The 115343-nt window shown below is 65.5% G+C and carries 102 protein-coding genes, 4 tRNA genes, 1 other RNA gene and 1 riboswitch (1 of these 108 running past the window's edge); of the genes, 60 read left to right on the top strand and 47 right to left on the bottom strand.

Features of this window, described 5'->3' with window-relative positions; translation table 11 throughout:
- Nucleotides 1-805: the 3' end of an EAL domain-containing protein gene (locus tag EBS11_RS02525; protein ID WP_290600291.1), read on the top strand. 1355 nt of this gene lie to the left of the window's left edge; only the last 805 of its 2160 coding nucleotides appear in the window; the start codon falls outside the window, past its left edge; its stop codon occupies nt 803-805.
- Here EBS11_RS02525 and EBS11_RS02520 read toward each other — a convergent pair.
- The 5 genes from EBS11_RS02520 to dnaX all read right to left on the bottom strand — a co-directional run bounded on the left by EBS11_RS02520 (nt 774) and on the right by dnaX (nt 6589).
- A complete protein-coding gene (locus EBS11_RS02520) occupies nt 774-1922 on the bottom strand; it encodes an esterase-like activity of phytase family protein (protein WP_290600290.1) in 1149 nt (382 codons plus the stop codon). The two genes, EBS11_RS02525 and EBS11_RS02520, sit on opposite strands and share 32 nt — an antisense overlap.
- A gap of 99 nt (nt 1923-2021) precedes the next feature.
- Entirely contained in the window at nt 2022-3242 is a 1221-nt protein-coding gene (locus EBS11_RS02515) for a CaiB/BaiF CoA-transferase family protein (protein ID WP_290600288.1), read from the bottom strand.
- A 7-nt stretch (nt 3243-3249) separates the two neighbouring features.
- The gene (recR, locus tag EBS11_RS02510) at nt 3250-3840 is read right to left on the bottom strand and encodes a recombination mediator RecR (RefSeq protein ID WP_034786598.1); all 591 of its coding nucleotides are present in this window, start codon (nt 3838-3840) and stop codon (nt 3250-3252) included.
- A gap of 47 nt (nt 3841-3887) precedes the next feature.
- Nucleotides 3888-4214 (bottom strand): YbaB/EbfC family nucleoid-associated protein, encoded by a 327-nt coding sequence (locus EBS11_RS02505; RefSeq protein WP_034759121.1) that lies wholly within the window; start codon nt 4212-4214, stop codon nt 3888-3890.
- A 41-nt stretch (nt 4215-4255) separates the two neighbouring features.
- Nucleotides 4256-6589, bottom strand: coding sequence for a DNA polymerase III subunit gamma/tau (gene dnaX / locus EBS11_RS02500; protein WP_290600283.1), 2334 nt, complete (start codon nt 6587-6589; stop codon nt 4256-4258).
- 173 nt (nt 6590-6762) lie between these two features.
- Here dnaX and EBS11_RS02495 point away from each other — a divergent pair, with 173 nt between their 5' ends.
- Nucleotides 6763-7416, top strand: coding sequence for a DUF2987 domain-containing protein (locus EBS11_RS02495; protein ID WP_290600282.1), 654 nt, complete (start codon nt 6763-6765; stop codon nt 7414-7416).
- Nucleotides 7417-7475: 59 nt separating this feature from the next.
- On the opposite strand, the gene ffs is transcribed toward EBS11_RS02495, so the two are convergent.
- An RNA gene (gene ffs / locus EBS11_RS02490) (signal recognition particle sRNA small type) lies at nt 7476-7574 on the bottom strand.
- A gap of 231 nt (nt 7575-7805) precedes the next feature.
- Nucleotides 7806-9290 (bottom strand): 4-hydroxy-3-polyprenylbenzoate decarboxylase, encoded by a 1485-nt coding sequence (ubiD, locus tag EBS11_RS02485; RefSeq protein ID WP_290600281.1) that lies wholly within the window; start codon nt 9288-9290, stop codon nt 7806-7808.
- Between the two features lie 585 nt (nt 9291-9875).
- On the opposite strand from ubiD, the gene EBS11_RS02480 reads away from it, so the two are divergent.
- On the top strand, nt 9876-10685 hold the full coding sequence (locus EBS11_RS02480; RefSeq protein ID WP_365954683.1) for a lytic transglycosylase domain-containing protein: 810 nt from the start codon (nt 9876-9878) through the stop codon (nt 10683-10685).
- Nucleotides 10686-10907: 222 nt separating this feature from the next.
- On the opposite strand, the gene nusB is transcribed toward EBS11_RS02480, so the two are convergent.
- The 3 genes from nusB to ribBA form a co-directional block, all read right to left on the bottom strand.
- Nucleotides 10908-11378, bottom strand: a complete 471-nt coding sequence (gene nusB, locus EBS11_RS02475) for a transcription antitermination factor NusB (protein ID WP_215405451.1) — start codon at nt 11376-11378, stop codon at nt 10908-10910.
- 91 nt (nt 11379-11469) lie between these two features.
- Nucleotides 11470-11952, bottom strand: coding sequence for a 6,7-dimethyl-8-ribityllumazine synthase (gene ribH / locus EBS11_RS02470; protein ID WP_290600384.1), 483 nt, complete (start codon nt 11950-11952; stop codon nt 11470-11472).
- A gap of 172 nt (nt 11953-12124) precedes the next feature.
- Complete coding sequence (gene ribBA / locus EBS11_RS02465; RefSeq protein ID WP_128140071.1) at nt 12125-13246, bottom strand: bifunctional 3,4-dihydroxy-2-butanone-4-phosphate synthase/GTP cyclohydrolase II; 1122 nt, start codon at nt 13244-13246, stop codon at nt 12125-12127.
- A gap of 463 nt (nt 13247-13709) precedes the next feature.
- Here ribBA and EBS11_RS02460 point away from each other — a divergent pair, with 463 nt between their 5' ends.
- Complete coding sequence (locus tag EBS11_RS02460) at nt 13710-14135, top strand: OsmC family protein (protein ID WP_290600275.1); 426 nt, start codon at nt 13710-13712, stop codon at nt 14133-14135.
- 179 nt (nt 14136-14314) lie between these two features.
- On the opposite strand, the gene EBS11_RS02455 is transcribed toward EBS11_RS02460, so the two are convergent.
- From EBS11_RS02455 to glyA, 11 genes are all read right to left on the bottom strand, one after another.
- Complete coding sequence (locus EBS11_RS02455) at nt 14315-15709, bottom strand: hypothetical protein (RefSeq protein ID WP_290600274.1); 1395 nt, start codon at nt 15707-15709, stop codon at nt 14315-14317.
- Between the two features lie 157 nt (nt 15710-15866).
- A complete protein-coding gene (locus EBS11_RS02450) occupies nt 15867-16505 on the bottom strand; it encodes a riboflavin synthase (protein ID WP_290600272.1) in 639 nt (212 codons plus the stop codon).
- 181 nt (nt 16506-16686) lie between these two features.
- Nucleotides 16687-17787, bottom strand: coding sequence for a bifunctional diaminohydroxyphosphoribosylaminopyrimidine deaminase/5-amino-6-(5-phosphoribosylamino)uracil reductase RibD (gene ribD, locus EBS11_RS02445; protein ID WP_290600270.1), 1101 nt, complete (start codon nt 17785-17787; stop codon nt 16687-16689).
- A gap of 319 nt (nt 17788-18106) precedes the next feature.
- Entirely contained in the window at nt 18107-18625 is a 519-nt protein-coding gene (locus tag EBS11_RS02440; RefSeq protein ID WP_365954710.1) for a GspH/FimT family protein, read from the bottom strand.
- A gap of 134 nt (nt 18626-18759) precedes the next feature.
- Nucleotides 18760-19200 (bottom strand): type IV pilin protein, encoded by a 441-nt coding sequence (locus EBS11_RS02435; RefSeq protein WP_290600266.1) that lies wholly within the window; start codon nt 19198-19200, stop codon nt 18760-18762.
- 360 nt (nt 19201-19560) lie between these two features.
- Entirely contained in the window at nt 19561-23430 is a 3870-nt protein-coding gene (locus EBS11_RS02430; protein WP_290600265.1) for a PilC/PilY family type IV pilus protein, read from the bottom strand.
- Nucleotides 23427-24077, bottom strand: coding sequence for a pilus assembly protein (locus EBS11_RS02425; RefSeq protein WP_290600264.1), 651 nt, complete (start codon nt 24075-24077; stop codon nt 23427-23429). Before EBS11_RS02425 ends, EBS11_RS02430 begins: the two co-directional genes overlap by 4 nt.
- Before the next feature lie 3 nt (nt 24078-24080).
- The gene (locus EBS11_RS02420) at nt 24081-25052 is read right to left on the bottom strand and encodes a PilW family protein (RefSeq protein WP_290600382.1); all 972 of its coding nucleotides are present in this window, start codon (nt 25050-25052) and stop codon (nt 24081-24083) included.
- 5 nt (nt 25053-25057) lie between these two features.
- Nucleotides 25058-25648, bottom strand: coding sequence for a type IV pilus modification protein PilV (gene pilV, locus EBS11_RS02415; RefSeq protein ID WP_290600263.1), 591 nt, complete (start codon nt 25646-25648; stop codon nt 25058-25060).
- Nucleotides 25649-25879: 231 nt separating this feature from the next.
- Nucleotides 25880-26341, bottom strand: coding sequence for a transcriptional regulator NrdR (nrdR, locus tag EBS11_RS02410; RefSeq protein ID WP_071324704.1), 462 nt, complete (start codon nt 26339-26341; stop codon nt 25880-25882).
- 441 nt (nt 26342-26782) lie between these two features.
- Nucleotides 26783-28030: a serine hydroxymethyltransferase gene (gene glyA, locus EBS11_RS02405; protein ID WP_290600260.1), complete on the bottom strand. Its 1248-nt coding sequence runs from the start codon at nt 28028-28030 to the stop codon at nt 26783-26785.
- 111 nt (nt 28031-28141) lie between these two features.
- Nucleotides 28142-28268, bottom strand: a riboswitch (ZMP/ZTP riboswitch).
- 317 nt (nt 28269-28585) lie between these two features.
- Between glyA and ybgC the strand changes: the two genes are divergently transcribed.
- The 9 genes from ybgC to EBS11_RS02360 all read left to right on the top strand — a co-directional run bounded on the left by ybgC (nt 28586) and on the right by EBS11_RS02360 (nt 34281).
- Nucleotides 28586-28987, top strand: coding sequence for a tol-pal system-associated acyl-CoA thioesterase (gene ybgC, locus EBS11_RS02400; RefSeq protein WP_290600259.1), 402 nt, complete (start codon nt 28586-28588; stop codon nt 28985-28987).
- A gap of 46 nt (nt 28988-29033) precedes the next feature.
- Entirely contained in the window at nt 29034-29723 is a 690-nt protein-coding gene (gene tolQ, locus EBS11_RS02395; protein WP_076570585.1) for a protein TolQ, read from the top strand.
- Between the two features lie 15 nt (nt 29724-29738).
- Nucleotides 29739-30179 (top strand): ExbD/TolR family protein, encoded by a 441-nt coding sequence (locus tag EBS11_RS02390; protein WP_290600257.1) that lies wholly within the window; start codon nt 29739-29741, stop codon nt 30177-30179.
- 48 nt (nt 30180-30227) lie between these two features.
- Complete coding sequence (gene tolA, locus EBS11_RS02385) at nt 30228-31244, top strand: cell envelope integrity protein TolA (RefSeq protein WP_290600256.1); 1017 nt, start codon at nt 30228-30230, stop codon at nt 31242-31244.
- On the top strand, nt 31241-32518 hold the full coding sequence (tolB, locus tag EBS11_RS02380) for a Tol-Pal system beta propeller repeat protein TolB (protein WP_290600255.1): 1278 nt from the start codon (nt 31241-31243) through the stop codon (nt 32516-32518). The genes tolA and tolB overlap by 4 nt, the downstream gene beginning before the upstream one ends.
- Before the next feature lie 40 nt (nt 32519-32558).
- Nucleotides 32559-33083: a peptidoglycan-associated lipoprotein Pal gene (pal, locus tag EBS11_RS02375; protein WP_290600254.1), complete on the top strand. Its 525-nt coding sequence runs from the start codon at nt 32559-32561 to the stop codon at nt 33081-33083.
- A 131-nt stretch (nt 33084-33214) separates the two neighbouring features.
- On the top strand, nt 33215-33973 hold the full coding sequence (gene ybgF / locus EBS11_RS02370; RefSeq protein WP_290600252.1) for a tol-pal system protein YbgF: 759 nt from the start codon (nt 33215-33217) through the stop codon (nt 33971-33973).
- A gap of 67 nt (nt 33974-34040) precedes the next feature.
- Nucleotides 34041-34116: transfer RNA gene (locus EBS11_RS02365), tRNA-Lys, on the top strand.
- 89 nt (nt 34117-34205) lie between these two features.
- Nucleotides 34206-34281, top strand: a tRNA-Lys gene (locus EBS11_RS02360).
- A 95-nt stretch (nt 34282-34376) separates the two neighbouring features.
- Here EBS11_RS02360 and EBS11_RS02355 read toward each other — a convergent pair.
- From EBS11_RS02355 to EBS11_RS02345, 3 genes are all read right to left on the bottom strand, one after another.
- Entirely contained in the window at nt 34377-35999 is a 1623-nt protein-coding gene (locus EBS11_RS02355) for a hypothetical protein (RefSeq protein WP_290600251.1), read from the bottom strand.
- Between the two features lie 138 nt (nt 36000-36137).
- Nucleotides 36138-37262: an acyltransferase gene (locus EBS11_RS02350; RefSeq protein ID WP_290600250.1), complete on the bottom strand. Its 1125-nt coding sequence runs from the start codon at nt 37260-37262 to the stop codon at nt 36138-36140.
- Nucleotides 37263-37382: 120 nt separating this feature from the next.
- The gene (locus EBS11_RS02345) at nt 37383-37727 is read right to left on the bottom strand and encodes a helix-turn-helix domain-containing protein (protein ID WP_290600248.1); all 345 of its coding nucleotides are present in this window, start codon (nt 37725-37727) and stop codon (nt 37383-37385) included.
- Between the two features lie 106 nt (nt 37728-37833).
- Between EBS11_RS02345 and EBS11_RS02340 the strand changes: the two genes are divergently transcribed.
- Nucleotides 37834-38922: an NADH:flavin oxidoreductase/NADH oxidase gene (locus tag EBS11_RS02340; RefSeq protein WP_290600247.1), complete on the top strand. Its 1089-nt coding sequence runs from the start codon at nt 37834-37836 to the stop codon at nt 38920-38922.
- Here EBS11_RS02340 and EBS11_RS02335 read toward each other — a convergent pair.
- Both EBS11_RS02335 and EBS11_RS02330 read right to left on the bottom strand, forming a co-directional pair.
- Nucleotides 38919-40409 (bottom strand): MDR family MFS transporter, encoded by a 1491-nt coding sequence (locus EBS11_RS02335; protein ID WP_290600245.1) that lies wholly within the window; start codon nt 40407-40409, stop codon nt 38919-38921. The two genes, EBS11_RS02340 and EBS11_RS02335, sit on opposite strands and share 4 nt — an antisense overlap.
- The gene (locus EBS11_RS02330; protein WP_290600243.1) at nt 40406-40864 is read right to left on the bottom strand and encodes a MarR family transcriptional regulator; all 459 of its coding nucleotides are present in this window, start codon (nt 40862-40864) and stop codon (nt 40406-40408) included. Before EBS11_RS02330 ends, EBS11_RS02335 begins: the two co-directional genes overlap by 4 nt.
- Before the next feature lie 130 nt (nt 40865-40994).
- On the opposite strand from EBS11_RS02330, the gene EBS11_RS02325 reads away from it, so the two are divergent.
- From EBS11_RS02325 to EBS11_RS02305, 5 genes are all read left to right on the top strand, one after another.
- Nucleotides 40995-41070 (top strand) — tRNA-Lys (locus tag EBS11_RS02325).
- 69 nt (nt 41071-41139) lie between these two features.
- A tRNA-Lys gene (locus tag EBS11_RS02320) sits at nt 41140-41215 on the top strand.
- A 217-nt stretch (nt 41216-41432) separates the two neighbouring features.
- Entirely contained in the window at nt 41433-42539 is a 1107-nt protein-coding gene (locus EBS11_RS02315; protein ID WP_290600242.1) for an alkene reductase, read from the top strand.
- Nucleotides 42540-42602: 63 nt separating this feature from the next.
- A complete protein-coding gene (locus EBS11_RS02310) occupies nt 42603-43091 on the top strand; it encodes a nuclear transport factor 2 family protein (RefSeq protein WP_290600241.1) in 489 nt (162 codons plus the stop codon).
- Nucleotides 43092-43108: 17 nt separating this feature from the next.
- Nucleotides 43109-44098, top strand: coding sequence for an LLM class oxidoreductase (locus tag EBS11_RS02305; RefSeq protein ID WP_290600240.1), 990 nt, complete (start codon nt 43109-43111; stop codon nt 44096-44098).
- Nucleotides 44099-44134: 36 nt separating this feature from the next.
- Here the strand turns inward: EBS11_RS02305 and EBS11_RS02300 are convergent, their stop codons facing one another.
- Nucleotides 44135-45061 carry a LysR substrate-binding domain-containing protein gene (locus EBS11_RS02300; RefSeq protein ID WP_290600239.1) on the bottom strand — a complete coding sequence of 309 codons (927 nt, stop codon included), beginning with the start codon at nt 45059-45061 and terminating at the stop codon, nt 44135-44137.
- A 136-nt stretch (nt 45062-45197) separates the two neighbouring features.
- Here EBS11_RS02300 and EBS11_RS02295 point away from each other — a divergent pair, with 136 nt between their 5' ends.
- Nucleotides 45198-45803, top strand: coding sequence for a YigZ family protein (locus tag EBS11_RS02295; protein ID WP_290600238.1), 606 nt, complete (start codon nt 45198-45200; stop codon nt 45801-45803).
- A 43-nt stretch (nt 45804-45846) separates the two neighbouring features.
- Here EBS11_RS02295 and EBS11_RS02290 read toward each other — a convergent pair whose 3' ends face one another.
- Nucleotides 45847-46815: an aromatic alcohol reductase gene (locus EBS11_RS02290; protein WP_290600236.1), complete on the bottom strand. Its 969-nt coding sequence runs from the start codon at nt 46813-46815 to the stop codon at nt 45847-45849.
- A gap of 203 nt (nt 46816-47018) precedes the next feature.
- Here EBS11_RS02290 and EBS11_RS02285 point away from each other — a divergent pair, with 203 nt between their 5' ends.
- Complete coding sequence (locus EBS11_RS02285) at nt 47019-47909, top strand: LysR family transcriptional regulator (protein WP_290600235.1); 891 nt, start codon at nt 47019-47021, stop codon at nt 47907-47909.
- A gap of 29 nt (nt 47910-47938) precedes the next feature.
- Here EBS11_RS02285 and EBS11_RS02280 read toward each other — a convergent pair whose 3' ends face one another.
- The 3 genes from EBS11_RS02280 to EBS11_RS02270 all read right to left on the bottom strand — a co-directional run bounded on the left by EBS11_RS02280 (nt 47939) and on the right by EBS11_RS02270 (nt 49322).
- Entirely contained in the window at nt 47939-48412 is a 474-nt protein-coding gene (locus EBS11_RS02280; RefSeq protein WP_290600233.1) for a hypothetical protein, read from the bottom strand.
- Between the two features lie 130 nt (nt 48413-48542).
- Nucleotides 48543-48932 (bottom strand): hypothetical protein, encoded by a 390-nt coding sequence (locus EBS11_RS02275; RefSeq protein ID WP_290600232.1) that lies wholly within the window; start codon nt 48930-48932, stop codon nt 48543-48545.
- Nucleotides 48933-48944: 12 nt separating this feature from the next.
- Complete coding sequence (locus EBS11_RS02270; protein WP_290600230.1) at nt 48945-49322, bottom strand: nuclear transport factor 2 family protein; 378 nt, start codon at nt 49320-49322, stop codon at nt 48945-48947.
- Nucleotides 49323-49589: 267 nt separating this feature from the next.
- Here EBS11_RS02270 and EBS11_RS02265 point away from each other — a divergent pair, with 267 nt between their 5' ends.
- The 3 genes from EBS11_RS02265 (at nt 49590) to EBS11_RS02255 (ending at nt 52696) form a co-directional block, all read left to right on the top strand.
- The gene (locus EBS11_RS02265) at nt 49590-50990 is read left to right on the top strand and encodes a cation:dicarboxylase symporter family transporter (protein WP_290600227.1); all 1401 of its coding nucleotides are present in this window, start codon (nt 49590-49592) and stop codon (nt 50988-50990) included.
- Nucleotides 50991-51076: 86 nt separating this feature from the next.
- Complete coding sequence (locus tag EBS11_RS02260; protein WP_290600225.1) at nt 51077-51841, top strand: histidine phosphatase family protein; 765 nt, start codon at nt 51077-51079, stop codon at nt 51839-51841.
- Between the two features lie 501 nt (nt 51842-52342).
- Complete coding sequence (locus EBS11_RS02255) at nt 52343-52696, top strand: hypothetical protein (RefSeq protein ID WP_290600224.1); 354 nt, start codon at nt 52343-52345, stop codon at nt 52694-52696.
- A 387-nt stretch (nt 52697-53083) separates the two neighbouring features.
- On the opposite strand, the gene EBS11_RS02250 is transcribed toward EBS11_RS02255, so the two are convergent.
- The 6 genes from EBS11_RS02250 to EBS11_RS02225 all read right to left on the bottom strand — a co-directional run bounded on the left by EBS11_RS02250 (nt 53084) and on the right by EBS11_RS02225 (nt 64157).
- Complete coding sequence (locus tag EBS11_RS02250) at nt 53084-56152, bottom strand: efflux RND transporter permease subunit (RefSeq protein ID WP_290600222.1); 3069 nt, start codon at nt 56150-56152, stop codon at nt 53084-53086.
- 9 nt (nt 56153-56161) lie between these two features.
- Nucleotides 56162-57328, bottom strand: a complete 1167-nt coding sequence (locus tag EBS11_RS02245) for an efflux RND transporter periplasmic adaptor subunit (RefSeq protein WP_290600221.1) — start codon at nt 57326-57328, stop codon at nt 56162-56164.
- A gap of 33 nt (nt 57329-57361) precedes the next feature.
- Nucleotides 57362-58867 carry an efflux transporter outer membrane subunit gene (locus EBS11_RS02240; protein ID WP_290600219.1) on the bottom strand — a complete coding sequence of 502 codons (1506 nt, stop codon included), beginning with the start codon at nt 58865-58867 and terminating at the stop codon, nt 57362-57364.
- Nucleotides 58868-59091: 224 nt separating this feature from the next.
- Nucleotides 59092-62313 carry an efflux RND transporter permease subunit gene (locus tag EBS11_RS02235; protein WP_290600217.1) on the bottom strand — a complete coding sequence of 1074 codons (3222 nt, stop codon included), beginning with the start codon at nt 62311-62313 and terminating at the stop codon, nt 59092-59094.
- A 3-nt stretch (nt 62314-62316) separates the two neighbouring features.
- Nucleotides 62317-63492: an efflux RND transporter periplasmic adaptor subunit gene (locus EBS11_RS02230; RefSeq protein ID WP_290600216.1), complete on the bottom strand. Its 1176-nt coding sequence runs from the start codon at nt 63490-63492 to the stop codon at nt 62317-62319.
- A 239-nt stretch (nt 63493-63731) separates the two neighbouring features.
- The gene (locus tag EBS11_RS02225; RefSeq protein WP_290600215.1) at nt 63732-64157 is read right to left on the bottom strand and encodes a divergent PAP2 family protein; all 426 of its coding nucleotides are present in this window, start codon (nt 64155-64157) and stop codon (nt 63732-63734) included.
- A gap of 227 nt (nt 64158-64384) precedes the next feature.
- On the opposite strand from EBS11_RS02225, the gene EBS11_RS02220 reads away from it, so the two are divergent.
- The 11 genes from EBS11_RS02220 to EBS11_RS02170 all read left to right on the top strand — a co-directional run bounded on the left by EBS11_RS02220 (nt 64385) and on the right by EBS11_RS02170 (nt 75027).
- The gene (locus tag EBS11_RS02220) at nt 64385-65467 is read left to right on the top strand and encodes a DUF475 domain-containing protein (RefSeq protein ID WP_290600214.1); all 1083 of its coding nucleotides are present in this window, start codon (nt 64385-64387) and stop codon (nt 65465-65467) included.
- 102 nt (nt 65468-65569) lie between these two features.
- Entirely contained in the window at nt 65570-66145 is a 576-nt protein-coding gene (locus EBS11_RS02215) for a TerD family protein (protein WP_290600213.1), read from the top strand.
- 64 nt (nt 66146-66209) lie between these two features.
- Complete coding sequence (locus EBS11_RS02210) at nt 66210-66926, top strand: TIGR00266 family protein (RefSeq protein ID WP_290600211.1); 717 nt, start codon at nt 66210-66212, stop codon at nt 66924-66926.
- A 244-nt stretch (nt 66927-67170) separates the two neighbouring features.
- Nucleotides 67171-68208 carry an ATP-grasp domain-containing protein gene (locus EBS11_RS02205; protein WP_290600209.1) on the top strand — a complete coding sequence of 346 codons (1038 nt, stop codon included), beginning with the start codon at nt 67171-67173 and terminating at the stop codon, nt 68206-68208.
- Entirely contained in the window at nt 68205-69362 is a 1158-nt protein-coding gene (locus EBS11_RS02200) for a phosphoribosyltransferase domain-containing protein (protein WP_290600208.1), read from the top strand. The genes EBS11_RS02205 and EBS11_RS02200 overlap by 4 nt, the downstream gene beginning before the upstream one ends.
- A complete protein-coding gene (locus tag EBS11_RS02195) occupies nt 69340-70092 on the top strand; it encodes an HAD family hydrolase (protein WP_290600206.1) in 753 nt (250 codons plus the stop codon). The genes EBS11_RS02200 and EBS11_RS02195 overlap by 23 nt, the downstream gene beginning before the upstream one ends.
- The gene (locus EBS11_RS02190) at nt 70089-71195 is read left to right on the top strand and encodes a cysteine protease StiP family protein (RefSeq protein WP_290600205.1); all 1107 of its coding nucleotides are present in this window, start codon (nt 70089-70091) and stop codon (nt 71193-71195) included. The genes EBS11_RS02195 and EBS11_RS02190 overlap by 4 nt, the downstream gene beginning before the upstream one ends.
- Complete coding sequence (locus tag EBS11_RS02185; protein WP_290600203.1) at nt 71188-72180, top strand: HpcH/HpaI aldolase/citrate lyase family protein; 993 nt, start codon at nt 71188-71190, stop codon at nt 72178-72180. The genes EBS11_RS02190 and EBS11_RS02185 overlap by 8 nt, the downstream gene beginning before the upstream one ends.
- Nucleotides 72177-73421: a TerD family protein gene (locus EBS11_RS02180; protein WP_290600202.1), complete on the top strand. Its 1245-nt coding sequence runs from the start codon at nt 72177-72179 to the stop codon at nt 73419-73421. The genes EBS11_RS02185 and EBS11_RS02180 overlap by 4 nt, the downstream gene beginning before the upstream one ends.
- Before the next feature lie 24 nt (nt 73422-73445).
- Complete coding sequence (locus EBS11_RS02175; protein ID WP_071324734.1) at nt 73446-73820, top strand: hypothetical protein; 375 nt, start codon at nt 73446-73448, stop codon at nt 73818-73820.
- A gap of 253 nt (nt 73821-74073) precedes the next feature.
- Entirely contained in the window at nt 74074-75027 is a 954-nt protein-coding gene (locus EBS11_RS02170; protein WP_290600200.1) for a hypothetical protein, read from the top strand.
- Nucleotides 75028-75151: 124 nt separating this feature from the next.
- Here EBS11_RS02170 and EBS11_RS02165 read toward each other — a convergent pair whose 3' ends face one another.
- Together EBS11_RS02165 and EBS11_RS02160 are read right to left on the bottom strand one after the other, a co-directional pair.
- Nucleotides 75152-77596: a hypothetical protein gene (locus EBS11_RS02165; protein ID WP_290600198.1), complete on the bottom strand. Its 2445-nt coding sequence runs from the start codon at nt 77594-77596 to the stop codon at nt 75152-75154.
- A gap of 230 nt (nt 77597-77826) precedes the next feature.
- Nucleotides 77827-78840 (bottom strand): serine/threonine protein kinase, encoded by a 1014-nt coding sequence (locus EBS11_RS02160; protein WP_290600196.1) that lies wholly within the window; start codon nt 78838-78840, stop codon nt 77827-77829.
- A 103-nt stretch (nt 78841-78943) separates the two neighbouring features.
- Here EBS11_RS02160 and EBS11_RS02155 point away from each other — a divergent pair, with 103 nt between their 5' ends.
- From EBS11_RS02155 to EBS11_RS02130, 6 genes are all read left to right on the top strand, one after another.
- Entirely contained in the window at nt 78944-79642 is a 699-nt protein-coding gene (locus tag EBS11_RS02155) for a UPF0149 family protein (RefSeq protein WP_290600194.1), read from the top strand.
- 78 nt (nt 79643-79720) lie between these two features.
- Entirely contained in the window at nt 79721-80629 is a 909-nt protein-coding gene (locus EBS11_RS02150) for a LysR family transcriptional regulator (RefSeq protein ID WP_290600192.1), read from the top strand.
- Nucleotides 80630-80742: 113 nt separating this feature from the next.
- A complete protein-coding gene (locus EBS11_RS02145) occupies nt 80743-82287 on the top strand; it encodes an MFS transporter (RefSeq protein ID WP_290600190.1) in 1545 nt (514 codons plus the stop codon).
- A gap of 27 nt (nt 82288-82314) precedes the next feature.
- Nucleotides 82315-83385, top strand: a complete 1071-nt coding sequence (locus EBS11_RS02140; protein ID WP_290600189.1) for an HlyD family secretion protein — start codon at nt 82315-82317, stop codon at nt 83383-83385.
- On the top strand, nt 83382-84827 hold the full coding sequence (locus EBS11_RS02135) for an efflux transporter outer membrane subunit (RefSeq protein ID WP_290600188.1): 1446 nt from the start codon (nt 83382-83384) through the stop codon (nt 84825-84827). Before EBS11_RS02140 ends, EBS11_RS02135 begins: the two co-directional genes overlap by 4 nt.
- Nucleotides 84824-85258: a hypothetical protein gene (locus EBS11_RS02130; protein ID WP_290600186.1), complete on the top strand. Its 435-nt coding sequence runs from the start codon at nt 84824-84826 to the stop codon at nt 85256-85258. Before EBS11_RS02135 ends, EBS11_RS02130 begins: the two co-directional genes overlap by 4 nt.
- 21 nt (nt 85259-85279) lie before the next feature.
- On the opposite strand, the gene EBS11_RS02125 is transcribed toward EBS11_RS02130, so the two are convergent.
- The 5 genes from EBS11_RS02125 to EBS11_RS02105 form a co-directional block, all read right to left on the bottom strand.
- Entirely contained in the window at nt 85280-86068 is a 789-nt protein-coding gene (locus EBS11_RS02125) for an ATP-binding cassette domain-containing protein (protein WP_290600184.1), read from the bottom strand.
- An 11-nt stretch (nt 86069-86079) separates the two neighbouring features.
- Nucleotides 86080-87138, bottom strand: coding sequence for an iron ABC transporter permease (locus tag EBS11_RS02120; protein ID WP_290600182.1), 1059 nt, complete (start codon nt 87136-87138; stop codon nt 86080-86082).
- A complete protein-coding gene (locus EBS11_RS02115) occupies nt 87135-88061 on the bottom strand; it encodes a hemin ABC transporter substrate-binding protein (RefSeq protein ID WP_290600175.1) in 927 nt (308 codons plus the stop codon). Before EBS11_RS02115 ends, EBS11_RS02120 begins: the two co-directional genes overlap by 4 nt.
- Nucleotides 88049-89134, bottom strand: a complete 1086-nt coding sequence (locus tag EBS11_RS02110; RefSeq protein ID WP_290600381.1) for a ChuX/HutX family heme-like substrate-binding protein — start codon at nt 89132-89134, stop codon at nt 88049-88051. The genes EBS11_RS02115 and EBS11_RS02110 overlap by 13 nt, the downstream gene beginning before the upstream one ends.
- Nucleotides 89135-89365: 231 nt before the next feature.
- Complete coding sequence (locus EBS11_RS02105) at nt 89366-90277, bottom strand: DMT family transporter (RefSeq protein WP_290600173.1); 912 nt, start codon at nt 90275-90277, stop codon at nt 89366-89368.
- 316 nt (nt 90278-90593) lie between these two features.
- Here EBS11_RS02105 and gcvA point away from each other — a divergent pair, with 316 nt between their 5' ends.
- Together gcvA and EBS11_RS02095 are read left to right on the top strand one after the other, a co-directional pair.
- Nucleotides 90594-91538: a transcriptional regulator GcvA gene (gene gcvA / locus EBS11_RS02100; RefSeq protein WP_290600172.1), complete on the top strand. Its 945-nt coding sequence runs from the start codon at nt 90594-90596 to the stop codon at nt 91536-91538.
- The gene (locus EBS11_RS02095; protein ID WP_290600171.1) at nt 91535-91879 is read left to right on the top strand and encodes a hypothetical protein; all 345 of its coding nucleotides are present in this window, start codon (nt 91535-91537) and stop codon (nt 91877-91879) included. Before gcvA ends, EBS11_RS02095 begins: the two co-directional genes overlap by 4 nt.
- Before the next feature lie 138 nt (nt 91880-92017).
- Here EBS11_RS02095 and orn read toward each other — a convergent pair whose 3' ends face one another.
- Nucleotides 92018-92614, bottom strand: a complete 597-nt coding sequence (gene orn, locus EBS11_RS02090) for an oligoribonuclease (protein ID WP_290600170.1) — start codon at nt 92612-92614, stop codon at nt 92018-92020.
- Between the two features lie 56 nt (nt 92615-92670).
- On the opposite strand from orn, the gene EBS11_RS02085 reads away from it, so the two are divergent.
- From EBS11_RS02085 to EBS11_RS02015, 15 genes are all read left to right on the top strand, one after another.
- Nucleotides 92671-93951, top strand: a complete 1281-nt coding sequence (locus tag EBS11_RS02085; protein ID WP_290600168.1) for a M48 family metallopeptidase — start codon at nt 92671-92673, stop codon at nt 93949-93951.
- Nucleotides 93948-94313, top strand: a complete 366-nt coding sequence (locus EBS11_RS02080; protein WP_290600167.1) for a 4a-hydroxytetrahydrobiopterin dehydratase — start codon at nt 93948-93950, stop codon at nt 94311-94313. The genes EBS11_RS02085 and EBS11_RS02080 overlap by 4 nt, the downstream gene beginning before the upstream one ends.
- Nucleotides 94310-95215 carry a ribosome small subunit-dependent GTPase A gene (rsgA, locus tag EBS11_RS02075; protein ID WP_290600165.1) on the top strand — a complete coding sequence of 302 codons (906 nt, stop codon included), beginning with the start codon at nt 94310-94312 and terminating at the stop codon, nt 95213-95215. Before EBS11_RS02080 ends, rsgA begins: the two co-directional genes overlap by 4 nt.
- Before the next feature lie 275 nt (nt 95216-95490).
- A complete protein-coding gene (locus tag EBS11_RS02070) occupies nt 95491-95943 on the top strand; it encodes a hypothetical protein (protein ID WP_290600163.1) in 453 nt (150 codons plus the stop codon).
- A 163-nt stretch (nt 95944-96106) separates the two neighbouring features.
- The gene (locus EBS11_RS02065) at nt 96107-98956 is read left to right on the top strand and encodes an ATP-binding protein (protein WP_290600161.1); all 2850 of its coding nucleotides are present in this window, start codon (nt 96107-96109) and stop codon (nt 98954-98956) included.
- Nucleotides 98957-99235: 279 nt separating this feature from the next.
- A complete protein-coding gene (argF, locus tag EBS11_RS02060; RefSeq protein WP_290600159.1) occupies nt 99236-100156 on the top strand; it encodes an ornithine carbamoyltransferase in 921 nt (306 codons plus the stop codon).
- A 69-nt stretch (nt 100157-100225) separates the two neighbouring features.
- Nucleotides 100226-101461 (top strand): argininosuccinate synthase, encoded by a 1236-nt coding sequence (locus EBS11_RS02055; RefSeq protein ID WP_086140762.1) that lies wholly within the window; start codon nt 100226-100228, stop codon nt 101459-101461.
- A gap of 189 nt (nt 101462-101650) precedes the next feature.
- Nucleotides 101651-103462: a methyl-accepting chemotaxis protein gene (locus EBS11_RS02050; RefSeq protein ID WP_290600157.1), complete on the top strand. Its 1812-nt coding sequence runs from the start codon at nt 101651-101653 to the stop codon at nt 103460-103462.
- Between the two features lie 4 nt (nt 103463-103466).
- Nucleotides 103467-103922, top strand: coding sequence for a chemotaxis protein CheW (locus EBS11_RS02045; protein WP_290600155.1), 456 nt, complete (start codon nt 103467-103469; stop codon nt 103920-103922).
- The gene (locus EBS11_RS02040; protein ID WP_290600153.1) at nt 103919-105175 is read left to right on the top strand and encodes a protein-glutamate O-methyltransferase CheR; all 1257 of its coding nucleotides are present in this window, start codon (nt 103919-103921) and stop codon (nt 105173-105175) included. The genes EBS11_RS02045 and EBS11_RS02040 overlap by 4 nt, the downstream gene beginning before the upstream one ends.
- 9 nt (nt 105176-105184) lie before the next feature.
- Entirely contained in the window at nt 105185-105871 is a 687-nt protein-coding gene (locus tag EBS11_RS02035) for a chemotaxis protein CheW (protein ID WP_290600151.1), read from the top strand.
- Entirely contained in the window at nt 105868-108192 is a 2325-nt protein-coding gene (locus EBS11_RS02030; RefSeq protein ID WP_290600150.1) for a hybrid sensor histidine kinase/response regulator, read from the top strand. Before EBS11_RS02035 ends, EBS11_RS02030 begins: the two co-directional genes overlap by 4 nt.
- Before the next feature lie 10 nt (nt 108193-108202).
- Nucleotides 108203-109255: a chemotaxis-specific protein-glutamate methyltransferase CheB gene (cheB, locus tag EBS11_RS02025; RefSeq protein ID WP_290600147.1), complete on the top strand. Its 1053-nt coding sequence runs from the start codon at nt 108203-108205 to the stop codon at nt 109253-109255.
- 10 nt (nt 109256-109265) lie between these two features.
- Nucleotides 109266-110291 (top strand): diguanylate cyclase, encoded by a 1026-nt coding sequence (locus tag EBS11_RS02020; RefSeq protein ID WP_290600145.1) that lies wholly within the window; start codon nt 109266-109268, stop codon nt 110289-110291.
- A gap of 25 nt (nt 110292-110316) precedes the next feature.
- Nucleotides 110317-110631, top strand: a complete 315-nt coding sequence (locus EBS11_RS02015; protein ID WP_290600143.1) for a pyrimidine/purine nucleoside phosphorylase — start codon at nt 110317-110319, stop codon at nt 110629-110631.
- Here EBS11_RS02015 and murB read toward each other — a convergent pair whose 3' ends face one another.
- Nucleotides 110632-111660: a UDP-N-acetylmuramate dehydrogenase gene (murB, locus tag EBS11_RS02010; RefSeq protein WP_290600141.1), complete on the bottom strand. Its 1029-nt coding sequence runs from the start codon at nt 111658-111660 to the stop codon at nt 110632-110634.
- Between the two features lie 185 nt (nt 111661-111845).
- On the opposite strand from murB, the gene EBS11_RS02005 reads away from it, so the two are divergent.
- Both EBS11_RS02005 and EBS11_RS02000 read left to right on the top strand, forming a co-directional pair.
- Entirely contained in the window at nt 111846-112331 is a 486-nt protein-coding gene (locus EBS11_RS02005) for a YajQ family cyclic di-GMP-binding protein (RefSeq protein WP_290600140.1), read from the top strand.
- 193 nt (nt 112332-112524) lie between these two features.
- Nucleotides 112525-113790 (top strand): nitronate monooxygenase, encoded by a 1266-nt coding sequence (locus EBS11_RS02000; RefSeq protein ID WP_076573004.1) that lies wholly within the window; start codon nt 112525-112527, stop codon nt 113788-113790.
- 54 nt (nt 113791-113844) lie between these two features.
- Here EBS11_RS02000 and EBS11_RS01995 read toward each other — a convergent pair whose 3' ends face one another.
- Complete coding sequence (locus tag EBS11_RS01995; protein ID WP_290600380.1) at nt 113845-115143, bottom strand: leucine-rich repeat-containing protein kinase family protein; 1299 nt, start codon at nt 115141-115143, stop codon at nt 113845-113847.
- Between the last annotated feature and the right edge of the window lie 200 nt (nt 115144-115343).

The raw sequence follows: 115343 nt of genomic DNA, 5'->3' as shown, positions 1-115343 counted from the left end.
AGTGGGCTTGAGGAAAGCCTTGCAGAACAACGAGCTGTATTTGCTGTACCAGCCGCAGATCGACGTGCCCAGCACCCAGATCGTCGGCGTGGAAGCGCTGGTGCGCTGGCGCCACCCGGAGCGGGGCATCATCTCGCCCACGGAATTCATCCCCCTGGCCGAAGAGACGGGCCTGATCGTGCCCATCGGCGAATGGGTGCTGCGCACGGCGTGCAACCAGGCCAAGGCATGGCAGAGCGATGGCGGGCGGGCCATCCGCATGGCCGTGAACCTGTCGGCCAAGCAGTTCAAGGATGAAAACCTGATGCAGATCGTGCTGTCGGCCCTGGCCGACACGGGCCTGGACGCGCGCCTGCTGGAGCTGGAATTGACGGAAGGCACACTGATGGACGATGCGCGCGCCACCATGGTGACCCTGGAGCAGTTGCGCGGCATCGGCGTGTACCTGTCCATCGACGACTTCGGCACGGGATATTCTTCAATGAATTACCTGAAGCGCTTCGACGTGCGGGCATTAAAAATCGACAAGAGTTTTATCGCCGGCTTGCCGCAGGATACGGAAAACGCGGCCATCACGCGCGCCATCATCGCCATGGCGCATGGCTTGAAGATGGTGGTGGTGGCCGAAGGCGTGGAGACGGATGAGCAGCTGCTGATGCTGGAAGAATACGGCTGCGACATGGCCCAGGGATACTTCCTGGGCCACCCGTCGCCGCACGACACGATCACGGCCATGCTGGCCAGGCAGGCCGGCCAGGCGGCCAGCCTGGAAGCTATTGCACTTCGAAGGCAAGGATTTGCGTGACTTGCTGGGCGTTGAAATTATCGTCGGAAATCATCACGAGGCTGCGGCGGCCGTTTTCCAGGCGCGGGCCCCAGCTGATGCCTTCGATATTGTCGACCCTGGGCAAACCGATCTTTTCCAGGTCCAGCAGCAGGCGCTTGCGCGCCGGCACATAGGCCGCGCCTGCCAGGGCCGGCATGGCCTGGATGTCGGTGGCGCCCTCCGTGTCCATCGCGTACACGCGCACATGGTTGGTGTAGATGCCATCCGCGTTTTCCACGCCCGCCCGCTCCACCACCAGCACTTGGCGGTCGTTGACGGCGAGAATTTCCGACACGCCATTGTCCGCTTCGCGCCCCGGCGCGGGCCGCGACGCCACGGGCTCGATAGCATACGCATACTGGCCCAGCACGGCGCCGGCCCGGTCCAGGCGCGTGATGCGCACGACGGAACCGTTATCGGGCGTGGCCAGGGGGCCATCCTGGTACAGGGCCGCTTCCATGCCCAGCCACAGGCTCCGGCCATCGGGCGAGAAGGACAAGCCTTCAAAACTCATGTTGTTGCGCGAGCCGACTTCGTCCTTGGAGACATTGAACATGGCCGGCGTCGGCAAGGTGGCGAGGAACTTGCCATCGCGGTCCGCGTGGCGCACGAAGGGGTGCAGGCCCACCTTGCGGTTGCCTTCGCTGCTATACCAGACGCTGCCGTCACGGGGATCGACGCGGATGCTCTCGATGTCGGCCACTTCGTCGCCCTTGTCCAGCCGCGCGTGCGCCAGGTTCGGATAGCGGCTGCCGTCGGGCTGCGTGAAGAAATGCACGCTCTTCAAGGTCACGGCGGAGAATTTCTCGCTGTCGTAATCGAGCGTGGCGCGGTAGAAGCGGGCCGGATTGATTTCCGAGCGGTCATCGCTTTCCATCACCCAGCTGCCGCTGGCCGCGTCGTAGTCGATGCCGGACAGGCCGCCCACCGTCGTGCTGTCGAACGGCTGCTTCAGGGCGATGCGCTGTTCGCCGATCAGGCGCAGGCCCGCGACGGGCGCATCGCGGGGGATACTGGCACAGGCGGAGAGGAGGATGGAGATGGCCAGCGCGGGGATCAGGCACGCACGCGGGGCGCGGAGGGACGACTGCTTCACGATATTCCTTAATAAAACCCAAAGACGGAGTCCGGGGTCGGACCCTGAAGGTCCGACCCCAGTCCTTGCCTGGGGGCACAATGATTTACCAAGCTAAACCTACACCACCCCGCCGGCCTTGAGCCGCGCGATGGCGGCGGCATCATAACCCAGCGATGCGAGCACCTCGTCGTTGTGCTGGCCCAGGGCCGGTCCCAGCCACTGGGTCTTGCCCGGCGTGGCGGACAGTTTCGGGCTGATGGCGGGCAGCTTGACGGGCGTGCCGTCGGCGAAATGGTGTTGTTCGAACATGTCGCGGGCGAGAAATTGCGGATCGCTCAGCATGTCGCGCACGGAGTAGATTTTGCCGGCGGGTACGTCGGCCGCCTTCAGCACGGCCAGCGCGCTGTCTATCGTGTGCGTGGCGCACCAGGCGCCGATGGCGTCGTCGATTTCCTGCGTGCGCGCCACCCGGCCGTCGTTGCGCGCCAGCTGCGGGTCGCCCGCCATGTCGATGCGGCCCATGGCCAGCATCAAGCGCTTGAAGATGGCGTCGCCATTACCGGCAATCACGATGTTTTCGCCATCGCCCGTCGTGTAGGTATTCGAGGGCACGATGCCGGGCAGGGAGCCGCCCGTGCGCTCGCGCACCACGCCCGCCTGGTCGTACTCGGGCACCAGCGATTCCATCAGATTGAACACGGATTCGTACAGGGCCACGTCGACCATCTGCCCTTCGCCGGTCGCCGCGCCGCCCGTCACGTCGCGGTGGCGCAAGGCCATCATGGCGCCGATCACGCCGTGCAGGGCCGCCACGGAGTCGCCGATGGACACGCCCACGCGCACGGGCGGGCGGTCGGCAAAGCCGGACACATAGCGCAAGCCGCCCATAGCTTCGCCGATGGCGCCGAAGCCGGGCAAGTCCTTCATCGGCCCCGTCTGGCCAAAGCCCGACAGGCGCACCATGATGAGGGAAGGCTTGATCTGCTTGAGCTGCTCGTAGCCGAGGTCCCACTTTTCCAGCACGCCGGGACGGTAGTTCTCGATGATGATGTCCGCTTCCAGGGCCAGCTGGCGGGCGATGGCCCGGCCTTCCGGCGACTTCAGGTTCAGCGTTAAACTTTTTTTGTTGCGCGCCTGCACCGACCACCACAGCGAGGTGCCATCCTTCAGCACGCGCCAGGTTCGGATGGGGTCGCCGCCATCGGGCGACTCGATCTTGATCACGTCGGCGCCGAATTCGGCCAGCATGCGGGCGCAGAACGGCCCCGCGATCAGGGTGCCCAGCTCCAGGACTTTGATGCCCTGGAGGGGGCCGGAAGATGCGGAAGCGTCTGTCATGTTGTAGTCAGGTTGCCCTGCGATCGAGCATCGCGCGGGCGATGGTGCCCGCGTCGACGTATTCCAGTTCGCCGCCCACGGGCACGCCGCGGGCCAGGCGGCTCACGCGCAAGCCCCGCGCCTTCAGCATCTCGCTGATGTAGTGGGCCGTCGCTTCGCCTTCATTCGTGAAGTTGGTGGCCAGCACCACTTCACCGACCACGCCATCGTTGGCGCGGTTCAGCAATTTTTCGAGGTGGATATCTTTCGGGCCGATGCCGTCGAGCGGCGACAGCCGTCCCATGAGCACGAAATACAGGCCCTTGTAGGTCAAGGTCTGCTCGATCATCAGCTGGTCGGCAGGCGTTTCCACCACGCACAGCAAGCGCTTGTCGCGCTCCTCGTCGAGACAGGTCTCGCACACTTCATGTTCGGTAAAGGTATTGCACAGGCCGCAGTGATGCACGGCATCGACGGCCTGGAACAGGGCGCGCGACAGCATGGCCGCGCCTTCCCTATCGTGCTGCAACAAATGAAATGCCATCCGCTGCGCCGACTTGGGGCCGACGCCGGGCAGGCGCCGCAGCGCCTCGGTCAGGAATTCAAGCGACTTGGACATGGATCAACCTTGCCCCGTGCCACAGATCGAGCGCATGCGGTATTGCATCAGAATGGCATTTTGAAGCCGGCTGGCAAGTTCATGCCGCCAGTCAAACCTGCCATTTTTTCCGCGGACGTCGCTTCCGCCTTGCGCACGGCGTCGTTGAAGGCGGCAGCCACCAGGTCTTCCAGCATGTCCTTGTCGTCGGCCAGCAAGGATGGATCGATGGAAACGCGCTTGACGTCGTTCTTGCACGTCATGACGATTTTTACCAAGCCGGCGCCGGACTGGCCTTCCACTTCCACCAGCGCCAGTTGTTCCTGGGCCTTTTTCATGTTGTCTTGCATTGCTTGCGCCTGCTTCATCAGGCCAGCCAGTTGATTTTTCATCATGAGAATGCTCCGTTCAATTCAGTTTGTGAGTGTGTTAATCATCAATGCAGGGTCGGCGCGGCGGAGCCGGCCGGTGCAGGGGTAATCGTTCCCGGCACGACAAAAGCGTCGAATGCGCGCTTCATGTCGAGCACAAAGGGGTCGCTGGCGATGGTTTCTTCCGCTTGCAGCTGGCACGCCTCGCGGTGGGCTTGCGCTTCCGCGCTGGCCGTGTACCAGACGGCGCCCAGTTCCGTGTCGACACTGACCTTGCGGCCGAAGCGCTCGGTCAGCGCGGCCGCCAGTTTTTCCACGTTGGCGGGACTGCGCCACGTATCGATGGGCACGCGCAGGCGGAACGTCGTGCTGTGGCCGTCGTGCAGGCATTCGATCAGCTCGGCCTGCACGGCCAGCTGCTGGGCCACGCCGCGCAAGGGCAGCACGGCGGCGACGGCCGGCCAGTTGCCGTCCCAGTCCAGGCCCGGCACGGGCGTGATCACATACGGTCCGCTGGGCGCGGCTTGCTTGGCGGCACGCTGCGGCATGACGACGGCGGGCTGTTCGCCGGGCGCATTGGCGGGCGCCGACACGGCAGCCGAAGCGCTGTCGTCGGAAAATTCGGTGACCCACGGCGGCAAATCGTCATCCTGCTGCTGCGCTTGCGGCGGCGGCGCGACAGGACGCGCCTGCTGTGCCGGCGCGGACGCAGGAGCTTCCATCACGGCCACGGGTGGCGCATCGTCCCACGGCGCCGGTGCTTTCGCGGCAGCCGGTGGCGGCGGCGGTGCCGGCTGGACTGGCGCGGCAGGTGCGACTGGCGCTGCGGCAACCGGTTCCGGCGCGGGAGCAGCCGGCTTCGGTGCCGACGATGGCGCCGACGGCGCACTGCCGGGACGGCCTTTCGAGGCGGCGCGGGCCGCTTCCAGCGCCGCATTGATGGCGGCGCGGGCGGAACTGATGGGCGCGCCCGATGCGGCCGGGGCAGCGGGTGCCGCTGCGGCCGGAGCCGTCGGAGCCGCGGCTGGCGGCGGCGCCGCTGGTGCGGGCGCCGGCGATGAGACAGGTGCCGGCGCTGGCATCGCCGCACGCGGCGGCGGCGCGTCGCTGCGCGCCATGCTGGCGGCAGCGGCGGCCACGACGGCGGGCGGGGTCACGGCAGCATGGCTGGCCACGCTGTTCGTGGCGGCGCGGGCGGCCGGGACGGACGCTCCTGCCGCGGCGCGCGCGGCGGCGACAGCAGCGGGACGATTGCCCGTGGCTGCGGCCGGTGCGGCCGGCACGCCATCGGCGCCGCCTATGCCTGGCCGAAAGGCCAGCATGCGCAGCAAGGTCATGGTAAAGCCCGCGTATTCGTCGGGCGCCAGGCCCAGTTCATTGCGGCCATGTACGGCGATCTGGTAAAACAGCTGCACTTCTTCCGCGTCGAACGCGGTTGCCAGGCGCACGATGTCCGCGTACTCGGGCAGATCCTGCGGCAAGGCGGCGGGCACGGTTTGCGCCAGCGCAATGCGGTGCAATAACGTGCCCAGGTCCTGCAGGGCGCCGTTATACGACAGGCTGCGCGACGCCATCTCGTCGGCCACGGCCAGCAAGTCGGCGCCGTCCTGCTGCGCCAGCGCGTCGAGCAGGCGCACCAGGTACGACTGGTCGAGCGCGCCCAGCATGCCTTGCACGGCATCCAGGGTGACGGCGCCGGCCGCATAGGCGATGGCCTGGTCCGTCAGGGACAGCGCATCGCGCATGGAACCGTGGGCGCCCTGGGCCAGCAGGCGCAAGGCCGGCTGTTCGAAGGTAATGCCTTCCTGTCCCAGGATATTGTCCAGGTGGCTGATGATGTGGCCGGGCGGCATCTGCTTGAGGTTGAACTGCAGGCAGCGCGACAGCACGGTCACGGGTATCTTTTGCGGGTCCGTCGTGGCCAGGATGAATTTCACGTGCTCGGGCGGCTCTTCCAGCGTTTTCAGCATGGAATTGAACGCATGGTTCGTCAGCATGTGCACCTCGTCGATCATGTAGACCTTGAAGCGCGCATTGCTGGGCGCGTAGACCGCCTGCTCCAGCAGCTGCGCCATTTCATCGACGCCGCGGTTCGACGCCGCATCCATCTCGATATAGTCGACGAAACGTCCCGCATCGATCGCCGTGCACGCTTCGCACACGCCGCAAGGCTGGGCCGTGATGCCGCCCGTGCCATCGGGACCGATGCAGTTGAGCGACTTGGCCAGGATGCGCGACAGGGTCGTCTTGCCGACGCCGCGCGTGCCCGTGAACAGGTAGGCGTGATGCAATCGGCCACTGTGCAAGGCATGCGTGAGCGCGCGCACGACGTGCTCCTGGCCGACGAGCGTCTCGAAATTCTTGGGGCGGTATTTACGGGCGAGGACTTGATAGGACATGCTGAGATTTTACCGTAGATAGCGGGTGCGAAGGGCCTATCCTGCGCCGGCCCGGAAAAGCGGCGTCAGGTGCAGCACAGAGGCAATAAAAGAACAATTGTAACAAGCTGCGCCGGGATTGGCGAAATCCGCACGGCCAGCATAGAATTTGCTTTTCCTTTAACTTGATAAAAATGAAAAAATTCGTCCTGCTTCCCCTGCTCCTGCTGCCCCTGTGCGCCCATGCCGACGAGCGCGAATGGGTGCCGTACAAGAAACTGATCGAGGACTTGCGCATCGACAAATTCTACGCCCTGCCTGCCGCCGAGCGCGACAAGCTGCGCCTGTTTATCACCGTCAAGCCGGACAACAAAAGCTACAAGCCGTCCGACGTGATCCTGACGGCCGTCAAAGGCAAGGAGCGCCTGCCCCTGCCGGCCCTGTCGCCGGACTACCGCATGGCCCTGGTACCGAATCCCGCCTGGCTCAGCGACGACACGCAGATCATGACGAGCCTGCCCAAGGGTGAAAAGTCCAAGGTCAGCCTGACGGCCACCACGGCCCTGCCCGATGGCCTGCAATGGAACTACGCGGCCGTCATGGGCAGCGTGGCGCAGATGAACCAGGCCATCAAGAAGATGGCGGGCGCGCTGAGCATGTTTGCGCCCACGATCAAGTCGGTGGTATTCAAGTTCGGCAAGCCGGCGCAGTTGACGGTAGGCAACAAAGTATGGACGACGGATGCGCAGCACCAGATCGCGCTGAAACCGGACGCCACCCTGCTGAAGGACAATCCAGCCATGCTCGCCAGCGAGCGGCCCGTCGAGGCGGAACTGAGCGACGAGTAATGGCCGCAGGGCGGAAACAAAAAAAGCTGCCCGTGGCAGCTTTTATATTGTTTCCCGAAGGAGGCGAGCCTGATCTGCGGCACTCATGGTTAATAGCCGTGGCTGCTTCGTTCCCGACCTGACCAGGTTAGCCATGCCACGATGCGCAGGGGCCCGCCGGGGACAATTATACCCGGTCTGCGCAAGATTGGGGAAGTTGCTGCGTGAACATGCAAACTCCAAGGCAAAATCCGGGGTCGGACCCGGCGGGTCTGACCCCGGCTCTCCGCTTGCCTGGCACTGACAGCAGGCGCAGGCCGTCAGCCGACACTGCTGAGTATGCAGGCCAGGAGCATGCAAGCGCCGCAAGCTCGGCTTGCGCGCAAGCGCCAAACCGAGCTACGCAGTGCCTACAGCCCCAGTTCCTGCCAGATGCCATCCACCTTCGCCTTCACTTCCGGCGTCATGGCGATCACCGTACCCCACTCGCGCGTCGTTTCGCCCGGCCACTTATTCGTCGCATCGATGCCCATCTTGCTGCCCAGGCCGCTGATCGGCGAGGCGAAGTCCAGGTAGTCGATGGGCGTGTTGTCGACCAGGGTCGTGTCGCGCAGGGGATCGACGCGCGTGGTGATGGCCCAGATGACCTCTTTCCAGTCGCGGATGTTCACGTCCTCGTCGACGACGACGATGAACTTGGTATACATGAACTGGCGCAGGAAACTCCACACGCCGAACATCACGCGCTTGGCGTGGCCCGCGTACTGCTTCTTGATCTGCACCACGGCCATGCGGTAGCTGCAGCCTTCGGGCGGCAGATAAAAGTCCGTGATTTCGCTGAACTGCTTTTGCAGCAGGGGCACGAACACTTCGTTCAGGGCCAGGCCCAGCACGGCCGGCTCGTCGGGCGGCTTGCCCGTGTACGTGGAGTGATAGATGGGGTCGCGGCGCATGGTGATGCGGTCGATGGTAAACACGGGGAAACTGTCCTGCTCATTATAGTAGCCCGTGTGGTCGCCATACGGCCCTTCCAGTGCGTGTTCATAGCCGCTCGGATGGTTTTCATCCGGGTAGATATGGCCTTCGAGCACGATTTCAGCGGACGCGGGCACGCGCAGCTCGCTGCCGATGGCTTTCACCAGCTCCGTGCGGCTGCCGCGCAGCAAGCCGGCGAACTGGTATTCGGACAGGCTGTCCGGCACCGGCGTGACGGCGCCTAATATAGTAGCGGGATCGGCACCGAGCGCGACGGCGATCGGATACGGCTTGCCCTTGCTCTGGATGGCGTGTTCGCGGAAATCCAGCGCCCCGCCCCGGTGCGCCAGCCAGCGCATGATGACCTTGTTGCGCCCCAGTACCTGCTGGCGGTAGATGCCCAGGTTTTGCCGCTTCTTGTTCGGGCCCTTGGTGATCACCAGGCCCCAGGTGATCAGGGGCGCGACGTCGCCGGGCCAGCAATGCTGGATGGGCAGGCGCGCCAGGTCGACGTCATTGCCTTCCCAGACGATTTCCTGGCACTTGGCGCCGCGCAGTTCCTTCGGCGACATGTCCCACACGGATTTCACCAGCGAGCCCAGGCCCAGCAAGTCCTTGAAATCCTTCGGCGGCTCCGGCTCCTTCAGGCGCGCCAGCACGTGGCCGATCTTGCGCAGTTCGCCGACATCTTCCGCGCCCATGCCCAGCGCCACGCGGCGCGTCGTACCGAACAGATTGCCCAGCACGGGCATCGTGTGCCCCGTCGGATTGTTGAACAGCAAGGCCGGTCCGCCCGCGCGCAAGGTGCGGTCGCATACCTCCGTCATCTCCAAATACGGCGAAATGGGCGTCGAAATGGGCTTAAGTTCACCCATTTGTTGCAGTTGAGAAATAAAATCTCGCAAATCTGAATATTTCATGTGTTTTTAATTTTTTTTGACGTCGGACGCCGTTGCTGAAGGATCTATGCCAAGTAATTGATTTTATTGGCTTTTGGCACAATGCAAGTCAAAAAGTAAGACATAAAAGTAATAAAGAATCGATTCGTTAGTATTGACTTGATATAAAACGGCTTCTACAATTCGCCCAACTTGAAAGAGGACGCCGGCCCAGGGCTTGATTTTAGCGTCTCTCTCTCATTCACGGAGTCGGGGCTCCACATGACATTTTAAGGAGTGTTTTCAAAAGGCGTCTGCCTTACCCCCGGTAAAAGTTGTATTGCGACTGATCCAATACCAATGCGGACCGATCAGCTCAAGCAAGCAATGACGGCGTTTCTCGCACGCATCCATACGCGGCGGAAACGATGATATTTCTGATGCACGGCATTGGCAGTACCCACAACACCGCGAGACCGCGGAGGGACTGCCTGTTGACGCGACATTTCGGGGAACTCTATGACTCATCGTAGCACCGAAGCAGCATTACCTGCTTCAACCGTGGCTGGCCAGCCAGCACTGGCGCGTTTGCGCGCCCGCGCACAAGCCATTTCGGCACGTGGTGTCTTGACCACCGCACAACACACCCTGACAGTCTTCGGCATTTCCGCCCTGGCACTGATCGCCCTGCTGATGTTCCGCCCTGAGCTGGGCAAGCAACTGACGCACAGCCTGTTCCCGCTGCCGATGGCAGAGGCACAAGCCGTCGAAGCACCGGCCCTGTCGGCACTGATGGAAGCGCCTGCTTCCGTGCAGACGGCCGTTGTCAACGAAGCACCGCTGACGAAGGAAGAAAAAGCCCTGCTGGGCACGAAAAAGCAGCAGCAATGGGTGACGGACTGGCTCTCCAAGCGTTACCGCGTGGCCAACGACGCGACCAATATGCTCGTCTCGACGGCTTACCTGACGGCCCGTGAAATCAAGCTCGACCCCCTGCTGATCCTGGCCGTGATGGCCATCGAATCGGGCCTGAACCCGTTCGCGGAAAGCCCCGTCGGCGCACAGGGCTTGATGCAGGTCATGTCGAAAGTGCACCATGAGCGCTTCCAGGAAATGGGCGGCGTGCAAGCGGCCCTGAATCCGGTCGCCAACATCCGCGTCGGCTCCCTGATCCTGAAGGACTACGTCACGCGCGGCGGTTCCGTCGAAGCGGGCTTGAAAACCTACGTGGGCGCCGCCAACTTCGCCACCGACTCGGGCTACGGCTCGCGCGTGCTGGCCGAATACCGCCGCCTGAAGCAAGTGTCCGCCGGCCAGCGCGTGCCGACCAGCACCCCGGTGATGGCCTCGAACACGCCGGCGCCAGCCAAGGCCCCTGCCGCGGAAAGCGGTATCACCATCAAAGTACTCCCACACAACGAGATCGCCGGCCTGTAGTAGCGCGCTCTTCAAACCTGCTGCGCAGCCCGCTCTCGGGTCGGCGTTACTCGCTGTACTCCAGTACAGCTGCGTTACTCAACCCGATATCGAGCTTGCTCGCTACGGTTTGAACAGGCGCCGATGCATTAATGCACATCACTCCGACAGCAAAAAGGGCAGACTTTTCAGTCTGCCCTTTTTACATCCATTGCGGCCTGCGCCGCAGGATAAGCTGCTATCTTACTTGCGCTTGCTGGCGTTGACTTCTTCCTCGCGGAATTTCACTGCCAGCTTGTCCAGCACGCCATTCACGTACTTGTGGCCATCGATGCCGCCGAACGACTTGGCCAGCTCGACCGCTTCGTTGATGACGACGCGGTACGGGATTTCCATGTTGTTCTTCAGCTCGAATGCGCCGATCAGCAGGATGCCGTGTTCGATGGGCGACAGTTCCGCGATATTGCGGTCGATCAAGGGAGCCATGCTGTCGCGCAGCGCCAGCGAGTCCTTGATGGCGCCGTACAGCAGCACCGTGAAATGATCGCCATCGGCCTTGTCGAAGCCATGCGCGGCGCGAATATTGTTCACGACGGTGGTCGCGTCTTCATTGTTCAGCAGCCACTGGTACAAGCCCTGCAGCGCAAACTCGCGCGCGCGGTGACGCGGCGTGCGGTTCTTGCTGGGATTGGCGAGCAAATTTTTCTCAGTCATGATTGTTACCTGTTCTTAAATACGTATTTACTGCAAATAGTGACGAATACCGCGGCGCGCTGCCAGGCAGCACACTGCGGCGCAAGCACGATCAATCCTCGTCTGTGTCTTGCAACTCTTCCAGCGCTTGCGCCAGATTGGCCATTTCCACTGCCACGCGTGCCGCTTCGGCTCCCTTGACGAGCATGCGCACTTCCGCCTGCTCGTCGTTTTCAGTCGTCAACACGGCGTTGGCGACGGGGATGCCGTAATCGAGACCGACGCGCGTGATGCCCGCGCCCGATTCGTTCGATACCAGCTCGAAGTGGTAGGTTTCACCGCGAATCACGGCGCCCAGTGCGATCAGGGCGTCGAATTGCTCGGTTTCCGCCATTTTTTGCAGAATCAGTGGGATTTCCAGGGCGCCCGGCACGGTCACGTGCAGGATATCTTCATCGGCCACGCCCAGCTTGCTCAACTCTTCCAGGCATGCCGACAGCAAGCCACCACCGACGATTTCATTGAATCGTGCCTGGACGATACCGACGCGCAAACCTTCGCCGGCAAAATTGGTTTCATACGTTCCTACGCTCATCATATGCCTCTTTAATCTGGTGGTTCAGGGCGGCACGCACATGCCGCCATCGTTTACTCTACGTTGACGCCTGACAAAATCGTAGCGAGCGGCAGTGAGTTGTGGTCGAGAAGCGCAACTGTACGAAGGTACAGTGAGCATCACAGGCCGCAAATCGCGACGCGCAGTAGATTTAGTCAGGCGTCTGGCCCGGATGGCACTGAAAACCCGTGACTTCCAGGTCGAAACCGACCATCGACGGCATCTTGCGCGGGCTGGCCAGCAATTGCATCTTGCTTACGCCCAGGTCGCGCAGGATTTGCGCGCCGATGCCGTAGCTGCGCAGGTCCATGCTGGCGGCGCGGCCTTTCGGCTTGGCTTGCGGCGTGTCCAGCGCGGCGAACTGGGCAAACAGCTCGCTCGACGTCTCGCCACAGTTCAGCAAGACCATCACGCCGCGCTCGGCCTGCTTGATGGCGGCCATCGAGGCGGCCACCGTCCACGAGTGGGTGGTCGCTTCGCTTTCCAGCACGTCCAGCAGGGAAACGGGCTGGTGCACGCGCACCAGCGCTTCCAGGCCGGGAGCCAGGTCGCCATGCACGAGGGCCAGGTGGGCCGACGCACTGGGCTTGTCGCGGAAGGCGATCAGGCGGAATTCGCCGTGCGCCGTGTGCAGGGTACGTTCTGCAACGCGCTCGACCAGGGACTCCGTCTGGCTGCGGTAATGGATCAGGTCGGCAATCGTGCCGATCTTCAGTCCATGCTGCTCAGCAAACACCAGCAAGTCCGGCAGGCGCGCCATGGTGCCGTCATCCTTCATGATTTCGCAAATCACGGACGCGGGCGTCAAGCCGGCCATGGCCGTCAGGTCGCAGCCGGCTTCCGTATGGCCTGCGCGCATCAGCACGCCGCCCTTTTGCGCTTTCAGGGGGAAGATATGGCCGGGCTGGACGATATCGCTGGGCTGCGTGCCCTTGGCCACGGCCACCTGGATGGTCTTGGCGCGGTCGGCGGCGGAAATGCCCGTCGTCACGCCTTCGGCCGCTTCGATGGAGACGGTGAAGTTGGTGCCATAGGCCGTGCCGTTGCGCGACGTCATCATCGACAGGTTCAGCTCGTCGCAACGCTCTTCCGTCAGGGTCAGGCAGACCAGGCCACGCGCATGCGTGATCATGAAATTGATGGCTTCCGGCGTCACGAAATCGGCGGCAAGCACCAGATCGCCTTCATTTTCCCGGTCTTCTTCATCGACCAGTATCACCATGCGGCCGGCGCGCAGTTCAGCGACGATCTCTTCGGTGCTGGATATTGACATTATTCATCCTCTGAGGACGCCTGGCACAAGCTGCTGCGCGTCGGGACAGGCGGCGTGCGATGCGCACCGTACCTGCGTACGCTTGCGCTTCTCAGCCACCTCCCCCCTGCCGCTCGCGACGGTGTTGCCGGGCGTTGTTAATGAAACTAAAAACTGAAACTGAAACATCGCGTGCGAATATTCCGCGAATTTCCGGGAATTTTCTTATAACCTGCTATTTTAAAGGATTTAGCGCTTGCAGACCTGAAATAAGACAGCGCCGCCACACAGACACCGCCCCCGGGCCACAAAACGCCGATTCCTCGATCCAGCGCAAACGGCAGCGGCAAAACGCGCGCCGCCCGCCTTGCGAAGAGCATAAGATGGGCGGGGCAGCACACAGAGTCATTCTCCGCGCCCCGCGGTTCCCGCCGCAGCGGGCGTTTTCTTATGTTTCGCACTATCCCCATACAGGAGCGGCAGCATGAAAACCAACGGATCGGCCATCTGGTCAGGCGGCATCAAGGATGGCAAGGGCGCCATCAGCACGCGCAGCGGCGCCTTGCAGGAGTATCCCTACGGCTTTGCCAGCCGCTTCGAAGGCAAGCCGGGCACCAATCCCGAGGAACTGATCGGCGCTGCCCACGCGGGCTGCTTCACCATGGCCCTGTCGCTGATCCTCGGCGAAGCGGGCCTGACGGCGGAAAAGATGGAAACGACGGCCGACGTGACCCTCGACAAGGTCGATGACGGTTTCGCCATCACGGCCGTCCACCTGACCCTGAAGGCGAAGATTCCCGGCGCCGACCAGGCGAAGTTCGAGGAACTCACGGGCAAGGCCAAGGCCGGCTGCCCCGTGTCGAAATTACTGAAAGCAAATATCACGCTGGACGCCACCCTGCTGCCGTGACGGTCCCCCGCCACCGGCCTGTGCCGGCGGGCATGCCGCCCGTGGCAGGGCCGGCCCTGGCGGGCCCGGCACCGCCGCTGGCCGGGAAACCGGACCTGGCACAGGCACGCCAAGGCATGCCGGGGCAGTGACGATGGCTGGCAGCCCGTGGCGGCGCGCGGCAGCTTATGCCCAGCGTTCTAGATCTTCGGCACGGGCTTGACGGGTTCCACCGGCGCGACGGGCGCCACCAGGGGCGCTTGCGAGGCGCTGGCCGGCAGGGGGCGGTTCATCAGGCCGGGATTCAGGGCTGCATTGTTCAGGTTATAGGCGGCGATGGCGGCCGCCACGGACGGGTCTTGCGACGACGGCGGCGGCACGGCCTGGCCCGCGTTTTGCGCGGCCAGTTCTTGCGCCTGCGCATTTTGCTGCGCCAGCTGGGCTTGCGCAGTGTCCGCCACGCCCGCATCGGCCTGCACCTGCGCTGCGCGTGCCAAGGATTGCGCCCGGTCGGCCGCCGCCTGGGCCGCCAGTTGCGCGTCGCTGGCCGCCAGTTGCGCCCGTGCCGCATCATCTGCGGCCGCCTGCGCCTGCTGCTGCAAGCTCATCTGCTGCACTTGTCCTTGCCGCAACTCTTCCACCCGCGCCGCTTCCTGCTGCCGGGCCTGCAGGTCCGCATCGAGGGCGGCACTGCCCTGGCGCAGGGCATCCGCGCGCTGGCTGTCCGCCTGCTGCGCCTGCAGCGACTCCGGCGCATCGGCCGCCTGCCGTGCCGGCGCCTGGGGCCGCAGCCCCTGCAAGTCCAGGTTCAGCTCTTCCGCTTCCAGTTGCTGCTGCAGTTCGAGTTGCCTCTGTGCAATAGCCGCCGTTTGCGGCGGCTCCCCTTGCGCCACGGCCGCCACCTGCCCTGCCAGCGCGGCAGCAGCAGGGACAGTCCCGCCGGCCAGGTCCGCTTCGACAGCGGCCGCCACCGGCACGCCTTGCTGCCGGGCCAGCACGGCCCCCACCTGCACCAGCACGTCCGTTCCCTGCTGCAAGGCATCCAGGGTAGCAGCGCTGTCGGCCGCATATGCCGCCTGCAAGGTGGCGGCATCCACGTCCTCGTTGCGCAAGTCGACGCCGATGCGGGCCAGTCCCGCCTGCGTCAGCAGGCTGCCGTCCTGCGCCAGTGCGGCCGCCGCGCCCGTCGTGCCGTCGCCCGACAACAGGTCGTAGCGCTGCGCCAGGCTGCCCGGCGTGTCGCCCGCCGACGCCAGCTGGCTGGCATCGATGCCGCTCGTTTGCAGCTGGGCGAACGATGCCGTCAGCTGCCGCGCCAGCGCCAGCAAGTCGTCATGGACATTCACGGGGACAGCGGCCGCGCCAGCCTGCTCCGTGGCGCCCTGCAAGGCGAGCAGTTGCCGGCGCGACAGGGCCACGCCGGACAAAAACTGGCCCAGCGGGGAGAGGTCGACCTGGGTCGACGACAGCAGGGGAATGGCAGCCGCGGCACCGGCAGCGGGTACGGGCGCGGCTGGCGACAGCGGCGCCGTTTCGCCCACGCGGGGCGTGGCCGGTATGACATTGGGCAAGGTGGCGCGCGAAATCGGCTCCATGGTTTTCCTCCACTGCGGAAAACTCATAGTATGCGCGTCCCGGGGAAAAGCAACACACGCTTGGAATCTGGCGACTCGTCACGATCGGGACGGAATGCGCCGGAGCGCCCGCCGCATGCGCATGCGGGGCGGTCCGGCGGGGTGCGGCAAGCGCGTCTTAGGCGGCAGCCTTGCTGTCGAGCGACAGCATGCGCTCGACATAGCGGGCGATCAGGTCGATCTCCAGGTTGACCTTGCCACCGACCGTCAGGTGCTTCAGGGTCGTCATGGCGATCGTGTGCGGGATCAGGTTGATCGAGAAGCGGCAGCCATCGATGGCGCCCGCACCCAGGTCTTCCACGCGGTTGACGGTCAGCGACACGCCATTGACGACGACGGAACCCTTGAAGGCCAGGTATTTCGCCAGCGCGTGCGGCGCTTCGATGACCAGTTCCCACGATTCGCCCACGGCTTCGAACTTGCGCACGATGCCCAGGCCGTCGACGTGGCCCGACACGAGGTGGCCGCCCAGGCGCTCGGCCAGGGTCAGGGCTTTTTCCAGGTTCACTTCCGTGGGCGTGTCGAGGCCCACGGTGCAATTGAGGCTTTCGCGCGAGACATCGACGGCAAAGCCCGTGTCCGACTTTTCCACCACCGTCATGCAGGCGCCATTGATGGCGATCGAATCGCCCAGGGCCACATCGGCCAGCGGCAAGCCGCCCGCATGGATGGTCAGGCGCACGCCTGCGTCGAGGCCGCCGTCGAGCGGCTGCACGGTTTCAATTTTGCCAATGGCGGCAACAATTCCTGTAAACATGGAGCTAACCTTATAAAAATTATGAAAGTAGTAAAAACGCCTGTCAAAACCTGCTGTGCGCCGTCATTTGCGGCCGGCGATGCTCACTGCCGCGGCGACCCCGTACTCCGTACTGCTGCGCTGCTCGGGCCAAGGGGGGCGCCGGGCCTTCCTTCCGCTCGCTACGGTTTTGTTAGGCGTTTTAATTGCGCTGGGCGAATCTTGCAAGGATACGCAAATCTTCGCCCACTTGCTGAACCTGGTGAAATTGCAAAGTCCGCTGCTGCTTGAGATCCGTCAATGCCGGCAAGGCAAACATGCCTTGCGCGTCGCCCAGCAAGGTAGGCGCCAGGTACACGAGCAATTCATCGACGCAGCCTTCGCGGATCAGCGAGCCGTTCAGCTTGGAGCCGGCCTCGACGTGGACTTCATTGATTTGCCGGCGTCCCAGTTCCAGCATCAGCGCGGCCAGGTCCACCTTACCGGCCGCGTTCGGCAACAGGATGACTTCCGCGCCCAGCGCCTGCAGCTGCGCCTGCTTCTCCGGGTTGGCGACGGCCGCCACGATCCACGTGCCGCCCCCTTGCAGGATGCGCGCATCGGGGCTGATGTCGAGGCGGCTGTCGATGACGATGCGGTGCGGCTGGCGCGGTGTCTCGACGGCGCGCACGTTCAGTTGCGGATCGTCCGCCTTGACCGTGCCGATGCCCGTCAGGATGGCGCAGGCGCGCGCGCGCCAGGCGTGGCCGTCGGCGCGCGCCTGCGGCCCCGTGATCCACTGGCTCTGGCCATTGTGCAGGGCCGTCATGCCGTCCAGGCTGGCCGCCGTTTTCATGCGCACCCACGGCTTGCCGCGCTGCATGCGCGAAAAGAAGCCGATATTCATTTCATATGCCTCGTCCGCCAGCACGCCCGTCGTGACGGCGATGCCGGCCGCTTCCAGCTTGGCCAGCCCCTGCCCCGCCACCAGCGGGTTCGGGTCCGTCATGGCGGCCACGACGCGGCCCAGCCCCGCGCGCACGAGCGCATCCGAGCACGGCGGCGTGCGGCCATGGTGATTGCACGGCTCCAGGGTGACGTAGGCCGTGGCGCCGCGCACGTCGTTGCCGCGCGCGGCCGCATTCGCCAGCGCCTGCACTTCGGCATGATCCTGCCCCGCCGCCTGCGTCACGCCGGCGCCGATCACCTGGCCATCCCTGACGATCACGCAGCCGATGCGGGGATTGGGCGAGGTCGTGTACAAGCCCCGCGCCGCCCATTCCAGCGCCAGGCGCATGCCATCGATATCATTGAGTATTTCCACAGGCTTTATCGCTTGAAGGTGAGTCATTAAAAATGGCGGGCGCAGCGCCACGGCTCGCGCGGCGCGCTCTGTCAACCGGTCCCGCATCCCTGCCGGCGTCGCCGCAACCGGCGCGCGGACGCCGCCGGCCACCGCCTCGGCAAGCCATGGCCTTGCCCGGTGCGGCCAGGACGCCCGTCAAAAAAGCCCGGCTGCCTGCGCCGGGACGGCATGGCAGCGGCAGCGGCCATCGCCATCGCCATCGCCACAGGTTTGATGCATATCAGTTTGATGCACATCAACCCGCACGAAGCGCCACGCAGGGTTCACCGGGGCCACCCTAGCCGTCGGCCACGCCGCTGCAATTGGCTGCCTGCAGCTGCGGGTCGCATACGCGCACCCTGCCCAGCATATTGATTTTAATATGGCGCACCTGTTTTCCCAAAGCGAGGCTCAAGGTGCCCCAGCGCGCCGCCAGGCTGTTGGTGGCGCTGCAACTGCGTCCTGCGCCATTGTAGGCGATATACAACGGTGCCGTGGCGGACGAAAACGCGAACTGGACCGTGATGCCGGCGGGCAGCGGTCCCTGGCGGAACAGCAGCTCGTCGTCGCCATCGTAGGCCAGGTTGGCATTCCGGTCGATGAAGACCAGCCAGCCCATGCGCCAGTCCGTGCCGCCGGGGCCGGCCGGCACCAGCAGCACGCGCCGGCCCCGCGCCATCGCCTGCGCCCGCGTCAATTCAATGGCGGAAAACAGGTCCGTGGCCGCCGCGCGCACCTGCTGGCGCGCCAGCACCTGCTGCAGGCTGGGCAAGGCAGCGGCCACCAGCAGCGCCGCGATCGCCAGGACCGCCAGCATTTCCAGCAAGGTCAGCCCCGTCCCCCATGGCTGCCGGCGGGGCGGCCGGGCGCGGCAGGGGACGCTTGCACGCCGCCACCCGGCACCGTGTGCGCCCATGCCAGCGCTGGTGATGGGAGGCAGGCCGTCCATGGCTAGGGCCAGCAATGACTGGCCGGGCCACTGCTGCCGCGCTGGCCCGTGCTGTCCAGGGACAGGACGCCGCACTCGGGATCGTGAAAGCGGACGTCCACCTTCGGCGTGCCCGGCAAGGCGCGCAGCAGCACGCATTGCCCGATCGTCGACGCCGGACAGGCCAGCGCCTCGATTTCATAGGCGCTGGCGGCCGGCCCGTCGCCGGACCACCAGGGAAACAGCTGCGCCTGCAGCGGGGCCGACGCGGCGGAAAACGCCAGATACCGGTTGTTTTGCGAGTAATAGCGCTCCTGCTGCTGCATCAGCCGCAGCAGGCTTGCCTGGCCCTGCACCCGCTTGGCCCGCACGACATGGCCATGATAGGCGGGCACGGCCAGCGCCAGCAGCAGACCCGCGATGGCCAGCGCGACCAGCAGTTCGATCAGGCTGAAGCCCGGCATGGCGGAAGCGCCACCGGCGGGCGGGCCGGCGCGACTGGTCGGGCGCGGCAACGCAAGCTGCCGCCGGGGTTGCCGGCATTGCCAGCATTGCCCGGGCCGCCGGTACGGCGGCCTGCGCACCTGCCTGTACGCCAGCGCATGCGCCTGCCCGCGCGCCGGCCGGGACTGCCACGCGCGGCCGCACCAGCATGCCATCATCCTCCGCCATGTCGTGCGCATATACCGCCCTCCCATCCGTTTGCCGCGCGGGACGCCTGCTGCCCGCTTCACCCGCAGCGGCACGCTGCGCCCCTCGGCCACGCGCCTGCGCACCTGTGCCCCTTGCGTACCCTCATGCAGCCGCAGCGGTCCACGGTACTTTCACGGCGCTTTCTTCTGCGCCGCTTCATGCAGTTCGCGCCAGTTCGCCACTTCCCGCCAGCTGAGGCGCCGGGCGGGCAGCGGCGCACTGACGAACTTGAAGCCGGGCAGCGGCCCGGCCGCCGCGCCAGGCAGACCGGGCTGCACTACGGCCAGCGTCTTGCGCTCCCCGGCGCGGCCCGTCGGCGCGACGGCACCCACGCTGCTGCCCAATTCCAGCACCTGGGGCGGCGCCCGCGCCAGGCCATCGAGCAAGCGCCCCGTCACGGCTCCAGCCTGCACGAGGCCGCCATCGTCGGCGGCAAAGCCGCTCAGCACGTCGAGCGCATACAGGCGCGTGGCCGGCCTGGCGCAAGCATCGCGCCCAGGCAGGACGGTATTGAAGATCACCCGTCCCGCCGCCAGCACGGGGCTGGTGATGCTGCGTTCGCCCGTTTGCGCCACATCAAGGAAATCGACATACCAGCCGCGCATGGCCCCGCTACCCGTGTAGCGCACCTCGGCGCCATCGACGCGCACGCCCCCGTCCGCCGCATCCAGCCGGCGCGGCGCCAGGTCGGCCCTGCCCAGCGTGGGCGACCCGTCCTGCCCATCGTCATGCACGGCATAAAACGCCTGCGACAGGAAGGCGCCGGGCCAGGCATCGGCCGCCTCGACCAGCTTGCCCGTGCCGAACAGCAGCAGATAACCGCCGCCCGGCGCGTAAGCCACCTTGACCTGCTGCGTGATAGGCTGGCGCCGTCCCTGCCCGTCGCGCGCGACGAAAATCAGCTTGCGTCCCACGCCATCCTTCCACGGCGGACCGCCAGCCATCTCGAAGCGCCAGAGATTGCCCTGCAAGTCGCCCGCATACATCCAGGCCAGCGCGCCATCCGTTCCCGGCACCGGCGCGGGCGGCCCCAGCGCGTGGGCAAGCGGCGCGGCATCGGTGTCATGGCCACCATCGCCTGCGCCGCTGTTGGTGCCACTGTTGGCCACGGGCACTTTCAGGCGGAAATAATTGCTGCCCAGCAGCCAGGGCGCGCCGGGCGGCTTGTCCAGCGCCAGCAGGAAGATGGCGGCGGCCGATGCGGGGGCCGTCGTTTCCTTGCCATCGTCAGCGTAGTTGTTGTAGCCGCTGCTGACCACGGCAAAGTCGCGATAGGCCACGGCGCCATCCTTGCCGCCCATATTGATGCGGGCAAAGCCGGGCGGCGCGCGCACGTTACCCATGAGCTTGTCGTCGCGGTCCGTAAACTCCCACAGTGCCCCATCCTGCGCAAAGCGGGCCGGGTCGGTGATGTCGAGCGCAAACACGCCCTGCGCCCCGCCGCCCATGCCGGATGCCAGCACCGTCTTCCAGCGCCCTGCGGCCAGGACTTCCGCCGTGGCGGCGGCCCCGTCCAGCAAGGGCCCGGGGCTGTAGTGAGTGCTTGCAGCCGCCGCCGCGCCGTGCAGCAGGGCTTGCGGCAGATAGCCAAACAGTTCATTCCCCGTGCGCGCATCGAAGGCGTGCAGCAAGCCGTCATTGGCGCCCAGGTACAGCATTTTTCGCCGCTGTTGCAGGGCCTTGCGGTGCGCGCCATAGCCGACGCCGGGCATGCCTGGCGCGGGCGCGCCCACGTAGACGAGGTTGCCATACGGGGCCGCGCCCAGGCTGCCCGAGCGGCGCCGCAGGACGCCGCCCGGCTGGCCCGCTTCGTCCGTCCGCTTGCCCAGCAGATACGCCAGCCGCCGCTCGCCCTGGCCATCGCCGCCGTCGAACGCTACCCGCTGCGTCGCCGACAGGGCTTGCCACGCCAACGGCACCAGGGCGCCCCCGGCGCCGGGCGTGTACACGGGACGCAGGACCGCAGGCGCCGCTGCCGCCACTTCCCCCGTTTGCCACCACGTCTTGCCGATGGCCAGGCCGCCCTCGCCGCCGACGGCCAGCCCGCTGCGCGACAGGCTCATGCCGCCGTCGGCCAGGCGCAGCTGCGTGTGGAACCAGTACGCCTCTTCCGTGCCGCTGGCCAGCGCCACCAGCGCAGGACCCGGCAGCGCCAGCGGATCCGTGCCCTGGTCCGCCGCCGCGAAGGCGGCACGCAAGCCCGCGACGAGGGCGGGCGGATCGCTGCCGGGCAAGTAATGGGCGGGGCGGCGCCCGTCCATGCTCCATTCCGCCAGCGCGCTGCCGGTGGCGCTCCGGAAGGGATTGGCGTCGCCATTGGCATCCTGGAAACCGCCATACTTGGCTGCCAGCAGCAAGGGCGTGACGTCCGGCCCGGCCGCCGGATCGCCCTGGCGCAAGTCGCCCGCGTAATGGTCGACCGTCGGCGCGCCGGTGCTCCGGCCGGGACGCAGGGCTTGCACGTGCGACCAGTACGCCAGCCCGGCCGCATGGTAGCTGGCGCCGCCCGTGGCTTCGGCCTGCAGTTCCAGTCCGGCCAGGGCGGGAAGCGGTGCTGGATTGCCCTGGCCGCCGTCGCTTTCCAGCTTGCCCACGGCCCGCGTCCAGGCCATCGCGTCCAGCGGCGGCGGCACAAATCCGTCCACGGCGCGCGCACGGTCGTTGCCGCCGCCAGGCGCGGGGCGGACGGGCACGTTGCCGGGCACGTAGCGGTCGCCCGCCAGGCCCGCATCGCCGAGGCTGACGACCACCTGGCGCTGGCAGCTGGCCGCCTGCGGGTCGCTCCACAGTGTGACGACTGGCAAGCCCTCGTCCATGGCAGGCGGGGACGTCGCCGGCGGCACCACGGGGCTGGCCTGCCGTCCCTGCAGGTAGCGCAGCGATTCGTACAGCAGTTCGGCCAGCGGCGCCGCCCCCGCATAGGCGCCGGGACGCCCGGCATTGCCGCGGCCCAGGCCATTGATGTAAGCGGTCACCCCGCCGCCATGCGCCGCATACACGCCATTGACGGGATTCCATTCGGCATCGGCATTGTCTTGCGGCACAAAGTCGGGCGCCATCCAGCGCTGCGCTCCCGCGTGGTGCAGCGGGGTGCGCAGCACGCCGCCATATGCCTGGGCCGTGCCGGCCGGCTTGCCGTTCAAGTGCCCAAACACGCCCACGCGCACCCTGCCGCCATGGCGCTGGATGGCGCCCGCCGGCTTGTAGTTCTTGCCATACGCCAGGCACAAGTCGTCGCGCAGCGGTCCCTCGTCCGCGTCGCATACCCGCACGCGCGCCAGGAACACGCCGTGCGCGCCGGCGGCGCCGGGGTCATCACAGCTGCCGCCCGGAGGCAAGCTGCCATCGCCGAACAGCAGGCGGTTACGGCAGGAAACGATGGACAATTGCGCCAGCGCAAATGGCGTCGCGGCCGCGACGCCCTCGCGCAGCACCTTGCGCGGGAAAAACACGGGATGGGCGAAAAAATCGGGTCCGGCGCCGCCGTCGGGCAGATAGGCGCGCTGCAGCACCGTCCTGCGCACTTCGTCGATGACGCGGTCGCCGCCCGTCAAGGCATAACGGACGAGGTCGAGCATGCTGGTGCTGGCCCAGTTGAGAAAGTTGCCGCTGAAACTATCCCCGCCACAGCCATGCAGGGCGTCGGCCTGCTTCAGCACGGAGAAGTAAGCGGTCGCTGCGCGCAAGTCGGGCTGCAGGGCACCGCCCTTGCCGAGATAGGGATAGCTGTAGCACATGCGCGCATGAAAGTAGCCCGCGTACTCGCGCTGCGGCGCATAGTCGCCGCCATGGGCCGCCGCGGCCGCCGCATGCGTGAGCGACAGGTTGAGCAGCAGGTTCGGCGGCACGCGCGCGCCGCGCAAACCCACGTCGGCACGCTCCAGGGCCACGGTGGGCGTGGCGGCCGGCAGCGCGGGGCCGGCCAGGCAGCCCAGGCACAACAGCGGCAGCGCCAGCCAGGCCCGGCCGGCGCGCCGCACGGCGGAGGGCGGCACCCTCATGGCACCGCCCCGGCCGCCTGCTTGCGGTAGTAGCTTTGCAGCACCACCTGCGTGCCGTCCTGCGCGCCGAAACCGATGGCCGTGATGCGGTACACATAGTTTTCCGTGGCGAGACTGCCGGCCGCCGTCCCCGCCTCTTCGCCCGGCGCATGAAATGGCAGCAATTCGATGATGTAGCGGGGCCGGCGCGCGGGCAGCAAGCCCTGCCCCGTCTGCATGGCCGCGCCCGTAAACTGGCCATATGGCACCGAGCGGCTGGCGCCGCCGGCCGATTCGGCCGCATCCAACTCCATGGTCAGCCACAGGGCCGGCGCGCCCTTGGCCGCAGGCAGGCACAAGCCCAGTTCATCCCCCTGGCCGCAAGCCTGCGCGAAGCCCGCCGCACTGCCCGGCGCGAACAGGCCGCTGCGTCCGGGTGCGCCGGGCAAGCCTTCGATATCGTTCTGCGCATCCATCAATGCCTCCTCCGCCGCCTGGAAGGCGACATGCCGGTCACGCGCGCCGCGCGCCGCCTTCTCTGCCTGCAAGGCCATCCGCGCCGCCGACACGCCCAGCAGCAGGATCACGACCAGCAGGCACAGCACGTACACGAGGGTCGCGCCACACATGTACACGGACACGGCCCGTCGGCGGACAGGGGCACGCATCGCCTATTCCGGCCCGTTGCGCAGCATGATGCTCGTTTGCACGATCTGCCGCCGCCGTCCCTGCAGGGCGGGCGGAAATGCCGTCCGCAGCACGCGCGCGCCCGGGTCGCCGGCGCCCTGCGCCTCGGCATACGCCTTGCCGAACAGGTCGAACTGCGCCGGCCCCATGTCCTCAAGCTTGCCCGCCGCGCCCGCTTCTCCATGCAGCAGCAGCGCCACGCGCACGCCGGCGATGCGCTTCCAGTGCGTGCGGCGGTGAAAGTCGCGCTGCCGTTCGGCCGCCGTCTCGCCCGCCAGCAGCAGCGCCGCGTCGGCGGCATCGAGCCAGCTGGCGTTGACGTACCGGTTGGCCACGCCATCGGGCGGCGTATCCGTATCGAGGCCATACAGCACCTGGAAGCCGTCGACGCCGCGGATGATGGCATCCGCGCCCCAGCCGTTCGCGCCACGGTATTTGCAGCGCAATTCGCCCTCGCCATCGGCCCCCTGCGCCACGTAGAAGATGCTCCAGCCCCGCTGCGCCTCGGTGTGCGCGGCGCCCACGCCGAAGCCGGCGCAATTGAGGACGGAACCGTCGCCGCCCTCGTCCGCGCCGGCACCGTCATAGCGCAAGGCCAGCACGTCGCTGCCATGCATGACGTCGGGCAAGGCCTGGCTGATGCCCTCGCTGTTCTTGCCCAGGCCATGCGCGTCGAGCCCGGCGATATTGGCGCTGTCTTCGCTGGCGTGAAACAGCGGCGCGGCATCGCCGTCCCAGTTCACGTATGCCGTCTGGCGCACGGCGCGGGCGATGGCGTCGAGCGCATAGCGGCCGTTGTCGTCCAGGCGCGCGCCGGCCGACTGCTCCGCATAACTGCTGCTCGCCGCCAGCAGCACGGCGCTGGCGGCGAGCAGCAGCAAGGCGCCAAGCGCCATGGCCACCAGCAATTCAACCAGACCCATGCCCCGGCGCCTGCTGGCTCCCCCGCCCCGCATGCCGTTCATGGACCGCCTCCGCCCAGCTGCAGCAGCAGTTTGGGAGGTGCTTCGCCCGCCCCGTTCGAGGCGGCCTGGCCGTCGGGCTGGCGGCCGCGCCAGCCCAGCTTGATGACGACGGGCGCCCCCTTGCCGCCGCTGCAAGCCCAGTCCGGCCCCTGGGCGGCGGCATTCCACGCCGCCATGTCGCGGCAGATGTGCAGGCGGGCGCCGGGCAAGCCCGCCTGCAGTTGCTGCTTCCATTCGGCGATATCGTATTGCGCCAGCTGCGCCGCGCCGCAGGCGCCGGCACCGAAGCAGGCGGGCGCGCCGCCATCCTGCGCAGGGCTACCGTCCGGCGCCGCTTCGTAGGCCACGCCCAGGTAGGGATTGCCGGCGTCGGGACCGGCCATGAGCGCGCTGTTGGCGCGCATGCGTTCGGCCATGCCGGCGGCCAGCTGCGCGGCGGCCGACAGCAGCGCCGATTCATGGCGCGCGCGCAGGGAGGTCAGCTGCAAAATGCTGGCGCCGAGCAGACCCAGCGCCAGTAGCAGCAGCGACACCAGCACCTCGACGAGGGAACTGCCATCCATGGGTCCACGCGCACTGCCGTGCATGACGTCCTCCTGCAAATTGCGCCGCGCGGAAGCACGGCCCAGCTACACGATAGGCGCGCGCCGAAACGCGGGCATGAGGCAGCGCAAACGTCGCGGCGAAAAGGCGGAAATCAGGAAAAAGCGGAGAAAAAAACGCGCCGGGATTGCTCAGGCGGCTTGCCAGGCAAGCGCTGGCGTGGTGGTGCGGGACGGTCCATCAGTCCCGCTGGCGGCAGGCAACGGCGGGGAGCTTCAGGGCTTGCGCGCCTGCCCCACTTCGGCGATCGCATCCTGGAATTCGGCCAGGTCTTCGAAATTCTTGTACACGGAGGCGAAGCGGATATACGCGATCTTGTCCAGGCGCTTGAGTTCCTGCATGACGAGTTCGCCGATATAGCCGGAATCGACTTCGCGCAAACCGCTCGTCAGCAGTTTTTCCTGGATGGAGGCGATGGCGGTATCCACGGAGGCGGCCGCGACGGGGCGCTTGCGCAAGGCCAGCATCAAACTGCCGCGCAACTTATCCGCAGCGAACTCCGTCCGGCTGCCATTCTTTTTGACGACGGCGGGCATGATAAGTTCAATGCGCTCGTAGGTCGTGAAACGCTTGTCGCATTTGCTGCAGCGGCGCCGGCGCCGGATGGCATCCCCTTCCTCCGATACGCGCGTATCGAGAACCTGGGTATCGCCGTGCTGGCAGAATGGACATTTCATGGGCTGGATAGAACTTTATAGTAGTAATTACGGAAAATCGCCGCCTCGGAGCGCCAGTCAACACCTGCTGCGCGTCGGCACAGGCGGCCTGCGATGCGCACCGGCTCGGCGTCCGCACCTTCGTGCGGTTGCGCTTCCTGGCCACCGCCCCTTCCGCTGGCGACGGTACGGTCGGGTGTTGTTAAATAAAAGGCGCCCGAATCACTCCGGGCGCCCTTGGGCACGACTGGAATGTGTCATACAGAATCTTACTCCGTATGACACATTCTGGACAAATAATTAGCGACTATTCCGATCAGGAGCGTCTGCAGCAGATTGCTCATCGGTCGCGCGGACAAGGCGCGAGGAGGACGCATGGCGGGCCAGGCTACGACGAGCAACGCAGTACCCGCTTCCGAGGGGCTGTCTGCTGCGGATGTATTCCTTTACCGGAACAGGCTCTTAAGCAGCGTACACAGGGTGCGCGTCGGCCAGCACTTTCACGGCCGCTTTCACGCGCTCGATGGTGGCGGCGTCATGCGGATTGTCCAGCACGTCGGCGATCAGGTTGCCCACTTCTTCCGCTTGCGCTTCCTTGAAGCCGCGCGTCGTCATCGCCGGGCTGCCCAGGCGGATGCCCGAGGTGACGAATGGTTTTTGCGGGTCGTTCGGGATGCCGTTCTTGTTGCAGGTGATGTGCGCGGAACCGAGGATGGCTTCGGCTTCCTTGCCCGTCAGGTTCTTGGCGCGCAGGTCGACCAGCATGACGTGCGATTCCGTGCCGCCCGAGACGATGCGCAGGCCGCGCTTGATCAGGGTTTTTGCCAGCACGTCGGCGTTCTTGACCACTTGCTTCTGGTATTCGACGAATTCAGGGCTCAGCGCTTCCTTGAAGGCGACGGCCTTGCCGGCGATCACGTGCATCAGCGGGCCGCCCTGGATGCCGGGGAAGATGGCCGAGTTGATGGCTTTTTCGTGTTCGGCCTTCATCAGGATGATGCCGCCGCGCGGGCCGCGCAGCGATTTGTGCGTGGTCGAAGTGACGAAGTCGGCGAACGGCACCGGGTTCGGGTACAGGCCGGCGGCGATCAGGCCCGCGTAGTGGGCCATGTCGACCATGAAGTAGGCGCCCACTTCCTTGGCGATCTTGCTGAAACGCTCGAAGTCGATCTTTTTCGAGAAGGCCGACGCGCCGGCGATGATCAGCTTGGGCTTGCGTTCGCGGGCCAGGCGTTCCATGGCTTCGTAGTCGATGTCCTCTTCCGCCGTCAGGCCGTAGGAGACGACGTCGAACCACTTGCCGGACATGTTCAGCGGCATGCCGTGGGTCAGGTGGCCGCCTTCGGCCAGCGACATGCCCATGATCAGGTCGCCCGGTTTCAGCATGGCGAAGAACACGCCCTGGTTCGCCTGCGAACCCGAGTTCGGCTGTACGTTGGCGCATTCGGCGCCGAACAGCTGTTTCACGCGGTCGATGGCCAGCTGTTCGGCCACGTCGACGTATTCGCAGCCGCCGTAGTAGCGCTTGCCTGGATAGCCTTCCGCATACTTGTTCGTCAGCTGCGAGCCTTGCGCTTCCATTACGGCTGGCGACGTGTAGTTTTCCGACGCGATCAGTTCGATGTGGTCGTGCTGGCGCGTATTTTCTTTCTGGATGACGGCGAACAATTCAGGATCGACGTTGGCGAGGGTGTGATCTTTTGCAAACATGTAAAAACTCCAAGTATGAGGGTGCTTGTACTGGCAGGTTGGATCGAATGAGGGGAGCCGGCGTTAAGTGAATAACAACATTGGACGGGCAGCCTCTTCGTGCTTTTCCATAGTGGCTACCCAGGCGAACGGCTGATGAAAAATCTCACGTTTCCCGGTGGGTGCCCACCTTTCGCCGGCAAGACGATCGCCACATCGTGGGGATCACTCCGACTTTTCGCCAGTCACGTGAGACGTAATGGAAATCAAATTGTAAGTTAAGTGCCCAAATTGAGCAAGGAATGCAACGCTGCGGCTATAATCGCCGCGCGCTGCAGCCCGCCCGGGCGCGCCACGGGCCATGCCCGGGGTGAGGACGCCCGTTCTTAAGCTGAACTTAAACCTGGCCAGGGCATGTAAGCGTATGTTACGAAGCTTGCCATCGCGCACCCCGGATCTACAATGCTGCGGTGCAACTTGCATGCTGCTTTTACATGGCTTTCCAGCAAGCGCCTACAGTCACAACAAGAAAAATCGCGTAAAATGTTGCTCAATCTCACTACTGGCGCAATAAACATGCCTTCAGTCTTTACCTGGAACGTACGTGTCTACTATGAAGACACCGACGCCGGCGGCATCGTCTATTACGCGAACTACCTGAAATTCTTCGAGCGCGCACGCACCGAATGGCTGCGCGCCATCGACGTGGGCCAGCAGGAATTGCTGCAAACGCACGACGCGATGTTCGTTGTCAAAAGCGTCAACGCCGACTATCATGCGCCAGCCAGGCTCGATGACACGTTAAGATTAACCCTGAGCATAGAAAAGATGGGGCGCGCCTCCATCGTTTTCCTGCAACAAGCCTGGTGCGGCGACAGCCTGCTCAACACGGCCCGCGTCAAGATCGGCTGCGTCGATGCGGCACTGCGCCCGCGCGCCGTGCCCGATGCCGTGGCGGCCCGCATGCGCGCCGCCTGAGCCCCACCCGCCACCCCGGACAATTCACCCAACAGACTGCCAGCCAATGAACGTTACACAAGATCTTTCTTTCCTCGCGCTCATCACCAATGCCCATTTGATCGTGCAACTGATCATGGCCCTGCTGTTGCTGATCTCCCTGACCAGCTGGACCTATATTTTCCGCAAGATGTTTGCCGTGCGCCAGGCACGCAAGCAGACCATCGAATTCGAACGCAGCTTCTGGGCCGGCGGCAACCTGCATGCGCTGCATCAAAACGCCAGCGGCAACCGCGACCAGAGCGGCGCGCTGGCCCGCATCTTCGACGCCGGCATGGGCGAGTTCATCAAGGGCAAGGCATCCTACGGTTCGCGCGAAGCGCTGGACGTCGGCGCCGTGCTCGACGGTGCCCGCCGCGCCATGCGCGCCGCCTTCCAGCGTGAAATGGATGCGCTCGAATCGCACCTGGCCTTCCTCGCCTCCGTCGGCTCCGTCTCGCCCTACATCGGCCTGCTGGGCACCGTATGGGGCATCATGAACGCCTTCCGCGGCCTGGCCAACGTGCAGCAAGCCACCCTGGCCGCCGTCGCGCCCGGCATTGCCGAAGCGCTGATCGCCACCGCCATCGGCCTGTTCGCGGCGATTCCCGCCGTCGTCGCCTACAACCGTTTCTCGCACGACATCGACCGCCTGGCGATCCGCTTCGAAAGCTTCGTCGAGGAATTCTCGAACATCTTGCAGCGCCAGTCGCGCTAAGGGGGAGCACTGCCCATGGGTTCCTCATTCAATAGCGGCGGCATGCGCGGTGGCCGCGGTCGCAAGTTCAAGTCGGAAATCAACGTCGTGCCGTACATCGACGTGATGCTGGTGCTGCTGATCATTTTCATGGTGATGCCGTCGTCGAACAACCCCAGCGTGGTGAACCTGCCCAACGCGGAAAAGACGGCGAAACCGCCCGATGACTATATCCAGATCGTGCTCAAACCGAATGGTTCGCTGTCGATCGGCCTGATCGGCAAGGACCAGCTGGCGCCGGAAACGGAACCGAACCGCGATGCCCTGCTGCGCAAGCTGCGCGGCTTGCACGAAAGTAATCCCGAGTATCCCGTGATGATCGCGGGCGACAAGGACAGCAAGTACGACGACGTGATCCAGCTCATTTCGGAAGCGAAGAAGATGGGCATTACCCGCGTCGGCCTGGCCACCAAGTAGGCGCACCACCGTATATCCGGACTTGACCGTTTTTAGATAGACTAGACTTTGCAGACCAAACCAATCGACCATGTACTCGGCAAGCCCTACAGCGTGCCGCGCGAACGCAGCCGCTGGCCCTCGCTGGGCCTGGCGCTGGCGATGCACCTTGGCCTGCTGTTTTTCCTGTGGGTAGGCGTACACTGGCAAAGCACGGAGCCGGTCGCCGTGGAAGCGGAAGTGTGGGACATGCAGGTGCAGACGGCCGCGCCGGCACCCGAAGTGACTACCGAGCCGGAACCGACGCCGGCCCCGCCGCCGGAGCCGGAAGTGGAGCAGCCCGCCCCGCCGCCACCGCCGCCCGTGGCCGCGCCCGAGCCGAAGGTCGACCTGCGCGAGGCGGAAATCGCCCTCGAACGCAAGAAGGCCAAGCTGAAGGAAGAAAAAGAGAAAGCAGCAGCGGAAGAGCGCCGCAAGCAGGAACAGAAGGAACGCGAGGAAGAAAAGCGCGAACTGGAGAAACAGAAGCAGAAAGAGAAAGAAAAAGCCGAGAAGCTGGAAAAAGAGAAGGCTGACAAGCTGGAAAAAGCCAAGCTCGAAAAAGAGAAAGAAAAAGCGCAAGAAAAAGCCGAGAAGGAACTGGCGGACAAGAAAGCCGCGGCGGAGAAAGCCGCCAAGGCGAAAAAAGCGGCGGAAGAGAAAAAAGCCGCCGACAAGGCACGCGCCGCCGAGATGAGCCGCATCACGGGCGCCGTCGGCACGGGTACGACGGGCACGGCCGCGAAAGCGACCGCGCCACGCAAGGACAGCGGCTATGTCGCTGCCCTGACGAGCAAGATCAAGGGCAACCTCGCGTATAGCGGCAGCACGGACGTGCCGGGCAACCCGCGCGCCGTGTTCAAGATCGAGCAATTGCCAACTGGGGAAATTATTTCGGTCCGAAAGATAAAAAGTAGCGGACTGCCGGCGTATGACAGCGCGGTGGAAAACGCCATTAATAAATCGTCGCCACTGCCGAAGAAAAAAGACGGCACCGTGGAACGCGAGATTGAACTCATATTCGAGATGAAGGATTTGCCTAAATGATGACCATGAAAAAAATGAGCTATGTCGTGCTCTGCGCCGGCCTGCTGCTCGGCGCCACCGGCGCCCAGGCGCAGCTGCGCGTGGAAATTACCGGTATCGGCAGCAACCAGATCCCTGTCGCCATCGCCAATTTCGTCAATGAATCGGCGGCGCCGCAGCCGCTGTCGTCCATCATCAAGGCCGATTTGACGCGCAGCGGCGTGTTCAAGCTGATCGATGCCGATACGGCCATCGCGGAAACGGCCCCCGTCAGCTACGACCAGTGGAAAGCGCGCGGCGCCGACGCGCTGGCCGCCGGCAGCGTGCAGACCATGGCCGACGGCCGCCTGGACGTGCGCTACAAGCTGTTCGACACCATCAAGGGTACGCAACTGTCGAGCATGAACAATGCGGCCGCGCCGCAGTTCAACCGTTTGCTCGCGCACAAGATCGCTGATGATATCTATGAGAAACTGACGGGCACCAAGGGCGCGTTTTCCACGCGCATCGCCTACGTCACGCAATCGGGGCGCGAATACCGCCTGGAAGTGGCCGACGCCGATGGCGAAGGCATCCAGGTCGCCCTGCGCTCGCACGAGCCGATCATTTCGCCCGCCTGGTCGCCGGACGGCACCAAGGTGGCCTACGTGTCATTTGAAAAACGCAAGCCCATCGTCTACGTGCAAAACCTGGTGACGCGCCAGCGCACCATCGTGTCGAACGAAAAAGGCAGCAACTCGGCGCCCAGCTGGAGCCCGGACGGCACGCGCCTGGCCGTGGCCCTGTCGCGCGACGGCCATACCCAGGTCTACATCATGAACGCCGATGGCAGCGGCCTGCGCCGCCTGTCCACCAGCAGCGGCATCGATACGGAACCGCAATTCTCGGCCGATGGCCAAAGCATCTACTTCACCAGCGACCGCAGCGGCGGACCACAAATCTACCGCATGCCCCTCAATGGCGGCGAAGCCAAGCGCGTGACGTTTGGCGGCTCCTACAACACCAGCCCGCGGATTTCACCCGACGGGAAGACACTCGCTTATATCTCCCGTCGCGACGGCAATTTCCAGCTCTACGCGCTTGACCTGGCTAGTGGCCAGGACCTGCGCCTGTCGGACACCGCCAACGACGAATCACCGAGCTTTTCGCCCAACGGGAAATATATCATGTACGCGACCGAATCCGGACGACGCAAGTCGTTGGCGGTAGTTTCGGTGGATGGCCGCGTCAAGCAGCGTCTGACCACGCAAGCTGGCAATATCAAGGAGCCCACCTGGGGTCCTTTCATGAAGTAATGCAGTACGTTTTACCTTAACCACGACCCGGAGAATAAAAATGAGTAACTTTAAAAGTTTAGCTTTCATCGCAGCTACTGCAGCCCTGTTGTCGGCTTGCAGCACCCCTGTCAAACTGGCAGAAACCCCAGTCGTCGAGCGCGCTCCTGAAAAAACCGCGCCACCAGTCGCCGACACGCGCGAAGTCAACACCGTCGTCGCTGAAGTCGTCGATCCGCTGAACGATCCAAAAGGCGTGCTGGCCAACCGCAGCGTGTACTTCGATTTCGACAAATACGTCGTGCGTGAATCGGAAACGCCAGTGGTGCAAAACCACGCCGCTTACCTGGTGAAGACCCCAGCGCGCAAAGTCATCATCCAAGGCAACACCGATGATCGCGGCGGCGCCGAGTACAACCTGGCCCTGGGCCAGAAACGTGCCGAAGCCGTGCGCAAGTCGATGGCCGCCCTGGGCGTGTCCGACAGCCAGATGGAAGCTGTGTCCTTCGGCAAAGAAAAGCCTAAGGCTCAAGGCAACAACGAAGCAGCATGGGCAGAAAACCGCCGCGCTGACATCGTTTATTGATGTACAGCGGTAGGCGCAGCAAGATAGGCGCTTACCTAACTGGCCAGTCATAGGCATAATAATGGGGCGCTGCGCGGATTACCGCCCGGCGCCCCGTTTGCATGTATGCGTAACTTTTGAAAGCCCGACCCATGATGACATTCTCGAAAGCCGGCGTCGCCGCCGCCCTGCTGGCCGCTTTTGCCGCCCTGCCCCTGCACGCCAACGCAGCCCTGTTCGACGACGACGAAGCACGCAAGGCCATCCTGGAGCTGCGCTCGAAAGTCGACGCACTGGCACGCGACATGAACAGCCGCATCGACACCAAGGCGGACAAGACGAGCACCTTGAGCCTGCTCAACCAGCACGACCAGACCATGCAGGAGATCGCGCGCCTGCGGGGCCAGATCGAAGTGCTGGGCAATGACCTGGCGAATGCGCAAAAGCGCCAGAAGGATTTCTACACCGACCTCGACGCGCGCCTGCGCAAGCTCGAACCGCGCCAGGTCACCATCGACGGCCAGGAAGCGGCCGTGGGCGTGTCCGAGCAAAGCTCGTACGAAGCGGCGCTGGCCCTGTTCAAGTCGGGCGACTACAAGGGCGCCGCCACGGCGCTGGACGCCTTCGTGAAACGCTACCCGGAGTCGGCCTACGCGGCCAACGCGCAATACTGGCTGGGCAACGCGTATTACGCCCAGCGCGACTGCAAGAGCGCCATCAGCGCCCAGCAAGCCGTCGTGAAGAACTACCCGGACAGCCCGAAGGCGGCCGACGCCATGCTCAACATCGCCAGCTGCTACACGGAGATGAAGGACAAGGCCAACACCACCAAGACCCTGAACGCCCTGATCTCGCGCTATCCGGACTCCAGCGCCGCCCAGACGGCCAAGGAACGGGCCGGCAAAAAGTAAAAGCGGGGAAAAAGTTGCCCGTTAGGTTTGACAGAATCCCGGGCACCCCCTATAATCTTTCTTCTTCGGGTCGTTAGCTCAGCTGGTAGAGCAGCGGACTTTTAATCCGTTGGTCGCAGGTTCGAATCCCGCACGGCCTACCACGAATACGCAGTACTGATCTGCTTGCGAGTTGTTATAGCAAGCATTTTTTTACGGCACAGTGTTACCGAAGTTGTTGTAAAAAGTTTTTGGGTCGTTAGCTCAGCTGGTAGAGCAGCGGACTTTTAATCCGTTGGTCGCAGGTTCGAATCCCGCACGGCCTACCAAATACTATGAAGAAGCCAACCGTTCGCGGTTGGCTTTTTTGTTTTGCGGCCGCATTTCGGCCTCTGCCAGCTTGCGCCGGCAAAGGCCGTCACGCCTACTCCCTGCCGGGAATATCGGCGTTATGGAACTTGCTCATGCCCACCACGCGCGTGTCGCTGTCGGCGTAGCTCAGCTCGACCGTGTCGCCGGGCCGGGTCAGCACCAGTTCCTCGGACAGGTCCGAACTGCCCGTGAAGATGGTGCCCAGCGTCTTGTCGCCTACGGCGATGGTGATGTAATACATGGTCTGGCTGTTCCTGAATTCGGCGGCGATGCGCACGACCGTGCCCTTGAGCGCCACCTCGCGCGCCTCGGTGCCGATGTCGGCCGCCACGCGGTTGCTCGAGCGTTTCGATTGATAGCTGCGCAAGGTGGCGTTCAGCGTGTCGGCCACGCCGATGACCTGGTTGTTGCGCATGTCGACCATGCCGAAGGCGCGCGACACGCCCTGCACGTCGCGCAGCGCCATCACATAGGTGGGCGCGCCATTGACGAGGAAGGGCAGCGGATTGGTTGCCTTGTAGTGCTTTTCGGGATTCACATTTTCCACCGCATGGGCCGCGGTGGCCTGCGACACGGACGGCACCTTGAACCAGCGCACGGCCTTGGTGCGGGAATCGACAAAGTAAAAGCCGGACAGGCCGTTGTTCTTGCCTTTCGACGTCATGCCGCCCACCCAGTACGGACGCTGGTCGGAACCGTAGACCAGGTCGAGCATGCCGTCCACGCGCAGGCGCCCTTCATTGTTCAGGTTGATAAAGCCGTGCACGTACTCGCCGCGGTCCTGCATTTGCTCGAGGATGAATTCCTCGGCCTGGATACGGTCCACCCAGGCCGGTTCCGCGCCCATCTTGTAGCGCCGCACTTCGCCCGTGACGGCATTGACGGTGATGATGCCGCTCGACTCGCTGCCCGAGAAGCCCACCTTGTGCTCGTACACCGTGCCGACGTAGTACGGCACGCCGTTGTCATCGATTTCCGGCTCGAAATCCGTCAGGCCGACCCTGGTGTTGCCCGACAGATAAGCGTGCCGCTCCACGTAGTCGCCGAAATAGCCCGACTGCAGATAGCGCATCTTCAGGGGCTTGCCCTCGAGTTCCATGACCAGCCGCACATCGGCCGGGTCATGCGCCGACACCACCAGGTAGCCGGGCGTGGCGCCGTCTGCGAACCATTTGAAGAAGCCGCTGTGCTCGAGGAAGGCCACCCAGACGAGCTTGCCGTTCACCAGTTGCTTCACGGGCGTGCCGACGGCGACCTGGGAGCCGAGCGAGGCAATTTCCGACAGGCGCTTTTGCATGGCCTGCAAGGCCATGTCCTGCGACACGAGCGGCGCTTGTTCGATATCAATGGGCGGCAATGCATCGTGGAAGTTCGCCGGCGCTTCCGCCCCCAGCATCTTGTAGTACGCGTTCGCGTGCAGCAATGGCGCGCTGGTGAAGAAAACAATGGCGCCAAAGAACGCAGCCAGGACCACGTAGGCTGCGGCCAGTCCCTTGCGGCCCGCCAGCGCAACGGCCGGCAAGGCCGCGATCAAGGCAACGACATAGATGCCGGCGAAATCGAATGCCAGCGTCGGGGCCTGGAAATAGCCCAGCGCCAGCAGCAGCAAAAGAGAGAGTACCAGGCCGGCGATGCGCAAGGGACGGCGGTATGAGGCGTGGCTTCTTGTGATCATTTTTAGATACGGGCGTGATTGAACGGAGCTTGACTGTTGTCAATCCCGATAGCATAGCATCTTGATCACTATTTATGTACCGTCAGGCAACACGCCGGCCACCGGCGGCGCCCCGGCGCATCGGGCCAGGCCCCGCGCTCAGCCCGGCACGGGGCGCATGCGCAAGTGCGCCACGGCGAGCGGTACGAAATGCCCCAGCGGCACCTCCACCCAGCGGTAAAACGCGGCCCCGGCCAGCAGGCTGGCGCTCCAGGCCGTCAGCATGCCCAGCGCCTGCCAGGCGGGCACGAGGGGCGCATAGGCGGTAAACCAGGCATTGACCAGCAGGCTGACGGGGAAATGCACGAGGAAGACGGCGTAGGAGATGCGGCCCAGGGCGTTGATGACATTCCAGGCGCGGCCCTGCGCGGGCGTCTTGGCGCGGCCGAACAGGAACAGGGCGCAGGCGACGACCAGCGCCAGGGCGATGCGGCTGCGGTAGTCGATGGCCAGGGCCAGCAGGACGGGCACGGCGGCCATGGCCATGAGCGCGGTCATGGCGCCGGGCTTGCGGACCGGGTCGCTGGCCCACCAGGCCATGAGCCCCAAGCCATAGCTGCCGAAGAAATACGGCGCCCAGTTGTCCCAGCCAGAATCGAGGTTGAAGTACAGCAGGGACAGGACGATGCCCACGGTGACGGCCAGCGGCATCAGCCAGGCCAGCGCGCGCCGGCCCGCCAGGCAGCCGCCCAGCCACAGCAGCAGCACCGTCAGCAGGTACAGCTGGAAATCGATGGCCACGTACCAGGCGCCGGCCGACAGCGATTCATAGCCCAGCACGCCGTGCAGCAGCAGGGCATGGGCACTCAGCTGGCCCAGGGTGACGGCGGCCGACATGGAATCGTGCAGCATCCAGATGCCGGCCACGGGCGTCAGCACGGCGGCGAGCAGGGTGGCGGCGAAGAAAGGCGGCGCCAGCTTGGCATAGCGGCGCCAGACGGCCTGCACGGGGCGGGCAATGCCGGGGCGGCCCGCGGGCGCCAGCGATTTGGCGACGAGGAAGCCGCCGATGACGAGGAACACTTGCACGGCGATGCGCGCGTTGCCGCCCAGCCAGTCCAGCACCTCGGGCCACAGGGGCTGCACATAGTCGGACATGGGGCCGTAGAACGCCAGGTGGTGCAGCACGATCAGCTGCGCCGCGCCTGCCTTCAACAGATTAATCCAGCCAAACTGCGGACGATGTGCCAGGTCCGTCCGTGATACCACTGCTGCTGCCGTCATTCCCATCCCTTGCCTTGCCAGGTAGCCGTCGCCAGCCCGTCGCGCGGGGCGTGCGCGGCTGGGGATCTACCAAAAGGCCGATATGATAGCCGAGCCTGGCAAATGGCGTGGCACGCCAGGCTAGGCGCCGCCCTGACCGCCCGTGCCTGGCGCCTCGGCCGGCTGCGGCGGCTGGGCCAGGATGGCGCCCAGCAAGCCGGGGAAGCGGCTGTCGATCTCGGCCCGCCGCAAGCGGTTCATATGCGTCGTGCCCGCGTTTTCCGTGTAGACGAGGCCCGCCTCGCGCAAGACCTTGAAATGGTGGGAAACGGTGGATTTCGGCCTTCCGCCGTCCAGGTCGCCGCACGCGGCCGCCTCCACGCAGGCCAGGTGGCGCACGATGTCGAGGCGGATGGAATCGCTGAGGGCGTACAGCACGCGCTCGAGGACGAATTCGCTGGCGGGGGGATGTTTGTGTGGACGCATGAGCAGGATCATACCGCATCGGCTATACTATTTCCATTCTTCGAATATATACGAACTACCGAATCTGTAGCCGCAGTCCATTCATCCACCAACCGCAAAGGCCACCATGTCCGCCCTCTTCCAGCCCTACACCCTCAAAGGCATCACCCTGCGCAACCGCATCGCCGTGCCGCCCATGTGCCAGTACATGGCCGTCGACGGCGCACCCAACGACTGGCACCTGTCGCACTATGCGGGCATGGCGCGCGGCGGCGCGGGCCTGGTGATCATGGAAGCGACGGCCGTGGCGCCCGAAGGCCGCATCACGCCCGGCTGCACGGGCATCTGGAACGATGATCTGGCGCAAGCCTTCGTGCCGGTGGTAAAAGCCATCAAGGCGGCCGGTGCCGTGCCCGGCATCCAGATCGCCCACGCGGGCCGCAAGGCCAGCGCCAACCGCCCGTGGGAAGGCGACGACCACATTGCCGACGGCGACGCGCGCGGCTGGCAAACCATCGCCCCGTCCGCCATCGCCTTTGGCGGCGGCCTGCCGAAAGTGCCGCGCGCCATGGACCTCGACGATATTGCCCGCGTGAAACAGAACTTCGTCGACGCGGCCGTGCGCGCCCGCGAAGCGGGCTTCGAATGGCTGGAACTGCACTTTGCCCACGGCTACCTGGCGCAAAGCTTCTTCTCGCCCCATGCCAACCAGCGCGACGACATCTACGGCGGCAGCCTGGAAAACCGTAGCCGCTTCCTGCTGGAAACCTTGCAAGCCGTGCGCGCCGTGTGGCCCGAGCACCTGCCGCTGACCATCCGCTTCGGCGTGCTGGAATTCGACGGCCGCGACGAACAGACCCTGCTCGAATCGATCGCCCTCGTGCGCCAGTTCAAGGAGGCCGGCATGGACATGATCAGCGTCAGCATGGGCTTCACGATTCCCGACGTGGCCATTCCCTGGGGCCCGGCCTTCATGGGTCCCATCGCCGAGCGCGTGCGGCGCGAAGCGGGCGTGCCCGTCTCGTCCGCCTGGGGCTTCGGCACGCCGGCCATCGCCGAGCGCGTCGTGAAGGAAGAACAGCTGGACGTGGTGATGGTCGGCAAGGCGCACCTGGCCAACCCGCACTGGGCCTATTTTGCCGCCAAGGAACTCGGCGTCGAGCGCGCCTCGTGGGTCATGCCGGCGCCGTACGCGCACTGGCTGGAACGCTACTAATCAGCTTTCGCCTTCGCCGTGGCCGGATGCCCCGCCAGGGGCAGTTCCGGCAGGAACAGCAAGGCGAGCAGTCCCAGTAACAGCAGCACGGCGCCGGCACCGAACACGCTGGCGATCGCATGGCGGTAGACTTCCACCGTCTGCACGGCCGCGTGCGCGCCCAGCGCCGAGACGGCTTCCACGCCATGCTGGTGCAGCTGGCCCGCGAGGATGGCACCGGATGCCGTCACGCCCAGCAAGCCGCCCAGCGAGCGGAAGAAGGCCAGCATGGCCGTGCCCACGCCGCGCCGCGCCAGCGGCAAGGCATTCTGCACGGCGATCGTCATGTTCGGCATCACCAGGCCCAGTCCCGTGCCGAGGAAGAAGATGGCCGGCTCGATGATCCAGTAGCCGCGCGACGTTTCCATGGCCCAGGCCAGCACGGCAAAGGCCACGACCGCCACGCCCAGCCCCGCCACCTGCACCATCTTGTACTTGCCCGAGCGCGACAGCACGCGCCCGTTGAACATCGACGACGCCACCAGCCCCACCATCATGGCCACCGTCATCACGCCCGATTCCGCCGGACTGGTGCCCATCACCAGCTGGAAGAACAGGGGGAAGAAGACGCTGGCGCCCATCAGGCCCATGAAGGTCACGGCCATCACCAGGCTGGCGATATTGAAGGTGCGGTTCTCGAACAGGTCCGGCGGCAGCACGGGCTCGTCCACCTTGCCCACGTGGAAGGCCAGCCAGACACCCAGCAGCACGGCGATCCCGCCGCTCACCTTGATGGCCAGCGAGTCCCACGGCCACTCCGTGCCGCCCAGCGCCAGCACCAGCAGGGCCGCCGTGATGGCGCCCGTCAGCAGGAAGGAACCCAGGTAGTCGATCTTGTGCGCATGCGTGCGCACGGGCTTGCGCATGGCCCGCGCAATGATGTAGAAGGCCACGGCGCCCACGGGCAGGTTCACATAGAAGATCCAGTGCCACGACAGCGCATCCGTGATGACGCCGCCCAAGACGGGACCCAGCACGCTGGTGACGGCAAACACGATGGGCACCATGCCCTGGCGCTTGCCCCGCTCGGCGGGCGGCACGATGTCGCCGATGATGATCTGCGCCAGCGGCATGAAGCCGCCCGCGCCCAGGCCCTGGATGGCGCGGAAGAGGATGAGTTCCGTCATGTTCTGCGCCAGCCCGCACAGCACGGAGCCGAGCAAAAAGGTCAGCAGGGCCGTGAAGATCATGGGGCGGCGGCCGTACTGGTCGGCCAGCTTGCCGTACAGGGGCATGGTGGCCGTCGAGGCCAGCACATAGGCCGTCACCACCCACGACAGGTGCGCCATGCCGCCCAGGTCGGCGACGATGCGCGGCAAGGCCGTGGCGACGATGCTCTGGTCCAGCGCGCCCAGGCCCAGCACGGCCATCAGGCCCAGGTAGGTGGCGCGCACTTCGCGCTCCGTCAGGGGCGCTTGCGCGGCCGCGGTTTTGTCCAGGGTATTCATGCCTGTCCAATCTCGAGCAGGGGCTGCATGGCGGCGGCCAGCGCGTCCATCTGCTGCGGCGACAGGCGGGCGATGCGCCGCGCCAGCGCATCGCGGCGGCGCGCGCGCAGGGTGTCGAGGACGGCCAGGCCCTCGGCGGACAGCTGCAGGCCCGAGCGGCGCCGGTCCTGCGGATCGGGCGCGCTGCGCTCGACCAGCCCCGCCTCTTCCAGCGACTTGACCTGGGCGCTGACGGTGGGGCCGCGCACGTTCTGCAGGCGCGCCAGCGCGGCCACGCCGATGCCGGGCTGCTCGTGGATCAGGGCCAGCAGCATGTACTGCATCATCGACACGCGGGCATCGAGTTCGCCCCCTTCGCGCTGCATGGAGCGCAGCAGGCGCTTGAATGCCGTGCGCAATTCATCGGACAGCGCCAGCGCGCGTTCGGGGATGGGAAGGTCTTCGTCAAGGGGCATGGCATCATCCATATAGGTAGGCTATCTACCTATATTAGACCCGATGCGGGGCCTGCGCAAGGCTTTTTTCCATGCATGCGCCGTCCAGCCCTTCCCAAAACCGCCGTTGGCCGTCATAATAGCCGCCCTTGGGTCGTTAGCTCAGCTGGTAGAGCAGCGGACTTTTAATCCGTTGGTCGCAGGTTCGAATCCCGCACGGCCTACCAAGATTCAGCCGTCGGCATGGCAAGCATGTTGATACGGCACAGCGTTACCGCAGTTGTTGTAAAGTTTTTGGGTCGTTAGCTCAGCTGGTAGAGCAGCGGACTTTTAATCCGTTGGTCGCAGGTTCGAATCCCGCACGGCCTACCAAATACATCAGAGAAGCCCACGAATTCCGGTTCGTGGGCTTTTTTGTTTTCCAGCCCCTTCCCTTCGCACTCCTCCCTGATTCAATCCTCACAGGATCGAGTCCATGGAACAAAAGCCAGATTATCTTTTTCCAGTTCATAAATACAATGGGCGGCATGGCGGCACGGGCAATGCCTGCGCCCGCATCACGCACCGTATTTGACCGAAAGGACTGGCTATGAAAAAACTCTACACTCCGTATGACCTGGCGGGACTGACCCTGCCCAACCGCATCGTCATGGCGCCCATGACGCGCTCGCGCGCCACCGATGGCGTGCCGGACGCGCAGACGGCCCTGTACTACGCCCAGCGCGCGTCTGCCGGGCTGATCATCAGCGAAGGCATCCCCGTCAGCCGCGAAGGCACGGGCTTCCTGTTCGTGCCCGGCCTGTACACGGATGCGCAGCAGGAAGGCTGGCGCCAGGTGTGCGACGCCGTGCATGCACGGGGCGGGCGTATCTTTGCCCAGCTGTGGCATGTGGGCCGCCTGTCGCACACCTCGCTGCAGGCCGGTGGCGCCGCGCCCGTGTCGTCCGTGGCCCGCCGCGCGGACAATTCGCCCGCCTTTGCCTGGGTGTCGCCGGGCGTGGCCGGGCAAGTGCCCGCCAGCGCGCCGCGCGCCCTGGACGCCGCTGAAATCCCCCGCGTCATTCAGGACTTCGTGCTGGCCGCGCGGCGCGCCATGGCGGCCGGCTTCGACGGCATCGAGCTGCATGGCGCCAACGGCTACCTGTTCGAACAATTCATCAACGGCGCCCTCAACACGCGCGACGACGCGTATGGCGGCACGATCGCCAAGCGTCTGCGGCTGATCCTCGACACCATCGACGCCCTGAGTGCGGAAGTGGGCGCGCAGCGCGTCGGCGTGCGCATCTCGCCATTCGGCCGCCTGTACGACATGCCGCCCTTCGACGACGAAGCGGCCACCTGGCTGGCCCTGGCCGAAGCCTTGAATGCACGCGGCCTCGCCTACGTGCACACGAGCGACCAGCTGACCCTGGGGCAGACGCCGATACCCGCCGGCTTCGCGGCCGAGTTCCGCCGCGCCTACCGGGGCACCCTGATCTCGGCGGGCGGCTTCGACGGGGACAGCGCGGAAGCGGCATTGCAGGAGGGGCGCATCGACCTGGCCGCCTTCGGCCGTCCGTTCATCGCCAACCCGGACCTGGTCGAGCGCCTGCGCCACGGCTGGCCGCTGGCACAGGCCGAGCGCGCCACCTTCTACGGCCCGCACGGCGCCAAGGGCTATACGGACTACCCCGCCTTTGCGGCGGCGCCGCAGTAAGCGGCCCGTTCTTTGGCCCGCTCTTTGGCCCGCACTTCCGCCAACCATTTGAAAGGACACACGATGAATATGCAAACACTGCTGGACCTGGAAGCGATCAAAAACCTGCGCATCCGCTACAGCCATTTATTGGACAGCAACCGCATCGGCGAACTGGCCGACCTGTTCGCGCCGGACGCCGTCTGCAACGCGGGGCTGGGCGAATGGCGCGGACGGGAAGCCATCCGCGCCGGCCTGCAGCAAGCCTTCGACGACTACGACACCGAGCGCCATGGCAGCTATCCCTTCCTGCACGCCGTGACGAACCACTGGGTGGAGCTGCTCGACGGGGACACGGCGCAGGGGCGCTGCTACCTGATCGACCTGCACACGCGCCAGCCGGAGCAGCGCGACCCGTGGATTTTGCTGGGCGCGTATGCGGACGAATACCGCCGCATCGACGGCCGCTGGTACATCAGCCGCTCGCAGCTCGACATCGTCTGGCCCGCGCGCAATGGCGGCGGCGGCCAGCCCGGCGACAAGCTGGAACTGCCGGCGACGACGGCCGCATAAGCGAAAGGAACGACATCATGGATTTGCGACAGCACCACGAGACCCCGGCGCCCGCGCCGGCCAGCCTGGCGCAGCACGCCCCGTTCCGGCGCGTGTTCAGTCCGGGCAAGCTGACCTTCGGCCTGATCGCGCCGCTGGAAGCCTACCCCGGCTCACCGCTGCCCACCATGCGGGACCACGAGCGCATGGCCAGGCTCGTCGACGACGCGGGCTTTGCCAGCATCTGGCTGCGCGACGTGCCCTTCCTCGATCCGGCATTCGGCGACGCGGGGCAGGTCTTCGATCCCTTCGTGTATGCAGGCTTCCTGGCCTCCGTCACGAAACGCATCAGCATCGGCACGGCCGGCATCGTGCTGCCCTTGCGCGATCCCGTCATCGTCGCCAAGCAGGCGGCCTCGGTGGATCAGCTGAGCGGCGGGCGCTTCCTGCTCGGCCTGTCGACGGGCGACCGGCCCGGCGAATATCCGGCCTTCGGCGCCGATTTCGACAACCGCGACGAGCGCTACCGCGAAGCCTTCGCCCTGCTGCGCCAGCTGGGCGGACAGTCATTCCCGGCCGCCACGACGCGGCATTACGGCACCCTGGACGGCAGCCTGGACCTGGTACCGAAACCCGTGCGCCGCCACCTGCCCATGCTGGCCGTGGGCCGCTCGCGCCAGCCCATCGACTGGCTGGCGCGCAACGTCGACGCGTGGATCTGGTCCGTCGACGATGCCCAGGCGATCGGCGACATCCTGGCCAGCCTGCGCCTGCATGCGGGCGACAGGACGCCGCCGCCCTATGGCTACGCCACCTTCTTCGACCTGGACAAGGACCCGGACGCGCCGCCGCGGCGCTACTACAATGTGGTGCGCATCGGCCGCCATGCCCTGATCGAACGCTGGCAGGCGCAGCGCGCGCTGGGCGTGAGCCACGTGGCGCTGAACATGAAGCCGTCGCAGCGCCCCGCCGAAGAGGTCATCGCGGAGATGGCCGAGCATGTGCTGCCCCTATTTAATGCCGATTGACGCGGATAGCGGCCGATGGACGCGGATTGAGCCAGGTCAAGCCGCCGGATGAAACACGGGATTCGGCGCGGCGGCCAGCGCCACCAGCGCATCGATGGCCACGCGCAAACGGGGCTTGACATAGCGCGTGGCCGGCCACACGGCGTGGATGGGCATTTCGCCGCCCGCATGCTGCTGCAGCACGGGCAGCAGCTGGCCCGACGCCAGGTGCGCATCGATCAGCCAGGTGGGCAGCTGGCACAGGCCGGCGCCCGCTACGGTGGCCGCCAGCATCGCCTCGCCATCGCGCAAGGCATGGCGCACGCGGATCGTCTGCTCGGTGGAGGTGCCGTCTTCCTCGCGCAGCAGCCAGGTGGCCGGCCCTTGCCGGCGCCAGCCCACGATGCAGTCGTGCTGGCTCAACTCGCCGCGCACCTGCGGCGTGCCGTGCTGCGCCAGGTAGGACGGGGCGGCGCAGATCAGCAGCCGCTGCGTGCCCAGCTGGCGTGCCACCAGGTCGGCGTCGTTGTTCAGCGCGCCGATGCGCACGGCCAGGTCGATGCCCTCCTCGACCAGGTTGACGGTGCGGTCCGTGAAGGTCACGGCCAGCTCGATGCCCGCGTGGCGCGCGGCCAGTTCCAGCAAGGTGGGCAGGATGTGGCGGCGGCCAAACGCGGCCGGCACGTCCACGCGCAGGCGTCCCGTGGGCACTTGCTGGCCGACGATCAGGCCGTGTTCCGTTGCCTCCAGGTCTTCCAGCATCTGCACGCACATGTCGTAATACGTGCGCCCCTCGGGGGTGAGGGTCAGGCGGCGCGTGGTACGGTGCAGCAGCTTGGTGCCCAGGCGCGCTTCCAGCCGCGACACGCTCTTGCCCACGCCCGACGCCGTCACGCCTTGCGCGGCCGCGGCGGCGGCAAAGCTGCCCAGTTTCACCGTCATCACGAAGTCATGGATGCCATCGAAGCGGTCGTCATTGTGCATAGGAATTATGAAATAGAGGGAATGATTGAAAATCAGGTGAGTCAATTATATCCCTGAGATACGCAATCTCCCCCTCGACGGTCGCGGCCGGGCGCATTTCCTCTATCATGCTGCTTTGCCCGCTTTCATCCCCGCCATGCCGTTTACCATTGCCGCCCCCGTCCACAGCGAACTGATCATCAAGAAAAGCCGTTTCATCGGCTGCGTGCAGCCGATGACGGACCGCGCCAGCGCGCAGCAGGTGGTCAATGACTTGAAGGCGCAGCATCCGGGTGCCTGTCACGTGTGCTGGGCGCTGCTGGCGGGCGGGCAGTCGGCTGCCGTCGATGATGGCGAGCCGAGCGGCACGGCCGGGCGGCCCATGCTCGACGTGCTGCGCCACCAGGACCTCGAAGGCGTGCTGGCCACCGTCGTGCGCTACTTTGGCGGCATCAAGCTGGGCGCGGGCGGCCTCGTGCGCGCCTACACGGACAGCGTGGCGCAGGCGCTGCTGCAGGCGGAAAAGACGGCCATCGTACGCCAACGGTCCCTGCGCTGCACGGTGCCGTATGCGATGGAAGGCATGCTGCGCCGCGAGCTCGACGGGGCCGGCGCCACCCTGCTGAACGTGGCGCACGGCGACGCCGTGCTGTTCGACTTCAGCCTGCCGGAAACGGCGGCCACCGCCCTGCTGTCCCACCTGGACGAGGCGGGCAACGGGCGCATCGCCTGGCTGAAGGCGGAAGAAGAAACGCAGGACTGAAGGCGCCCTGCATCGCACCCTTCACGCGCCCATCACGCACCCTTCACGCGCCCGGCGGCGTGCCGCGGGAATGCCAGAGGCCGCCGTGCGCATGCAGCCAGGTCCGCACGTCCACCGTGGCGATGCCGCGCTGCGCGTTGTAGGTATTTTCCTTGTCCCACCACATGCCGTCGCCGCGCGCAAAGGCGATGCGGTAGCGCGCCATGCCATCGCCGGGCTGTCCGGCAAGGTCGGCGGCCAGCCGCTCCGGCGTCAGCAGTTCGCGGCGGAAAGGGCGTCCCGTCACCTCTTCCACGATCTCCGCCAGCCGGCCATACGAGAGCGTGTCGCCGGCCACGTACACCACCCGGTCGCGGATGGCGGGCGTTTCCAGCACGATGGCGCTGGTGAGGCGGCCGATATCGTCCGGCGTGGTCACCGTCAGCCGCGTCTCCCAGCTGCCCAGTGCGCGCACCACGTCGCCGCCGAAATCCACCAGGCAGAATAGCGGCTCGAACAGGAAACTGGTAAACATGCCCGTCGAGACGATCACCCATGCGGTGGCCGACTGCGCGCGCAGCTGCTGGCGCACGGCATATTGTTCGTCGAACACGGGCTGCCCGCTGCCCGTGCCGACGACGTCGTAATCGACGCCGAACTGCCAGGGAAAATAGCGGCGCACGCCGGCGGCCAGCACGGCGCCCGTGATCCTCGTCTGGGTGCCCGGCCCCGCCACGAAACCCGTGCAGTTGAGTACCGTGTCGAAGGGCTGCAGCAGCGCGGCCAGTGCCGCCTCGCTGCCGCCCTGCAGGTCGAAGGGCAGCAGGCGCACGCCCATGGCGCGCAGTTCCGCCTGCCTGCGCGCCTGCGCGGAGTCCGGCGCCTGCAGCGAGCGGGGCGACACCAGCACGGCGAGCGGCCTGGCCAGTGCCTGGCAGCGCGGCGCCAGGTGGCGCAGCACCGCCATGCCGAGTTCGCCGGCACCGAGCACGAGGATGGCGCCGTGAGGCAATTCATGGGAATGAGGGGACATGCTTGCTTCCTTCCGTTCAGTGGGGGATTGATCCATTTTTCGGCACAGCCAGCGGGTATGCACAGGAATGCCGGGATGCAGGGCAGTATAGGCAGGAGACGCCTCCCCCATAAGCGGGCGCGGCTTGCCTTCAGAATTGCGAAAAATGGGATAATCGATTCTCAACAGCAGACACGGGAGCGGCGGTGGACAGGATACGGGGCATGCAGATTTTCTCGCGCGTCGTGGAAGCGCGCAGCTTTGCCGGCGCGGCCAGGAATCTGTCGATCCCGCGCTCCACCGTCAGCCGCTCGATCCAGGACCTGGAAGCCTTGCTGGGCGTGCGGCTGCTGCAGCGCACGACGCGACAGCTGAGCCTGACCCAGGACGGCGACGTGTATTACGACCATTGCCAGCGCATATTGAGCGAGCTCAAACGCGTCGACAGCGCCTTGTCGAACGGCACGGCCACGCCGCGGGGCATCTTGCGCGTGGACATGACGTCCTCGTTCGCGCGGCAGGTAGTCTTGCCCGCCATCCAGACCTTCCAGGCCCGCTACCCGGACATCGATCTCGTGCTGACCCTGGGCGACCGCCCCGTCGACCTGCTGCAGGCAGGCGTCGACTGCGTGGTGCGCGCGGGCGTGCCGGAATTGTCGGCCTTGCTGGTGGCGCGCCGCATCGGCGGCTTCGCATGGGTGACGTGCGCCTCGCCCGCCTACCTGGAACGGCATGGCGCGCCCCGCTCGCTGGAGGAGCTGGCACAGCACCAGGCGGTGGAATTTCATTCAGGACATACGGGGCGGCCGCTGGCCTGGCATTTCATCGTCGACGGCGAGGAGCGCGCCATCACCTTGCGCGGCAGCCTGGCCGTCAACGATACGGATGCCTATATCACTTGCGGCCTGGAAGGACTGGGGCTGATACGCATCGCCAGCTTCCTGGCGGCGCCGCATGTGCGCGCCGGGCAGCTGGTGCCCGTGCTGCAGCAGTACCGGGGGCCGGTCGTGCCGCTGTCGGTCCTGTATCCGCAAAACCGGCACCTGTCGCCGGCCGTGCGCTCCTTCATCGACTGGATAAGCGAGCTGCTGCGCAATATGGACGCGCAGCACTGATGCCTGCCCGCGCCCCGTGCGGCAGGCATTTACTGCACGCGGCGCACTTTGGGCGAATTGTTCGTCCCTTCGATCTTCAGGAAGAAGGTGCCGATGAAATTGCGTTCGACCGTCACCTTGGGATTGGTCAGCGGCGCCAGCACGGCGGAGCTGCCGTCGACGATGCGCCACACCTGGCCATTGCTCAATTTGATCAATTCATTGCCGCTCCAGCCATCGAACTTGCCGGCGATGGTGCTGCTGATCGATTTGCCTTCTTCCGGCTCGGCGGCCTTGGGCACCTTCACCATTTCCATGCCAAAACTCTGCTCGCGCTGCTGCGCCGTCGGCACGGCGGCGGGAGCGGCCACGGCAGCGGCGACAGGCGCGGCGGCACCCAGTGGGATGGCGTCATAGCATTTCACGCGGCTGGGCACATCGGCCAGCGAACGGCATTGCAACATGGCAGCGTCATCGGCCAGGGCCGCACCCGATACGAACAGCAGCAAAAAGAGAGCTTTCATCGAAATTCTTTCAAAATAAGAGAAGTTACGCCAGGCATGCCGTTTGCCATGCATGTGGGAAATGATTATATCGATAGCGGGCGGCCGTGGCATGACGATCTTGCCACGGCTGGCATTGCTTGTGCGAAACTCAGACGCCGCGCGGGCGTTTGAGCTGCAACAAAATGAAATGGGTCCAGGCCAGCGCCGGCAGCACCAGTAACAGCAGGACCAGGCCCGCCGGCATGTCCGGCGCGAAACGCGCGAAGCAGGCAAGGAAGGCGGCGATGGCCAGCCAGAAACGCCAGGTGAACGCATACGCCTTGCGCGCCACGGTGGCCAGGGCGATGCGCCAGAATTCCAGCAAGGCCCACAGGCCGCCCGTCAGCAGCACGGCGGCCAGCCCGTTGGCGCCGGGCGCGTCGGCCCAGGTGCGCATCAGGTTGTACAGCAGCACGGGATAGCCGGCCGCGATGGCCAGGGTGGCGGGGCCGGCGGCGATGACAGCTTCGACCAGCTGTCCTTTGGAACGATGATCCACTCGCTCTGCCCCCTATGCCACGACGCCGGAATGGGCGGCGACCACCTGCAGCGCGCCGGCCCCATCCTGCGCCCACACGCGCGTAAAACGGAAGTCGCCCTGCGTTTCCACGTCATGGTAGCTGCCCGTCAGGTGCATGCGCACGGAGACCACGGCCACGCTGCCCGTGATGCGCACATGGCGCTCGGACGCGCGCAGCTCGGTGATGGTGAGCAGGCGCTGCTCGTGCGCGGCCAGGTCCGCATGCTTGCTCAGCAAGTGGCCCAGGTGATTCGTAAACAGCAGGTCATCGGCCAGCAGGAGCGCCAGCGCGGCCACGTCGGAGGCCATCATGGCCAGGCGCAGGCGCTCTTCCGCGTCCAGTACTTGTACTTCAGTTAATGCATTCATGGTCTTCCTTATCGGTCGTCTGGCACGGCGTGGTCAAACGGGCAAAGCTGGCATGCTGGCATGAAATCGCCCGTTTCACAATCATCCGGAAGACTTATGCCTGTGGAGCATATTCATATAGCGTAATATTCGCAGCGGTATTGTGCAGAACGCCAGCATAGTACTGTACAGTGCTTGCCCTTCCGCCCCGGGCTGGGGCAGCTGTCACCTGTAGCAATGTTGGAATGCTCACTGCAGTCTCGAATAAAACCAAGATAAGGCCCTCTCATGGCAATTAACATCATTCTGAACCTGCTCGTTGCGCTGATCGTCTTCGCCTTCATGTTCCGCCAGCAACGACATCACGCCACGTTCACCGTGCGCGTGTTCACGGGCCTGGGCCTGGGCGTGCTGCTGGGCGCGGCCGTGCAGGCCTTCTACGGCGCCGGCTCGCCCGTCATCGCCGGCACCAATGAGTACATCGACATCGTCGGCAGCGGCTACGTGAAGCTGCTGCAGATGATCATCATGCCGCTGATCATGGTCTCCATCATCTCCGCCATCCTGAAACTCAAGGATGCGAGTTCGCTGGGCAAGATCAGCGCGCTGACCATCGGCACCCTGCTCATCACCACCACCATCGCCGCCGCGCTGGGCATCCTGATGGCCAAGCTGTTCGGCCTGACGGCCGTGGGCCTGACGTCGAGCGCCGCCGAAGTGGCGCGCGGCGTGCAGCTGCAAGGCTCGCTGGAAACGGCGAAAGCCCTGTCCCTGCCGAAACTGCTGGTCAGTTTCGTGCCGACCAACCCCTTCCTCGACATGACGGGTGCGCGCAAGACGTCGACCATCGCCGTGGTCGTGTTCTCCATCTTCATCGGCATCTCGGCCACGGGCATCGCCGCCAAGAAGCCGGAAATCTTCGCTTCTTTCGAAAGCTTCATGAAAGTCGCACACGCCATCGTCATGCGCATGGTCACCCTGGTGCTGCGCCTGACGCCGTATGGCGTCTTCGCGCTGATGTTTGAAGTGGTGGCCTCGTCGAGCTACACGGACATTCTGAAATTGATCAACTTCGTCGTGGCCTCCTACAGCGCCCTGATCCTGATGTTCCTCGTGCACCTGGCCATCATCGCCGGCACGGGCCTGAACCCGCTGCGCTTCGTCAAGAAAGTCTTCCCCGTGCTGGCCTTCGCCTTCACGTCGCGCACCAGTGCCGGTTCCATCCCGATGAGCGTGCAGACGCAGACCCAGCGCCTGGGCACGCCGGAAGGCATCGCCAACTTCGCCGCCTCGTTCGGCTCGACCATCGGCCAGAACGGCTGCGCCGGCATCTATCCCGCCATGCTGGCCGTGATGATCGCCCCCACCGTCGGCGTCGACCCGTTCACCATCAGCTTCCTGCTGCCCTTGCTGGCCATCATCACCATCGGTTCCGTCGGCGTGGCCGGCGTGGGCGGCGGCGCCACGTTCGCCGCCCTGATCGTGCTGTCGGCGATGGATCTGCCCGTCGCCCTGGCCGGCTTGCTGATCTCCGTCGAACCGCTGATCGACATGGGCCGCACGGCCCTGAACGTGAGCGGCTCCATCACGGCCGGCACCGTCGCCAGCCGCGTCATGGGCGAGACCGACCTGGCCGTCTACAACAGCGACGACGCGCCCGACCTGGACGAGGCGGAACACACGGCCTGACCGCCGCACGCTAGGCAGCGGCGCGCCGCGCCTGGCCGCTTTCCTCTATATTGATTCACAACAAATACAGAGGAAGGCGCGAGACGATGGAACAGAAATGGCCGCAGCAGATCTGGATCGTGCGTCACGGCCAGAGTGCCGGCAACGTGGCGCGCGACGCCGCCGAAGCGGAAAAACAGTTATCCATCGCCATCGCCGAGCGCGATGTCGATGTCCCCCTCTCCAGCCTCGGTGCGCGCCAGGCGCAGGCGCTGGGCGACTGGTTCGCCACCCTCCCCCCTGAACAACGACCGACCGTCGTGCTGTATTCGCCCTACGTGCGCGCGCGCCAGACGGCGCAGGCCGTGCTGGCGCGGCTGGACGGGGACAGCCTGACCGCCGTCGTGGCCGACGAGCGCCTGCGCGAAAAGGAATTCGGCATCCTCGACCGCCTGACCGTGCATGGCATCGCCAGCAAATACCCGGAACTGTACGAACAGCGCCAGCACGTGGGCAAGTTCTATTTTCGCCCGCCCGGTGGCGAAAGCTGGTGCGACGTCATCCTGCGCCTACGCAGCGTGCTCGACACCATCACGCGCGAATACCGGGGAGAACGGGTGCTGGTCGTCGGCCACCAGGTCATCGTCAACTGCTTCCGCTACCTGCTGGAGCGCTGCGACGAGCAAGCCATCCTCGCCATCGACCGGGCCGCCGACGTGCCCAACTGCGGCATCACCTCGTACGCCTTCAACCCGGCCCTGGGCAGGCAGGGCAAGCTGCAGCTGGACCTGTGCAACTTCGTTGCGCCGCTGGAAGCGGCCGGCACGCCCGTCACCGCCCAGCCCGACATGCCGGCCGCGCCCAAGTCCTAGCCCCGCTGGCAGCCTGGCCGCGTGCCGGCCTGCGCCTCGCCTCGCCACGCCAGGCGTGGTGTGGCCATACCGGGCCGCGCCGCGCCAGGCCGGGCCAGGCCGCGCCACACCTGGCCGGTGTAGGCCGGGCCGCCACGCCTAGCTGACGCCCTCCCCGAGGAAAACCTGGTCGCCAGGCAGCGCCGTCGGAGCGGACGCGGACGGGGCAGCCAGCGGAGGCATTCCGCGATGGGCATGGCGTGTCGTCCGGGCGCTTTCCCCGGCGGCGCTTGTCGTTCGCGGGGTGCGCTTGCGCCAGGTCAAAGGGGATGGTCGCTCCCCTCATCCTCCTCTGCTGATTTGTAAATCCGGTGAACCTGCGCGCGCCTGCCTACTCTAATTTTTGCAAGCGATGCCAGCATTGCTACGGCTGCCCGTCATGCCATCCGGGCGGGCGGCCCGGCGATGCCCGGACTCTCATCCGAACTTTCACGACAGCTTTCCAACGAGAAAGGATCCATCATGACGGCCCCATTCCTGAACACCAGCAGGCTTGTCCTCGGCAGCGCCATCGTGTGCGCGCTGCTGGGCGGCTGCAACAAGCACAATGACACCAGTACCGCGCCGGCCACCCCTGCCGCCACGCCCGATGCCACGCCGGCCACGACGCCCGGCACCAGCGGCACTTCCGGCACCTCGGGCACGGGCGGCGGCATGACACCCGACAGTACCCCGCCCGCCACGCCATCGGGCACCGTACCGGGCAGCACCACCAATCCCGACGGCACGACCACGCCCCCCGCCGTGCCGCCCGCCAGCAGCACCACGCCAGGTACCGGCACCGGCACCACCACGCCGCCGCCCCGCAGCAGCTGACACTGCCGCTGAAGCAGCGCCCCTGCAGCGGCCCGCCGCCATGGCGGAAGGCCTGCAAGGCATCGACCACGGAAAGCCTTCCCGCGGAGGCTTTCCGCTGTACCCAGCCGCAGCGCCCGCGCGCCCGGCCTTCGCATCTGCCCGCACCTCCCGCATCCCACTTCATTTCACTTCACTTCACTTCACTTCACTTCATTCCCCCCTCACCTCACTTTAGTTCACCCTCACCTCACCTCACCTCACCTCACCTACCTTACCTACCTCACTTCACCCTCACCGTTCCGCCCGCGCGCACCACGGCGCTGCCATGTCTCGGCCGCGTCCCGAGCATGCCTCAGGCACGAGGCGTCTTCCACGCGGCGACGCCCGCGCGGCGGCGGCCGGCGATCAGTGCGCCAGCACTTCCTCCGTCGCGCTGTCCGCCGCGCCGGCACGCAGGGCCTGGTGATCGGCGGCAAGGAACAGGTACATGGCCGGCACGACGAACAGGGTAAACAGGGTGCCGATGGACAAACCCGTGAAAATCACCAGCCCCATCGCGTGGCGCCCGGCCGCGCCCGCGCCAGAGGCGATCACGAGCGGCAGCACGCCAAACACCATGGCGGCCGTCGTCATCAGGATGGGGCGCAGGCGCACGGTGGCAGCCTCTTCCACCGCCTCGCGCTTGCTCCTGCCCGCCTTTTGCAGCTGGTTGGCCACTTCCACGATCAGGATGCCGTGCTTGCTGATCAGCCCCATCAGGGTCACCAGGCCCACCTCCGTGTAAATGTTGATCGAGGCAAAACCCAGGAAGATGAACATGGTGGCGCCAAACAGGGCCAGCGGCACGGAGACGAGGATCACGACGGGGTCGCGGAAACTCTCGAACTGCGCCGCCAGCGCCAGGAAGACGATGACGACGGCAAACAGCATGGTGACGACGAAGCCGCCTGATTCCTGCACGAACTGGCGCGACTGGCCCGCATAATCGACCGTGTAGCCGCTGGGCGCCGCCTCGGCCACGGCTTGCCGCATGAATGCCAGCACTTCGCCCTGCGACGCACCGGACACGCCGGACAGGGTGGCGGAATTGAGCTGCTGGAAGCGGTTGATCGATTCGGGCACGACATCGTAGCGGATGTGCGCCACGGTGCTGGCCGGCAGCATGGCGCCGTCGGGCGTGCGGATATGGAAGTCGAGCACTGCAGACGGATTCAGGCGGTCCACCTGCAGCACCTGCGGGATCACCTTGTACGAGCGTCCGGCGATGGAAAAGTAATTGACGTAGCCGCCGCCCAGCGCCGCCCCCAGGGCCGCGCCCACGTCCTGCTGCGTCATGCCCAGCGCGGCCACGTTGTCGCGGTCGACCACGACGGTCGCTTGCGGCTTGTCAATCTTCAAGTCCGTGTCGATGAAATAGAACTTGCCCGACGCGCGCGCCTTGTCGAGCACCTGCTGCGCGACGGTGTTGAGGTTTTCAAACGGCTCCGTGGTGGTGATGACGAATTGCACGGGCAAGCCCGAAGAGCCGGGCAAGGCGGGAAACTGGAAGGCGGCCACGCGCGCGCCGGCGATCCTGTTCCAGCCCGCCTGCAAGTCCTGCTGCACCTGCTGGGCGCTGCGCGTGCGCGCATTCCACGGCGTCATCAGCATGCCGCCAAAGCCGGAGTTGACAGTCGGCACGCCCGTGATCTGGAACATCTGGCTGTATTCCGGCATGCCCCTGGCCACCTGGTAAATCTGCTCGGCATAGGTCTGCATCTGGTCCGAGGTGGCCGTCGGGTCGCCCACCACCTGCGACAGCACGACGCCCTGGTCTTCCTCGGGCGCCAGTTCGGACTGCGCCATCCTGAACATCAGCCCCAGTACCAGCATCAGCAGGGCCGCCATCACGACCAGCACCAGCCAGGTGTCGAGCAGGCTGTGCAGGATGCGCCGGTAGCGCTCATGGACCTTGCCGAAGACACGGTCGATGGCTTGCACGAAGCGCCCGCTGTCCTGTTCCGGACGGAAAAAGCGCGAACACATCATGGGCGACAGGCTCAGGGCCACGATGCCCGAGACAGCCACGGCGCCGGCCAGGGTGAAGGCGAACTCCGTGAACAGCGCGCCCGTCAGGCCGCCCTGGAAGCCGATGGGCACGTAGACGGCGATGAGCACCACCGTCATGGCCAGGATCGGGCTGCCCAGCTCGCGCGCCGCCAGCAGGCTGGCCTGCAGCGGCGGCTGGCCCAGCTTCATGTGGCGGTCGACGTTTTCCACCACGATGATGGCGTCGTCGACCACGAGGCCGATGGCCAACACGATGGCCAGCAGGGTCAGCAGATTGATGGAGTAGCCGAGCGCCAGCATGACGGCGAACGTGCCGACGAGGGACAGCGGCATGGCGATCACGGGCACGATGACGGCCCGCAGGCTGCCCAGGAACAGGAAGATGACGATGGTGACGATCAGCAGCGCCTCGACCAGGGTCTTGATGACTTCACGGATGGAGGTATTGATGAAGAAGGTCGAGTCATACACGATCTCGCCCGTCAGCCCCGCCGGCAACTGCGAGCGGATGTCGGGAAAGGCGGCGCGCACGCGCTGGGCCACGTCGAGGATATTCGCTTCCGGCGCCACCTTGATGCCGATGAAGACGGAACGCACGCCGCTGAAGGCCACGTTGAAGTCATAGTTTTCCGATCCCAGCACGACCGTGGCCAGGTCTTGCAGGCGCACGATGGAGTCGCCGCTGCGCTTGACGACGAGCTGCCTGAATTCGTCCACCGAATGCAGGTCCGTGCCCGCCGTCAGGGGAATGGTCACCATCTGCCCCTTGCTGGAACCGAGCGCCGCCAGGTAGTTGTTGTTGCCCAGCGCCGTGCTGACGTCGGCCGCCGTCACGCCGAAGGCGGCCATCTTGTCCGCATCGAGCCAGGCGCGCAGGGCGAACAGGCGCGCGCCCAGCAGTTCGGCCGTCTGCACGCCGCTGATGGAGTCGAGCTTGGGCTTGACGACGCGGCTGAGGTAATCCGTCACATTATTCGTCGGCAAGGTCTTGCTGTAAAAGCCCAGGTACATGGCATCCGTCGTCTGCCCCGTCTGCACCGTCAGCACGGGCGCCTGGGCCTGCGCCGGCAGCTGGTTGCGCACGGAACTGACCTGGGTATTGATTTCCGTCAAAGCCCGGTTCGCATCGTAATTGAGGCGCAGGGTGGCCGTGATGGTCGACACGCCACTGCTGCTCGACGAGGACAGGTAATCGATGCCCTGCGCCTGCGCGATGGCCGATTCCAGCGGCTGCGTGATGAAACCGGCCACCGTCTGCGCATCGGCCCCGTAGTAGGTGGTGGAAATGGTCACCACCGCGTTCTGCGTCTTCGGATACTGGTTGATCGGCAGGCTGAACAGGGAACGCAATCCCAGCACCACCAGCAGCAGGCTCACCACCATCGCCAGCACGGGCCGGCGGATAAAGATATCGGTGAAATTCATGGCGGCGCCTCAGTGTTCCTGCGGGGTGGGCCGCGGGTTGTCGCGCGGCTCGACGACGTTGCTGATCACCACGGGGCTGCCGTTCTTGAGCTTGATCTGCCCGCTGGTGACGACCTGCTGTCCCTCGGCGAGGCCCGTCAGCACGGCCACCTGGTCGCCCCGCGTCTCGCCCGTCGTCACGAAGACTTGCCGCACCACCAGGTCGCCCGCCTTGGGCGGCGGCGCCGCCGCGGCGGTTCCGGGGGCCTGGGGAGACTGCTGCGCCGGCTGCACGACGAAGACGGTGGAGCCATACGGGTTGTAGGTGATGGCCGTCTGCGGCAAGGTCAGGTAGGACTGCCTGGCGCCCACCTCCACGTGCACGTTGGCAAACATTCCCGGTAGCAACTGCCGTTTGGGATTGGCCACCGTGGCCTCGACCTGCACGTTGCGCGTGGCGGGATCGACCTTGGAGCTGATGGCGCTGACCTTGCCGGCGAAGGCCGTTTGCGCATAGGCGTCGCTGGACAGGGCCAGCACTTGCCCCACCTGCAGCCCGCTCAGCTGCTTTTGCGGAATATAGAAGTCCACATAGATGGGATCGATGGTTTGCAGGGTGACGATCTTGTCGCCGGGATTCAGGTACTGGCCCGGATTGACGGTGGTAATGCCGAGCCTGCCCGCAAACGGCGCGCGGATGGTTTTCTTTGCCACCAGCGCCGCCTGCTGGCCGGCCAGCGCCTGCTTGCTTTTCAGGTCGGCCTCGTCGCTGTCGACCTGGGCCTGGCTGATGGCCTGGACGGCAAATTGCTGCTGGTCGCGCCGGAGCACGGAAGCGGCCAGTTCGGCCGCCGCCTCCAGCGCGCGCAGCTGCGCGATATCGGCATCGGCATTCAGCTGCACCAGCAGCTGCCCGGCCGCCACATCCTGGCCCGACTTGAAATGGATGGTCCTGACGAGGCCCGCGATTTCGCTCGTCACGTCGACGCCGCGCACGGCCACCAGGGTGCCTACGGACGACAGGTGCGGCTGCCAGTCGACCTTGCGGATGATGGTGGCCGAGACGGTCTGCGGCGCCGGCTTGGGCGCGCTGGCCATCAGCTGCCGGATATGCAGGAAGAACCCCAGCGCCAGCAAGGCAATCAGCAGCGCCACCGCCCCCAGCATGATGAACATGCGCTTCGTGCGTTTCGTCATGGATGCACCCCCTGTTATTGCGGCGTCCGAAAGTCAGTCCGTGTCCGCCCTCACGGGCAAGGCCGTCGTGGCGCTGACCGTCTCCAGCGCGGGCCGGTTCCACCAGCCGCCGCCCAGCGCCTGGAACAGCGCGGCGCTGTCGGCAAAGCGCGCCGCCTGCGCCTGCACCAGGCCCACCCTGGCCTGCTGGTAGGTACGCTGCACGTCCAGCAGGCTCAGGTAACTGATGGCGCCCAGCTTGTATTGCTGCGTGCTCAGCGCCAGCGATTCGCCGGCCAGCGCCGCCACCTCGGCCTGCTGCTGCAGCGCGGCGGCGTCCGCCTCGAGCGCCCGCAGGCTGTCGGCCACGTTCTGGAACGCGCCCAGCACGGTGGCGCGGTACCCGGCCGCCGCCCCGTCGTAGGCGGCGATGGCGGCGCGCCGCCTGGCGCTCAGGGCGCCGCCATTGAAGAGGGGCTGGGCCAGTCCGGCCGCCACGCCCCAGACGGCGGAACCGCCGTGCAGCAGGCCGGGCAGGCTGGTGGCCAGCGAGCCATAGTTGCCCGTCAGGGTGACTTGCGGATACTGGTTCGCCGTGGCCACGCCGATCTGCGCGCTGGCCTGGTGCAGCAGCGCCTCGCTGGCGCGGATGTCGGGCCGCTGGTGCACGAGGGCCGACGGCAGGGAGACGGGCAAGTCCAGCGGCAGGCGCAGCGACGCCAGGTCGAATTCGGGCATGCCCGGTTCGCCGGGCAGCCGGCCCGCATACACGGAAAGCTGGTGGCGCGTCAGGGCCAGGGCTTTCTCCAGGGGCGGCAGGGTGGCGCGCGTCTGCGCCACGGTGTTGCGCTGGAGCAGGACCGTCGCGCGGGGGATGGCCCCGAAGCGGAATTGCTGCTCGATGAGGTCGAGCTGTTGCTGCTGCGCGTCGAGCACTTCCCGCGTCGCCTGCAGTTGGCCCCGCAGGGACGCTTCGCGGATGGCCGTCGTCACCAGGTTGGCCGTCAGGGCCAGCCAGGCCGCTTCCAGCTGATACTGCTGGTAATCGGCCAGTGCCTGCAAGCCCTCCAGCTGGCGCTTGTTGCCGCCGAACACGTCCAGGGCATACGACACATTCACCGAAGCATTGTACAAAGTGAAGACCCCGCCCGCGCCCTCCAGGCGGCTGGTCTTTTCGCGGCTGGCGCCCAACTGGGCGTTCACGGCCGGATACAGCAGGCTGCCGGACAGGGCCCGATAGTTTTCATCGGCCTGGCGCAGGGCCGCCTGGGCGGATGCCACGCCCGGGCTGCGCGCCAGGGCATCGCGCACCAGCCGGTCCAGGGCCGGCGACTGGAACAGCGACCACCATTGCCCGGGGATATCCTGGCCCGACACCAGGCGCTGCGCCTGTCCCCCGAGGCCAGGGGCCGAAGCCGTCTGCGCCGGCATGGGTGCCGGCGTGTAGCTGTCGCCCGTCTGCGGGGCGGCAGGACGCTGGAAATCCGGCCCGACGGCGCAGCCGGCCAGCAGGCATGCCAGGAGGATGCCGGGGCTGGGCTGCCGTATGCTGGAGAGCATGATTCTTGTCCAATACCTTGCAAGACTACAAGTGACCAAGTTGAGCAAATCGAGCCAGCCAAGCAGGCAACATCCACGCCGCCTGCAGCTCGCGAAGACACGCCGGCAGCGGCCCGGCTGCGCCGCCACCCGTTCTACGATTGTAGAGCACCTGACGTAAAAAGAGCCTTCCGAAGAAGGCTCTTTGACTTGGCACAAGTGCTGCGCAGCCGGGGCTGCCTGACTTACTTCTGCAGGCCGACCGGCGCGGCCGCAGGCGTGCGGCGGCCCATCAGGTACAGCACGACGAGCTTCAGCATGCGGTAGACGAAACGCACCATCAGCAGGGTCAGCACGCACTCGATCAGCGTCAGGACGAGGGCGAAGGCCACGTGCATGCGCGCGGCGCGGCGGTGGAACTTGGCCACGGCGCCATCGCGGGCGATCTCGATGCTGTCGTAGAAGGTCGGCACCACCAGCAGGGTCAGGATGGTCGAGGTGATGGTGCCGCCGATGATGGCGATCGCCAGCGGACGGTAGAATTCACCGCCCTCGCCCAGGCCCAGCGCCACGGGGAACATGCCGGCGATCAGCGCGAACGTCGTCATCAGGATGGGGCGCAGGCGCATGCGGCCCGCATACATCAAGGCATCCTCGCGGCCGTGCCCCTCTTCCTCGCGCTTGCGCGCCGCGTCCAGCAGCAGGATGGCGTTCTTGGCGACCAGCCCCATGAGCATGATGATGCCGATAAAACTCATCAGGTTGAGGGTGTTCTCGGTAATCACCAGCGCCACCACCACGCCGATCAGGCTCAGCGGCAAGGACATCATGACGGCCACCGGCGCCGTGAAGGAACCAAACTGCATGACCAGGATCAAATACATCAAACCGATACCCATCACCAGCGCGATCAGCATTTCCGTGAACAGTTCCTGCTGGTCCTGGCCGGCACCGCCCAGCGCCAGGCCGTAGCCGGGCGGGAAGTCGATGGACTTGGCCAGTTTCATGGCGTCGCTCGTCACTTCGCCATTCGAGCGGCCTTGCGCATTGGCCGAGACGGTGATCGTGCGCTTGCCGTTCTTGTGCTCGATGCCGGAAGGTCCCTTGCCCATGGTAATGGTAGCAATCTGGTCCAGCGGCACCATTTGCGACGTGCCCGTCACGCTGATCGGCAGGCGCTCGATGTTCTCGGAGGCCACGCGGTCATCGGGATGTAGGCGCACGGCCACATCGCGCGTTTCGCCCGTCGGATCGACCCAGTCGCCCACTTCCACGCCCGCAAAGGCCACGCGCAGCGATTGCGCCGCGTCATTGACGGAAATGCCCATCGAGTTGGCCAGGCCACGGTTCAGTTCGATCTTCAGCTCGTTCTTCGGGTCCTGCTCGGACAGGCCGACATCGACGGCGCCGGGAATGGCACGCAGCTTGTCCATGTAGGCGTTGGTGATTTCCATCAGCTTGCGCGAATCAGGACCCGTGAATTCCACCTGGATGGGCTTTTGCGCACCATTGCTGAGGTCGTCGAGCACCACGTATTCGGCGCCCACCAGGCGCGACATCTTCTCGCGCAGTTCCGTGGCGATTTCCTTGGCCGAACGCTTGCGGGTGTTGCGCTTGCCGATGTCGACATACACGCGGCCGCCGCCCGCATTGATGGAACTGTTGGTGTCCTTGGTTTCAGGCAAGGTGCGTGCCAGCACGGCCGCCGCTTCCAGCTTCAGGCGCGAATACTCGATGCTGCTCGACGATGGCGTGCGCACGTTGATCATCAGGTTGCCCGAATCGGAGGCCGGCAGGAAGCTCGTGCCGCCTTGCCAGACGTGCAGGGCGATGGCGCCCACCAGGCTGCCGAAGGCGATGACGGCCATCCAGCGGCGGTGGTGCAGGGCCCAGGCGATGACGTGGCCGTAGCGGTCCGCCTGGTGGTCGAACCAGTGGTTGAATTTCTCCAGCACGCGGCCCAGGCCTTTTTTCGGCGCCGAGTGTTCCTCGACGGGGTCGCCCCAGTAGGCCGACAGCATGGGGTCGAGCGTGAACGAGATGCCCAGGCTGACGAGCACCGAGCACGTCACCGTCAAGGCAAAGGGACGGAACCATTCGCCGGAGATACCGGGCATGAAGGCGACGGGGATGAAGACGGCGATGATGGAGAAGGTCGTGGCGGCCACGGCCATGCCGATCTCGGCCGTGCCTTCCAGCGCCGCCGTGCGGCGGTCCTTGCCCATCTGCATGTGGCGCACGATGTTTTCGCGCACTACGATGGCGTCATCGATCAGCACGCCGATGGCCAGCGACAGGCCCAGCAGGGTCATGAAGTTCAGGGTAAAGCCGCACAGCCACACGGCGATGAAGGCGGCGATGACGGACGTCGGCAGGCTCAGCGCCGTGATCAGGGTCGAGCGCCACGAGTTCAGGAAGGCGTACACGACGAAGATGGTCAGCACGGCGCCCAGCACCAGCGATTCGATCACGTTGTTCAGGCTATGCTGGGCGTTTTCGCCGCCGTCGCGCGTCACTTGCAGGATCGTGCCTTTCGGCAAGGTCTTGTTGATCTCCGCCACCATGTCGCGGATCTTGTTGGCCACGCTGACGGTGGACGCGTCGCGCACGCGGGTGATCGAGATCCCCACGTTCGGCTTGCCGCTGCGCACGCTCAGGCTGTTGATTTCGGCAAAGCCGTCCTGGATGGTCGCCACTTGCGCCAGGCGCACGATTTCCTCGCCGCGGCGCTTGATCACCACCTGCTCGAAGTCGGACGGCGACTCGATGCGGCCCACGAGGCGGATGCTTTTCTCGTCCAGGGTGCCGCGCACCTTGCCCACGGGCGCATTCGTGTTCTGGTTGCGCAGGGCGGTGACGACATCGCTGACGGAAACATTGTACTCACGCAACTTTTCCGCGCGCAGCAGCACGGACAGTTCGCGCTTCAGCGAGCCGCCCACGTTCACCAGCGCCACGCCATCGACGGCGCGGAAGCGGTCCGACAGCACGTCCTCGGCCAGGCGCGAGATTTCCGCGTGGCTTTGCGAATTGGACGACAGGGCCAGCTGCATGATCGGCTCGGCACCGGGGTCGATGCGCTGCAGGATAGGCTCGCGCATCTCCAGCGGCAGCTTGTAGCGCACGGCGGCGATGGCGTTGCGGATGTCGTCGGACGCCTCGATCAGGTTCGTCTTGAAGGAAAACTTCAGGAAGATGCTGGCCGAGCCTTCGTTCGAGTCGCTGTTGATCTCCGTCACGCCGGAAATGCTCTGCAGGGACTTTTCCAGGCGGTTGACCACTTCGCGCTCGACCGTGTCGGGCGAGGCGCCAGGATAGGGAATGCTGACGACGATGAACGGCACTTCGACGTCGGGATTCTGGTTGACGCGCAGTTTCTTGAGCGCCAGCAAGCCGACGCACATCATCGCCAGGATCAGGACGATGGTGGCGGTGGGCCGCTTGATACTGAAATCGGACAGGAACATGGCTTAGTTTCCTTTACCGGCAACGGCGGCGCTGCTGCTGGCGACGGCGGCCGCCGGCACGGCCTTGGCGGCCGTCAGCTCCACTTTCTGGCCATCCTTGAAGGTCGAGCCGGGCGTGCGCAGCACGGTGTCGCCGCTGGCCAGGCCGCTGGTCACTTCCCACTGGCCCGTGCGCACGTCGCGCGCGCCGATGCGCAGCGTGGTCTTGCGCAGGGCCTTGTCCTTGACCTTCCACGTGTACGTCACGTCGCCCGCCTTCACCAGGGCCGAGTCCGGGATCATCAGGGCGCTGACGGTCTCCGTCTCGATGCGTCCTTCCGCATACAGGCCGGCCACGCGCGGCTGTTCCTTTTCGACGAAATCGACCAGCACGGCCACCTGGCGCGTGACGGCGTTGGCGGCAGGATCGACGCGGCGCACCTTGCCGGCGAAATCCTGTCCCGGATAACCATTGATGCGGAACAACACCGGCTGACCCACCTTGACGACGCCGATCTTGTCGGCCGACACCAGGCCTTCCAGGCGCATGCTGGTCGGATCGATGACCTTGATCAATTCCTTGCCGATTTGCGCCGTATCGCCATTCGATACCTTGCGCTCGCTCACGATGCCGTCGAACGGCGCGCGCACGAGGGTGCGCTGCAGCTGCTGGCGGGCCTGGGCGGCGCGGCTCTTCGCGGCCGACAAATCGCTTTGCGCATTGTTGCGGCGGATTTCCGCGTCTTCCAGCGCCTGCGTCGACGTCATGCCCGAGGCGCGCAGGGTTTTCATGCGCTGGAACATGCGTTCGGACTGCTCCAGCACCTGGCCCGAGGCGCGGCTCGCCTCCTCGGCCGAATTGAGGCTGTCGCGGATGGCCGTCTCGTCCAGACGCACGAGCACGTCGCCGCGTTTCACGGCTTCGCCATTTTCCTTCATGACCTGGATCACCACGGCCGACACTTCGGCGCGCAGGTCGGCATTGCGTTCAGGCTGCACGGAGCCGGTGATGACGGGACCCGAGGCCAGCGCATTGCTCTGGATGGTCAGCACGTCTTCCGGGGAAACGAGCAGGTTGACGGCGGCGCCGGCCTGTTCCTTGCCATCCTTGCCACTGCCTTTGCCAGGGTCCTTGGATTCTTTGCCACAGGCGGCCAAGGCAGAAGCGATTGCCAGAACAAACAGGGTTTTGCGCAACATGGGTAATTCTCCGGATAGATAGCACCGCCACCAGCCCGGCGGCCCGGATAGGGCGACAGGTGATGGCCGGCATTTATTTTTATTAAAACCACAAGCGCCAAAGTATCCATGAGCGTATCCGGCCATGTCAATCGGCGGATTCCTGTAATGCTTTAATCCGTGGATGAAACGTAGTTTTTACGCCCTGAAACGCAAAACCCCGCCTTGAAGCGGGGTTTTGCATGGCCGAAGAAGCGGACTCAGCGTGCGAAAACGTAGTTGACCAGGAAGCCGATCGCCACGCCCGTGCACAGGCCGCCGGCGATTTCCACCAGGGTATGGCCCATGCGCTCGCGCAAGGTCTTGTGCGCGGCGCTGGACGCTTCCCCGGCCAGGCGGTTGATGGCGGCCGCCTGCTTGCCCACGTGCTGGCGCAGGCTGTTGGCGTCGATGATGACGATGAAGGCCAGGGTCACGGCCACGCCGAAGGCGGGATGGCCGATGCCTTCGCGCAGGGCGATCAGGGTGGCCATGCTGGACACGACGGCGCTATGGTTGCTGGGAAAGCCGCCATTGCCGACCAGGCCAAATGCCCATTGGCGCGTGCGGGCGCTGTTGATCAGGAATTTGATCGGCCCGACCAGGATCCATGTGATCAGGGGCGTGACGAGGTAAGCGATATCCACGGGGTATTCCTTCTTATATGTAGGGTGTATGTGCCAGGGGAGGCCGGCGCGCCGCAATTATCGCAGATCGCCCGCGCCAGCAGAACTGTCCGGCCCCGCCGTATAAAACGCCGCCCCCGGCGGCAACTAATATAAAATCATGGCATATACAACAATTGACGTATATCAACACCGGGCGCAGCGCGCGGCGCCCGCAGTCAAACGTCTTTCCACACAACGGGGTATCCATGCGGCATTTCAGAATTTCCTTTTTCGTCACTTTTGTCCTGATGGCGGTGTCCGGCTGGTGGGGCTACAGCCATGGCGGCACGGCAGGCATGATCCAGGCCCTGTGGATCACGGGCGTGCTGGGCATCATGGAAGTGTCGCTGTCGTTCGACAATGCCGTGGTGAATGCCTCGGTCTTGCGTCACTGGAATGAATTCTGGCAAAAACTGTTCCTCACCGTGGGTATCCTCGTGGCCGTCTTCGGCATGCGGCTGCTGTTTCCGCTCGTCATCGTCTCCGTGGCCACGGGCCTGGGCCTGGTCGACGTGTGGACCATGGCCACCACGACGCCGGACGTGTATGCCAAGCACCTGACGGACAACCACGCACAGGTAGCGGCCTTCGGCGGCGCCTTCCTGTTGCTGGTGTTCCTGAACTTCCTGTTCGACGACGAGAAGGAATTGCACTGGCTGGGCTGGGCCGAGGAAAAAGTCAACGCGCTGGGCACCGAAAGCCTGGCCGTGCTGATCACCATGGGCGCCGTGGCCGCCTGCGTGGCCATGGGCCCTGCGGAACAAAAATACAGCGTGCTGGCGTCGGGCATCGTCGGCATCGCCGTCTACATCGGCGTGAACTGGATCAGCGGCTTGCTGGAAGAAGGCGAACCGGACCTGCAGGATGACGGGGAAGAAGGCGCGGCGCCCGCGAAAAGCGGCAATGGCGACCTGGTGAAAACCGTGGCGCGCGGCAGCATCGGCGGCTTCCTGTACCTGGAAGTGCTGGACGCCTCGTTCAGCTTTGACGGCGTGATCGGCGCCTTCGCCATCACCAACGACGTCGTCATCATCATGCTGGGCCTGGCCATCGGCGCCATGTTCGTGCGCTCGATGACGGTCTTCCTGGTGCACAAGGGCACGCTGGACGAATTCGTCTACCTGGAACACGGCGCCCATTATGCGATCGGCATCCTGGCCTTGATCATGCTGGGCTCCGTCAAGTACCATATCCCGGAGTGGTTCACGGGCCTGTCGGGCGTGGCCTTCATCCTGGTCTCGCTGTGGTCATCCTTGCGTTATCGCAAACGGCACGCGGCACAAGCTTGAAATCGGGGAGATCGTCCCCAATTGAGAGAGTGATGGCACGAGCGCCTTACGCGCTCATCCCATGCAGGTATGTTTAAGTAAATTACTGAAAAGGAGCACCACATGGCAATCAGTTTGCAAAAAGGCGGCAACGTCAACCTGAGCAAGGAAGCACCGAACCTGAAGAAGATCATCGTCGGCCTCGGCTGGGATCCTCGTTCGACCGACGGCGCCACCTTCGACCTTGACGGCAGCGCCTTCCTCCTGAAAAGCGACGGCAAAGTCCGTGGCGACTCTGACTTTATCTTCTACAACAACCTGAAGTCGACCGATGGCGCCGTCGTCCACACGGGCGACAACCAGACGGGCGAAGGCGAAGGCGACGACGAGCGCATCGAAATCGACCTGACCCGCGTGCCGGCCGACATCGACCGCATCAGCATCACCGTCACCATCCACGATGCCGAGGCGCGCCGCCAGAACTTCGGCATGGTCTCGAAAGCCTTCATCCGCTGCCTGAACGCGGAAGGCGAACGCGAAATCGCCCGCTACGACCTGTCCGAAGACAGCTCGACGGAAACGGCGATGATCTTTGGCGAAATCTACCGCTACAACGGCGAATGGAAGTTCAAGGCCATCGGCCAGGGCTTCAACGGCGGCCTGGGCCCCCTCGCCCGCTCTTTCGGTGTCAATGCTTAAACGTCATATGCGCTAAACACAGCCGCCTGGACATACTCAGGCGGCTTTTTTTTGGAGATTTATCATGCCAGTATTTAGTGTCACCGGCGACGTCGATCCTTTCCTCCACGTCAGCATGAAACAGGGCGAAACCATCTATTGCGAGTCCGATGCGATGGTGATGATGGAAACGGCGCTCGATTTGAAGGGCAAGATGACCGGTGGCCTGGGCAGCGCCATCATGCGCCGCTTCGCCAATGGCGAGTCGTTCTTCCAGCAGCACATCGAAGCGGTGCGCGGCAGCGGCGACTGCCTGCTCTCGCCCACCCTGCCGGGCGCCATCGAAGTGGTCGACGTGGGCGCGCGCCAGTACCTGCTCAACGACGGCGCCTTTGTCGCCGCCACCTCGGGCACGGAAATGAAGGTGCGCACGCAAAGCCTCGGCAACGCACTGTTCGCCCAGTCGGGCGGCTTCTTCGTCATGGAGACGGCGGGCACGGGCCAGGTGGTGGTATCGGGCTTCGGCTCCATGTTCCAGCTCGACGTCGAGCCGGGCAAGGATGTCGTGATCGACAATTCCCACGTGGTGTGCTGGGACAGCAGCCTGAAATACGAGATTTCCATCACCACGGGCGGCGGCGCCAGCGGCGGCGGCATCGGCGGCTTCCTCGGCAATATCGTCAACAGCGTGACCAGCGGCGAAGGCATCGTGCTGCGCTTTTCCGGCTCGGGCAAGGTGTTCATCTGCTCGCGCAACCGCGACGCCTTCCTCAAATGGACAGCCTCCGGCAAGGCTGGCTAGAGGCACCTGACCAAACCTACTGCGCGTCGGCATAGGCGGCCTGCGATGCTCACCGTACTTTAGTACGGTTGCGCTTCTCGGCCACCTCTTCCTTCCGCTCGCTACGGTTTTGTCAGGCGCTGTTAGTTTGTTGTTCAACGTTGCAGTTCAAAAAAGATTCTAAGGCCAGGTTAAGTCTGGCTCGCTAGAATCCCCGCGCGCGCACCTGCGCGCGGCTTCCCCTTTCTTTACCCGGTCCCCGTACATGCAAAGAGTCTGGTTCAACAAAACATTTTCCTCGGTCGCCACGGCCATGCGCCTGATCCGCGAAGCCGATCTGGCCGCCACCGGCGGCCAACCGCGCTATCACATCGTCTGCAGCAACACGAACGCGCACGCGGCCGCCTTCCTGGCGGCCGACGAATACGCCGTCGAACCGGCGGGGCTGACGGGTCTCAATTATGTCGAGTGGTGCCTGGAGTTTTGCCGCGACCGCAACATCACGATTTTCTGGCCCGGCAAGGAAGCGGGCCTCGTCGGCAGCGCCAGCGCGCGCTTCGCCGCCATCGGCACGCGCGTGCTCAGCGTGGCCAGCGAAGACACGCTGGCCTTGATGCACGACAAGGCGCGCTTCTGCGACGGCCTGGACCTGCCCATGGCGCGTCCCGCCGACTACCGCGCCGTAACCACCATCGCCGAATACGACGCCGCCTACGCCGAGCTGCGCCCCTTGCACGGCAAGCTGTGCATCAAGCCGTCCGAATCCGTGTATGGCCTGGGCTTCGCCGTGCTCGATGAAGAGCGCTCCAGCGCCCAGCTGCTGCTGGCCGGCGCCGCCTACCAGGTCAATGCGCAGGAATTGCGCAGCGGCCTGGCGCAGATGGGCACCTTCAAGACCCTGCTGCTGATGGAGTACCTCGACGGCCACGAATACAGCGCCGACTGCGTCGCCGACCAGGGAACGCTCATCTGCGCCGTGCCGCGCAAGAAGCTGCATGGGGGCGGCAGCGGCCAGCTGATCGAGCTGCGCGCCGACCTGCTGGCGGCCTGCGAAAAACTGGCGCGCGACTACCGCCTGAACGGCGTGTTCAACATCCAGTTCCGCGTCGGCGCGAACGGCCTGGCTTTGCTGGAGATCAATCCGCGCATGTCGGGCGGCATCGGCATGGCGTGCGCGGCCGGCCCCAACCTGCCCTACCTGGCGCTGGCCGGCTTCGACCAGGGCTATGACAAGCTCACCGTGCCCGCCATCCGCGAAGGCATGCGCGTGGCCGAAGCCGCCTACGCCGTGGAGCTGCCATGAACCTCGTCAAGAAGCAGATGCCCACGGGCGAACTGACCCTGAAGGTGGACGAGGCGCGCTTTCCGCTGGACTGGCTGATCGGCTTTGCCGCGCGCGCCAACGCCAAGCGGGGCTTCCTGTTCCTGTCCAAGGTGCTGGGCAAGCACTGGCCCGTCACGCCGCGCGCCATGGAAGCCATCCACGACGACCTGGCCGCGCAGATTCCCCCCAGCCTGCCCGGCCCCGTCGTCTTCATCGCCATGGCGGAAACGGCCGTGGGGCTGGGCCAGGGCGTGTTCGAAGCGTGGCTGCGCGCGAACCCGAATGGCAAGGCCCTGTTTTTGCACAGCTCGCGCTACCGCGTGGGCACGGTGCCCTTCTTCGAGTTCGAGGAATCGCACAGCCACGCGCCGCGCCAGTTTTTACATTTGTCCGAGGCGGCCAGCGCGCTGTTTTCCACGGCCCGCAGCCTGGTGCTGATCGACGATGAAGCGTCGACCGGCAACACCTTCGCCAACCTGGTGCAAGTGTGCCGCGCACGCTACCCGCAGCTGGAAAAGCTGCACCTGGGCGTGATCACCAATTTCATGGGCCAGGCCGCCAACGCGGGCCTCACGCAGCGTTTCGGCCTGCCCACCACCGTCGGCGCGGCGCTCTCCGGCCACTACGCCTTCCAGGCCGGCGCTGCGCCTGCACCCGTGGCGGCCAGCGCCCAGCGTTTCGAGGCGAATGCGGAACGGGGCGCCAGTCCGGCCTTCGGGCGCATCGGCGTGGGCCGCGCATTGAACCCGCCGCAGGGCCTGGCCGTGCAGCTGGCGCAGGAAATCGGCGCCGGCGACTCCGTGCTGGTGCTGGGCACGGGCGAATTCATGCACCCGTCCTTTTTGCTGGCGCGCGAGCTGGAAAGCCTGGGCAAGAGCGTGGTGGTGCAGTCGACCACGCGCTCGCCGATTTTGTCGTGGGGCTCCGTCGGCCATATCGTCCGCTGCGACGACAACTACGGCGAAGGCATCGCCAACTACCTGTACAACGTGGCGCCCGGCCAGTACCAGCACGTATTCATCTGCCATGAAACCCCGGCCAGCCCGGCCCTCATGCAACTCGCCGGCCAGCTCAACGGCCGCCTGTTCCACTTTCAGTCAGAGACCAAAATTGAAGAAATTCCTGTTTGTTGACCTGGACGACACACTGTTCCAGACTCCGAAAAAATGCCCCGGCGAGACCCATTTGCGGCCGGCCGCCTACCTGAAGAATGGCGATGCCTGTTCGTTTACGACGGCGCGCCAGCGCGCCTTCTTCGAGTTCGCGCAAAGCGGCATGACCCTGATCCCCGCCACGGCCAGGAATGGCGACGCCTTCCGCCGCGTCGACCTGCCGTTTACCAGCTACAGCGTGCTCGATTACGGCGGCATCGTGCTGCAGCCGGGCGGCGCACTCGACGCGGGCTGGCTGGCGCTGATGCAAAACGACATGCAGACGGCCCTGCCCGGCCTGCGCGACGCCATGCGCATCATCGACGATTTCCAGGCCAAGGCCGGCATGCCGTCGCGCGCGCGCCTGATCGAGGACTACAACACGCCGTTCTACATCGTCGTCAAGGACCATGAAGCGCGCGGCGAACGCCTGGCCGACATCGAGGAGCAGGTGCTGCGGCAGTGGATCGATGGCGAAGGTTCCGACTACTTCATCCACCGCAACGGCAACAACCTGGCCGTGCTGCCGAAAACCCTGAACAAGGCGCGCGCCGTGGCCTACCTGCGCGCGGAACTGGAAGCCGAACATGGCCCCATCCTCAGCTTCGGCATGGGCGACAGCCGCTCGGACGCCCGCTTCATGGCCGCCTGCGACTACGCCATCGTCCCCAGCGGCACCCAGCTGGCAGCCCTCACGGTGGCGGCGCTATGAGCGACGTCACGCAGCATTTCAGCGGCAGCTACCGCCAGGAAGACGTTCATTTTCTCCTCACGCCCATGGCGCTCGAACCCATCCTCGACCTGGCTGAAAAAGAGCGGCTGATCCAGTCGGGCCAGCGCCACTACAGCGAAATGCTGTCGCCCGAGTCCTTGCCCTCGCCCGCCTACCTGGCCCTGTTCCAGAGCGCGTTCGCGGCCAACCGCCTGCAGATGGCGCGCGACTGCCTGCGCCTGGCGGCCCTGATCGCGGCGCGCCGCGCCGGTCCCATCACGCTGGTGTCGCTGGCGCGCGCGGGCACGCCCGTGGGCGTCATCCTGGGCCACTTGCTGCGCCAGGTCTTCCAGCGCGAGTGCCGCCACTATTCCGTCTCCATCATCCGCGACCGCGGCATCGACGCCAACGCCCTGCGCCACATCCTGGCACAGGGCCATGCGCCGGAGTCCATCGTCTTCGTCGACGGCTGGACGGGCAAGGGCGTGATCTCGCGCGAGCTGCGCCAGACGGTGAACGACTTCAACGCCGCGCATGGCACGGCCATCGACGGCGGCCTGTTCGTGCTGTCCGACCTGGCCGGCACGGCCGCCTGCGCCGCCTCGGCGGGCGACTACCTGATCCCGTCGAGCATCCTGAATGCCACCGTATCGGGCCTGGTGAGCCGCTCCGTACTGAATGAAGCCATCGGCGCGGACGACTTCCATGGCTGCGTGTACTACGCGCAGTTCGAAGCCCACGACCAGTCGCGCGCCTTCGCCGACGGCCTGGTGGCCGACGCCGTTGCCATTGCCGCCAGCAGCGGCATCCCGCTGGCCGAGGCAAGCGATGCGCCGGCCATGGCGGCCCGCTCGCAAGCCTACATGGCGCAGGCGCAGCAGCAATACGGCATCAGCGACATCAACCTGATCAAGCCGGGCATCGGCGAAGCGACGCGCGTGCTGCTGCGCCGCGTGCCGGAACGCCTGATCGTGCGCGACACGAATGCCCCGGACGTGGCACATTTGCTGCTTCTCGCACAGGAAAAAGCCATACCCGTCATAGTAGAACCGGCGCTGCCCTACCAGGCGGTCGCCCTCATCAGGAGCGCAGTCGATGGATAACAACTCCCTACACCCGCAAAGCGAGCACAAGGCGGCGCTGGGCGCCTCCATGTACGTGCCGACCACGCACAAGGACTTGCTGGCGATCGCCAATGGCGACAAATTCAGCCATCTGCGCTCGGTCATCCTGTGCACGGAAGACGCCATCGCCGAGCGCGATCTCAGCTACGCGCTGTTCAACCTGTCTCTGGCGCTGCAAAACATGGGCGACGAGTCGGACACCCTGCGCTTCGTGCGCGTACGCAACCTGGACGTGCTGGCGCGCGTGCTGACCATGCCCGGCGCCGACAAATTGAGCGGCTTCGTGCTGCCCAAGTCCACGCGCCACAACTTCGCCGCGTATTTCGACCTCGTGCGCCACACGCATCACCTGCTGATGCCGACCCTGGAAACGGCGGAAGTGTTCGACGACGAGGAAATGAAGCAGTTCCGCCTCGTGCTGTCGGCGCCGGAAGTGCGCCGCCGCATCCTGGCCCTGCGCATCGGCGGCAACGATCTGCTGGCCCTGCTGGGCTTGCGCCGCCCCACCAGCGGCACCATCTATTCGACGCCGCTGGGACAGGTCATCGGCCGCCTCGTCACCATCTTCAAGCCGCACGGTTTCCAGCTGACGGCGCCCGTCTTCGAGCACCTGTCGCAGGGCAGCTGGCTCGATGCGGAAGTGGCGCAGGACATGGCGCACGGCATGATCGCCAAGACGGCCATCCACCCGGACCAGGTGCCGCAGATCGAGCGCCACTACCAGGTGGCGCAGTCGGACATCGAACTGGCGCTGCGCATCATCGACCCGGACAGCCCGGCCGTGTTCCGCATGCAGGAATCGATGTGCGAAGTGGCCACGCACAGCAGCTGGGCCCTGCGCATCATCGAGCAGGCGCGCCTGTTCGGCATCCGCCACACCGGCGACAGCGCCGCGGCCGGCCCCCATTTGCACCACTCCTTGAATACTCAACTTTCCAGCGACGAAGGGACTGCACGACCATGACCAATTTCACACGCGGACAAAAAGGCAAACTGGCGGACCTGGGCTTGAACGGCCCGTTTGCCGTCACGCTCGATATCGTATCGGGTTCGATGGAAGTGGACGTCAGCTGCTTCGGCGTCGACGCGGCCGGCAAGCTGTCGGACGACCGCTACATGGTGTTCTACAACCAGAAAAGCGCCCCGGACAACGCCGTCACGGTGGAGCTGAACGGCCCCCGCTCCACCTTCCAGGTGGACCTGGCCCGCCTGCCCGCCTCCATCGACAAGCTGGTGTTTACGGCGGCGACGGAACAGGGCAGCATGCGCGCACTGGGCAACTCCAGCATGGCGCTGGGCCAGGCGGCCACGTTCGCCTTCACGGGCAACGACTTCCAGGACGAAAAAGCCGTCATCATCGGCGAACTGTATCGCCGCGACGGCAGCTGGCGCTTCGGTGCCGTGGGCCAGGGTTTCGCCGGCGGCCTGGCGGCGCTGCTGAAGCACTTCGGCGGCAGCGAGGCGGCGCAAGCGGCCCCGGCTCCCGCGCCCATTCCCGTATCCACGCCGGCAGCCCCGCCGCCGGCGAACAAGATCTCGCTGTCGAAGATCCGCCTGGAAAAGCGCGGCGACAAGATTTCGCTCGACAAGCGCGACAGCGGCGGCTATGGCCGCATCCGCGTCAACCTGAACTGGAACCAGAACGCCTCGCAAGGCCAGGCGCCCGCCTCGAAGCTGGACACGGGCTTCCTCGGCAAGCTGTTCAACAAGCCGGCCAGCCGCTCCGGCGGCATCGACCTCGACATCGGCTGCCTGTTCGAGATGAGCAATGGCGCCAAGAGCGCCGTGCAGGCGCTGGGCAACAGCTGGGGCGCGTATGACCGCCCCCCCTACATCCACCTGGAAGGCGACGACCGCACGGGCAGCGTCAGCAGCGGCGAAAACATCTTCATCAACGGCACCCACTTCGACCAGATCAAGCGCGTGCTCGTCTACGCCTTCATCTACGAAGGCGTGCCGAACTGGGCCGCCACGGACGGCGTCGTGACGATCGAGATTCCCGGCCAGCCGACGGTGGAAGTGCGCCTCGACAGCGACAGCCCGCACGCCATGTGCGCCATCGCCATGCTGGAAAACCACGGCGGCAACCTGCAGGTGACGAAATTGGTGGAATACTTCGGCGGCCAAGGTAAAATCACGGCGCACCAGGCCATGGACGAGAAATATAATTTCGGCTTGAACTGGAAAGCCGGCCGCAAGGACTGATCCCTTTACCTAGACAAGCCAACCATGACCCCTACGACCAAAAAAGTCACCTTCGCCTTCGTCATCTTCCTCGTGGCCGGCTTCCTGCTGCTGGCGGCCTACACGTGGATGGCCCTCAGCTTCTCGTACTCGGAAGGCGAACGGGCGGGCTACCTGCAAAAGTTCTCCAAGCGGGGCTGGATCTGCAAGACATGGGAGGGTGAGCTGCTGCTGACGGCCCTGCCGGGCACCATCCCGGAAAAATTCCAGTTCAGCGTGCGCGACGAGGAAGTGGCCAAGCAATTGTCGGCCGCGGCCGGCAAGCGCATCCTCGTCACCTACAGCCAGCACAAGGGCGTGCCGACGCAATGCTTCGGCGAGACGGAATACTATGCCGACAAGGTCGTCCTGAGCCAGTAACACCGTCTTGAGCAGTGCCGCGCCGGCTGGCCGTTCCAGGCCGGCGCTTCCCCCTTCCCCGCCGCTTTTCCCCTAAAGCAATAAATTTCCAACAAGGAATTTGTTGCGCGCCTCACACATTCTCACTTTCTTATAGACTGTGACAATTATTTCCGACTGGAACATTTTACGAATGTAGTCCCTGTGCAGGATTCTTGCGCTATCGCATGACGCCCAGCCCGCCTTCCACGCCTCACCCTCATTGGGAAACACCATGCGCATCCGCCTCTCCGGCCTGCTTCTGCTGGCCACCACGCTCCCCTTGTCCGCCCTGGCGCAAGACCTGTCCGGCATGGCCGGCGCCCTGAAAGTGAACTCGACCAACGAGCGCACCTTTGTCGCCGCCATCAGCTATACCCAGCCGGTGGGCAATTACAATGCCATGAGCTTGTCCTACATCAATGAAGGCCACCCGGAAGACCATCACCGCGACGGCATGGCGGGCCAGTTCTGGCTGCGCACGAAAAACGTGGACCAGGGCCTGATGCTGGGCGCCGGCGTGGGCCGCTATTTTTTCTTCGACACGGCCAAGACGGACGACGCGCCGCACAATTTCGACAATGACCACGGCTGGGGTTCCATCCTCAGCCTGCAGGCGCGCTGGCAGTTCGACAACCGCTGGTATGCGCAGGCGCAGATCAACCGCATCAAGCCCGATGGCAAGGACAACACTACGCATTTCCTGCTCGGCGCCGGCTACCGCTATGACGGCGTGCCGGGCGCCAAGCTGCATTTGCAGAACTGGGCGCACGACGACACCCTCACCGTCTCGACGGGCCATACCATCGTCAACAGCTTCCGCTCGGAGACGTCGACGCCCATCACCCTGGAATACCGCCGGGCCATCGGCAAATACGTGGACTGGACGGTGACGGGCCTGAACGAAGGCAGCACCGACATCACGCGCCGGCGCGGCGTGGCCAGCCAGCTATGGCTGATCCGCTCGCTCACGGAAAAAGTGGAATTCGGCATGGGCCTGGGCCCTTACCTGGCCTTCGATCCGGAAAACAACGAGGAACACCGGGCGCGCATGGCCGGCCTGCTGTCGGCCGTGGCGCGCTACCACGTGAACCGCCGCTGGGTGGCGCAAGTGGCATGGAACCGCGTGATCACGGATTACCACCGCGATGCGGACGTGATACTGGTGGGGGTGGGACGGAAGTTCTGATGGGAGATGCAGACGTAACCCAAACCTAGGTCTGGGGTCGGTCGCTGCGCGATTGGAACGCAGTCCATTGGACTGCGTTTCCCCATTAAGGTCCGACCCCGGGTGTTATCGGGTTTTCAGGCCTTCAACGTGAGCGCCAGACGGCGCCAGCCGACTCATTCGGCTGCGTCAGGCGCTCGATCACTTCGCGCGTCAGGCTGGCCGAGCTGACTTGTTCCGCCTTGGCGCGGGCGGCGGCCAGGGAGCTGGAAAACGCGCCTTGCTGCTGCTCCAGGCTGGCGCGCAGGGCGGCCAGCTCGCGTTCCTGCTGCTGCGCGCGGGCCATGTCCAGTTCCAGCAATTGCTGCTTGGCCGCGGCCATGGCGCGCGTCGTGTCGGCCGCCTTGCGCTGCAGGGCGGCGTGGGCCTGGGCGCTGGCCAGCAAGGCTTGCTGTGCTTCCAGCTTGTCGCCGGCGGCCTGCTGCGCCGCCAGTTCCAGCTGCTCGCGCTGGCGCATGGCCTCGAGCGCCTGCTGTTCCATGAGTGCGCGCGCTTCGGCGGCCGCCGTCGCCTGCTTTTCCGCTTCCAGGCGGCCGGCGATGGCTTGCGTGGCGCGCTCCTCGGCGCTGCTCGTCTGGCGCTGCTGCACCAGTTTTTGCGCGATCAGGGCCAGCGACTCGCGCTCGGCGGCGACGAAATCGCGCTCGGATGCCAGCAGCGCTTCCGCAGCCTGCGCCTTGTCTTCTTCCACGCGGGCCCGTTCGCTGTGCACCTGCCCCAGCTCCACGGCCAGGCGCGCCTGCGCCTGCACGGCCTGCGCTGCCGCCGCTTTCTGTTCGCCTTCGACCAGCGCCTGGTCCATCAGGATGCGGATGGCATTCGCCTCCTTTTGCGCCGCTTCCTGCAAGGCCAGTTCCGCCGCCTGCTGGCCGCGCAGCAGTTCGGCCTGCGCCGCTTCGGCGGCGATGCGTTCCTGCGCCGCAGTGAAGGCCAGCGCTTCGGCTTCCAGTTTCTCTTTTACGGCCGCGATGGCGGCCTGCTCGGCAGCCACGCGTTCCTGCTCCGCCTGCAGCAAGCGCGCTGCTTCATGGGCTTTTTCCAGCGCCAGCTGCGACGCCTGTTCCTGTGCAGCCAAGGTCGCGGAACAGGCATCCGCCTCGGCCTGTTCGGCTTCATTCTGGCTGGCGGCCAGCTGGGCCGCCTGGCGCGCCTGTTCGGCGCGTGCGTGCGCCAGGCTGGCGGCGCGGCGCTGCTCGTCCAGTTCCAGCGCGGCGGCAGCGGCGGCGGCCTGTTCGGCCGCTTCGCGCGCCCGGGTCTGTTCCAGGGCCGCCGTTTCCGCTTCCAGCCTGGCGTGGCCGGCGATTTCCGCGTCCTGTTCCGCCGTCACGCGGGCCAGCGCCACGGCGCGCAGCTGGCGGTCCACTTCGATGCGCGCTTCCGTGGCGGCCAGGATGCGCACGTCGGCATCGCGGCGCGCCTGCGCGCTGGCGGCGGCCACCATCTCCAGGCGCTCGCGGTGGATGGCCGCGTCGCGCAATTCCTTTTCCGTCTGCAGGCGCAGGTGCAAGGACTGCGCCGCATGGCGTTCCGATTCCGCCTGCGCCAGGGCGATGGCTTCGCGTTCCTGTTCCAGATGGGCCAGCGCGCGGGCTTCTTCCAGCGCGCGCACTTCGGCGGCGGCGCGGTTGAAGGCCGATTCCAGCGCGATCTGGTCGGCGCGCTCGCGCTGCACCGTCAGTTCCAGCGCTTCGCTTTCCGCTTCGGCCAGCATCTGCGCCGTCTGGCGCGCGCCGTGGGCGTGGCGCTCGCGCTCGCGGGCCAGTACGGCGACCCTGGCGTCGGCCGAAGCGATGCCCACCATTTCTTCCTTGGCCGCCTGCACGGCGGCGACGCGCTCGACGGCCTGCAGGCGCGCCTGCTCCGTCTGCAGCTGCAATTCCTCGGCGGCGCGGGCCGCCTGCTCGGCCAGTTCCGATTGCACGGCCACCTGCTCGCTGGCGCGCAGGCGGCTTTCCTGCTCGGCGCGGGCGCGCTGTTCGGCGGCCAGGCGGATTTCATTGTCGGATTCCACGCGAGCGCGCAGTTCGGCCGTTTCCTGCTTGACGGCTTCCAGGCGCGCCACACTGGCCAGCGCGGCGGCGCGCATGGTGTCGAGGCGTTCGCGGTTGGCGGCGATGGCTTCCTCGGCCGCCTGCGCATTTTGCTGCGCGGCGGCGGCGGCGGCGGCGTCGATGGCGGCGCGGTCCTCGGCCAGCGAGCGCACGCGCGCCTCGGCCAGCGCCCGGCTTTCGGCGGCGCACGTGGCTTTCGCTTCCGCTTCCACGCGGGCGATGGCCTCGTGGATGGCCTTCAATTCCATTTTCTGGCGTTCGGCGGCGGGCGCCTTGACGTCGGCTTGCGCCTCGGGCTCCGCCTGCGGCTGGGCCATGGCGGCGGCAGGCGCGGAAAGAACAGGCGCAGGCGCCTCGGTCTTGCTTTCCAGGTCCTTGAAATCATGCAGCGAAACGATGCTGTCCTGGTCGAACTCGTCGTCGGCGGAATACGCGACGGTGAGGGAAACGGCCTGGCGCTGATTTTGCTGTGCTTGCATGATTTCTCGCTTATTCGGGTGAATTCCGTTGCTTATGGGAATTTATTACCACCATTATCGAGCAGGCATGCATAAACCAGCGCGGCAAGAAGAGCCCGTTTTACCGCTCTTTTCCAGAGTTGCCAGGGATTGAAGCGCCCGGGCAAATGCCCAGGGCAAGGCGAATTGCCGCAGGCAGCAGGAATAGGACGCCTAGGCAATGCCACGCCGCCATGGGCGTTTTATCGCGCTTAAATAGGCCAGAGGGGCGCTTCATCCATCAGCGCCACCTGCTCGCGCAATTCGAGGATGCGGTCCTGCCAGTAGCGCTGCGTGTTAAACCACGGGAAGGCGACGGGGAAGGCGGGGTCGTCCCAGCGGCGCGCCAGCCAGGCCGAATAATGGATCAGGCGCAGGGTGCGCAGCGCTTCGACCAGGTACAGCTGGCGCGGGTCGAAGTCGCAGAAGTCTTCGTAGCCGGCCAGGATGTCGCTCATCTGGCGCACCATGTCGCCCCGCTCGCCCGACAGCATCATCCACAGGTCCTGGATGGCCGGTCCCATGCGGCTGTCATCGAAGTCGACGAAATGGGGGCCGGCGTCCGTCCACAGCACGTTGCCGCCATGGCAGTCGCCGTGCAGGCGCAGCACGGCCACGTCACCGGCGCGGTCATAGCAGCGCTTGACGCCATCGAGCGCCTGCTGCGCCACGCTGGCATACGCGGCCAGCAGCTCGGGCGGAATGAAATCGTTCGCCAGCAGGAAATCGCGCGGCTCCACGCCGAAGGTGGCCGGGTCCAGCGCCGGGCGCTCCCTGTAGGCGGAGAGTGCGCCGACGGCGTGGATGCGGCCGATGAAGCGCCCTATCCACTCCAGCGTGTGCGGATCGTCCAGTTCCGGCGCGCGGCCGCCGTGGCGGGGGAAGACGGCAAAGCGGTAGCCCTGGAACCGGTGCAGGGTGCTGCCCTTGATTTCCAGCGCCGGCACCACCTGGATTTCGCGTTCGACCAGTTCCGACACGAAGGCGTGTTCTTCCAGGATGGCCGTATCGCTCCAGCGCCCAGGGCGGTAAAACTTCGCCACCAGGGGCGCGCTGTCCTCGATGCCCACCTGGTAGACACGGTTTTCATAGCTGTTCAGGGCCAGCAGGCGGCCATCGCCGCGCAAGCCCACGCTGTCGAGGGCATCGAGCACGCAATCGGGGCTCAGGGCGGAAAAGGGATGGACGGGCCGGTCGTCCTCGTGCGGCTGGTTTTCATTGTGCATGAGCGACATTGTAAGGCGCGCGGGGTCCGCCGGTGCAAACACTTCGGCGGCAAGCCGCAGCAAGGCGTATACTGGCGGCTTATATTCCATCAAAGAGCAAGCCATGCAACTCGAACAGCCATTATCAGAAAAAGAATTTGACGAATTAGACCAATTCCTGTTGTCGGACCGGTGCTCCGAAGACGCCATGACCATGGATATGCTGCACGGCTATCTGACGGCCGTGGCCATCGGCCCTGAACCGATCATGCCGGCCGAGTGGTTGCCGCGCGTGTGGGGCGAAGATGCCGAAGACGCGCCGAAATTCAAGAACAGCAAGGAAGAAGAGCGCATCGTCAACCTGATCATGCGCTTCATGAACGAAGTGCTGGTGACGTTTGAAGTGGCGCCGAAGGAATTCGAAGCCCTGTTCGTCGAACACGACTACGAAGGCCAGACCCTGATCGACGCCGAAGCCTGGTGCTGGGGCTTCTGGGACGGCATGGAGCTGCGTCCCGGCTCGTGGAACGAAATCTGGGATTCCGAAGTGGCCGAGCTGATGCAGCCGATCTACCTGCTGGGCGCCGACGAAATCAAGGAAGAAGAGCTGAAACTGGTGGAAGACCCGGTCAAGGCGCACAAGCTGGCGCAGGAACTGGAAGCGAACCTGCCGGCCATCCACCGTTTCTGGGTACCGCGCCGCAAGGCTCCCGTGCAAACCCTGAAGCGCGACGAGCCGAAAGTGGGCCGCAACGACGACTGCCCTTGCGGCAGCGGCAAGAAGTACAAGAAATGCTGCGGCGCCGAGCCGGCAGCCGAGTAATCGCGCAGCAGCATCTCTCCCTGCGCCGGCGTCCTGCCGGCGCAGCGCTGGCGCTGGCCCCCGGGCTATAATCGCCGCATGAAACTCCCCGACCTGAACCTGCTCGTCGCCCTCGACATCCTGCTCGAGGAAGGCAGCGCCGTGGCGGCCGCGCGGCGCATGAACTTGAGCGCACCGGCCATGAGCCGCACCCTGGCGCGCATCCGCGACGCCATCGGCGACCCCGTCTTCGTGCGCTCGGGACGGGGCCTGGCGCCCACGCCCCGCGCGCTGGAACTGCGCGAGCAGGTGCGCGGCGTGGTGGAGCAGGCGCACGCCGTCTTCACGTCGGGCCGCGAAATCGACCTGCGCACCCTGGAACGCACCTTCAGCCTGCGCGCCAACGACGTGTTTGTCGGCGCCTACGGCGGCAAGCTGCGCGACCTGCTGGCCAGCCATGCGCCAAATACGGTGCTGCGCTTCGTGCCCGAAGGCGATGGCGAGTCGGACGGCGACGCCCTGCAGGCGGGCCGCATCGACCTGTATATCAGCTCCCGGCGCAGCTTCGCGCCCGACATCAAGCTGCAAAGCCTGTTTACCACCTCCTTCGTCGGCATCGCGCGCACAGGCCATCCTATCTTTGACGCCCCCGTCGACCTGGCCCGCTTCGCGGCCTACGACCATGTCAGCGTCTCGCGCCGGGGCCTGGCGCGCGGGCCGTTCGATACGCGGCTGGCCGAGCGGGGCCACGCGCGCCGCGTCTCGCTGATCACGGCCAATTTTCACTCCGCCCTCTTCGCCGTCGCCGATTCCAACCTGATCCTGCCGCTGATGCCGCGCCACATGCTGCCCATCGTCGAGCGACTGGGATTGAAACTCACGTCGTTCGAGCTGCCGCTGCCCGTCGACAGCGTGGAGATCGTGCAGGCCTGGCACCCGCGCCTGGACAACGACCACGCGCACAAGTGGCTGCGCCGGATGCTCAAGGACGTGTGCAGCGCCGGCTGACAGCGCAGGCAATCATTGCGCCAGACGCAATTGAGCATTCCTTAATTATCAATTTTCACAAGATTAACGGCTACCTATACTGCGTGGACTGATCCCCATCCACGGAGTTCCCTGTGTCCGCTGTACCCTTACCCGGCGCCGCCCCCGCGGCCGCGCCTTCCCCTCCTGCCGCCGCGCCACCGGCACCGGCCGCCTTCGGCCCGCGCCTGGCCACCGGCCTGGCCGGCGTGCTGCTGGCCGTGCTGGTGGCCGGCCTGAATGAAAACATCACCAAGATCGCCCTGGCCGACATCCGCGGCGCCATGGGCATCGCGCGCGACGACGCCAGCTGGCTCGTCGCCCTGTACGCGGCCGCCTCGGTGTCGGCCATGGCGTTTGCGCCCTGGTGCTCCGTGACGTTTTCGCTGCGGCGCCTGACGGCGGCCGCCATCATCACCTGCATGGCCGCCGGGCTGCTGTGCCCCTTCGCGCCGAACCTGCCCGTGCTGATCGCCCTGCGCGTGGTGCAGGGCGCGGCCGGCGGCGCCCTGCCGCCCATGCTGATGACGGTGGCGCTGCGCTTCCTGCCGCCGAACATCAAGCTGTATGGCCTGGGCGGCTATGCGCTGAGCGCCACCTTCGGCCCCAGCCTGGGCACGCCGCTGGCCGCCTTCTGGACGGAATACCTGGGCTGGCGCTGGGCCTTCTGGCAAGTCGTCCCGGGCAGCATCGTCGCCCTGCTGATGGTGTCCTGGGGCTTGCCGCAAGACCCGCTGCGCCTGGAACGCCTGCGCCAGTTCGACTGGCGCGGCATGCTGCTGGGCCTGCCCGCCATCAGCATGCTGGTGGTGGGCCTGCTGCAGGGCGAGCGCCTGGCGTGGTTCGCTTCGCCGCTGATCTGCGCGCTGCTGGGCGGCGGCTTCCTGCTGCTCGTCTTGTTCTTCATCAACGAATGGTCGCACCCGCTGCCTTTCTTCAAGCTGCAGCTGCTGTCGCGGCGTAACCTCAGCCACGCCCTGCTGACCCTGGGCGGGGTGCTGTTCGTGTTGCTGGCCGTGATCCTGATCCCCTCGTCCTACCTGGCGCAGGTGCATGGCTACCGCCCGCTGCAGACGGCGCCCGTGATGCTGATGGTGGCGCTGCCGCAGCTGGTCGCCCTGCCACTGGTGGCCGCCCTGTGCAATATCCGCGCCGTCGACTGCCGCTGGGTGCTGGCCATCGGCCTGGCCCTGCTGGCCCTGTCCTGCGTGCTGGGCGCGCGCATGTCGCCGGACTGGATCCGCACGCATTTCTACCTGCTGCAAGCCGTGCAGATCTTCGCCCAGCCCATGGCCGTGATTCCCTTGCTGCTGCTGGCCACCACGGGCCTGGCGCCGCAGGATGGCCCGTTCGCGTCCGCCTGGTTCAACACCATCAAGGGCATGTCGGCCGTCGTCGCCGGCGCCGTGCTCGATGCACTGGTCACGCGCCGCAACCATTTTCATTCGACGGTGCTCAGCGAGCGCCTGGGCAACCTGCCTGGCGCCGTGGACGTGTCGGGCCTGAGTGCGCGCATGCATGCGCAGGTCGTCACCCTGACCTCGTCCGACCTGTACCTGACCGTGGCCGCCATCGCGCTGGCCATGATCCTGCTCATCCCCATCCTGCCGACGCGCGTCTTTCCGCCGCGCGCCGCCTGACTTTTATCCTTACGAAAGAGCTTCACCATGCAAAAACCCCTGCTGCGCTCGCGCGCCTTTCTTCTCGGCCTGGCCCTGCTGACCTGCGCCCTCGCCTTTTGCGCCTGGCAGCTGCTGTTTGCCCGCGGCGACGAACAGGCCACCGACGATGCATTCGTCAGCGCCGACTACACCGTGCTCTCGCCCAAGGTGGGCGGCATCGTGCGCGAAGTGCTGGTGGACGACAACCAGGCTGTCACTGCGGGCCAGCTGCTGGCGCGCATCGACGACCGCGATTACCAGGCAGCCGCCGCCGCCGCCCGCGCCGAAGTCGCCGGCGCCGAAGCGCAGCTGGCTAATGCCCGCGCCACCGTGCAGCGCCAGCAAGCCGTCATCGACCAGGCCAGCACCCTGGTCGAGGCCAACCAGGCGGAAGACACGCTGGCGCAGCAGGAGCTGGCCCGTTCGACGCACCTGGCCGGCCAGGGCGCGGGCAGCGTGCAGAATGCGCAGCAGGCGCGATCGCGCGCTGACGTGAGCCGCGCGCGCCTGGCCCAGAACCGCGCCGCCCTCGTCGCCACGCGCAAGCAGACGGAGATCCTGCTGGCGCAGCAAGGCGCGGCCGACGCGGCCCTGCTGCGCGCCCAGGCCAGCCTGCAACGGGCAGAGCTTGATTTATCGCATACGCAGCTGCGCGCCCCCATCGACGGCATCGTGGGACGCCGCGCCGTGCGCGTCGGCGCCCTGGTGGCGCCCGGCGCCAGCCTGATGGCCGTGGTGCCCCTGAACCGCAGCTTCGTCGTCGCCAACCTGCAGGAAACCCAGCTCACGCACGTGCGCCAGGGCCAGCGCGCCAGCATCGCCATCGACGCCTATCCGGGCGCGCCCCTGCGCGGCACCGTGCACAGCATCGCCCCCGCCACGGGCGTGACGTTTGCCGCCGTCGCGCCGGAAAACGCCACGGGCAACTTCACCAAGGTGGTACAGCGCATCCCCGTCAGGATCGCGCTCGATCCCGGCCAGGATGGCGAACACCGCCTGCGTGTGGGCATGTCGGCCGAAGTGCGCATCGATACGGCCATGCGCCGCCAAACCCCGGTACAGGTGAGCGCACGATGAAAGCATGGATACTCTTCACGGCCCTGGGCCTGGCCGGCTGCGGCAGCGTCGGCAGCGATTTCCAGCGCCCCCGCAACGACCTCGGACAGCAATGGCGCCAGGCGGCGCATGCCCGTTTCGCCGCAAGTGAGGATGGCGCCATCGAGCAGCGCTGGTGGGACAGCTTTGGCGATGCCACCCTGTCTTCCCTGCTGCAGCGCGCCGCCGGCGCCAACCTCGACGTGCTGGCGGCCGGCAGCCGTCTCGAACAAAGCCGTGCCGCGCGCGGCGTGGCCGGCGCCGCGCAAGGCCCGTCGCTGGGCGCGAATGGCAGCTATGGCCGCGCGCGCAACAGCGCGCAAGGCTTGAGCGACCCGTCGCGCCTGAACGGCCAATCCGCCTACAGCCTGTGGCAAGCCAACCTCGATGCGGCCTGGGAGCTGGATCTGTGGGGCCGCGTGCGGCGCGAAGTGGAGGCGGCGGACGCGCGCGTCGACGTGGCGCTGGAGACGCAGCGCGGCGTGCTGCTGGCCGTGCTGGCCGAAACGGCGCGCGACTACATCGAACTGCGCGGCGCGCAGCAGACGCTGGCCATCACGCAGCAGCTGCTCGCCATCGCCCGCCACACCTTGTCGCTGACCCGCATCCGCCTGCAGGAAGGCGCGGCGGCGCAGCTCGACGAGGCCGAGGCGACAGCCCACGTGGCCACCATCGAGGCGCGCCTGCCGCCGCTGCAGCAGCGCGAAGCGCGCCTGGGCAATGCCCTCGCCCTCTTGCTGGCCCTGCCGCCGCAAGCCTTGCAGGCGGAACTGGCGGCGACGCGGGACGTTCCCGCCATGGCCATGCCGGCGCAGGTGCAGCTGGGCGTGCCGAGCAGCCTGGCCGAACGGCGTCCCGACATCCGCCGCGCCGAAGCGCAGCTGCACGCGGCCACGGCGAATGTCGGCGTGGCGCACGGCGACTTTTACCCCCGCATCACGCTGTCGGGCAGCGTCGGCCTGCAAGCCATGCAGCTGTCCGACATCGGCTGGGATGCCAAACGCTACGCGTTCGGCCCCGGCTTCAGCGTGCCCCTGTTCGATGGCGGCCGCCTGCGCGGCAACCTGCACCTGCGCACGGCGCAGCAGCAGGAAGCGGCCATCGCCTACCGCCAGACCGTGCTGGCCGCCTGGCACGAGGTGGAAGATGCGCTGTCCGCCTACCAGGCCAACGAACGGCGCCAGGCCAGCCTCGCCGAAGCCGTCAGGCAGGGACGGCGGGCACTGGACAGCGTGGAGCTGCGGTACCGCCAGGGCGGCACGGACCTGCTCAACGTGCTGCACGTGCAAAACACCTTGTTGAACAACGAGGCGGCGCTGGTCGACAGCCGCGCCACCGCGTCGCTGTCGCTGGTCCACGTCTACAAGGCGCTGGGCGGCGGCTGGCAGGCATTTTCAACCCCACCGCAAGGAAGCACGCCATGAAACCGCATCCCGCCCATTTTTCCATCCACGACGTCAGCGACTTTCCCATCGTGCGCTTTCGCCCCGAGACGGCCGTCGCCGGCTATGCCCCGCTGTGGGAGAACGACATGGATGCCCTGCTACGCCACGGCGAGCCGTTCGTCCTGCTGTTCGAAGAAGAGCGCAGCGACGAGGCGCACATCGACCGCAAGCGCCGCGGCCTGTGGCTCAAGCACAACAAGGTGGCGCTGGCCGCCATCTGCCGCGGCCTGGTCTCCATCGAGGCGGACGCACAGGAACGCGCGCGCCTGCAGGCGATGGCGGCCGGCGCCATGAAGGCCTTCGGCATCCTGCAGGAGGTGGCGGCCACGCGCGAACAGGCCGATGCCCTGATGGTGTGGCTGCTGGGCAGCGGCCGGATGGCGCGGCCGCGCGCGCCGGACGTGTGGTGATGACTTGCGTGAGTCAGCCCGTCAGGCGGCCCTGCGCACGGCGCTTCTGGCAGGGATGACGCACACGTGGCCATCGCTGCTGGTCGCCGTCGTCAGGGCGATGCCATAGAGGTCCGCCAGGGCGGGCACGGCGCCGGCATCGCTGGCGATATCGGCGACCAGCTGCCCCGAACGCACCAGCAGCAGGCGCTCGAAGCCCAGCAAGGCGTGGTTGATGTCGTGCAGGATGGCGATGACGGCATGGCCGCGCGCGGCGCAAAACGCTTCCAGGCTGTCAAGCAGGTCGAGCTGCAGGCCGGGATCGAGCGCCGCCAGCGGTTCATCGACGAGTATCAGGCCATCTTCCACATCCCACATCTGCGCGAAGATGCGCGCCAGCTGCACCCTGGCCTGTTCGCCGCCGGACATGGTGTCCAGGCGCCGCCCCAGCAGATGCGTGGCGTGCGCCAGGGCGGCCGCTTCCTGCACGATGCGCTCCAGCTGCGGGTCGGCCAGGCGCGCCACCCTTCCCAGGCCGATCACCAGGTCTGACTGCAGGCCGAAGGCCACGTTCGAGCCCTGCGGCAGGACGGCGCGGCGCAGGGCCAGGTCCGCCAGCGGCCACTGCGCCAGCGAACGGCCCGCAAACACCACCTCGCCCGCCTGCGGGCGCAGTTCGCGCGCCATCAGTTTGAGCAGGGTCGACTTGCCCGCGCCGCTGGGGCCGAGGATGGCGATGCGCTCGCCCGGCGCTACCCGCACGCTGAAGGGGCCGAAATACTGCTGGCCCAGGCGGGTGGTGGCGAAGCGCAGTTCAAGTAAAGGCGTCATGGTGGCTCCCGCTAAGCCGTGCCGTGGCGGAAGCGCCGCAGCAGCATGAGGAAGAATGGCCCGCCCAGCAGGGCGGTGAAGATGCCGACGGGGACTTCCGCGGGAATGGCCACCGTGCGCGCCAGGGTATCGGCCAACAGCAGCAGCAAGCCCCCCATCAGCATCCCCAGAGGCAGTACCTTGCGCTGGTCGGCGCCCAGCCAGGTACGTACCAGGTGCGGCGCGATCAGGCCGATGAAACCGATGCCGCCGCACCAGGCGACGGCAAAGCCCGTCAGCGCGGCCACCAGCACGATGACCTGCGTGCGCAGGCGGCCCACGTCGACGCCCACGTGCAAGGCTTGCGCCTCGCCCAGCGCCAGCACATTCAATGAGCGCATGAGGAAACGCGTGGCCCACAGGGCGCCCGCCAGCACCAGCAGCAGGGCCGCCACCTGGCGCCAGCTGCCGGCCGACAGCGAGCCGAGGGTCCAGAACGTCAGGGTACGCAACTGGTCGTCGCTGGCCAGGTAGATGCACAGGCCCATGACGGCCACCGTGATGGCGTTCAGCGCCATGCCCGTCAGCAGCAGGCCGACGATGGAACCGGGCGTGGCCCAGCGCGCTACCCTGTCGAGCAGCACGCAGATGAGCATGGCGCCGGCAAAGGCGGCGGCAGGCAGCAGCCACACGCGCAGCTCGGGCGCCACGCGCAGGCTGGCCGCGAAGACGATGGTGGCCGCGCCCGCGCAGGCGGCGCCGCTGCTGATGCCCAGCAGGCCGGGGTCGGCCAGGGGATTGCGGAACAGGCCCTGCGTCAGGCCGCCGGCCAGCGCCAGCGCGGCGCCGATCAGCACGGCGAACAGGGCGCGCGGCAGGCGGATATGCCACAGCACGTAGGCGCCGCCGGACAGCGCCTCGTCGCCCGCCCGCAACGGCGCCAGCCAGTCGGCCAGGGTCACCGGCACGGCGCCCGCCTGCACGGCGAGGAGCAGGCCGCAAGCCAGCGCCATGGCCAGCAGGCCGGCGGTGCCCCAGCGCTGAACGTGCCAGGAGCGGGCGCGCGCAGGGAGCAGCGCCGCCACGTTCATGCGGCCATGGCTTTCGCAAAGGCGGCGTCGAGTTCCGCCAGCGCCTGCGGCATGCGCGGGCCAAAGCCCAGCAGCAGCATGGCTTCCTGCGACACGATGCGGTGCTGCCGGCCGGCCGGCGTCTGCGCCAGGCCAGGCAGTTTCAGGATGCCGTCCACGCCGCCCGACGCCTTCAAGCCCTGGTCCGTGACGAGGACGACGTCGGGCCGCGCGGCGATCACCGCTTCCGGCGTGAGCGGCTTGTAGCCGGCAAAGCCGCCCTGCCCGCCCATCACGTTGACGGCGCCCGCGTAGGCCAGCATGGCGTCGGCGCCCGTCTCGCGCCCGCCCACCATCACCTGGTTCGGCGCATGGGCGAGGATGAACAGCACGCGCACGGGCGCATGCTGGCGCTGCCGGACTTTCGCCAGGGCGCCGCTCCACTGCTGCTGCAGGCTTTGCGCCAGGCGCGCGGCCGGGTCGGGCCGGCCCGTGATCTGGCCCACCTGCTTCACCCGTTCGAGCAAGCCTTCGAATCTGTTATTCGCATTGAGCACCGCCACCGGCACGCCCGCGTCGCGCACCTGGCGCAGCACCGTCTGCGGCCCCGCTTCCTCGGTGGCGATCAGCTGCGTGGGCGCCAGCGACAGCACGCCCTCGGCCGACAGGGTGCGCGCATAGCCCACCTGCGGCAGCTGCTGCGCCACGGCCGGATACAGCGACGTTGTATCGACGCCCACCAGCTCGCCCTGCGCCTCGAGCGCATAGACGATTTCCGTCAGCGCCCCGCCGACGCTGACGATGCGCCGCGCTTTCACCAGCGGCTTGCCCGCGTCGGACACGGCGGCCAGCACCTGCATCGGCGCGGCCAGGGCCAGGGCGCCCGCCCCCATTTTCTTCAGCGCGATGCGGCGCGCCACGCTGGCGGCGATCATGCGGCGCATAATTCGCCCTCCTGCGCCGCTTTTTCGACGATATGGCGCCATTCGCACAGTTCATGCACACCCGGCTTGCGTTCGCCGAAGAACATGACGATGGTGTCGCCCTTCGCGTCGAACAGTTCGACGGACGTCACCAGGCCATCGACGGTGGGCTTTTTCACCACCCAGGCGCTGGCGACATGGTCTTCGCGCAAATGCAGGTTGAAGCGCGCATCGAGGATATTGATCCACGGTCCCATCACGGCGATCTTGTGCACGGGGCCGGAATGGATCTGGATCATGCCCGGGTTGCCGACGAAAGCCATGATGGCGACTTTTTCGCGGGCCGCGTCGTTGAGCAGGTCGAGCACGCAGGATTTGTCCAGCGGCTGCACGAAACGGGACTCGGCCAGGCGCAGGCCCTGCAGGCGCGAGACCGAGTATTTTTTCAGCAGGGTGAAAAATTCATGCGTGTCGCGCAGGTCGGCCCAGGCTGCGCGTAAGCCGGCCACGTCGATCTGCGCGTCGGGCAGTTCCGCCGGCGGCGGCGCCAGGGCCGTCACGGCGATGCCGGCCGCCTGATCGGCGTCGGCAAAGCGCGTGACCAGCGCATCGTAGGCGGCCAGGTCGCTGTGCGGCTTCATGAAAATCTTGTGCACGGCGTTGCCGGCCGCATCGAAGAACTGCAGGCTGCGCTGCACCTCGTGTTCGCCCATCTCGCGTACGGCGAAGCCATGCGCCCACTGGCGGTAGAACACGCGCAGGTCGATGTCGCCACCGAGCACGAGGCCGACATGGTTGTTGTGGCTGGCCTTGCGGTAGACGCCCGTCTTTTCATGCACGCACGAGGCGTTGCGCGTCAGCGCCATGACTTCGCCCAGCGGTTCCAGCGCGGCGACGATGGCGGGCCAGTCGGCCCGCAGGCGCTCGGCGCCCAGCAAGGCGCCATCGGCCAGCGACAGGCCCGCGTGCGCGGCGATCAGCTCGCCCTCGGAAATGGCCAGTTCCTCGGCGATGTCGCGGTGGCGGGCTTTCTTTTCGCGGCGCAGACGGGCGAACTCGCCAGCGATCAGCTCGGTATTGCAAACAGGGGGCATGCTCGACACGGTGTCTCCTTTCAAGGCGTACACTGGCTGGCATGCAGACGGCTGGCTGGTGGTGGGGAATCTTGATATCGATTATAAATGAGAATCATTCGCAATCAAGACTTATTTGTATCCGCGTGCCGTGCCAGGGGCGACATGAAAAAAAAAGCGCCGCGACAGGAAACCCGTCGCGGCGCAAAGGAGACCGATCGACGCAGCCGATCAGTTCAGGAAAAACAGGGATCAGGCGCTCGCTTGCGCGCCTGGCATGGCGGCAGGCGTCGCCGCCTGCTTCGGCGTGGAGCGCTGGGCCAGCAAGATCACGGCCATCAGCACCATGGCGCCACCGAGCAATTGCGTGCCGCTGACGGATTCCTTCAGCAGGGTCACGCCGAAGGCCATCGTGATGACGGGCTCGAACGTGGAAATGATGGACGCCTTGGCCGCGCCGATCTGCGCCACGCCGGCAAAGAAGGCGGCAATGGCAATCGCCGTGGAAAACAGGGCGATGGCGCTGACGGCCAGCCAGCCCGTCGCCGTCCCCGGCAAGGACACGCCTTGCCACGTGGCAATCGCCGTATTCGCCAGGCCGGCCGTGCCCAGGATCACCACGCAAGCGGCCAATGGGTGAATATTCTCGGGGCTTTTCGCCAGGCTGTTGCCAAACAGGATATACACGGCGTACACGCCGGCGGCCATCAAGGCCAGGGCGATGCCGATCGGCTGGCCCTGCAGCTTGCCGCCCAGGGTGGTGGCCATGCCGGCGATGGCCAGCGCCAGCAGCACCAGCATGCGCCGGTCCAGCTTTTCCCAGCCCAGCGCCAGCGCCAATATCGTCACCAGCACGGGATACACGTACAGCAGCATGCCGCACAGGCCGCTGCTGGCATACATGAGCGCATTGAAATAGCCTTGCGACTGGGCCGTGTACATCAGGCCCATCAGCATGTAGCCGGCCAGCAGACGGCCGCGCGGCAGGCGCCAGCCGCCCAGCCACACGAGGGGCAGCAGCAGCATGGCGGCGATAACGAAACGCAAGGCCAGCATGGTCGACGGGTTGACCCCGGACGCATAGGCCGCCTTGGCAAACACTGCGGAACTGCCGAAACCGGCGGCCGACAGCAACACCAGCGCAACGGCGCGGCGATCAGACATGACTAAACCTCTTAGAGTACGCCTGGGCAAACCTGCTGCGCGTCGCGCTTTGCGGCCTGCGATGCTCACCATACTGAAGTACGGTTGCGCTTCTCAGCCACAAATCACTGCCGCTCGCGACGGTTTTCCCAGGCGTTGTAAATATTAATGCCAAGCAAGGCTGGAAGGTGATGCGTGCGTGAAATACATGCGTGAATCCTATTGCGGGTCATTTCACGCAGTGACGGCATCATATTCGCTTGCGCAAAATGAAACAAACCAATATTCTTCACGGATAGGCCGAATATTACTGAGGCTCAATCTCTTGAAGAGTGCCATGTCACGTCCCTTGCCACCACTTGCCGCCCTGCACGCCTTCGAGGCGGCCGCCCGCCATGAAGGCTTCCAGCGCGCGGGCGAGGAATTGCACGTCTCGGCCGGCGCCATCGGCCACCATGTGAAACAGCTGGAAGCGTGGCTGGGCATCGTGCTGTTCCAGCGCCTGCCGCGCGGCGTCGTGCTGACCAATGCGGGCCAGCGCTATGCGGCGTCGCTGGGCCCCATCCTCAATCAGCTGGCCGACGTCTCCGAGCAGGCGCGGCGCCAGGGCGACGACAAGGTGGTGACGGTGACGGCCACCAGCTCGCTCGTCTCGCGCTGGCTGATGCCGCGCCTGGGGCGCCTGCGCGACCGCTATCCGCAGATCGAGCTGCGCGTGCTGGCGTCCATGCATCCGGTCGACCTGGCGCGCGACGGCGTGGACGTGGCCATCCGCCTGGGACCGGGCCGCTATCCGGGACTGAAAGTGGATCTGTTGATGGAAGAATGGTTTTCCGCCGTCTGCAGCCCCGATTTCCGCGCCAACGCGGCCAGCCTGCGCCAGCCCGCCGACCTGCTGCGCTACCCGCTGCTGCACGACGAGCCGGAAGTGCACCTGCCCGGCGAAATCGACTGGACGCGCTGGCTGCACAGCTGCGGCGTGCATTACAGCGGCAATAGCGGCAACAGCGGCGCGCGCTTCTCGCATACCTATCTGTGCCTGGACGCGGCCGCCAGCGGCCAGGGCGTGGCCATTGCCGCCAGCCCCCTGATCGGCGACGATCTGCGCTCGGGCCGCCTGGTGCGCGTCTTCGAACACGCCGTGCGCGGCCCCCACTGCTACTATCTGTTGCGCTCGCCCCAGGCGGAAACGCGGCCCCTCGTGCATGCCTTCTGTGAATGGCTGATCGCCGAGGCGCGCGCCGACCAGGAAACCGTCTGGCCCACCGTGGAGGGCGCATGACAAGCAAGGAATTAGCGCGCAGCGCGCATTACGTTGTCACGCACGACTACGAACACGCCAGCGTTCTGGCCGCCGATGGCCGGCACGCGAGCCTGGGCGAATTCTATGGCGACCCGGCCGTGGCCTTGATCGATATCAATGCGCAATGGTGCGCCGTGGCGGGCGAGGGATTGGTGCTGTGCCGGCTGGGGCAGCCGTTCGGGCAATGCATGGCGTATTTCCGCTCGCCTGGCGAGACCGTGTGGATCACGGACTTGCGGCAAACGGGACCGTTTGCGCTGGCGTGGCAGGATGAGGAGGGGGATTGGCACACCCTCGATTTTGACCTTGATACGATGTAACAGAACCTTCGCGACGCCTCACAAAACCGTAGCGAGCGGAAGGGAGAGGTGGCTGAGAAGCGCAACTGTACTCAAGTACGGTGAGCATCGCAGGCCGCCTATACCGACGCGCAGCAGGTTTTGTGAGGCGTTTTCAACTTACAGCTTGATGAAGTGCTCGCGGTAATACTTCAGCTCTTCGATCGACTCGAGGATGTCGGCCAGGGCCGTGTGCTTCTGGTGCTTCTTGAAACCGGTGGCGATTTCCGGCTTCCAGCGCTTGCACAGCTCTTTCAGTGTCGATACGTCAACATTGCGATAGTGGAAGAATGCTTCCAGCTTCGGCATGCCGCGCACCATGAAGCGGCGGTCCTGGCCGATGGTGTTGCCGCACATGGGCGACTTGCCTGCCGGAACGTATTTCTTCAGGAACGCGATCAGCTCCGCTTCCGCCTGCGCTTCCGTCACGGTCGACGCTTTCACCTTGTCGATCAGGCCGGAGCGGCCGTGCGTGCCCTTGTTCCAGGCATCCATCTTGTTCAGGGTTTCATCCGACTGGTGGATCACGAACACGGGGCCTTCGGCCAGCAGGTTCAAATGCATGTCCGTCACCACCACCGCCACCTCGATGATGCGGTCGGTATCGGGTTCCAGGCCCGTCATTTCCATGTCGACCCAGACCAGGTTCATCTCATTGGGACGTGCCGGAACTGCGGGGACGGGGGCGGATGCGGTTAAGTCGGTCGCTTGTGACATAATTCTCTCTTGGCCTAATCAAACTAAATAATCAGCCATTTTCTCACAGGCACAGAATGTATTCACTCGCGTTTTCGATTTTGTTTGTATCCGTCCTCGTTTTGACCCTGGCCGTGCGCTTCTGGCTGGCGTCGCGGCAGATCCGCCACGTGCTCGCGCACCGGGCCGCCGTGCCCGCCGAATTCGCGGAAAAGATCCCCCTCGCCGCGCACCAGAAGGCGGCCGATTACACGGTGGCGAAGACCAAGTTCGGCTTACTGACCCTGCTGGTCAACTATGCCGTGCTGATCGGCTTTACCCTGCTGGGCGGCCTGCAATGGCTGGCCCTGCACCTGCACGAGCTGACGGGGGCGGGATCGCCCATGCTGTACCAGATCGGCCTGATCGCCGCCTTTGCCGCCATTTCCGGCCTGATCGACCTGCCCTTCGATTACTACCGCCAGTTTGTGCTGGAACAACGTTTCGGCTTCAACACCATGCCGCGCAAGCTGTTCTTCACGGACATGCTCAAGGGCGTGCTGCTGGGCGCGGCCATCGGCCTGCCCCTCATCTGGGTGGTGCTGACCCTGATGGCCAAGTCGGGCGGCCTGTGGTGGCTGTACGCGTGGTTCGTCTGGAGCGGCTTCCAGCTGCTGATGATGGTGCTGTTTCCTACCGTCATCGCTCCCCTGTTCAACAAATTCACGCCGCTGGCCGACGAATCCTTGAAAAGCCGCATCGAAGGCTTGATGCAGCGCGTCGGTTTCGCCTCGAAAGGCCTGTTCGTCATGGATGGCTCGAAGCGCAGCGCCCACGGCAATGCGTATTTCTCGGGCTTCGGCGCCAACAAGCGCATCGTCTTCTTCGACACCCTGCTGTCGCGCCTGGCGCCGCAGGAAATCGAAGCCGTGCTGGCGCATGAGCTGGGCCACTTCAAGCTCAAGCACATCGTCAAGCGCATCGCCATGATGTTCGCCGTCTCGCTGGGCTTCCTGGCGCTGCTGGGCTTCCTGAAGACGCAGCCGTGGTTCTATGCGGGCCTGGGCGTGGACCCCGTCGCCCTGGCCCTGACGGGCCAGCCGACGGATGCGCTGGCCCTGCTGCTGTTCATGCTGGTGCTGCCCGTCTTCACCTTCCTGCTGGGACCGTTGACGTCGCTCAGCTCGCGCAAGCACGAATTCGAGGCCGATGCCTTCGCCGCCACGCACACGCAGGCGGACGACCTGGTCTCGGCCCTCGTGAAAATGTACGAGGACAATGCCTCGACCCTGACGCCCGACCCGCTGCACTCGGCCTTCTACGACAGCCATCCGCCGGCCAGCGTGCGCATCCGCCACCTGAAAGGAGCTGCCGCATGACGACGCCATCGACCGCGCAAGACCTGGCCCAACTGTCCTGCGCGCCGCGCCAGCAGGCGCTGGGCGACACGGACATCGCCACCCTGCACGCCCTGCTGCCGCAATGGAGCGTGCAAAACGGCAAGCTGTGCCGCGATTTCGGCTTCAAGAATTACTACCAGACCCTGGCGTTCGTGAACGCCCTGGCCTATATGACCCACACGCAAGACCATCATCCGGAGCTCATCATTACTTACAAAACCTGCGCCGTGCGCTACGACACGCACTCGGTCAACCAGGGCGCCGGCGGCCTGTCCGAAAACGACTTCATCTGCGCCGCCAAGGCAGACCTCATCTTCCAGAGCAGCCAGGTGGCCCCATGAGCGAAGGCAAGTTGACAGGCGTCATCATCGCCGCCCACGGCCGCCACTACCTGGCCGATGTGGACGGTGCCAAGCTGCAATGCGTGACGCGCGGCAAGAAAACCAATGTGGCCGTGGGCGACATCGTGCACCTGACGCGCACCTCCAACGACCAGGCCGTCATCGACCGCATCGAGGAGCGCAAGACCCTGCTGTACCGCTCCGACCAGTACAAATCGAAATTGCTGGCAGCCAACCTGACGCAGCTGTTCATCGTCGTCGCGACGGAACCGGGCTTTGCCGACGACCTGATCTCGCGCTCGCTGGTGGCGGCCGACGCGGCCGGCATCGAGGCGCGCATCATCCTCAACAAGACGGACGTGACGGCCGCGCTGGAAAAGACCCGCGAACGCCTGCTGCCGTATTCCTCGCTGGGCTACCCCGTGCATGAAGTGTCGGCGCGCGCCGAACCGGAACATGCCGTGGCCACCCTGGCGCCCTTGCTGGCGGGTCAGTCATCGATTTTGATCGGCCAGTCGGGCATGGGCAAATCGTCCCTGATCAACCTGCTGGTGCCGGACGCCGACATCGCCGTGCGCGAAATCTCGGCCGCGCTGGACACGGGCAAGCACACGACGACGTTTACGCGCCTGTACAAGCTCGACGAACTGGGCGCGAACAGCTCCATCATCGATTCGCCCGGCTTCCAGGAATTCGGCCTGTACCACCTGTCCGAAGGCATGCTGGAGCGGGCCTTCCGCGAATTCCAGCCCTACCTCGGCGGTTGCAAGTTTTATAACTGCCGCCACCTGATCGAGCCGCAGTGCGCCATCCTGCAAGCCTTGTCCGAAGGCAAGATCGCCAAGATGCGCCATACCCTGTATGGCCAGCTGCTGCACGAATCGGCACAGACGCTGTACTGATCCCGGTGCCGGGGCAGCCCCGGCATCGAATATCACGCCTCCAACAGACGGCCTGGCAAAATTTAATTTTGCAGCCGAGCCTGCTTTCCACGTTTAATCCCAAAAACCGTTCACCACCGCTTTTCTGCATTCCAGCGCATGAAACGGGCGCTTCATCGCCCGGCGCTGGCGACGGCGACGGGCGTTTGCTACCTTGACATCTGTCCCTGCAGGAAACCTCGCAGTGACGCCCCGGTCTAATCCCTTATCCTCAACCCTGATTGAAGGTGAATGTCATGCAAAGCTCACGTCTCTTCCCGATTGCCGCCGCCGTCCTGCTGTCGCTGGCCAGCACTGCCGCCCTGGCGCAAAGCGCCCCTACCCCGACCGACAGCGTACGCGTCAGCGTCAGCTCGCCCTACCGCGTCACTGCCGAGGAAGCCGAGCAGATCGAACAGGTGTATCAGCTGTCGAACGAACAAATGCTCGTCGTACGCGAAGATAATCTGCACTTCTTTGGCCGCCTGAGCGACAAGCTGGAACGCCACGACAAGGCGGAAGTGGAACTGTTCCCGCAGGGACCAGGGGTATTCGTCACGCGGCGCGGCGCCTCTTTCGCTTTCAGCAACGCCGGCGAACATGTGGTCATCGACGACGCCCAGGTGCTGCCAGGCCTGCGCATGCCCGCCGACAGCCGCAGCGCCATGCGCCTCGACGGCACGCAATCCGTCCGCCTCGTGTCGCGCTAAGCGGGCCAGCATGCGCAGGGAGCCACCGCTCGCCCTGCGCTGCGCCGGCATGTGAAATCTGTCCGGCACACTGAACAATTACCCCCGTTTGCAGCTTACAATGCGATGGAGTACAGCCTGATCCCTTGCAGGCTGGCGCCGCGGGGAGATTTGTCGAATGGAAATGTTCGCGCTCGAACACGAAATAGCGCAGTGGGAAAATGAATTGCTGCCCTTGCGCGGCACCGAGCGCGTGCCCCTGCTGCTGTTGCTGTCCTGGCACTTGCGGCAACGCGATTGCTTGCGGGCAAGTGAACTGGGCACAGAAGCGGGCCGGCTGCTGCCGCTGGCCGGACTGGCACCGGGCGCCCTGGCGCAGGCACAGGCACGCCTGCAACTGGTGCAGGCGGAAGTGGCCTGGCTGCAAGGCGCGCTGGACGCGGCCGAAAGCCTGGCCCTGGCGGCATACGCCACCCTGTGCGCGCACGGCGACGGCGACGGCGCCGGCTGCGCCGACGTGCACTGGCTGCTGTCCTCGATCGCCGTCGACCGCGGCGACCATGCCCGCTGCGACGCCGAACTGCAGGCGGCAAGCGAACAGGCGCGCGGCGCCGGCGACACGGCGCGCGCCAGCCTGGCCGACGCGGCCACGGCACGCTGGGCCGTCCTGCGCGACGCGCCGGCCGCCCAGGCCCGATGGGGCGCCCGCTTCCTGCCCGACAACGGCAAGCTGCCCGCGCCGCTGGCCACCTGGGTGCATGACTTCCGCGGCTTGCTGGCGCACACCTCGCGCGACCTGGGCACGGCCGCCGGCCACTACATGCAAAGCTATGAAGCGGCCCTGGAAAGCGGCCAGATGCGGGGTGCCATCACGGCCGCCATCAATATCGGCGACTGCTTCGCCAGCCTCAACGACCACGAATCGGCGCTGGAATGGATGCAGTGCGCGCTGGACCTGGCGCGCCCGACGGGCTGGCCCCGCAGCATCGGCGCCTGCCAGACGCATACGGCGGAGACCATGCGCAAGCTGGGCCGCCTGGGCGCCGCCGAAGACTTGCTGCGCGAAGCGCTGCACATCCTGGCCCCCGTCTCCGGCGCGCGCACGTATGCGAACGCGCTGTTCCACCTGGGCGAGCTGAGCCTGGACAAGGGCGACTACGACACGGCGCTCGACGCCTTCAGCCGCCTGGCACAGCGGGCCGAAGCCCTGGGCCAGGCCGACTTCCGCAGCATGGCCCAGCGCGGCAGCGCCCACGCGCTGTCCTACCTGGACCGCCCGGAGGAAGCCTACGAGGCGGCGGAACGGGCGCGCCAGCTGGCCACGGCGCAGGGCGACGCCATGCACCAGGTGGCGGCCTTGCGCGTGCTGGCGATGTTGCATGCGCGCCACGAGCTGCCGCCGCCGCCGGGCATGCTGGAGCGCAATCCCGCCCTGCATTTCCTGCACCAGGCCCTGCAGGTAGCCGCCTCCATCGACGGCTATGTGCCGCCGGGCGAGCTGCTCGACGCCCTGGCGCGCGAGTATGCGCACGCGGGCGACTACGCGCGCGCCTACGATATCGCCCTCGACGCGGGCGTGGCGCGGGAAAAGAGCCACACGCAGCAAGCCACCAACCGCGCCATCGCCATGCAGGTGCACCACCAGACGGAACATGCGCGCTCGGAAGGCTATCATCACCGCGAACTGGCCGCCTCCGAGGCGCGCCGCGCCGAAGTGCTGCAGCAGACCAGCGACACCCTGGAGCGCCTGTCGGCCATCGGCCAGGAAATCACCACCCACCTGGACGCCAGCGCCGTGTTCCAGGTGCTCGACCGCCACGTGCACGCCTTGCTTCCCGTCAACACGTTCGCCGTCTACATGCTCGATGCGCCCGGCACGGCGCTGCGGCGCGCGCACGGCATGGAAGCGGGCCGGCCCCTGCCCGACAACGCCATTCCACTGAGCAATCCGCGTGCCTATTCCGTGCGCTGCCTGCTGGGCCGCCGCGAAGTGTACATCGCCCAGGTGCCACTGAAGCGCCATGCCTACACCGTGCCCGGCACCCTGCATAACCAGAGCGTGCTGTACGTGCCGCTGATGGTGGGCGAACGCGTGCTGGGCGTGATGACGGTGCAGGCCTGCCATGCCAACGCGTATGGCGAACGCGAGCGGCTGATCTTCCGCACCCTGTGCGCGTATGGCGCCATCGCGCTCGACAACGCCAGCGCCTACCGCCAGCTGCAAGATGCCCAGGCGCAACTGGTATCGCAGGAAAAGCTGGCCGCCCTCGGTTCCCTGATGGCCGGCGTGGCACATGAACTGAATACGCCGATCGGCAACAGTTTATTGATCGCCAGCACCATGCAGCAGAAGACGGAAGACGTGGAACGCCTGATGAACGGCCCCGGCCTGCGCCGCTCCGACCTGGCCAGCTATATCGAGGATGCGGGCAAGGCGTCGGCGCTGGTGATGCGCGGCCTGCACAGCGCCGCCGAACTCGTCAACAGCTTCAAGCAGGTGGCCGTCGACCGCACCACCGAGCAGCGGCGCCAGTTTGATCTGCAGCAAGTGAGCAATGAAATCATCGCCACCGTCATGAACCGCATCCGCAGCTCGGGCCACCGCATCGAGATGGACATCGCTTTCGGCATCGCCATGGACAGCTATCCTGGCCCCTTCGGCCAGGTGATCACCAACCTGATCAACAATGCCCTGCTGCATGCCTTCGACCAGCGGCACAACGACGGCAGCGCCGGCACGGGCTGCATGCGCCTGTCCGCCACGGTGGAAGCGGCCCGCGTGCAGATCGTGTTTGAAGACAATGGCGGCGGCATCGCGGAACAATATCTGTCGCGCATCTTCGACCCCTTCTTTACCACCAAGCTGGGCCAGGGCGGCAGCGGCCTGGGGCTGTCGATCAGCTACAACATCGTCACGGCCCTGCTGGGCGGCACCATCCAGGTGAGCAGCAGCCCCGCCGGCACGCGCTTCACGCTGGACCTGCCGCTCGTGGCGCCCCAGCTGGACGGGGCCGCGCCGGCCAGCATCTATTAGAGCGGCGCAAGGGTCCGCGTGCTTGCCTATACAAGTACGCGGCCGGACGGTCTTTCCAATCTAAAAGCAAAACCCTTATAATTGAACGGCTGACGTCCTTGCCATTGCATTATTCTCAACTTGGCAAACCGCATCGGCCCGCGCGACAAACCGGCACGGGCACCGATCAACACAGCAGCGCGCCGGGCGAGGCAGTCATCAGCACGAGATGTTGTACGCTGATGCAACCCGGCGGGAAAGGCACGCCGCCGGCGGCCTGCGCATCTTCAAGTGGTCATTATGTCGACAAAAAAACCGATCAAGCACTACCTCCAGTTCTCCGATTTCACGTTGGAAGAGTACGAATATGTGATCGAACGCGCCCATCTGATCAAGCGCAAGTTCAAGAACTACGAAATCTACCATCCACTGATCGACCGCACCCTGGTGATGGTCTTTGAAAAGAACTCGACCCGCACGCGATTGTCGTTCGAAGCCGGCATGCACCAGCTGGGCGGCGCCGCCATCTACCTGAACACGCGCGATTCCCAGCTGGGCCGCGGCGAGCCGGTGGAAGACGCGGGCCAGGTCATGTCGCGCATGTGCGACATCATCATGGTGCGCACCTTCGGCCAGGAAATCATCGAGCGCTTCGCCGCCAATTCGCGCGTGCCCGTGATCAATGGCTTGACGAATGAACACCACCCTTGCCAGGTCTTTGCCGACATCTTCACCTACATCGAACACCGCGGCTCGATCGCCGGCAAGGTCGTCGCCTGGATCGGCGACGCCAACAACATGCTGTACTCGTGGCTGCAGGCGGCCGAAGTGTTCGGCTTCCACGTCAACGTCTCGACGCCGAAGGGCTACGACATCGACCTGACGCAGGTCAAGACCGAGCGCTACACCTTCTTCGACAACCCCTCCGACGCCTGTGCCGGCGCGCACCTGGTCAACACGGACGTGTGGACCAGCATGGGCTACGAAGCGGAAAACGCGGCCCGCATCGCCGCCTTCGACGGCTGGATCGTCGACGGCGCGAAGATGGCCCGCGCCGCGCCCGACGCCCTGTTCATGCACTGCCTGCCTGCCCACCGCGGCGAGGAAGTGGCCGCCGAAGTCATCGACGGCCCGCAATCGGTGGTGTGGGACGAGGCGGAAAACCGCCTGCACGTGCAAAAAGCCCTGATCGAATACCTGTTACTCGGTAAAATCAGCTAATTCGCCAGGCACTGCAGAAAACCTGGCAGCATCGCACTACATACATAGACAACGACAACTGGAAGCAATATGAGCGACATTAAAAAAGTAGTCCTGGCCTATTCGGGCGGACTGGACACCTCCGTCATCCTGAAATGGCTGCAAGATAACTACCAGTGCGAAATCGTCACCTTCACGGCCGACCTGGGCCAGGGCGAAGAACTGGAACCGGCACGCGCCAAGGCCATCAAGTTCGGCATCAAGCCGGAAAACATCCATATCGAGGACGTGCGCGAAGAATTCGTGCGCGACTTCGTCTTCCCGATGTTCCGCGCCAATACCGTGTATGAAGGCGAATACCTGCTGGGCACCTCGATCGCCCGTCCGCTGATCGCCAAGCGCCTCATCGAAATCGCCAACGCCACGGGCGCCGACGCCATCTCGCACGGCGCGACCGGCAAGGGCAACGACCAGGTGCGCTTCGAACTGGGCGCCTACGCGCTGAAACCGGGCGTGAAGATCATCGCCCCGTGGCGCGAGTGGGACCTGCTGTCGCGCGAAAAACTGCTGAAGTACGCGGAAGACGCCGGCATCGAAATCGACATGAAGCACAAGAACGGCGGCGCGCCGTACTCGATGGATGCCAACTTGCTGCACATCAGCTTTGAAGGCCGCCACCTGGAAAACCCGAGCGCCGAAGCGGAAGAAACCATGTGGCGCTGGACCGTCAGCCCTGAAAAGGCGCCGGACGAAGCGGAATACCTGGACATCGAATACGAAAAAGGCGATATCGTCGCCATCAACGGCGTGCGCATGTCGCCCGCCACCGTGCTGGCCGAACTGAACAAGGTTGGCGGCAAGCATGGCGTGGGACGCCTGGACCTGGTGGAAAACCGCTACGTCGGCATGAAATCGCGCGGCTGCTACGAAACCCCGGGCGGCACCATCATGTTGAAAGCCCACCGCGCCATCGAATCGATCACCCTGGACCGCGAAGTGGCCCACCTGAAAGATGACCTGATGCCACGCTACGCGTCGATGATCTACAACGGCTACTGGTGGGCGCCGGAGCGCGTTGCCCTGCAAACCCTGATCGACCACACGCAGCAGACCGTGAACGGCTGGGTACGCATCAAGCTGTACAAGGGCAATGTCATCGTCGTCTCGCGCGATTCGAAGACGGATTCGCTGTTCGACATGAACATCGCCACCTTCGACGAAGACGGCGGCGCCTACAACCAGGCCGATGCCGGCGGCTTCATCAAGCTGAACGCCTTGCGCATGCGCATCGCCGCCATCGCCCGCGAAAAGCGCGGCCAGAAGTAAGCAGGACGGGGGCGGCAACGCTTCCTTTCCTCCCAGCAAAAGCCGCCTTCGGGCGGCTTTTTTGCATTTACAGCGCACTCGTCCGCGATTTACGCCCCGCCACGCCCCCGGATTGCCCCCATTTTGCTGTACGCATGGCAAAATGCTACAGTGCAATTGTGCTGACCTTCCCGCTTCCGGAGCCCTCCCATGTTCAAAGACCTGAGTATCAAGAATAAACTGTACCTGGGCTTCGGCTCGATCGTGGCCATCATCCTGATCCTGCTGGGCGTGGCCTACAACAGCTTTTCGCGGCTGTCCGAAGCCAATGCCTGGGATCGCCACACGATGGAAGTGCTAGTCGAGATCGACAAGATTCACAATTCCATCCTACAAATCCAGGTGGAAACGCGCGGCTACATCCTCACCGGCAATGAAGCGTCGCTGACGCCGGAAACGGACGAAGCGGCCGTGCTGAGCCAGCACACGCAAAAATCCATCAGCATGACGGCCGACAACAAGGTCCAGACGGAACGCTTCCGCCAGATCGACCAGCTGAGCTCCACCTGGGTCAAGGACTGGATCAATCCCCTGATCGAAAAACGCCGCGCGCTGGGCAATGCGCCGGGCGCCACGGAAGCGGTGGCGCGCCTGCTCCCGCCGGCCGGCTCGCCCGGCATCGTGCAAGCCAACAAGCTGCTCGACGAAGCGGCCGCCGAAGAAAACCGCCTGCTGGCCGAACGGACGAACACGACCGGCCGGCTGCAGGAAACCATGCTGCTGACCCTGTCGCTGGGCGGCGTGCTGTGCGTCGTGCTGGCGCTGGGCATCTCCTACCTGCTGGGCCGCTCCATCCTCGGCCCGCTGAACAACCTGACGGACGCCGTGGGCCGCATCGCCGCCGGCGAACAGGGCGCGCGCGCCGCCATCATCTCGCGCGACGAGCTGGGCAAGGTGACGGAAGAATTCAACCGCATGGCGCAAACCATCCAGGACAACCAGGCCAATGAACTGGCCGCCACCAACACCTTGCGGGCCAAGGTCGATTCCCTGCTGGAAGTGGTATCGAAGGCGGCATCGGGCGACCTGACGGGCAAGGTCGGCATCACGGGCAGCGACGCCATCGGCCAGCTGGGCAACGGCCTGGCGAAGATGTTCGAGAACCTGCGCAGCCTGCTCAACAACGTACAGAAGGCCGGCATCCAGGTGACGACGTCCGCCACGGAAATCGCCGCCTCGGCGCGCCAACAGGAAGCCACGGGCATTGAGCAGGCGCAAACCAGCGTGGAAATCCTCAGCACCACCAAGGAAATCTCGGCCAACACGAGCCAGCTGCTGAAAACCATGGAAGACGCCACCGCCGTCGCCGACTACACGACGAATGCCACGGCCGAAGCGCAGAATAACCTCAAGCGCATGGATTCGACCATGCAGCACATGGTCTCGGCCACCGACTCCATCAACGCCAAGCTGGCCGCCCTGTCGGAAAAAGCCAGCAATATCAACAGCGTCCTGATTACCATCACCAAGGTGGCCGACCAGACCAACATCCTGTCGCTGAACGCCGCCATCGAGGCGGAAAAGGCGGGCGAAGCGGGCCGCGGCTTCTCCGTCGTGGCGACGGAAATCCGCCGCCTGGCCGACCAGACGTCCGTCTCCACGTGGGATATCGAGCAGATGCTCAAGGAAATGCAGTCGGCCGTGTCGGCCAGCGTGATGGGCATGGATAAATTCTCGGAGGAAATCCGCCGCAGCGTGGGCGAGGTGCGGCAGGTGGCCGAGCAGCTGTCGTCCGTGATGGACCAGGTGCAGAAGCTCACGCCGCAATTTGATGCCGTGCTGCAAGGCATGCAGTCGCAAGCCATCGGCGCCTCGCAGATTTCCGACACCATGATGCAGCTCAATGATGCCACGCAGCAGACGGTGGAATCGCTGAAAGCCACCAGCGAAGCGGTGCACCAGCTGCAATATGCGGCGGGCGACCTGCAGTCGAGCGTCTCGACCTTTGCCGTGACCATCTGATCCCATGAAAGTACTGGTCTTTCACATCGGACGCGACCGCTACGGCCTGCCCCTGGCCGCCATCGTGCGCGTGCTGCCGCTGCTGGAACTCAAGCAGTTGCCGCTCACGCCCGACTACGTGGCCGGCCTGATGGACTTGCACGGCGCGCCCGTGCCCGTGATCGACCTGTCGCGCCTGGCAGGCTTGCCGGCGGCGGCGGCCCAGTTTGACACGCGCATCGTCGTCGTCGACTACCGCGCGCCCGATGGCGCCACGCATGCGCTGGGGCTGCTGGCCTCGCAGGTGCGCGGCATCGCCGACATCGCCCCGAACAAGCTGGGCGACAGCGGCGTGGCCACGGCGCCCTTCCTGGGCCAGGTGGCCAGCGACGCGGACGGCATCGTGCAGCTGGTGGAACTGGCCCACCTGCTGCCGCCGGACGTGCGCGCGCTGCTGTTTCAAGGCGGGAGCGCGGCATGACGGCGCAATCGCTGCTGCGCCGCGCCACCGGCCTGTCCGTCTCGAAATCGGTGGCGGAACGGGCCGTGAGCCAGCGCATGGAGCAGACGGGCTTTGCCGACAGCGACGCCTACCTGCAAGCGCTCACGCCGGCCGAAATGACGCAGCTGATCGAGCTGGTGGTGGTGCCCGAGTCGTGGCTGTTCCGCGACCCGCAGGCCTTTTACGCCACCGTCGAACTGGTGCAGGAGCGCTGGGCACGGGGACGCGCCACGCGCATCCTGTCGATTCCCTGCGCCGGCGGCGAGGAACCGTATTCCATGGCCATGGCGCTGCGCGACGGCGCCGTGCCGAAACAGGCCTTCAGCATCGACGCGTATGACCTGAGCCCCGGCTGCATCGAGCGGGCGCAGGCCGGCATCTATGGCCGCAATGCCTTCCGCGCGCAGGACGTGGCCTTCCGCGAACGCTATTTCACGCACGTGGCCGACGACGCCTACCGCATCATCGATGCCCTGCGCGAGCAGGTCACGTTCAGGCAGGGCAATTTGCTGCAGTTCGACACCGCCACCTACAGCCGCCATTACGACGTCATCTTCTGCCGCAACCTGCTGATTTATTTCGACAAGCCGACCACGCGCGCCGCCATCCACAACCTGTCCGCCCTGCTGGCCGACGACGGCATGCTGCTGGCCGGCTATGCGGAAGTGCCGTCGTTCTGCCAGAACGGCTTTGCGCCGCTGCAGTTCCGCCAGGCCTTCGCCCTGAAAAAGGACAGCACGCCGCCGGCGGCCGTCATCCAGGTGGCCGCCCTGCCGCCGGCGCGGGCGCTGCGCAGCGTGCCGCCCGCCCCGCGCCCGCTGCCGGCCCGCGCACCGCATGCCGTGCCAGCACCTGCGCCAGCGCCGTCCCGCGCCCGTCCCGTGGCCGTGGCCGCCCCGGCGCCGGCCGCCGCGGCCGACCTGCTGGCCGAGGCGCGCCGGCTGGCCGACCGTGGCCAGCTGCGCGAGGCGGGCGAAAAATGCCACGCCCACCTGGCCCGCGCGCCGGAGGCGGCGGAAGCGTACTTCATGCTGGGCATTATCAATGAACTGGCCGGCAAGATGGACCTGGCGGACGACTACTGGCGCCGCTGCATCTACCTGCAGCCCGACCACTACGAGGCGCTGTGCCACCTGGCCCTGCTGGCCGAACGCAATGGCAACCATACGGCTGCCGCCACCCTGAAGGCGCGCGCGGCGCGCATCTACCAGCGCCGCCAGGCGTCCAACTAAGGGGCACGCATGAGCACCACCATCGAGAGCGGAACCCTGGACGGCATCGAGGACTGCTGGAACCACATCGGCGTGGTCGGCGACCAGAGCTGCCCCAGGCTGCCGGCCAACGTCCATTGCCGCAATTGCGAGGTGTATGCCGACGCGGCCCAGCGCAACCTGCAGCGCCCCGTTGACGAACACTACCAGCAGGAATGGGCCAGCCACTTCCGCCAGCTCGACGCGGGCGGCGAAGTGCGCGACAGCTCCGCGCTCGTGTTCCGCATCGGCCGCGAATGGCTGGCGCTGCCCACGCGCGTGTTCGACTCGGTGGCGCCGCAAGCGCAGCCGCACGCGCTGCCGCACCGCAGCGGGCGCGGCCTGGCCGGCATCGTTAATATCGGCGGCAAGCTGTATCCGTGCATGTCGCTGGCGCACCTGCTGGGCATCGACGAACAGGGCACGCCGGTGGCGAAAGGCCGCCACACCTTTGCGCGCCTGCTGCTGATGCGCTGGGAAGACCAGGCGTATGCCCTGCCCGTGGCGGACCTGCACGGCATCGTGCGCTATGCCTCGGGCGCCGTGCAGGCGCCGGCCGCCACCATCAACAAGGGCCTGTCGCGCTTTCTGTCCGGCGTCATCACCGAAGGCGACATGCGCATCGGCTGCCTGGACACGGCGCTGATCGGCTTTCAACTTGCGAGACTACTACGATGAGCCAGGACCAGCACGGCGACCTGAGTGCCTTTTCCATGCTGGACCTGTTCCGCATGGAGGCGGACAGCCAGACCCAGATTCTCACCGACGGCTTGCTGGCCATGGAGCGCCATGCGGGCGACGCGGCCGCCGTCGAATCGATGATGCGCGCGGCGCACTCGATCAAGGGCGCCGCCGCCATCGTCGGCCTGCAGGTGGTGGTGCAGCTGGCGCACGGCATGGAAGACAGTTTTGTTGCCGCCCAGCATGGCCGCCTGAAGCTCACGCCGGAACGGGTCGACGTGCTGCTGTCGGGCGTGGACCTGATCGTGCAGCTGTCGCGCCTGGACGACGCGGGCGCCGAGGCGTGGCTGGCCGCCAACGCGGCGCAGATCGACCAGACCCTGAACGCCATCGCCGGCATCGCCGAGCTGCCGGAACTGCCCGCCCTGCCGCCGTCCCCGCCGCCGCTGCCACCCGCCGCTGCGCCAGCGCCGCCCGTGCCGGCGGACATCGCCGCGCCGCAAGCCCCCGTGGCCGGCGGCCTGGCCGGCGAGGAAGCGGCGGCGGTCGCCGCGCCGCGTGCCAGCGGAGCGGCCGCCACGGCTGCGGCCAAGGCGCCGGCGCAAAATTTCGACAAGCTGCTGTCGCTGGCCAGCGAATCGCGCATCAATGCGCACCAGATGCATCCCTTCATCGGCGCCCTGCAGCGCTTCAAGCGCAACCAGAGCAGCCTGTTTTCCGCCATCGAGCACCTGCACGAAGCCATTTCCCGCTCCGGCGACGCGGGGCTGATGGAAAAATCCCTGCTGGCGCTGCAAAAGACGCAGCCCCTGAAGCAGTTCATGCTCGAGCACATCGCCGACATCGAAACCTATGAACGGCGCCTGCTGGCCGTCTCGCAAGGCATGGTCGACGAGGTGCTGGCCCTGCGCATGCGCCCTTTCCGCGACGGCATCCACGCGTTTCCCCGCATGGTGCGCGACCTGGCGCGCAGCCTGGGCAAGGAAGTGCAGCTGGAGATCGAGGGCGAAGACACCCTGGTCGACCGCGACATCCTGGCGAAGATCGAAAGCCCGCTGAACCACATGCTGCGCAATGCCATCGACCACGGCATGGAAGGCCCGTACGAGCGCATCGAGGCGGGCAAGGAAGCGCTGGGCACGATACGCATGGAAGCGCGCCACCGCGCCGGCATGCTGAGCATCGAGATCAGCGACGACGGGCGCGGCGTCGACCTGGAAAAGATCCGCCAGTCCGTCATCGAGCGCAAGATGGCCAGCCCCGCCATGGCCGCCGCGCTGTCGCCGGGCGAGCTGCTGGAATTTTTGTTCCTGCCCGCCTTCAGCCTGAAGGCCACGGCCAACCAGCTGTCGGGCCGCGGCGTGGGCCTCGACATCGTGCACGAGACGATACGCCAGCAAAACGGCACCGTGCGCCTGGAGTCGGAGCCGGGACGCGGTTTCCGCGCCCTCATCACCCTGCCGCTGACGCAATCGATCGTGCGCGCGCTGGTGATCGACATCCAGGGCGAAGCCTACGCCATCCCCATCGTCAAGGTGGAAAGCGTCGTGCGCGTGCCGCAAGCGGCCATCCACACGCTGGAAAACAAGCAGTTCTTCGAACTCAAGGGCGAGCATCTGGGCCTGGTGTCGGCAGCGCAGGTGCTGGAACTGGGCGAAAGCGCCAGCGGCGCCGACGACTTGCCGGTGGTGGTCATCGGGCGCGGCAAGCAAAGCTACGCGCTGGTGGTAGACGCCATCCGCGGCGAGCAAAGCCTGGCCGTGCAGGCCATCGACCCGATCTTCGGCAAGATGCGCGACATATCCGCCGCCGCCCTGCTCGACGACGGCGAGCCGGTGCTGATCCTCGACGTGCCCGACCTGCTGCTGTCGATCGACAAGCTGCTGCACGAAGGCGGCCTGCACCAGCTGGCGCAAACGGGCCAGGCGCAGCAGCGCCGCGCCAAGCGCATCCTGGTGGTCGACGATTCGCTGACGGTGCGCGAGATGGAGCGCAAGCTGCTGCTGGCGCGCGGTTTCGACGTCGACGTGGCCATCGACGGCATCGACGGCTGGAACGTGGTGCGCAGCGGCGAATACGACCTGGTGATTACGGACGTGGACATGCCGCGCATGGATGGCATCGAACTGGTCTCGCTGATCAAGAAGGACCTGCACCTGCACAAGCTGCCGGTGATGATCGTTTCATACAAGGACAGGCCGGAGGACCGCGCGCGCGGCCTGTCCGCCGGCGCCGATTATTATCTGACCAAGGGCAGCTTCCACGACGAGACCCTGCTCGACGCGGTGGCCGACCTGATAGGAGATGCGCGCTTATGAGCTGTACTTCATGAAAATTGCCATTGTTAATGATGTCGCGATGGCCGCCGAGGCCTTGCGCCGGGTGGTGGCCAGTACGCAGGAACACCAGGTGCTGTGGATCGCCCGCACGGGACTCGAAGCAGTGCGCATGTGCCTGGATAACCGCCCGGACCTGATCCTGATGGACCTGAACATGCCGGAGATGGATGGCGTCGAGGCGACGCGCCTGATCATGGAACAAAGCCCGTGCGCCATCCTGGTCGTCACGGGGCGCCCGCAGGACAATGTCAACCAGGTTTTCCGCGCGCTGGGCGCGGGCGCGCTCGACGTCACCGCCACGCCCGTGCTGCAGGGACAAGTGGGCGGCGACAGCGAGCTATTGGCCAAGATCAAGACGATCGGCAAGCTGATACGCCATAGTGCGGAGACGCCGCCGCCGCGCCAGGCCAACGGCAACGGCACGGAACGCGGCGACGGCCAGGTGACGTCGCTGGTGGCCATCGGCGCCTCGACGGGCGGTCCGTCGGCCGTGGCCAAGGTGCTGTCCGGCTGGAGCGCGCCGCCCGGCTGCGCCATCGTCGTGGTGCAGCACATCGATGAAACCTTTGCCTCGCATTTCGCCAAATGGCTGGACGACCAGCTCAGCATGCCCGTGCGCGTGATCGCCGACGGCGACGAACTGGTGGCCGGCACGGTGCTGGTGGCCAAGACCAACGACCACTTGCTGCTAGATCAAAATTATCGTTTGGGTTACGATGCAGCACCGCGCGATTACGTGTATCGTCCATCCGTCGATGTCTTCTTCAACTGCGTGGCGCAGCACTGGCGCGGCGATGCCATCGGCGTATTGCTCACCGGCATGGGCCGCGACGGCGGCGATGGCTTGCTGGCCATGCGCCGCGCCGGCAAGACGACGATCGCGCAAGACCAGGCCAGCAGTGCCGTGTACGGCATGCCGCGCGCAGCGGCCGAACTCGATGCAGCACAGCAAATATTACCCCTGGACAAGATCGGCGCCAGCCTGCGCAGCCGCCTGGGCGTCAAACTCAACAATGGGTGGGAACCCTCCCCCAACATCTGAAAAGAATGCAATGCCAGAATTTTCCTCCAGTTTCATCCAGCACGAGCCCGCGCTGACCGAATTCAAGGTCAGCGTGCTGCTGGTGGACGACCAGTTGATCATTGCTGAGGCAATCCGGCGCATGCTGAGCGACCAGCAGGATATCGAATTCCATTACGTGACCGACGCCAGCCAGGCGCTGGACACGGCGCTGCGCCTGCAGCCCACCGTCATCCTGCAGGACCTGGTGCTGCCAGGCATCGACGGCTTCGCCTTGATCAAGCTGTACCGCGAACACGAGGCGCTGGCGCACGTGCCCGTCATCGTGCTGTCGGCCAAGGATGACCCGAAACTGAAGGCGCACAGCTTTGCCGTCGGCGCCAATGATTACGTGGTGAAACTGCCGGATCGCCTGGAATTGCTGGCGCGCATACGCTACCATTCCAACGCGCACATCAGCCGCCTGCAGCGCGACCAGGCATTCCGTTTCCTGCGAGAAAGCCAAAAGAATCTCGCGGACGCGAATATTGAATTACAGAAACTGGCCGCCCTCGACGGCTTGACGGGCATCGCCAACCGCCGCCGCTTCGATGAAACCCTGCACTTCGAGTGGCAGCGTGGCCAGCGCGACAAAGCACCGCTCAGCCTGCTTTTCTGCGACATCGACCATTTCAAGAGCTATAACGACCACTTCGGCCACCTGCCAGGCGACCTGTGCCTGAAAAAGGTCGCCGCCGTGCTGACGGAACACCTGAAGCGCCCGGCCGACCTGGCGGCCCGCTACGGCGGCGAGGAATTCGCCCTGATCCTGCCGGAAACGGAAGCGGCCGGAGCACTGCTGATCGCCGAAGCGTGCCGGCGCCACCTGGAAGGCTTGCAGATCGAAAACCCGGCGGCAGGCACCGGCATCGTCACCATCTCGATCGGCGTGGCCACCGTCGTGCCCTCGCCCGACTCGACGATCGAGCAACTGATCAACCGCGCCGACCAGGCCCTGTACGCGGCCAAGCGCGGCGGACGCAACAGCGTGCTGAGCGCCGATGACGTCCGGGACTGATTTTTAACAGCAAGGAAAGTGAAGCATGAGCACACAACTGGACAATGTCAGCGTCGTCAAGAAATCGAATATCTACTTCGATGGCAAGTGCGTGTCGCACAACGTCATCCTGGCCGATGGCACGAAGAAAAGCGTGGGCGTGATTTTCCCCTCATCGCTGCGCTTCAACACGGGCGCAGCGGAAATCATGGAAGTCGTCGGCGGCCTGTGCAAGGTACGCCTGGCCGACGCGACCGAGTGGAACAGCTATGGCGCGGGCCAGGAATTCAGCATCCCGGGCAATAGCTATTTTGATATCGAAACGGTGGAGACGCTCGATTACGTCTGCCATTTTGCTTGATTAAACAAACACAGGCTCGGGCGACAGGCGCACGCCGTATTTCGCCTCTACATCATCCTGTATCGCTGCCGCCAGCCGGGTAATGTCCGCGCCACGAGCGCCGCCATTATTCACCAGAACCAGCGCCTGCTTGGGATACACTCCCGCGGGCCCCAGGTTTTTCCCCTTCCAGCCACACTGATCGATCAGCCAGCCGGCCGCCAGCTTTTCCGTGCCATCGGGCTGCGCATGGTGCACGAGCGCAGGAAAACGTTCCAGCAGGGCCGCACACTGTGCCTTTGACACGACGGGATTCTTGAAGAAACTGCCCGCATTGCCGATCACGGCCGGATCTGGCAACTTGCGCCGGCGGATGGCCATCACGGTTTCCGCCACCTGCTGCGGCGTCGGTTCGGCAAGATTGCGCTCGGCGATGGCCTGCGCCAGTTCCCCATAGCGCAGATTCGGCTGCCACTGGGCCGGCAGGGCGAACGTCACTTCCAGCACGATCAGCTCGCGCCCTTCTTCCTGCTTGAAGATGCTGTCGCGGTAGGCAAAGCGGCAAGCCGCGCGGTCCATGTCGAAGACGATGCCGCTGGCGCTGTGCATGACGCTCACGCTATGCAGATAATCCTTGATTTCAACGCCATACGCGCCAATATTCTGGATAGGCGCCGCGCCCACCGTGCCGGGAATCAGCGACAGGTTTTCCAGCCCGCCCACGCCTTGCGCCAGGGTCCACTGCACGAAGTCGTGCCAGTTTTCGCCGGCCGCGGCCGTGACGAGGATGGTCTCGAAGTCCGCCTGCGCCAGGCGCATGCCGCGCGTGGCCATGTGCAGCACGGCGCCGGGAAAGTCGCCCGTGAGCACGATGTTGCTGCCGCCGCCCAGGATCAGGCGCGGCATGCCGGACAAGGCGGGATCCTGCAGCGCCGCCTGCAATTCGGCCTGCGAGGTGATGCGTACGTAGGCGGCCGCATTGGCCGCGATGCCGAAGGTATTCAGGCGCTGGAGGGAGTAATTGTGTTCGATGGTGAGCTCTGCAGACATGGGATAGGGAAATTTTGCTCGATTATAGAGCGAAAGCGACAAAAAACCACCTCAGGACAAGGGCGACTTGCCCGTTGTCCGTTAAAATGTCGCATCTTTAACAGGGCCGTCCCATGGCGCAGAATCAGCCGCCAAGGCCCAGCGCGCCGAGCGTGCGCTCGCTTTAACAAGAAAAGGAACAGACCATGCCGTCATTTGATGTAGTCTCCGAAGCCGATATGATCGAAGTCAAGAATGCAGTCGAGCAAGCCAACAAGGAAATCTCGACCCGCTTCGACTTCAAGGGCAGCGACGCCCGCGTCGAACACAAGGAAAACGAACTGACCGCGTTTGCGGATTCGGAATTCCAGCTCAGCCAGGTGCGCGACGTGCTGACGAGCAAATTGACCAAACGCAAGGTCGATGTGCGCTTCCTCGACGAAGGCGACATCAAGAAGATCGGCGGCGACAAGGTCAAGCAGATCATCAAGATCAAGAATGGCATCGAAACGGATGATGCGAAGAAAATCGTGCGCGTCATCAAGGACAGCAAGATGAAAGTGCAAGCGAGCATCCAGGGCGAAGCCGTGCGCGTCACGGGCGCCAAGCGCGACGACCTGCAGGCGGCCATGGCCATGCTGCGCAAGGACGTACCCGACATGCCGCTGGAATTTAACAATTTCCGCGATTAATTTCGCTTAAATGCCCGATGAAGCGCGCTCCGGGCCGCGCCTGCCCCGGCATGGCGGCAAGCTGTCCCGGAGCGCCTGCCCGCTTGGGGTAAAATTGAAGCTGCGCACAGCTACATGCGCCCGCGCGCCGCACCGGCAGCGGGCTTGACCGTACATCTGGCTCAGTGATAACCACGGTAGTCTAAGGATAGCAATGAAACGTGTTGATGATTTCCGCCTGCGATTTGGCAAAAAAGAATATGTGCCCATCATGATAGGCGGAATGGGTGTGGATATTTCCACGTCGGAGCTGGCCCTGGAAGCGGCCCGGCTGAACGGTATCGGCCATATCTCCGATGCCATGGTGGAAGACGTGTCGGACCGCCGTTTCGACACCACCTTCGTCAAAGACAAGACAAAACTGTACAAGTTCAACATCAATAACAGCGACAAGGCCGTGGTGCAGTTCGACCTGGGCCGCCTGGCAGAAGCGCAACGTCTGCATATCGGCCGCACCATGGAAGCGAAAAAAGGTGATGGTTTGATCTTCGTCAATTGCATGGAAAAGCTGACCATGAACGGCCCCCGCGAAACCTTGCGCGTGCGCCTGAATGCGGCGCTGGACGCGGGCATCGACGGCATCACCCTGTCGGCCGGCCTGCACTTCGGCTCGTTTGCCCTGATGGCTGACCATCCACGTTTCCGCGACGCCAAGCTGGGCATCATCGTCTCGTCCGTGCGCGCCCTGCAAATCTTCCTGCGCAAGAACGCCAAGCTGGACCGTTTGCCTGACTTCATCATCGTCGAGGGACCACTGGCCGGCGGCCATCTGGGTTTCGGCATGGACTGGGCCAATTACGACCTGCACACGATCACGGCGGAACTGCTGGCCTACCTGAAGGCGGAACAGCTGGACATCCCGCTGATCGCGGCCGGCGGCATCTTCACGGGCAGCGATGCCGTCTCCTTCCTGGAAGCGGGCGCGGCTGGCGTACAGGTGGCGACGCGCTTTACCGTCACCAAGGAATGCGGCTTGCCGAACAAGGTCAAGCAGGAATACTACAAGGCCTCGGAAGAAGACATCATCGTCAACGGCGTCTCGCCGACGGGCTACCCGATGCGCATGCTGAAGAACACGCCCGCCATCGGCGCCGGCATCCGCCCAGGCTGCGAATCGTACGGCTACCTGCTCGACGCGACGGGCAACTGTGCCTACATCAACTCCTACAACCGCGAAGTGGCGGCCCATCCCGAGCAAAAGACCGTCGTCGTGATGGACAAGACTTGCCTGTGCACGCACATGCGCAACTTCAACTGCTGGACCTGCGGCCACTACACGTATCGCCTGAAGGACACGACGCACAAGCTGGACAATGGCGAATACCAGATCCTGACGGCCGAACACGTCTTCAAGGATTACCAGTTCAGCGTCGACAACCAGATCGCTCTGCCGGAAAAAGAAGAGCCGGTAGCGGGCTGAATCTTGTCAGCCTGAAATAAAAATGGCGCAGCCTGCGAAGGCTGCGCCATTTTTTTATGCGGGCAACATTTCCTGCAACACGCGTTCGATGGCCTCGAATGATGGCCGTCGCCCCACCTCTTCCAGCAGACAGGCATCCGTCAGGGCGTGCAGTTCGGACAAGGGGGCATCCGCATGGGCGATCAACTCTCCCAGCAGCACGCCAAAGGCGCGCGCCTCGATCCCTTGAAGAACGTCCCCTTGCGGCGAGCCGGGCTCGAACAGGGAGGCCGCGCCAAAATCACCGAGCAGGCAGGCACCGCTGTCCGCATGCAGGATATTGTGCGCATACAGGTCGCCGTGCGCGATGCCGCGCGCATGCAGCTGGCGCACGGCCGAAGCGATGCCATGGGCAATGGCCAGCACTTGCGCTGCGTCAAAGCGCACGCCATCGGCATACACGTCGCGCGTGCACGATGCCAGACTCGGCGGTCCTGCCAGGTTGCGGAAAGCAGGGTCGATGAGCGGCATGACGAGCCCCGGCGCGCCTTGCGGATGGGCGTCCAGCGTCCCCAGGATGGGAATCAGGCTGGCGTGCGCGCCGGCGCGGACGCAGGCGGCCATCTCGCTGCGCGGCAAGCCGTCGCTCGTCATCGCCCCCTTGAATACTTTCACCGCGACATCCTCAGCGCCATCCAGGCAGGCCCGGTAAATGACACCCGAAGCGCCCTCGCCCAGCGGCTGCGCCAGCTGCAGGCGCGGCCATGCCACGCTTGCCGTTGCCGCATCGGCCAGGGCCACCAGCTCCTGCGCTTCCGTAAATGGATTGCCCGCATACGCGAGCCAGCCCAGGCGTGGCAAGGCCAGCAGGCAAGCGGGCAGCGCCGTGAAGCGGTTGGCGGCGATGCGCACCAGTTCCAGGCGATGGCAATCGGCTAGCGAAGCGGGCAAATGGCTCAGACAGTTTCCCGCCAGCATGAGTTTCTGCAATTCTCCGCACTGGCCCAGTTCGTCCGGCATGGCGTCGATGGCATTGTCGGTCAAGGTCAGCCAGCGCAGGCCGGGCGGCAAGGCGGCGGCCGGCACCTGGCGTATCCGGTTGGCCTTGAAACCGATCATTTCCAGCGCAGGGCAAGAACCGAGCACGGCCGGCAAGCTGGTAAACAGATTATCCGAGCAAAAAATGATGCGCAGCTTGCGCAGGCGTGGCAAGTCGTCCGGCAGCGATGACAGGGCGTTGCCGGACAGGTCGAGGATTTCCAGGCTGTGGGCCAGGTCGAAGATCTCGCTGGGGAAGTCGGTGAGGCCGCAGGACAGCTTCAGACGGCGCACGCCGGCCAATTGTCCCGCGCGGAGTTGTTCCAACGTATGCAAAGCAGACAAGATATCCCTTTCAAGGCGGCACGCGATCGATGCCATGCATCAGATCAATGGACGTAAAAAAACCCCCACCGGATCACCGATGGGGGTTTTTTCGAATAACAAGCCTGACGATAACCTACTTTCACACTGGTTGCAGCACTATCATCGGCGCAAAGTTGTTTCACGGTCCTGTTCGGGATGGGAAGGGGTGG

Origin of the sequence: Janthinobacterium sp. (genome assembly GCF_009923995.1) — a bacterium.
Taxonomy (GTDB): Bacteria; Pseudomonadota; Gammaproteobacteria; order Burkholderiales; family Burkholderiaceae_D; genus Janthinobacterium.
The sequence above is the reverse complement of the archived record's forward strand: the minus strand, read 5'-3'. Positions and strand labels throughout refer to the sequence as shown.

Bases quoted from the DNA above. Each gene is read 5' to 3' on its own strand.
- EBS11_RS02515 (WP_290600288.1), bottom strand. From the start codon at position 3,242: ATGACAGACGCTTCCGCATCTTCCGGCCCCCTCCAGGGCATCAAAGTC.
- recR (WP_034786598.1), bottom strand. From the start codon at position 3,840: ATGTCCAAGTCGCTTGAATTCCTGACCGAGGCGCTGCGGCGCCTGCCC.
- EBS11_RS02505 (WP_034759121.1), bottom strand. From the start codon at position 4,214: ATGATGAAAAATCAACTGGCTGGCCTGATGAAGCAGGCGCAAGCAATG.
- dnaX (WP_290600283.1), bottom strand. From the start codon at position 6,589: ATGTCCTATCAAGTCCTCGCCCGTAAATACCGCCCCAAGAATTTCGAG.
- EBS11_RS02495 (WP_290600282.1), top strand. From the start codon at position 6,763: ATGAAAAAATTCGTCCTGCTTCCCCTGCTCCTGCTGCCCCTGTGCGCC.
- ubiD (WP_290600281.1), bottom strand. From the start codon at position 9,290: ATGAAATATTCAGATTTGCGAGATTTTATTTCTCAACTGCAACAAATG.
- nusB (WP_215405451.1), bottom strand. From the start codon at position 11,378: ATGACTGAGAAAAATTTGCTCGCCAATCCCAGCAAGAACCGCACGCCG.
- ribH (WP_290600384.1), bottom strand. From the start codon at position 11,952: ATGAGCGTAGGAACGTATGAAACCAATTTTGCCGGCGAAGGTTTGCGC.
- ribBA (WP_128140071.1), bottom strand. From the start codon at position 13,246: ATGTCAATATCCAGCACCGAAGAGATCGTCGCTGAACTGCGCGCCGGC.
- EBS11_RS02460 (WP_290600275.1), top strand. From the start codon at position 13,710: ATGAAAACCAACGGATCGGCCATCTGGTCAGGCGGCATCAAGGATGGC.
- EBS11_RS02455 (WP_290600274.1), bottom strand. From the start codon at position 15,709: ATGGAGCCGATTTCGCGCGCCACCTTGCCCAATGTCATACCGGCCACG.
- EBS11_RS02450 (WP_290600272.1), bottom strand. From the start codon at position 16,505: ATGTTTACAGGAATTGTTGCCGCCATTGGCAAAATTGAAACCGTGCAG.
- EBS11_RS02440 (WP_365954710.1), bottom strand. From the start codon at position 18,625: ATGCTGGCGGTCCTGGCGATCGCGGCGCTGCTGGTGGCCGCTGCCTTG.
- EBS11_RS02435 (WP_290600266.1), bottom strand. From the start codon at position 19,200: ATGCCGGGCTTCAGCCTGATCGAACTGCTGGTCGCGCTGGCCATCGCG.
- EBS11_RS02430 (WP_290600265.1), bottom strand. From the start codon at position 23,430: ATGAGGGTGCCGCCCTCCGCCGTGCGGCGCGCCGGCCGGGCCTGGCTG.
- EBS11_RS02425 (WP_290600264.1), bottom strand. From the start codon at position 24,077: ATGCGTGCCCCTGTCCGCCGACGGGCCGTGTCCGTGTACATGTGTGGC.
- EBS11_RS02420 (WP_290600382.1), bottom strand. From the start codon at position 25,052: ATGCGGGGCGGGGGAGCCAGCAGGCGCCGGGGCATGGGTCTGGTTGAA.
- pilV (WP_290600263.1), bottom strand. From the start codon at position 25,648: ATGCACGGCAGTGCGCGTGGACCCATGGATGGCAGTTCCCTCGTCGAG.
- nrdR (WP_071324704.1), bottom strand. From the start codon at position 26,341: ATGAAATGTCCATTCTGCCAGCACGGCGATACCCAGGTTCTCGATACG.
- glyA (WP_290600260.1), bottom strand. From the start codon at position 28,030: ATGTTTGCAAAAGATCACACCCTCGCCAACGTCGATCCTGAATTGTTC.
- ybgC (WP_290600259.1), top strand. From the start codon at position 28,586: ATGCCTTCAGTCTTTACCTGGAACGTACGTGTCTACTATGAAGACACC.
- tolQ (WP_076570585.1), top strand. From the start codon at position 29,034: ATGAACGTTACACAAGATCTTTCTTTCCTCGCGCTCATCACCAATGCC.
- EBS11_RS02390 (WP_290600257.1), top strand. From the start codon at position 29,739: ATGGGTTCCTCATTCAATAGCGGCGGCATGCGCGGTGGCCGCGGTCGC.
- tolB (WP_290600255.1), top strand. From the start codon at position 31,241: ATGATGACCATGAAAAAAATGAGCTATGTCGTGCTCTGCGCCGGCCTG.
- pal (WP_290600254.1), top strand. From the start codon at position 32,559: ATGAGTAACTTTAAAAGTTTAGCTTTCATCGCAGCTACTGCAGCCCTG.
- ybgF (WP_290600252.1), top strand. From the start codon at position 33,215: ATGATGACATTCTCGAAAGCCGGCGTCGCCGCCGCCCTGCTGGCCGCT.
- EBS11_RS02355 (WP_290600251.1), bottom strand. From the start codon at position 35,999: ATGATCACAAGAAGCCACGCCTCATACCGCCGTCCCTTGCGCATCGCC.
- EBS11_RS02350 (WP_290600250.1), bottom strand. From the start codon at position 37,262: ATGACGGCAGCAGCAGTGGTATCACGGACGGACCTGGCACATCGTCCG.
- EBS11_RS02345 (WP_290600248.1), bottom strand. From the start codon at position 37,727: ATGCGTCCACACAAACATCCCCCCGCCAGCGAATTCGTCCTCGAGCGC.
- EBS11_RS02340 (WP_290600247.1), top strand. From the start codon at position 37,834: ATGTCCGCCCTCTTCCAGCCCTACACCCTCAAAGGCATCACCCTGCGC.
- EBS11_RS02335 (WP_290600245.1), bottom strand. From the start codon at position 40,409: ATGAATACCCTGGACAAAACCGCGGCCGCGCAAGCGCCCCTGACGGAG.
- EBS11_RS02330 (WP_290600243.1), bottom strand. From the start codon at position 40,864: ATGCCCCTTGACGAAGACCTTCCCATCCCCGAACGCGCGCTGGCGCTG.
- EBS11_RS02315 (WP_290600242.1), top strand. From the start codon at position 41,433: ATGAAAAAACTCTACACTCCGTATGACCTGGCGGGACTGACCCTGCCC.
- EBS11_RS02310 (WP_290600241.1), top strand. From the start codon at position 42,603: ATGAATATGCAAACACTGCTGGACCTGGAAGCGATCAAAAACCTGCGC.
- EBS11_RS02305 (WP_290600240.1), top strand. From the start codon at position 43,109: ATGGATTTGCGACAGCACCACGAGACCCCGGCGCCCGCGCCGGCCAGC.
- EBS11_RS02300 (WP_290600239.1), bottom strand. From the start codon at position 45,061: ATGCACAATGACGACCGCTTCGATGGCATCCATGACTTCGTGATGACG.
- EBS11_RS02295 (WP_290600238.1), top strand. From the start codon at position 45,198: ATGCCGTTTACCATTGCCGCCCCCGTCCACAGCGAACTGATCATCAAG.
- EBS11_RS02290 (WP_290600236.1), bottom strand. From the start codon at position 46,815: ATGTCCCCTCATTCCCATGAATTGCCTCACGGCGCCATCCTCGTGCTC.
- EBS11_RS02285 (WP_290600235.1), top strand. From the start codon at position 47,019: ATGCAGATTTTCTCGCGCGTCGTGGAAGCGCGCAGCTTTGCCGGCGCG.
- EBS11_RS02280 (WP_290600233.1), bottom strand. From the start codon at position 48,412: ATGAAAGCTCTCTTTTTGCTGCTGTTCGTATCGGGTGCGGCCCTGGCC.
- EBS11_RS02270 (WP_290600230.1), bottom strand. From the start codon at position 49,322: ATGAATGCATTAACTGAAGTACAAGTACTGGACGCGGAAGAGCGCCTG.
- EBS11_RS02265 (WP_290600227.1), top strand. From the start codon at position 49,590: ATGGCAATTAACATCATTCTGAACCTGCTCGTTGCGCTGATCGTCTTC.
- EBS11_RS02260 (WP_290600225.1), top strand. From the start codon at position 51,077: ATGGAACAGAAATGGCCGCAGCAGATCTGGATCGTGCGTCACGGCCAG.
- EBS11_RS02255 (WP_290600224.1), top strand. From the start codon at position 52,343: ATGACGGCCCCATTCCTGAACACCAGCAGGCTTGTCCTCGGCAGCGCC.
- EBS11_RS02250 (WP_290600222.1), bottom strand. From the start codon at position 56,152: ATGAATTTCACCGATATCTTTATCCGCCGGCCCGTGCTGGCGATGGTG.
- EBS11_RS02245 (WP_290600221.1), bottom strand. From the start codon at position 57,328: ATGACGAAACGCACGAAGCGCATGTTCATCATGCTGGGGGCGGTGGCG.
- EBS11_RS02240 (WP_290600219.1), bottom strand. From the start codon at position 58,867: ATGCTCTCCAGCATACGGCAGCCCAGCCCCGGCATCCTCCTGGCATGC.
- EBS11_RS02235 (WP_290600217.1), bottom strand. From the start codon at position 62,313: ATGTTCCTGTCCGATTTCAGTATCAAGCGGCCCACCGCCACCATCGTC.
- EBS11_RS02230 (WP_290600216.1), bottom strand. From the start codon at position 63,492: ATGTTGCGCAAAACCCTGTTTGTTCTGGCAATCGCTTCTGCCTTGGCC.
- EBS11_RS02220 (WP_290600214.1), top strand. From the start codon at position 64,385: ATGCGGCATTTCAGAATTTCCTTTTTCGTCACTTTTGTCCTGATGGCG.
- EBS11_RS02215 (WP_290600213.1), top strand. From the start codon at position 65,570: ATGGCAATCAGTTTGCAAAAAGGCGGCAACGTCAACCTGAGCAAGGAA.
- EBS11_RS02210 (WP_290600211.1), top strand. From the start codon at position 66,210: ATGCCAGTATTTAGTGTCACCGGCGACGTCGATCCTTTCCTCCACGTC.
- EBS11_RS02205 (WP_290600209.1), top strand. From the start codon at position 67,171: ATGCAAAGAGTCTGGTTCAACAAAACATTTTCCTCGGTCGCCACGGCC.
- EBS11_RS02200 (WP_290600208.1), top strand. From the start codon at position 68,205: ATGAACCTCGTCAAGAAGCAGATGCCCACGGGCGAACTGACCCTGAAG.
- EBS11_RS02190 (WP_290600205.1), top strand. From the start codon at position 70,089: ATGAGCGACGTCACGCAGCATTTCAGCGGCAGCTACCGCCAGGAAGAC.
- EBS11_RS02185 (WP_290600203.1), top strand. From the start codon at position 71,188: ATGGATAACAACTCCCTACACCCGCAAAGCGAGCACAAGGCGGCGCTG.
- EBS11_RS02180 (WP_290600202.1), top strand. From the start codon at position 72,177: ATGACCAATTTCACACGCGGACAAAAAGGCAAACTGGCGGACCTGGGC.
- EBS11_RS02175 (WP_071324734.1), top strand. From the start codon at position 73,446: ATGACCCCTACGACCAAAAAAGTCACCTTCGCCTTCGTCATCTTCCTC.
- EBS11_RS02170 (WP_290600200.1), top strand. From the start codon at position 74,074: ATGCGCATCCGCCTCTCCGGCCTGCTTCTGCTGGCCACCACGCTCCCC.
- EBS11_RS02165 (WP_290600198.1), bottom strand. From the start codon at position 77,596: ATGCAAGCACAGCAAAATCAGCGCCAGGCCGTTTCCCTCACCGTCGCG.
- EBS11_RS02160 (WP_290600196.1), bottom strand. From the start codon at position 78,840: ATGCACAATGAAAACCAGCCGCACGAGGACGACCGGCCCGTCCATCCC.
- EBS11_RS02155 (WP_290600194.1), top strand. From the start codon at position 78,944: ATGCAACTCGAACAGCCATTATCAGAAAAAGAATTTGACGAATTAGAC.
- EBS11_RS02150 (WP_290600192.1), top strand. From the start codon at position 79,721: ATGAAACTCCCCGACCTGAACCTGCTCGTCGCCCTCGACATCCTGCTC.
- EBS11_RS02140 (WP_290600189.1), top strand. From the start codon at position 82,315: ATGCAAAAACCCCTGCTGCGCTCGCGCGCCTTTCTTCTCGGCCTGGCC.
- EBS11_RS02135 (WP_290600188.1), top strand. From the start codon at position 83,382: ATGAAAGCATGGATACTCTTCACGGCCCTGGGCCTGGCCGGCTGCGGC.
- EBS11_RS02130 (WP_290600186.1), top strand. From the start codon at position 84,824: ATGAAACCGCATCCCGCCCATTTTTCCATCCACGACGTCAGCGACTTT.
- EBS11_RS02125 (WP_290600184.1), bottom strand. From the start codon at position 86,068: ATGACGCCTTTACTTGAACTGCGCTTCGCCACCACCCGCCTGGGCCAG.
- EBS11_RS02120 (WP_290600182.1), bottom strand. From the start codon at position 87,138: ATGAACGTGGCGGCGCTGCTCCCTGCGCGCGCCCGCTCCTGGCACGTT.
- EBS11_RS02115 (WP_290600175.1), bottom strand. From the start codon at position 88,061: ATGCGCCGCATGATCGCCGCCAGCGTGGCGCGCCGCATCGCGCTGAAG.
- EBS11_RS02110 (WP_290600381.1), bottom strand. From the start codon at position 89,134: ATGCCCCCTGTTTGCAATACCGAGCTGATCGCTGGCGAGTTCGCCCGT.
- EBS11_RS02105 (WP_290600173.1), bottom strand. From the start codon at position 90,277: ATGTCTGATCGCCGCGCCGTTGCGCTGGTGTTGCTGTCGGCCGCCGGT.
- gcvA (WP_290600172.1), top strand. From the start codon at position 90,594: ATGTCACGTCCCTTGCCACCACTTGCCGCCCTGCACGCCTTCGAGGCG.
- EBS11_RS02095 (WP_290600171.1), top strand. From the start codon at position 91,535: ATGACAAGCAAGGAATTAGCGCGCAGCGCGCATTACGTTGTCACGCAC.
- orn (WP_290600170.1), bottom strand. From the start codon at position 92,614: ATGTCACAAGCGACCGACTTAACCGCATCCGCCCCCGTCCCCGCAGTT.
- EBS11_RS02085 (WP_290600168.1), top strand. From the start codon at position 92,671: ATGTATTCACTCGCGTTTTCGATTTTGTTTGTATCCGTCCTCGTTTTG.
- EBS11_RS02080 (WP_290600167.1), top strand. From the start codon at position 93,948: ATGACGACGCCATCGACCGCGCAAGACCTGGCCCAACTGTCCTGCGCG.
- rsgA (WP_290600165.1), top strand. From the start codon at position 94,310: ATGAGCGAAGGCAAGTTGACAGGCGTCATCATCGCCGCCCACGGCCGC.
- EBS11_RS02070 (WP_290600163.1), top strand. From the start codon at position 95,491: ATGCAAAGCTCACGTCTCTTCCCGATTGCCGCCGCCGTCCTGCTGTCG.
- EBS11_RS02065 (WP_290600161.1), top strand. From the start codon at position 96,107: ATGTTCGCGCTCGAACACGAAATAGCGCAGTGGGAAAATGAATTGCTG.
- argF (WP_290600159.1), top strand. From the start codon at position 99,236: ATGTCGACAAAAAAACCGATCAAGCACTACCTCCAGTTCTCCGATTTC.
- EBS11_RS02055 (WP_086140762.1), top strand. From the start codon at position 100,226: ATGAGCGACATTAAAAAAGTAGTCCTGGCCTATTCGGGCGGACTGGAC.
- EBS11_RS02050 (WP_290600157.1), top strand. From the start codon at position 101,651: ATGTTCAAAGACCTGAGTATCAAGAATAAACTGTACCTGGGCTTCGGC.
- EBS11_RS02045 (WP_290600155.1), top strand. From the start codon at position 103,467: ATGAAAGTACTGGTCTTTCACATCGGACGCGACCGCTACGGCCTGCCC.
- EBS11_RS02040 (WP_290600153.1), top strand. From the start codon at position 103,919: ATGACGGCGCAATCGCTGCTGCGCCGCGCCACCGGCCTGTCCGTCTCG.
- EBS11_RS02035 (WP_290600151.1), top strand. From the start codon at position 105,185: ATGAGCACCACCATCGAGAGCGGAACCCTGGACGGCATCGAGGACTGC.
- EBS11_RS02030 (WP_290600150.1), top strand. From the start codon at position 105,868: ATGAGCCAGGACCAGCACGGCGACCTGAGTGCCTTTTCCATGCTGGAC.
- cheB (WP_290600147.1), top strand. From the start codon at position 108,203: ATGAAAATTGCCATTGTTAATGATGTCGCGATGGCCGCCGAGGCCTTG.
- EBS11_RS02020 (WP_290600145.1), top strand. From the start codon at position 109,266: ATGCCAGAATTTTCCTCCAGTTTCATCCAGCACGAGCCCGCGCTGACC.
- EBS11_RS02015 (WP_290600143.1), top strand. From the start codon at position 110,317: ATGAGCACACAACTGGACAATGTCAGCGTCGTCAAGAAATCGAATATC.
- murB (WP_290600141.1), bottom strand. From the start codon at position 111,660: ATGTCTGCAGAGCTCACCATCGAACACAATTACTCCCTCCAGCGCCTG.
- EBS11_RS02005 (WP_290600140.1), top strand. From the start codon at position 111,846: ATGCCGTCATTTGATGTAGTCTCCGAAGCCGATATGATCGAAGTCAAG.
- EBS11_RS02000 (WP_076573004.1), top strand. From the start codon at position 112,525: ATGAAACGTGTTGATGATTTCCGCCTGCGATTTGGCAAAAAAGAATAT.